This is a genomic window from Rhodococcus sp. 105337 (genome assembly GCF_012844225.1).
Taxonomy (GTDB): Bacteria; Actinomycetota; Actinomycetes; order Mycobacteriales; family Mycobacteriaceae; genus Rhodococcus.
On sequence record NZ_JABAGQ010000010.1, the window covers coordinates 57190 to 171655 of the forward strand.

113 protein-coding genes, 1 tRNA gene and 1 pseudogene (2 of these 115 running past the window's edge) are annotated in these 114466 nt (G+C 66.8%); 57 read left to right on the forward strand and 58 right to left on the reverse strand.

The genetic code is table 11. The annotated features are described in order from the left end of the window. From HF886_RS15825 to HF886_RS15855, 7 genes are all read right to left on the reverse strand, one after another. On the reverse strand, positions 1–359 hold the 5' end (the start) of the coding sequence (locus HF886_RS15825; RefSeq protein ID WP_169621023.1) for a VWA domain-containing protein. 757 nt of this gene lie to the left of the window's left edge; 359 of the gene's 1116 nt are visible here — the first part of the coding sequence; the start codon lies at positions 357–359; its stop codon lies beyond the left edge, outside the window. Continuing rightward, positions 356–1249 (reverse strand): MoxR family ATPase, encoded by an 894-nt coding sequence (locus tag HF886_RS15830; protein ID WP_169621024.1) that lies wholly within the window; start codon positions 1247–1249, stop codon positions 356–358. Before HF886_RS15830 ends, HF886_RS15825 begins: the two co-directional genes overlap by 4 nt. Positions 1250–1295: 46 nt before the next feature. Then, complete coding sequence (gene alc / locus HF886_RS15835) at positions 1296–2282, reverse strand: allantoicase (protein ID WP_169621025.1); 987 nt, start codon at positions 2280–2282, stop codon at positions 1296–1298. After that, the gene (gene allB, locus HF886_RS15840; RefSeq protein ID WP_169621026.1) at positions 2279–3631 is read right to left on the reverse strand and encodes an allantoinase AllB; all 1353 of its coding nucleotides are present in this window, start codon (positions 3629–3631) and stop codon (positions 2279–2281) included. Before allB ends, alc begins: the two co-directional genes overlap by 4 nt. Continuing rightward, the gene (locus tag HF886_RS15845) at positions 3628–4905 is read right to left on the reverse strand and encodes an aldolase/citrate lyase family protein (protein WP_169652823.1); all 1278 of its coding nucleotides are present in this window, start codon (positions 4903–4905) and stop codon (positions 3628–3630) included. Before HF886_RS15845 ends, allB begins: the two co-directional genes overlap by 4 nt. Positions 4906–5013: 108 nt before the next feature. Next, entirely contained in the window at positions 5014–5799 is a 786-nt protein-coding gene (locus tag HF886_RS15850) for a thioesterase family protein (protein WP_169652824.1), read from the reverse strand. Further along, positions 5796–6443 carry a TetR/AcrR family transcriptional regulator gene (locus HF886_RS15855; RefSeq protein WP_169621029.1) on the reverse strand — a complete coding sequence of 216 codons (648 nt, stop codon included), beginning with the start codon at positions 6441–6443 and terminating at the stop codon, positions 5796–5798. Before HF886_RS15855 ends, HF886_RS15850 begins: the two co-directional genes overlap by 4 nt. A gap of 94 nt (positions 6444–6537) precedes the next feature. Between HF886_RS15855 and HF886_RS15860 the strand changes: the two genes are divergently transcribed. Genes HF886_RS15860 through HF886_RS15880 form a run of 5 tightly spaced genes read left to right on the forward strand, consistent with a single transcriptional unit; the run spans position 6538 to position 12668 of the window. Continuing rightward, positions 6538–8184 (forward strand): carboxyl transferase domain-containing protein, encoded by a 1647-nt coding sequence (locus tag HF886_RS15860; protein ID WP_169652825.1) that lies wholly within the window; start codon positions 6538–6540, stop codon positions 8182–8184. A gap of 5 nt (positions 8185–8189) precedes the next feature. Next, the gene (locus tag HF886_RS15865; RefSeq protein ID WP_169621031.1) at positions 8190–10196 is read left to right on the forward strand and encodes an acetyl/propionyl/methylcrotonyl-CoA carboxylase subunit alpha; all 2007 of its coding nucleotides are present in this window, start codon (positions 8190–8192) and stop codon (positions 10194–10196) included. Next, positions 10193–11356, forward strand: coding sequence for an acyl-CoA dehydrogenase family protein (locus HF886_RS15870; RefSeq protein ID WP_169652826.1), 1164 nt, complete (start codon positions 10193–10195; stop codon positions 11354–11356). Before HF886_RS15865 ends, HF886_RS15870 begins: the two co-directional genes overlap by 4 nt. Beyond that, positions 11353–11850, forward strand: a complete 498-nt coding sequence (locus HF886_RS15875; RefSeq protein WP_169621033.1) for a MaoC family dehydratase — start codon at positions 11353–11355, stop codon at positions 11848–11850. The genes HF886_RS15870 and HF886_RS15875 overlap by 4 nt, the downstream gene beginning before the upstream one ends. Continuing rightward, complete coding sequence (locus HF886_RS15880; protein WP_169652827.1) at positions 11847–12668, forward strand: CoA ester lyase; 822 nt, start codon at positions 11847–11849, stop codon at positions 12666–12668. Before HF886_RS15875 ends, HF886_RS15880 begins: the two co-directional genes overlap by 4 nt. A gap of 10 nt (positions 12669–12678) precedes the next feature. Here HF886_RS15880 and HF886_RS15885 read toward each other — a convergent pair whose 3' ends face one another. Continuing rightward, on the reverse strand, positions 12679–13428 hold the full coding sequence (locus HF886_RS15885) for an IclR family transcriptional regulator (protein ID WP_169652879.1): 750 nt from the start codon (positions 13426–13428) through the stop codon (positions 12679–12681). A gap of 215 nt (positions 13429–13643) precedes the next feature. Between HF886_RS15885 and HF886_RS15890 the strand changes: the two genes are divergently transcribed. Then, positions 13644–14405 carry a CoA transferase subunit A gene (locus HF886_RS15890; RefSeq protein WP_169621035.1) on the forward strand — a complete coding sequence of 254 codons (762 nt, stop codon included), beginning with the start codon at positions 13644–13646 and terminating at the stop codon, positions 14403–14405. After that, entirely contained in the window at positions 14402–15064 is a 663-nt protein-coding gene (locus HF886_RS15895; protein WP_169621036.1) for a CoA transferase subunit B, read from the forward strand. The genes HF886_RS15890 and HF886_RS15895 overlap by 4 nt, the downstream gene beginning before the upstream one ends. 24 nt (positions 15065–15088) lie before the next feature. Here HF886_RS15895 and HF886_RS15900 read toward each other — a convergent pair whose 3' ends face one another. Continuing rightward, a complete protein-coding gene (locus HF886_RS15900; protein WP_169652828.1) occupies positions 15089–15607 on the reverse strand; it encodes a DUF1992 domain-containing protein in 519 nt (172 codons plus the stop codon). Positions 15608–15689: 82 nt separating this feature from the next. On the opposite strand from HF886_RS15900, the gene HF886_RS15905 reads away from it, so the two are divergent. The 4 genes from HF886_RS15905 (at position 15690) to dmpG (ending at position 19438) form a co-directional block, all read left to right on the forward strand. Next, entirely contained in the window at positions 15690–16487 is a 798-nt protein-coding gene (locus tag HF886_RS15905; protein ID WP_206036885.1) for an IclR family transcriptional regulator, read from the forward strand. A gap of 110 nt (positions 16488–16597) precedes the next feature. After that, positions 16598–17440, forward strand: a complete 843-nt coding sequence (locus HF886_RS15910) for a fumarylacetoacetate hydrolase family protein (protein WP_169652829.1) — start codon at positions 16598–16600, stop codon at positions 17438–17440. Position 17441: 1 nt separating this feature from the next. After that, positions 17442–18377 (forward strand): acetaldehyde dehydrogenase (acetylating), encoded by a 936-nt coding sequence (locus HF886_RS15915; RefSeq protein WP_169621039.1) that lies wholly within the window; start codon positions 17442–17444, stop codon positions 18375–18377. Next, positions 18374–19438, forward strand: coding sequence for a 4-hydroxy-2-oxovalerate aldolase (dmpG, locus tag HF886_RS15920; protein ID WP_169621040.1), 1065 nt, complete (start codon positions 18374–18376; stop codon positions 19436–19438). The genes HF886_RS15915 and dmpG overlap by 4 nt, the downstream gene beginning before the upstream one ends. Before the next feature lie 34 nt (positions 19439–19472). On the opposite strand, the gene HF886_RS15925 is transcribed toward dmpG, so the two are convergent. The 9 genes from HF886_RS15925 to HF886_RS15965 form a co-directional block, all read right to left on the reverse strand. After that, a complete protein-coding gene (locus HF886_RS15925) occupies positions 19473–19763 on the reverse strand; it encodes a GNAT family N-acetyltransferase (protein ID WP_169621041.1) in 291 nt (96 codons plus the stop codon). 122 nt (positions 19764–19885) lie between these two features. Next, positions 19886–20362, reverse strand: coding sequence for a bacterioferritin (gene bfr / locus HF886_RS15930; protein ID WP_169621042.1), 477 nt, complete (start codon positions 20360–20362; stop codon positions 19886–19888). A 48-nt stretch (positions 20363–20410) separates the two neighbouring features. After that, complete coding sequence (locus HF886_RS15935) at positions 20411–20608, reverse strand: (2Fe-2S)-binding protein (RefSeq protein ID WP_169621043.1); 198 nt, start codon at positions 20606–20608, stop codon at positions 20411–20413. A 137-nt stretch (positions 20609–20745) separates the two neighbouring features. Beyond that, positions 20746–21495: an AIM24 family protein gene (locus HF886_RS15940; protein WP_169652830.1), complete on the reverse strand. Its 750-nt coding sequence runs from the start codon at positions 21493–21495 to the stop codon at positions 20746–20748. Beyond that, a complete protein-coding gene (locus tag HF886_RS15945) occupies positions 21492–22247 on the reverse strand; it encodes an AIM24 family protein (protein ID WP_169621045.1) in 756 nt (251 codons plus the stop codon). The genes HF886_RS15940 and HF886_RS15945 overlap by 4 nt, the downstream gene beginning before the upstream one ends. Then, complete coding sequence (locus HF886_RS15950) at positions 22202–22822, reverse strand: AIM24 family protein (RefSeq protein ID WP_169621046.1); 621 nt, start codon at positions 22820–22822, stop codon at positions 22202–22204. Before HF886_RS15950 ends, HF886_RS15945 begins: the two co-directional genes overlap by 46 nt. Before the next feature lie 101 nt (positions 22823–22923). Then, the gene (locus HF886_RS15955; protein WP_169652831.1) at positions 22924–24081 is read right to left on the reverse strand and encodes an acyl-CoA dehydrogenase family protein; all 1158 of its coding nucleotides are present in this window, start codon (positions 24079–24081) and stop codon (positions 22924–22926) included. Between the two features lie 35 nt (positions 24082–24116). Next, positions 24117–25310, reverse strand: coding sequence for an acyl-CoA dehydrogenase family protein (locus tag HF886_RS15960; protein ID WP_169621048.1), 1194 nt, complete (start codon positions 25308–25310; stop codon positions 24117–24119). Beyond that, the gene (locus HF886_RS15965; protein WP_169621049.1) at positions 25307–26551 is read right to left on the reverse strand and encodes a CoA transferase; all 1245 of its coding nucleotides are present in this window, start codon (positions 26549–26551) and stop codon (positions 25307–25309) included. Before HF886_RS15965 ends, HF886_RS15960 begins: the two co-directional genes overlap by 4 nt. A gap of 287 nt (positions 26552–26838) precedes the next feature. Between HF886_RS15965 and HF886_RS15970 the strand changes: the two genes are divergently transcribed. The 3 genes and pseudogenes from HF886_RS15970 to HF886_RS15980 all read left to right on the forward strand — a co-directional run. Further along, the gene (locus tag HF886_RS15970) at positions 26839–27969 is read left to right on the forward strand and encodes a thiolase family protein (protein WP_169623029.1); all 1131 of its coding nucleotides are present in this window, start codon (positions 26839–26841) and stop codon (positions 27967–27969) included. 89 nt (positions 27970–28058) lie between these two features. Then, positions 28059–28823 carry an SDR family NAD(P)-dependent oxidoreductase gene (locus HF886_RS15975; RefSeq protein WP_169623028.1) on the forward strand — a complete coding sequence of 255 codons (765 nt, stop codon included), beginning with the start codon at positions 28059–28061 and terminating at the stop codon, positions 28821–28823. 13 nt (positions 28824–28836) lie between these two features. Further along, positions 28837–30186 (forward strand): annotated as a pseudogene (locus HF886_RS15980) (AMP-binding protein); the annotation flags it as partial. A 54-nt stretch (positions 30187–30240) separates the two neighbouring features. On the opposite strand, the gene HF886_RS15985 reads toward HF886_RS15980, so the two are convergent. After that, entirely contained in the window at positions 30241–31419 is a 1179-nt protein-coding gene (locus tag HF886_RS15985; RefSeq protein ID WP_169652832.1) for an acyl-CoA dehydrogenase family protein, read from the reverse strand. A gap of 166 nt (positions 31420–31585) precedes the next feature. Here HF886_RS15985 and fabG point away from each other — a divergent pair, with 166 nt between their 5' ends. Further along, positions 31586–32326 carry a 3-oxoacyl-ACP reductase FabG gene (fabG, locus tag HF886_RS15990; protein ID WP_169652833.1) on the forward strand — a complete coding sequence of 247 codons (741 nt, stop codon included), beginning with the start codon at positions 31586–31588 and terminating at the stop codon, positions 32324–32326. A gap of 40 nt (positions 32327–32366) precedes the next feature. Beyond that, complete coding sequence (locus HF886_RS15995; protein WP_169652834.1) at positions 32367–33578, forward strand: acetyl-CoA C-acetyltransferase; 1212 nt, start codon at positions 32367–32369, stop codon at positions 33576–33578. A 7-nt stretch (positions 33579–33585) separates the two neighbouring features. Here the strand turns inward: HF886_RS15995 and HF886_RS16000 are convergent, their stop codons facing one another. The 3 genes from HF886_RS16000 to HF886_RS16010 are packed head-to-tail and all read right to left on the reverse strand — an operon-like array spanning position 33586 to position 36975. Next, positions 33586–34470 carry a LysR family transcriptional regulator gene (locus HF886_RS16000; protein ID WP_169652835.1) on the reverse strand — a complete coding sequence of 295 codons (885 nt, stop codon included), beginning with the start codon at positions 34468–34470 and terminating at the stop codon, positions 33586–33588. Between the two features lie 2 nt (positions 34471–34472). Next, entirely contained in the window at positions 34473–35342 is an 870-nt protein-coding gene (locus HF886_RS16005) for a LysR family transcriptional regulator (RefSeq protein ID WP_169652836.1), read from the reverse strand. Positions 35343–35394: 52 nt separating this feature from the next. After that, entirely contained in the window at positions 35395–36975 is a 1581-nt protein-coding gene (locus tag HF886_RS16010; protein ID WP_169623022.1) for a long-chain-fatty-acid--CoA ligase, read from the reverse strand. Between the two features lie 281 nt (positions 36976–37256). Between HF886_RS16010 and HF886_RS16015 the strand changes: the two genes are divergently transcribed. Beyond that, positions 37257–37880, forward strand: a complete 624-nt coding sequence (locus HF886_RS16015) for a YdcF family protein (protein WP_169623021.1) — start codon at positions 37257–37259, stop codon at positions 37878–37880. A 5-nt stretch (positions 37881–37885) separates the two neighbouring features. On the opposite strand, the gene HF886_RS16020 is transcribed toward HF886_RS16015, so the two are convergent. From HF886_RS16020 to HF886_RS16050, 7 genes are read right to left on the reverse strand one after another with little or no spacing between them, the layout of a single operon-like run. Further along, positions 37886–39406, reverse strand: a complete 1521-nt coding sequence (locus HF886_RS16020; protein ID WP_169623020.1) for a TerD family protein — start codon at positions 39404–39406, stop codon at positions 37886–37888. A 5-nt stretch (positions 39407–39411) separates the two neighbouring features. Further along, the gene (locus HF886_RS16025) at positions 39412–40656 is read right to left on the reverse strand and encodes a TerD family protein (RefSeq protein ID WP_169623019.1); all 1245 of its coding nucleotides are present in this window, start codon (positions 40654–40656) and stop codon (positions 39412–39414) included. A gap of 56 nt (positions 40657–40712) precedes the next feature. Continuing rightward, positions 40713–41489, reverse strand: coding sequence for an HAD family hydrolase (locus HF886_RS16030; RefSeq protein ID WP_206038854.1), 777 nt, complete (start codon positions 41487–41489; stop codon positions 40713–40715). A gap of 56 nt (positions 41490–41545) precedes the next feature. Continuing rightward, entirely contained in the window at positions 41546–42652 is a 1107-nt protein-coding gene (locus tag HF886_RS16035) for a cysteine protease StiP family protein (RefSeq protein ID WP_169623017.1), read from the reverse strand. Further along, positions 42649–43944, reverse strand: a complete 1296-nt coding sequence (locus tag HF886_RS16040; RefSeq protein WP_169652838.1) for a phosphoribosyltransferase family protein — start codon at positions 43942–43944, stop codon at positions 42649–42651. Before HF886_RS16040 ends, HF886_RS16035 begins: the two co-directional genes overlap by 4 nt. Beyond that, positions 43941–45098, reverse strand: coding sequence for an HpcH/HpaI aldolase/citrate lyase family protein (locus HF886_RS16045; RefSeq protein ID WP_169623031.1), 1158 nt, complete (start codon positions 45096–45098; stop codon positions 43941–43943). Before HF886_RS16045 ends, HF886_RS16040 begins: the two co-directional genes overlap by 4 nt. Before the next feature lie 29 nt (positions 45099–45127). Then, complete coding sequence (locus tag HF886_RS16050; protein ID WP_169652881.1) at positions 45128–46249, reverse strand: hypothetical protein; 1122 nt, start codon at positions 46247–46249, stop codon at positions 45128–45130. A gap of 298 nt (positions 46250–46547) precedes the next feature. Between HF886_RS16050 and HF886_RS16055 the strand changes: the two genes are divergently transcribed. The 4 genes from HF886_RS16055 to HF886_RS16070 all read left to right on the forward strand — a co-directional run bounded on the left by HF886_RS16055 (position 46548) and on the right by HF886_RS16070 (position 51617). Then, positions 46548–47123 carry a TerD family protein gene (locus HF886_RS16055; protein ID WP_169623015.1) on the forward strand — a complete coding sequence of 192 codons (576 nt, stop codon included), beginning with the start codon at positions 46548–46550 and terminating at the stop codon, positions 47121–47123. Between the two features lie 113 nt (positions 47124–47236). Continuing rightward, positions 47237–48337, forward strand: coding sequence for a DUF475 domain-containing protein (locus HF886_RS16060; RefSeq protein ID WP_169652839.1), 1101 nt, complete (start codon positions 47237–47239; stop codon positions 48335–48337). Positions 48338–48460: 123 nt separating this feature from the next. Further along, positions 48461–49117 (forward strand): tellurium resistance protein, encoded by a 657-nt coding sequence (locus HF886_RS16065; RefSeq protein WP_169623013.1) that lies wholly within the window; start codon positions 48461–48463, stop codon positions 49115–49117. 124 nt (positions 49118–49241) lie between these two features. Then, the gene (locus HF886_RS16070) at positions 49242–51617 is read left to right on the forward strand and encodes an FdhF/YdeP family oxidoreductase (RefSeq protein ID WP_277351052.1); all 2376 of its coding nucleotides are present in this window, start codon (positions 49242–49244) and stop codon (positions 51615–51617) included. A gap of 19 nt (positions 51618–51636) precedes the next feature. Here the strand turns inward: HF886_RS16070 and HF886_RS16075 are convergent, their stop codons facing one another. Continuing rightward, entirely contained in the window at positions 51637–52626 is a 990-nt protein-coding gene (locus HF886_RS16075) for an MBL fold metallo-hydrolase (RefSeq protein WP_169623011.1), read from the reverse strand. A gap of 192 nt (positions 52627–52818) precedes the next feature. Here HF886_RS16075 and HF886_RS16080 point away from each other — a divergent pair, with 192 nt between their 5' ends. The 5 genes from HF886_RS16080 (at position 52819) to HF886_RS16100 (ending at position 56081) form a co-directional block, all read left to right on the forward strand. Then, the gene (locus tag HF886_RS16080) at positions 52819–53298 is read left to right on the forward strand and encodes a TspO/MBR family protein (protein ID WP_169652841.1); all 480 of its coding nucleotides are present in this window, start codon (positions 52819–52821) and stop codon (positions 53296–53298) included. Positions 53299–53364: 66 nt separating this feature from the next. Further along, on the forward strand, positions 53365–53547 hold the full coding sequence (locus HF886_RS16085; protein ID WP_072700725.1) for a hypothetical protein: 183 nt from the start codon (positions 53365–53367) through the stop codon (positions 53545–53547). Between the two features lie 107 nt (positions 53548–53654). Continuing rightward, positions 53655–54191 (forward strand): DinB family protein, encoded by a 537-nt coding sequence (locus HF886_RS16090; RefSeq protein ID WP_169652842.1) that lies wholly within the window; start codon positions 53655–53657, stop codon positions 54189–54191. Positions 54192–54225: 34 nt separating this feature from the next. Further along, positions 54226–55572, forward strand: a complete 1347-nt coding sequence (locus HF886_RS16095; protein ID WP_169652843.1) for a phosphotransferase family protein — start codon at positions 54226–54228, stop codon at positions 55570–55572. Between the two features lie 101 nt (positions 55573–55673). Further along, on the forward strand, positions 55674–56081 hold the full coding sequence (locus tag HF886_RS16100) for a PPOX class F420-dependent oxidoreductase (RefSeq protein WP_169623007.1): 408 nt from the start codon (positions 55674–55676) through the stop codon (positions 56079–56081). 45 nt (positions 56082–56126) lie between these two features. Here HF886_RS16100 and HF886_RS16105 read toward each other — a convergent pair whose 3' ends face one another. The 4 genes from HF886_RS16105 to HF886_RS16120 form a co-directional block, all read right to left on the reverse strand. Then, complete coding sequence (locus HF886_RS16105) at positions 56127–56801, reverse strand: excalibur calcium-binding domain-containing protein (protein WP_169652844.1); 675 nt, start codon at positions 56799–56801, stop codon at positions 56127–56129. Between the two features lie 86 nt (positions 56802–56887). After that, positions 56888–57475, reverse strand: coding sequence for an HdeD family acid-resistance protein (locus HF886_RS16110; RefSeq protein ID WP_169623004.1), 588 nt, complete (start codon positions 57473–57475; stop codon positions 56888–56890). 141 nt (positions 57476–57616) lie between these two features. Then, positions 57617–58402, reverse strand: coding sequence for an alpha/beta hydrolase (locus tag HF886_RS16115; protein ID WP_229580827.1), 786 nt, complete (start codon positions 58400–58402; stop codon positions 57617–57619). Positions 58403–58530: 128 nt separating this feature from the next. After that, positions 58531–59727: an IS110 family transposase gene (locus HF886_RS16120; protein WP_169623146.1), complete on the reverse strand. Its 1197-nt coding sequence runs from the start codon at positions 59725–59727 to the stop codon at positions 58531–58533. Between the two features lie 342 nt (positions 59728–60069). On the opposite strand from HF886_RS16120, the gene HF886_RS16125 reads away from it, so the two are divergent. Beyond that, entirely contained in the window at positions 60070–60549 is a 480-nt protein-coding gene (locus HF886_RS16125) for a hypothetical protein (protein WP_169652845.1), read from the forward strand. A gap of 49 nt (positions 60550–60598) precedes the next feature. On the opposite strand, the gene HF886_RS16130 is transcribed toward HF886_RS16125, so the two are convergent. Continuing rightward, positions 60599–61111, reverse strand: coding sequence for a MarR family transcriptional regulator (locus HF886_RS16130; RefSeq protein WP_169652846.1), 513 nt, complete (start codon positions 61109–61111; stop codon positions 60599–60601). 70 nt (positions 61112–61181) lie between these two features. On the opposite strand from HF886_RS16130, the gene HF886_RS16135 reads away from it, so the two are divergent. Next, complete coding sequence (locus HF886_RS16135) at positions 61182–62591, forward strand: FUSC family protein (protein ID WP_169652847.1); 1410 nt, start codon at positions 61182–61184, stop codon at positions 62589–62591. Here the strand turns inward: HF886_RS16135 and HF886_RS16140 are convergent, their stop codons facing one another. Together HF886_RS16140 and HF886_RS16145 are read right to left on the reverse strand one after the other, a co-directional pair. After that, the gene (locus tag HF886_RS16140) at positions 62592–62987 is read right to left on the reverse strand and encodes an Lsr2 family protein (protein WP_169652848.1); all 396 of its coding nucleotides are present in this window, start codon (positions 62985–62987) and stop codon (positions 62592–62594) included. Positions 62988–63025: 38 nt separating this feature from the next. Next, positions 63026–64102 (reverse strand): nucleoside hydrolase, encoded by a 1077-nt coding sequence (locus tag HF886_RS16145; RefSeq protein ID WP_346765386.1) that lies wholly within the window; start codon positions 64100–64102, stop codon positions 63026–63028. A gap of 88 nt (positions 64103–64190) precedes the next feature. Between HF886_RS16145 and HF886_RS16150 the strand changes: the two genes are divergently transcribed. After that, the gene (locus HF886_RS16150) at positions 64191–64991 is read left to right on the forward strand and encodes an acyl-CoA thioesterase domain-containing protein (RefSeq protein WP_169622918.1); all 801 of its coding nucleotides are present in this window, start codon (positions 64191–64193) and stop codon (positions 64989–64991) included. A 150-nt stretch (positions 64992–65141) separates the two neighbouring features. After that, the gene (locus tag HF886_RS16155) at positions 65142–65993 is read left to right on the forward strand and encodes a DUF5995 family protein (protein ID WP_169622919.1); all 852 of its coding nucleotides are present in this window, start codon (positions 65142–65144) and stop codon (positions 65991–65993) included. A gap of 34 nt (positions 65994–66027) precedes the next feature. Here the strand turns inward: HF886_RS16155 and HF886_RS16160 are convergent, their stop codons facing one another. Next, positions 66028–66768, reverse strand: coding sequence for a M50 family metallopeptidase (locus tag HF886_RS16160; protein WP_169652850.1), 741 nt, complete (start codon positions 66766–66768; stop codon positions 66028–66030). A 117-nt stretch (positions 66769–66885) separates the two neighbouring features. Between HF886_RS16160 and HF886_RS16165 the strand changes: the two genes are divergently transcribed. Both HF886_RS16165 and HF886_RS16170 read left to right on the forward strand, forming a co-directional pair. Further along, positions 66886–67578: an AzlC family ABC transporter permease gene (locus HF886_RS16165; protein WP_169622921.1), complete on the forward strand. Its 693-nt coding sequence runs from the start codon at positions 66886–66888 to the stop codon at positions 67576–67578. Next, positions 67571–67900: an AzlD domain-containing protein gene (locus tag HF886_RS16170; protein ID WP_169622922.1), complete on the forward strand. Its 330-nt coding sequence runs from the start codon at positions 67571–67573 to the stop codon at positions 67898–67900. The genes HF886_RS16165 and HF886_RS16170 overlap by 8 nt, the downstream gene beginning before the upstream one ends. Here the strand turns inward: HF886_RS16170 and HF886_RS16175 are convergent. Further along, on the reverse strand, positions 67870–69117 hold the full coding sequence (locus tag HF886_RS16175; protein ID WP_169652851.1) for a glycosyltransferase 87 family protein: 1248 nt from the start codon (positions 69115–69117) through the stop codon (positions 67870–67872). The genes HF886_RS16170 and HF886_RS16175 overlap by 31 nt on opposite strands. A 210-nt stretch (positions 69118–69327) precedes the next feature. After that, entirely contained in the window at positions 69328–70557 is a 1230-nt protein-coding gene (gene aztD, locus HF886_RS16180) for a zinc metallochaperone AztD (RefSeq protein ID WP_169652852.1), read from the reverse strand. A gap of 126 nt (positions 70558–70683) precedes the next feature. On the opposite strand from aztD, the gene HF886_RS16185 reads away from it, so the two are divergent. After that, entirely contained in the window at positions 70684–71871 is a 1188-nt protein-coding gene (locus HF886_RS16185) for an AAA family ATPase (protein WP_169622925.1), read from the forward strand. 30 nt (positions 71872–71901) lie between these two features. Here HF886_RS16185 and HF886_RS16190 read toward each other — a convergent pair whose 3' ends face one another. The 3 genes from HF886_RS16190 to HF886_RS16200 form a co-directional block, all read right to left on the reverse strand. Next, positions 71902–72579, reverse strand: a complete 678-nt coding sequence (locus tag HF886_RS16190; protein WP_169622926.1) for a nitroreductase — start codon at positions 72577–72579, stop codon at positions 71902–71904. A 77-nt stretch (positions 72580–72656) separates the two neighbouring features. Next, complete coding sequence (locus tag HF886_RS16195) at positions 72657–73238, reverse strand: heme-binding protein (protein ID WP_169652853.1); 582 nt, start codon at positions 73236–73238, stop codon at positions 72657–72659. Between the two features lie 159 nt (positions 73239–73397). Beyond that, the gene (locus tag HF886_RS16200; RefSeq protein WP_169622928.1) at positions 73398–74405 is read right to left on the reverse strand and encodes an NAD(P)H-dependent glycerol-3-phosphate dehydrogenase; all 1008 of its coding nucleotides are present in this window, start codon (positions 74403–74405) and stop codon (positions 73398–73400) included. Between the two features lie 156 nt (positions 74406–74561). Between HF886_RS16200 and HF886_RS16205 the strand changes: the two genes are divergently transcribed. After that, on the forward strand, positions 74562–75011 hold the full coding sequence (locus tag HF886_RS16205; RefSeq protein ID WP_169622929.1) for a helix-turn-helix transcriptional regulator: 450 nt from the start codon (positions 74562–74564) through the stop codon (positions 75009–75011). 5 nt (positions 75012–75016) lie between these two features. Beyond that, positions 75017–75427, forward strand: a complete 411-nt coding sequence (locus tag HF886_RS16210) for a VOC family protein (RefSeq protein ID WP_206038849.1) — start codon at positions 75017–75019, stop codon at positions 75425–75427. Between the two features lie 101 nt (positions 75428–75528). Here the strand turns inward: HF886_RS16210 and HF886_RS16215 are convergent, their stop codons facing one another. Further along, on the reverse strand, positions 75529–76128 hold the full coding sequence (locus tag HF886_RS16215; protein ID WP_169652855.1) for a TetR-like C-terminal domain-containing protein: 600 nt from the start codon (positions 76126–76128) through the stop codon (positions 75529–75531). Between the two features lie 44 nt (positions 76129–76172). On the opposite strand from HF886_RS16215, the gene HF886_RS16220 reads away from it, so the two are divergent. From HF886_RS16220 to HF886_RS16245, 6 genes are all read left to right on the forward strand, one after another. Then, positions 76173–77309 carry a hypothetical protein gene (locus tag HF886_RS16220; protein ID WP_346765387.1) on the forward strand — a complete coding sequence of 379 codons (1137 nt, stop codon included), beginning with the start codon at positions 76173–76175 and terminating at the stop codon, positions 77307–77309. Beyond that, positions 77306–78310, forward strand: coding sequence for a TIGR03617 family F420-dependent LLM class oxidoreductase (locus HF886_RS16225; protein ID WP_169622933.1), 1005 nt, complete (start codon positions 77306–77308; stop codon positions 78308–78310). Before HF886_RS16220 ends, HF886_RS16225 begins: the two co-directional genes overlap by 4 nt. Continuing rightward, positions 78301–80679 (forward strand): PEP/pyruvate-binding domain-containing protein, encoded by a 2379-nt coding sequence (locus HF886_RS16230; RefSeq protein ID WP_169652857.1) that lies wholly within the window; start codon positions 78301–78303, stop codon positions 80677–80679. The genes HF886_RS16225 and HF886_RS16230 overlap by 10 nt, the downstream gene beginning before the upstream one ends. A gap of 226 nt (positions 80680–80905) precedes the next feature. Beyond that, positions 80906–83302: an excinuclease ABC subunit UvrA gene (locus HF886_RS16235; protein ID WP_169652858.1), complete on the forward strand. Its 2397-nt coding sequence runs from the start codon at positions 80906–80908 to the stop codon at positions 83300–83302. A 153-nt stretch (positions 83303–83455) separates the two neighbouring features. Continuing rightward, positions 83456–84592: a nucleotide pyrophosphatase/phosphodiesterase family protein gene (locus HF886_RS16240; protein WP_169652859.1), complete on the forward strand. Its 1137-nt coding sequence runs from the start codon at positions 83456–83458 to the stop codon at positions 84590–84592. 40 nt (positions 84593–84632) lie between these two features. After that, a complete protein-coding gene (locus HF886_RS16245) occupies positions 84633–85607 on the forward strand; it encodes an alpha/beta hydrolase fold domain-containing protein (protein WP_169652860.1) in 975 nt (324 codons plus the stop codon). Positions 85608–85614: 7 nt separating this feature from the next. On the opposite strand, the gene HF886_RS16250 is transcribed toward HF886_RS16245, so the two are convergent. After that, entirely contained in the window at positions 85615–86466 is an 852-nt protein-coding gene (locus tag HF886_RS16250; RefSeq protein ID WP_169622938.1) for an alpha/beta hydrolase, read from the reverse strand. 333 nt (positions 86467–86799) lie between these two features. Between HF886_RS16250 and HF886_RS16255 the strand changes: the two genes are divergently transcribed. Then, positions 86800–88467, forward strand: a complete 1668-nt coding sequence (locus HF886_RS16255; RefSeq protein ID WP_169622939.1) for an ABC-F family ATP-binding cassette domain-containing protein — start codon at positions 86800–86802, stop codon at positions 88465–88467. A 6-nt stretch (positions 88468–88473) separates the two neighbouring features. Here the strand turns inward: HF886_RS16255 and HF886_RS16260 are convergent, their stop codons facing one another. After that, on the reverse strand, positions 88474–89394 hold the full coding sequence (locus HF886_RS16260) for a LysR family transcriptional regulator (RefSeq protein WP_169652861.1): 921 nt from the start codon (positions 89392–89394) through the stop codon (positions 88474–88476). A gap of 155 nt (positions 89395–89549) precedes the next feature. On the opposite strand from HF886_RS16260, the gene HF886_RS16265 reads away from it, so the two are divergent. The 8 genes from HF886_RS16265 (at position 89550) to HF886_RS16300 (ending at position 98793) form a co-directional block, all read left to right on the forward strand. Beyond that, positions 89550–90890, forward strand: a complete 1341-nt coding sequence (locus HF886_RS16265; protein WP_169622964.1) for an NAD(P)/FAD-dependent oxidoreductase — start codon at positions 89550–89552, stop codon at positions 90888–90890. 285 nt (positions 90891–91175) lie between these two features. Continuing rightward, positions 91176–91574 carry a holo-ACP synthase gene (locus tag HF886_RS16270; RefSeq protein ID WP_169622965.1) on the forward strand — a complete coding sequence of 133 codons (399 nt, stop codon included), beginning with the start codon at positions 91176–91178 and terminating at the stop codon, positions 91572–91574. Further along, positions 91571–91813: an acyl carrier protein gene (locus HF886_RS16275; RefSeq protein WP_169622941.1), complete on the forward strand. Its 243-nt coding sequence runs from the start codon at positions 91571–91573 to the stop codon at positions 91811–91813. Before HF886_RS16270 ends, HF886_RS16275 begins: the two co-directional genes overlap by 4 nt. Then, positions 91810–93009: an acyl-CoA dehydrogenase family protein gene (locus HF886_RS16280; RefSeq protein ID WP_169652862.1), complete on the forward strand. Its 1200-nt coding sequence runs from the start codon at positions 91810–91812 to the stop codon at positions 93007–93009. Before HF886_RS16275 ends, HF886_RS16280 begins: the two co-directional genes overlap by 4 nt. Next, positions 93006–93947: an amino acid--[acyl-carrier-protein] ligase gene (locus HF886_RS16285; protein WP_169652863.1), complete on the forward strand. Its 942-nt coding sequence runs from the start codon at positions 93006–93008 to the stop codon at positions 93945–93947. The genes HF886_RS16280 and HF886_RS16285 overlap by 4 nt, the downstream gene beginning before the upstream one ends. After that, positions 93944–94903 carry a DUF1839 family protein gene (locus HF886_RS16290; RefSeq protein WP_169652864.1) on the forward strand — a complete coding sequence of 320 codons (960 nt, stop codon included), beginning with the start codon at positions 93944–93946 and terminating at the stop codon, positions 94901–94903. Before HF886_RS16285 ends, HF886_RS16290 begins: the two co-directional genes overlap by 4 nt. A 15-nt stretch (positions 94904–94918) precedes the next feature. After that, the gene (locus tag HF886_RS16295; RefSeq protein WP_169652865.1) at positions 94919–97387 is read left to right on the forward strand and encodes a glycoside hydrolase family 2 protein; all 2469 of its coding nucleotides are present in this window, start codon (positions 94919–94921) and stop codon (positions 97385–97387) included. A gap of 368 nt (positions 97388–97755) precedes the next feature. Beyond that, positions 97756–98793: an NADP-dependent oxidoreductase gene (locus HF886_RS16300; RefSeq protein ID WP_169652866.1), complete on the forward strand. Its 1038-nt coding sequence runs from the start codon at positions 97756–97758 to the stop codon at positions 98791–98793. 6 nt (positions 98794–98799) lie between these two features. Here HF886_RS16300 and HF886_RS16305 read toward each other — a convergent pair whose 3' ends face one another. From HF886_RS16305 to HF886_RS16320, 4 genes are read right to left on the reverse strand one after another with little or no spacing between them, the layout of a single operon-like run. Next, positions 98800–99216, reverse strand: coding sequence for a hypothetical protein (locus HF886_RS16305; protein WP_169622947.1), 417 nt, complete (start codon positions 99214–99216; stop codon positions 98800–98802). Positions 99217–99255: 39 nt separating this feature from the next. Next, positions 99256–100467, reverse strand: coding sequence for an acetyl-CoA C-acetyltransferase (locus HF886_RS16310; protein ID WP_169652867.1), 1212 nt, complete (start codon positions 100465–100467; stop codon positions 99256–99258). A 20-nt stretch (positions 100468–100487) separates the two neighbouring features. Further along, complete coding sequence (locus tag HF886_RS16315) at positions 100488–101297, reverse strand: IclR family transcriptional regulator (protein ID WP_346765388.1); 810 nt, start codon at positions 101295–101297, stop codon at positions 100488–100490. Next, positions 101294–101434: a hypothetical protein gene (locus HF886_RS16320; RefSeq protein WP_169652868.1), complete on the reverse strand. Its 141-nt coding sequence runs from the start codon at positions 101432–101434 to the stop codon at positions 101294–101296. Before HF886_RS16320 ends, HF886_RS16315 begins: the two co-directional genes overlap by 4 nt. 180 nt (positions 101435–101614) lie before the next feature. Here HF886_RS16320 and HF886_RS16325 point away from each other — a divergent pair, with 180 nt between their 5' ends. From HF886_RS16325 to HF886_RS16335, 3 genes are all read left to right on the forward strand, one after another. After that, positions 101615–102361 (forward strand): CoA transferase subunit A, encoded by a 747-nt coding sequence (locus HF886_RS16325; protein WP_169622950.1) that lies wholly within the window; start codon positions 101615–101617, stop codon positions 102359–102361. Beyond that, a complete protein-coding gene (locus HF886_RS16330; RefSeq protein WP_169622951.1) occupies positions 102358–103005 on the forward strand; it encodes a CoA transferase subunit B in 648 nt (215 codons plus the stop codon). Before HF886_RS16325 ends, HF886_RS16330 begins: the two co-directional genes overlap by 4 nt. 87 nt (positions 103006–103092) lie before the next feature. Next, positions 103093–104631 carry an FAD-binding protein gene (locus HF886_RS16335; RefSeq protein WP_169652869.1) on the forward strand — a complete coding sequence of 513 codons (1539 nt, stop codon included), beginning with the start codon at positions 103093–103095 and terminating at the stop codon, positions 104629–104631. Here HF886_RS16335 and HF886_RS16340 read toward each other — a convergent pair. Both HF886_RS16340 and HF886_RS16345 read right to left on the reverse strand, forming a co-directional pair. Further along, positions 104620–105834, reverse strand: a complete 1215-nt coding sequence (locus HF886_RS16340) for an AI-2E family transporter (protein WP_169652870.1) — start codon at positions 105832–105834, stop codon at positions 104620–104622. The two genes, HF886_RS16335 and HF886_RS16340, sit on opposite strands and share 12 nt — an antisense overlap. A 92-nt stretch (positions 105835–105926) precedes the next feature. Next, positions 105927–106003, reverse strand: a tRNA-Met gene (locus tag HF886_RS16345). Between the two features lie 100 nt (positions 106004–106103). Here HF886_RS16345 and HF886_RS16350 point away from each other — a divergent pair. From HF886_RS16350 to HF886_RS16360, 3 genes are read left to right on the forward strand one after another with little or no spacing between them, the layout of a single operon-like run. After that, a complete protein-coding gene (locus tag HF886_RS16350; protein WP_169652871.1) occupies positions 106104–106862 on the forward strand; it encodes a (Fe-S)-binding protein in 759 nt (252 codons plus the stop codon). A 17-nt stretch (positions 106863–106879) separates the two neighbouring features. Beyond that, on the forward strand, positions 106880–108367 hold the full coding sequence (locus HF886_RS16355; protein ID WP_169652883.1) for a lactate utilization protein B: 1488 nt from the start codon (positions 106880–106882) through the stop codon (positions 108365–108367). Next, positions 108364–108987, forward strand: a complete 624-nt coding sequence (locus tag HF886_RS16360) for an LUD domain-containing protein (RefSeq protein ID WP_169652872.1) — start codon at positions 108364–108366, stop codon at positions 108985–108987. The genes HF886_RS16355 and HF886_RS16360 overlap by 4 nt, the downstream gene beginning before the upstream one ends. 10 nt (positions 108988–108997) lie before the next feature. Here HF886_RS16360 and HF886_RS16365 read toward each other — a convergent pair whose 3' ends face one another. From HF886_RS16365 to HF886_RS16390, 6 genes are all read right to left on the reverse strand, one after another. Further along, positions 108998–109366: a hypothetical protein gene (locus tag HF886_RS16365; RefSeq protein WP_169652873.1), complete on the reverse strand. Its 369-nt coding sequence runs from the start codon at positions 109364–109366 to the stop codon at positions 108998–109000. Between the two features lie 107 nt (positions 109367–109473). Continuing rightward, the gene (locus tag HF886_RS16370; RefSeq protein ID WP_169622957.1) at positions 109474–110094 is read right to left on the reverse strand and encodes an LON peptidase substrate-binding domain-containing protein; all 621 of its coding nucleotides are present in this window, start codon (positions 110092–110094) and stop codon (positions 109474–109476) included. Further along, entirely contained in the window at positions 110094–110567 is a 474-nt protein-coding gene (locus HF886_RS16375; protein WP_169622958.1) for a DUF309 domain-containing protein, read from the reverse strand. The genes HF886_RS16370 and HF886_RS16375 overlap by 1 nt, the downstream gene beginning before the upstream one ends. Before the next feature lie 51 nt (positions 110568–110618). Beyond that, on the reverse strand, positions 110619–111371 hold the full coding sequence (locus HF886_RS16380) for an ESX secretion-associated protein EspG (protein ID WP_169652874.1): 753 nt from the start codon (positions 111369–111371) through the stop codon (positions 110619–110621). Continuing rightward, positions 111368–112651, reverse strand: coding sequence for a hypothetical protein (locus HF886_RS16385; RefSeq protein ID WP_169652875.1), 1284 nt, complete (start codon positions 112649–112651; stop codon positions 111368–111370). The genes HF886_RS16380 and HF886_RS16385 overlap by 4 nt, the downstream gene beginning before the upstream one ends. Positions 112652–112785: 134 nt before the next feature. Beyond that, complete coding sequence (locus tag HF886_RS16390) at positions 112786–113388, reverse strand: TetR/AcrR family transcriptional regulator (protein WP_169622961.1); 603 nt, start codon at positions 113386–113388, stop codon at positions 112786–112788. Positions 113389–113500: 112 nt separating this feature from the next. Here HF886_RS16390 and HF886_RS16395 point away from each other — a divergent pair, with 112 nt between their 5' ends. Then, on the forward strand, positions 113501–114466 hold the 5' portion of the coding sequence (locus tag HF886_RS16395; RefSeq protein WP_169622962.1) for an acyl-CoA dehydrogenase family protein. The gene runs 180 nt beyond the window's last position; only the first 966 of its 1146 coding nucleotides appear in the window; it begins with the start codon at positions 113501–113503; its stop codon lies beyond the right edge, outside the window.

Below are 114466 nucleotides of genomic sequence, written 5' to 3' on the forward strand. Positions count from 1 at the left end.
GTGGCCGCGACCTGCAACTGGGGAGCATCTTCGCCCGTGCCGTCCACTGTTCCCTGCGTCCGGGTCAGCGCGGCGATCCGCGCGGTACGGGTGCGCTGCCCCCGGGTCCGCGACACGCTCGGCACTGCGCCTCCGAACCAGCTGCGGAAGGCCGCGTCGTAGCGGGGTAGATCGTCGGGGTCGCGGCACAACGTCGCCCGTCCCGCCCAGTAGACCTGCGCCGGATCGCCGATGTCGAGTTCACCGAGCGCCCGGACATACGTGTCGGTGGCGTCCGGAGTCACGGGCATGCCGGACTCGGCGAGCGCGCGGGTGAACCCGGCGAAGCCCACCAGCGTGCCGTGCGCCGTGGTCGTCATCCGGCGAGAACCCGGTCGAGACCGGCCCGCGTGACGCGCTCGACGTCTTCCCGGTATTTCAGGACGGCGCCGAGTGTCGCGGCTGCCGTCGCGGCGTCGAGCACCTCGCGGTCGAGTTCACGCAGCGCGCGGGCCCAGTCGAGGGATTCCGCCACCCCGGGCGGTTTGAGCAGGTCGTAGTCGCGCAGCGCGTGGACCGCTTGCGCGACCTGCGCGGCGAGGGAAGCGTCGATATCAGGCAGGCGACGACGCAGGATGGCGATCTCGCGGTCGAGGTCCGGGTGTTCGACCCAGTGGTACAGGCACCGGCGTTTGAGTGCGTCGTGCACTTCCCGGGTGCGGTTGGAGGTGAGTACCGTCAGCGGCGGCACCGCCGCGCGGATCTCTCCGAGTTCGGGAATCGTCACGGCGTTCTCGTCGAGCACCTGTAGCAGCAGCGCCTCGAATTCGTCGTCTGCACGGTCGATTTCGTCGACGAGCAGCACACAGGGTGCGCCGGTGAGGGCTGCCAGCAGTGGCCGGGTCAGCAGGTAACGCTCGGTGTAGAGGGACCGTTCGGCGGTGTCGGCGTCCAGAGCGCCCCCGCTCGCGGCCTCGAGGGTGCGCAGGTGCAGCAACTGCCGGGGAAAGTCCCAGTCGTAGAGTGCCTGCGACGCGTCGATGCCTTCGTGGCACTGCAACCGGACGAGCGGCAGGTCGAGCGCCTCGGCCAGCGCCGTCGCGAGGGAGGTCTTCCCGGTGCCGGGTTCGCCCTCGCAGAAGAGTGGCCGGCCCATCCGCATCGCCAGAAATGCCGTGGTCGCGAGGCCGTCGTCGGCGAGGTAACCGGTCGATTCGAGCGCCGTCACCAGGTCCTCGGGGGACCGTACCTCTGTCACCGCACCTGCCATGGGCTGAGCCTAGGACACCTGGGCGTGCCGCGACGGTGACTCGGAGTCACGGGGTGAGGCCCTGGTCCACGAGGCGACCGTGCACGCGTAGCCGTGAGATCCCTCCGTCCGGATATACGTCCAAGCGTACGAACGAGAGCGGCATGCTCGAATCCACACGGAACCGGTGCCGGCAATCGGGCAGCAGCGCAGTCTTCGGGAGCAATTCGACGAACGCCGATGCGTCGGCAGGGTCCGAGCCGTCCGGGAGGCCCGACAGTCGTGCCCACCCCGGCGCGTTCCCGACGTAGTACGACGTGTCGATCTCCACGTGGTCGATCAGTGCGGTGCCGGCCAGGCGCACCACGACGTAGTCGTTCCCGTCGTCGCGCCGTCGTGCGTTCTCCCAGCCACCGCCCATGTTCACAGCCCTGCCGGGAGCGATGATGTTGCGCGGCGACGAGTAGAAGCGGTTCGAGCAGTCCGCGATGTCGCCGCCGTTCTCGAGTGCTGCGAGATCGACCGTGCCGGTGAGGAACATCGGGTCCGGGCGAACTTCCCCGTGGACCCGGAAGCGGGCGACGCCACCGTCGGGAAAGATGTTGAGACGCACGTGGGTCCAGCGTCGCTCGCTGTCCACGGCAAAGGCATTCGCGGTGTCACCGAGCAGGGCCACCTTGTCGACGACGGGTTCCCAGGGCGCATCGAGGAGGTCGGCGACACCGGGATATCCCTCGAGGCATACGGCGTCGACCGACGCGAACGGTGGGAAGTTGCCGGTGAACCACGCCGTGTCGATCACCACGCCTCGGATCACGCCCGGGACACCGAGACGCACGATGGCGACATCGTGTCCGGGTTCGCGCCGCCTGCGGGTTTCCCAGCCGTCGTACACCTTTCCCTTGTGCCCGAACGCGGACAGATCGTGCAGCGCCGGGCCGGGCGCGATGAGATTCTCACGCTGGGCGAACAACTCGTCGTTGGCGTACATCACCGAGCCGGTCAGTTCGCGGGAGGCGAGGTCGGGAAGTTGCCGGAAATCGGGCGATGTCATCGAATGTCCTTCCGGGACAGCAGTCGAGCGCGAGGAGCAGGGTCGTGGCGGCGATCACCGGTGACCGTGAGGGGTTCGCCGGCCAGCCATGTCTGCCGCACGACACCCGCCAGCGCCATTTCGGCGTAGGGGGTGACGGCGTTGCGGTGGTGGAGTTTGTCGGGGAAGACCACGAACGCGTCGTCGGGGGCCAGGACGCACAGGTCGGCCGTGTTGCCGACGGCGATGTCGCCGCGGTCGGGTAGTCCGGCCAGGGCGGCGGTGTTGCGGGCCATCCACCGCGTCACGTCCACGAGGGAGTGTCCGCGCCGCCGTCCTTCCGACCAGACGATCGGCAGTCCCAGTTGCAACGAGGAGATTCCGCCCCACGCTTCCCCGAAGTCGCCGATCCCCAGTTTCTTCAGTTCGGGGGTGCACGGCGAATGATCGGACACGACGCAGTCGATCGTGCCGTCCGCCAAGCCTCGCCACAGGCCTTCGCGGTTGGTGGCCTCCCGGATCGGCGGGCAGCATTTGAAATGTGTCGAGCCGTCGAGGATTTCCTCACTGAACAACGTCAGGTAGTGCGGGCACGTCTCCACGGTGATGCGAACTCCCGCGTCCTTCGCTGCGGCGACGAGCGGCAGGCTCCCGGCGTCCGAGAGGTGCAGAATGTGGACGCGGCAACCCGTTTCGGCGGCACCGTCGATCACCTGCGCGATCGCCCGTGCCTCGGCGACGGGTGGACGCGAGTGCAAAAAATCGGCGTAGCGGCGACCCGACGGTGCGGGCTGGGCGTCGAGCGTGGGGCCGTCCTCCGCGTGGACGATGAGCAGGCCGTCGAATCCGGCGATGACGCGCATCGCTGCGATCATCTGGTCCCGGTCCAGCGGGGGATATTCGTCGAGTCCGGAATACGCGAGGAAGCATTTGAATCCGTATACACCGGCGTCCCAGAGGGGTTCGAGATCCGCGAGATTGCCGGGGATCGCGCCGCCCCAGAACCCGACATCCACGGTCACCTGGCCGGCGGCGACTTTCTGCTTGACGGCGAGCGCAGCCACGTCCACGGTCGACGGAATGGAATTGAGCGGCATGTCGATCAACGTGGTGACCCCACCGGCGGCGGCGGCGCGGGTTGCGCTCGCGAATCCTTCCCACTCGGCGCGGCCCGGGTCGTTGACGTGCACGTGGGTGTCGACGAGGCCGGGAAGCAGCGCTTCGTCGTCGGCGAGGATCACCTCGCGTGCCCCGGGCACCGGTGCCGCATAGTCCTCGACGGCGGCGATCCGCCCGTCCCGGATGACCACGGCGCACGCACGCTCACGATCGCCGACCACGGCGCGGCGGGCCCGGATGACGGTGCTCATTCGAATCGTCCATCCTGAGCGCCGAAGCCGGCCAGTGCTCGTAGCCGATCCGGCGTGATTCCGGCGTGCTCGTGCACTTCGGCGTCGGTGAGGGCGCCGCAGCCGAGGCCACGATGCAGGAACGACGTGAGTGCCCTCGCGGTGGCGGGTTCGTCGAGGAAACCGCTGTCGGTGCGGGCCGAGTAGGCCGCGATCCGTTCCGCTGCGGACGGGAACGAGCGGCGGTAGAACGCGAAGGTCGCGGCATAGCGGGTGGGCAATTGTGCGGGATGGAGGTCCCAGCCCTGGTAGAAGCCGCGGCGCAGCGACCGATCGACGAGCCGGGCGTGCAGCGCCCACGCGGCGCGCACCTCGTCGGCGGTGCCGACGGGGAGGCGGTTGGTCGAGCCGTCCGACAGGTGCACGCCGGTGCCGGCCGCGGCGACCTGCATGGTCGCCTTGGCGTGGTCCGCAACCGGGTGATCCATCGCCTGGTATTCGGCGGCGATGCCGCAGGCCGCCGAATAGTCGTAGGTGCCGTAGTGCAGCCCGGAGCATCGCCCCTGCGCGGCGTGGATCATCGCCGCCACCTGCGCGGTGCCGTCGGGTCCGCAGACAGCCTGTGGCGTCTCGATCTGGATCTCGAAGCGCAGCGGCGAGGTGAGCCCGTGCGTGGTCTCGAGAAATTCGCACACAGTGACCATCGCCGCGACCTGTTCCGGTGCCGACACCTTCGGCAACGTGACGACGAATCCGTCAGGGAGACAACCGTCGTCGGCAAGTTCTCCGATGAACATGTCCAGGGTGCGTACCGCGCGTGCCCGGACGGCAGGTTCGAGGCATTTCACGCGGATGCCGGAGAAGGGTGTCGGGTCCGGCGTGCTCCGGAACGCTTCGGCGGCGCGCACGAGATGGGCGTCTTCGTCGGCGTCGCGTGCGCCGGGTGCGATGCCGGATTGGGGGAAACCGTCCTCGAAATCGATTCGCAGGTCTTCGATCGGTTCCGTGGCGAGTTTCGCTTCGACCAGGGGCAGGACGGCGCGGGCGAGAGCGGGTTCGACGCCGATCAGTTCCGCGAGATCGTCTGCTCCGGAGATGTACCGGGAGAACGTGTCCCGCGCCTGCGCGCCCCAGGAGAGCACCGTGCCGGCGTCGTACCGGTCGACGGGCACGTACACGGTGTGGACGGGTTGCCGAGTGGGTCCGAGTCCCGGGTAGGCCGCCGCGTACCGGGCATCGACGGCGCCCAGCGCAACATCGAGCGAGTCGAGCAACCGCTCGCGTCCGTCTGCCATCCGGTCTCCCCGTGTCTGCTCGGGTGTATCCACCCTTGTATACGTGCTCCGGGCGCAGACGGTAGTGCTCTCGGATCAACCGTTCGATTACCCCGGGTAACGACTGCGTTACGGGCCTTCCGGTGTGCCGGGGCGCACGGTGAGGACCTGCGACATCGTGCCGATCGGGCCGGACGTGTCGTGCAGCACGGTGCTCGTCAGACCGATCCCGTCGGCTCCGAACGAGACCGAGGTATCGAAACCGACCCAGTCGCCGCGGGGTTCGGCGAACAGGTGGACGGTGAGGTCGAGGTTGGGGAACGCGACCTTCTGCGGATCCGCCCGCACCGCCATGCCGTTCGCGATGTCGAACAGTCCTGCGGCAGCGGCGAGGGTGCTCACCTTGTCGTCGTCGACGAGCGTGATCGGTGTGCGAACCCAGAAGGACGCACGCCCGGGCCCGGCGCTCGTCCGGCGAACCTCGACCGACTCGATGAAACCGCCCGGCCACACGGTGGTGGGATCCCACGGTTCGGTGTCCTCGGGCGGTGCGATGCGCGACAGCGTCGAACCTGCGAGTTCGGCGGTGGGCCGCGGCTGCATGAGCCATGCGCGTGCCCGCACGACGGTGCGGCCTCCGTGGCTCAGTGCGGCCTCGACCAGTTCGATCGTGCGTCCCGGCCGCAGGACCTCCACGGCGGTGTCGACGGGGCCGACGGGCACGGTTCCCAGGATGTCGTACGACAGGCGGGCCATCACCGGCCCGTCGTCGCGGCGGGCGTCGCGGTCGGATTCGATGACGTGGGCGAGCAGGCCCAGCGCGGGGGCGATGTGCTGTTCGGCCTCGTTCCACGCGCCGCTCACATGGCGGGTCGCGCGGAAGGACGCGGGGCCGAGTCGTTCGAAGTAGCTCATGAGTCCTTCGTGGGTGTCGTCGGTCGGAGGAGTGGGGCGGCGTCGAGCGCCGAGAGGGCCATCAGGCGGAGGACGGCACGGGTGCCCTCGGGTGAGCGCGGGTCGGCGCTGTGCGGTGTGGAGTTGATCAGGCCGAAGGTCGCGTGAGCCATCGTGCGTGCATCCGACTCGGCCAGACCCGGGGTGATGCGGCAGAGAGTCCCCACCCAGATCTCGACGTAGCGGCGCTGGGTGACGCGCACCTCGCGTCGCGCGTCGTCGGGAAGCGAATGCAGTTCCCGGTCCTGGACGCGGATGAGGTCGGGGTCCCCGAGGGCGAAGTCGAGATGGAAGTCGACGAGTCTCCCGAGCGCGTCACGCGGGTCGGTGGTGTCGGCGACGACCGCGGTGCCGCCGGCGAGCAGCCGTCGGCTGATGTCGACGAGGAGTTCGACGAGCAGGGCGTCCTTGTTGGGGAAGTGCCGGTAGACGGCCGGGCCGCTGATGCCCACGGCCGCGCCGAGGTCCTCGAGCCGGACCCCGGCGAAGCCGCGCTCGGCGATCAGGCGGGCGGCGGCCCGGAGCAGCTGCGCGCGGCGCTCGGCTTTGGCGAGGCTCCGCCGGGTCGGCGCGGGAGGCGCCGCTTCTTCGGCAGGCTCATGCATGGCGGGAAACTCCACTCGTCTGTGATCTGGACAACTCGGTTAATCATAACTAACCTAGATTTCAGTTAATGGCGATTAGTTCAATCTACCGAGGATGGTGTCCGTGACGACCGCTCAGGCGATCTCGACAACCAGCCGCGACCAGCACGAACAGCTGGTCGGAGAGCTCCGCGACAGGCTTGCCGCGGCAGCGCTCGGCGGCAACGAAAAATCCCGTGAGCGGCATGTCTCCCGCGGCAAACTGCTTCCCCGCGACCGCGTCGACGGCCTCCTCGACACCGGCAGCCCGTTCCTGGAACTCTCACCGCTCGCCGCCACCGGCATGTACGGCGACGAGTGCCCCGGCGCCGGCATCATCACCGGAATCGGCCGGGTGGCCGGTCGCGAATGCGTGATCGTCGCCAACGACGCGACCGTCAAGGGCGGCACGTACTACCCCGTCACGGTGAAGAAGCACCTGCGGGCGCAAGAGGTGGCGTTGCAGAACAACCTGCCCTGCCTCTACCTCGTCGACTCCGGCGGCGCGTTCCTTCCCCGGCAGGACGAGGTCTTCCCGGACCGCGAGCACTTCGGCCGCATCTTCTACAACCAGGCGACGATGAGCGCCAAGGGCATTCCGCAGATCGCCGCGGTGCTCGGGTCGTGCACCGCCGGCGGCGCCTACGTGCCCGCGATGAGCGACGAAGCCGTCATCGTCCGGAACCAGGGCACCATCTTCCTCGGCGGCCCCCCGCTCGTGAAGGCTGCGACCGGTGAGGTGGTCACCGCAGAGGAACTCGGCGGCGGCGACCTGCACTCGAAGGTCTCGGGCGTGACCGACCATCTCGCCGAGGACGACCGCGACGCCCTCCGCATCGTGCGCGACATCGCCTCCACCTTCGGTCCCCGGGCGGAGCGGCCCTGGGACGTCGAGCCCACCGTCGAACCCGAGAAGTCCCCGGAGACGCTGTACGACGTGGTCCCCACCGACTCGCGGATCCCCTACGACGTGCACGAGGTCATCTCCCGCATCGTCGACGGCGCCGGCGGTGCCGACGGTACAGGCGGTGCCGGCGGTGCCGGCCGGGGGTCCAGCAGCTTCCACGAGTTCAAGGCGGAGTACGGCAAGACGCTCGTGACCGGATTCGCGCGCATCCACGGGCACCCGGTGGGCATCGTCGCAAACAACGGCGTGCTCTTCGGCGAATCCGCCGTCAAGGGAGCGCATTTCATCGAACTGTGCGACAAGCGCTCGATCCCGCTGCTGTTCCTCCAGAACATTTCCGGCTTCATGGTCGGCCGCGACTACGAGGCCGGTGGCATCGCCAAGCACGGCGCCAAGATGGTCACCGCCGTCGCGTGCGCCCGGGTTCCGAAACTGACCGTCGTCATCGGCGGCTCGTACGGCGCCGGCAACTACTCGATGTGTGGCCGTGCGTACTCGCCGCGATTCCTGTGGATGTGGCCCAACGCGCGCATCTCCGTGATGGGCGGCGAGCAGGCCGCGTCGGTGCTCGCGACCGTACGGTCCGACCAGCTCGACGCCTCGGGCAACCCGTGGACCGCCGAGCAGGAAGAGGAATTCAAAGCGCCGATCCGCGCGCAGTACGAGGAGCAGGGCAACCCCTACTACTCGACGGCCCGACTCTGGGACGACGGCATCATCGACCCTGTCGATACCAGAAAAGTTCTCGGACTGGCACTTTCGGTGTGCGCCAACGCGCCCCTCGAGCCGGTCTCCTACGGCGTCTTCCGGATGTGAGCGACATGAGCGATACGAATCGGATCGATACGGTCCTGGTAGCCAACCGCGGTGAGATCGCCGTGCGCGTCATCCGGACCCTGAAGGATATGGGACTGCGCTCGGTCGCGGTCTTCAGCGAAGCCGACCGCGACGCGCGGCACGTGCGCGAGGCCGACACCGCCGTTCTGCTCGGTCCTGCGGCGGCACGCGAGAGCTACCTCGCGATCGACAAGGTCATCGACGCGGCCGTCGCGACGGGTGCGCAGGCGATCCATCCGGGATACGGGTTCCTCTCGGAGAACGCTGCATTCGCCGCCGCCTGCGCCACAGCGGGTATCGCATTCCTCGGCCCGTCGGCGCATGCCATCGAGACGATGGGCGACAAGATCACCGCGAAGAGCGCGGTCTCGGAATTCGGGGTTCCCGTCGTGCCCGGCATCTCGCGGCCGGGACTGACCGACGCCGACTTGATCGCCGGAGCCGACGAGGTCGGCTATCCGGTGCTGGTCAAGCCGTCCGCCGGTGGCGGCGGAAAGGGCATGCGTCTGGTCACCGATCCGGCGGACCTTCCCGCCGCGCTCGCGTCGGCCCGTCGTGAGGCCGCGTCGTCGTTCGGTGACGACACGCTGTTCCTGGAGCGGTTCGTCCAGCGCCCCCGCCACATCGAGGTGCAGATCCTCGCCGACACGCACGGCAACGTCGTCCACCTGGGCGAGCGCGAATGCAGTCTGCAGCGCCGCCACCAGAAGGTCGTCGAAGAGGCTCCGTCGCCGCTGCTCGACGCGGTCACACGCGCCCGCATCGGTGAAGCGGCCTGCAACACCGCCCGCAGTGTCGACTACACCGGTGCGGGCACCGTCGAGTTCATCGTGTCCGCGGACCGGCCCGACGAATTCTTCTTCATGGAGATGAACACCCGCCTGCAGGTCGAGCACCCCGTCACGGAAATGGTGACGGGTCTCGACCTCGTCGAATGGCAGGTCCGGATTGCCGCCGGTGAACCGCTGGGGTTCGGCCAGGAGGACATCACCCTCAACGGTCACGCCATCGAAGCGCGCATCTACGCAGAGGACCCGGCCCGCGGCTTCCTGCCCACCGGCGGCCATGTCGCCGACGTCGTCGAGCCTTCCGGACCGGGAGTGCGGGTCGATTCCGGCGTGCAGGCCGGCACGATCGTGGGCAGCGATTACGACCCGATGCTGGCCAAGGTCATCGCCCACGCCGCCGACCGCGCGGGCGCACTGCGCCGCCTCGACCGGGCACTCGCCGACACGGCCGTCCTGGGTGTGGTCACCAATGTCGACTTCGTGCGTTTCCTGCTCGCCGACGACGAAGTCGTCGCCGGTGCCCTCGACACGGGCCTGCTCGACCGGCGTCTCGAGGACTACGCCGCCCCGGGTACGTCGGACACCACGTTCGTCGCGGCTGCCGCACACCTCTGGTTGCAGCACTGGTCGGCCGCGAACTCCGACCCGTGGTCGGTGCCGGACGGCTGGCGCGTCGGTACCCATCTGCCCGCGACCTTCCGTCTCACCTCGGGCGATCGCACCGTGCACGTGGGGTTCAGCGGAACGCCCGCCGCCGGAGTCGCGAGTGTCGAAGACGGCGAACGTAGTTCGGTGTCCGTGACGCTCGACGGATCTGTGCTCGCCGTCGTGCTCGACGGACGCCGCCACGTCTTCCGCGTGGCCGAGTCCGACGGCGCGATCTGGCTCGCCGACGGCCACGGCAGTGTCTCGGTCCGTGAAGTCGCGGAGGCAGGGGTACGCGGGGACGACGCGCACGCCGGCAACGCCGACATCACCAGCCCGATGCCCGGCGCGGTCATCGCGGTCGCGGTGGAATCAGGCGCCGAAGTCGCTGCCGGAGAGACGATCGTGGTCGTCGAAGCCATGAAGATGGAGCATTCGCTCACCGCGCCGGTCGCCGGCACCGTAGAGCTCTTCGCCGCTGCGGGTGAGCAGGTCAAGGTCGATCAACTTCTCGCGCGGGTCACCCCGCACGCCGATACGAAAGAGGCAACGGAATGACGGAATATCTGGCAACCGGGCAGCTTCCCGACGAGTACGAGCAGCTGCGCAAGACGGTCGCCGACTTCGCGCGCACCGTCGTCGCGCCGGTCGCGGCCAAGCACGACGCCGAGCATTCGTTCCCCTACGAAGTGGTCGCGGGCATGGCGGACATGGGTCTGTTCGGTCTGCCTTTCCCCGAGGAGTACGGCGGAATGGGCGGGGACTACTTCGCTCTGTGCCTCGCGCTCGAGGAACTCGGCAAAGTCGACCAGTCGGTCGCGATCACGCTCGAGGCCGGCGTGTCGCTCGGCGCCATGCCGATCTACCGGTTCGGTACCGAGGCGCAGAAGCAGGAATGGCTTCCGCAGCTCGCGAGCGGCCGGAACCTCGCGGCCTTCGGCCTGACCGAGCCCGGCGCGGGTAGCGACGCGGGCGGGACGAAGACCACCGCGAAGCTCGACGGCGGCGAGTGGGTCATCAACGGCAACAAGCAGTTCATCACGAACTCCGGCACCGACATCACCTCGCTCGTCACCGTCACCGCGGTCACCGGCGTGCGGGACAACGGCAAGAAGGAGATCTCCACGATCCTCGTTCCGGCCTCCACTCCCGGATTCACCGCCGAACCCGCCTACAACAAGGTGGGATGGAACGCGTCCGACACCCATCCGCTGACGTTCAGCGATGTGCGGGTGCCCGAGGAAAACCTGCTGGGCGAACGCGGCCGCGGGTACGCCAACTTCCTGCGGATCCTCGACGAGGGCCGCATCGCGATCGCTGCGCTGTCCACCGGTGCCGCGCAGGGCTGCGTCGACGAGTCGGTCAAGTACGCCAAGGAACGCGAGGCATTCGGCAGCCCGATCGGCAGCAACCAGGCAATCGCGTTCAAGATCGCCCGGATGGACGCGCGTGCCCACACGGCGCGCACCGCGTACTACGACGCCGCCTCGGCGATGCTCGCGGGCCGTCCGTTCAAGAAGCAGGCCGCGATCGCGAAGCTCGTGGCGTCGGAGGCGGCGATGGACAACGCCCGCGACGCCACCCAGATCCACGGCGGCTACGGATTCATGAACGAATACGCCGTCGCGCGGCACTACCGCGACAGCAAGATCCTCGAGATCGGAGAGGGCACCACCGAGGTGCAGCTCATGCTCGTCGGACGGGAACTGGGACTGTGAGCGACACGGCGCCCGCGGAGAACGCGAAACGCATCACGCAGCGTGGACTGTGGTTCGAAGAATTCGAACTCGGCGCGGTCTACGAGCACCGGCCCGGCCGCACCATCACCGAAGCCGACAACGTTCTGTTCACCACGCAGACCATGAATACTCAAGCGCTGCATCTCGATGCCGCGTATGCGGCGGGCACCGCGTTCGGGGAGCGGCTGGTGAACTCGATGTTCACCCTGTCGACCATGATCGGTCTCTCCGTCGCGCAGCTGACGCAGGGAACGATCGTCGCGAACCTCGGTTTCTCCGAGGTCTCCTTCCCGAAGCCGTTGTTCCACGGCGACACGCTGTACGTGGAGACCAAGATCCTCGACAAGCGTGAATCCAAGAGCCGCCCGGGCGAAGGCATCGTCACCCTCGAGCACACCGGGCGCAACCAGCACGGTGACGTTGTCGGGATCGCAGTCCGCCAGACCCTCGTGCAGAAGAGGCCCACGACATGACATGGACACTTCCCGGCCCGGCGTGGCTGTTCTGCCCGGCCGACCGACCCGACCGCTACGCCAAGGCTGCCGCCCGTGCGGACGTGGTCATCATCGACCTCGAGGATGCCGTGGCGCCGGCCGACAAGCAGGCCGCCCGCGACGCACTCGTCGCCACACCGCTCGATCCCGAGCGCACCGTGGTGCGGATCAACCCGGTCGGCACCGAAGACCACGGACCCGACCTCGAGGCACTGAGCCGCACCCCGTACACGCGGGTGATGCTGCCGAAGTGTGAGAGCGGCGAACAGGTGCGATCCCTCGCGCCGCTCGAGGTGGTCGCGCTCGTGGAGTCTCCGCTCGGTGTGCTCGCGGTCGAGAGCATCGCGAAGGCCGACAACACCATCGGAATGATGTGGGGTGCCGAGGATCTCGTGGCGGGACTGGGTGGCAACTCCAGCCGTGGGCCGGACGGGCTCTACCGCGGGGTCGCCCAGCACGCCCGGGCGGTCACGTTGCTCGCGGCGAAGGGCTACGCGCGCTGGGCACTCGATTCGGTGTACCTGAACATCAAGGACACCGACGGTCTGCACGACGAGGCACTCGACGCCGTAGCGGTCGGATTCGACATCAAGGTTGCGATCCACCCGGGCCAGATCGACGTGATCCGCCGCGCCTACGCACCCACGCCGGACGAAGAAGATTGGGCGAGAAGGGTACTCGACGCGGCCGGGTCGGAGCGGGGGGTGTTCGACTTCGAGGGCAAGATGGTCGACGCTCCGGTATTGCGCCACGCCGAACGGCTGCTTCAGCGTGCCGCCGCGAGCACGCCGTCGTGATCCGGAGGCGTCAGCGCGTGCGGTGACGTAACAGCTGGGTGAGGCGGTGTGCCCCACCGAGCAACAGAGCCCCGACGTCGGGTGTGCGATCGGCACGGAAGCGACTTTCCACGCCGGTCAGGCTCAGCGCCCACGTCGGGGCTCCTCTGTGGTCGAAGACGGCCGCGCCCATCCCCCAGCTGCCCTCGACGATCAGTGCGGGATTGACGGAGTAGCCGGCCAGGCGTGTCGCGGCGATCCGCTCTTCGACGGCGTCGCGCGAGTGCTGTGCCCCCCACGTGGCCGTGAGGTCGACGCGGGAGAGGTAATCGTCGATGTCCTTGTCGGACATGTGGGACAGGATGGCGAGCCCGGCGGACGCGACCCCGAGCGGAAACCGGATTCCGATGTGCAGCACGTGTGAACGCAACGGGAAACTACCTTCTTCGCTTGCCACGCACACCGTTTCGTCTCCACGGCGCGCGGACAGGAACGCGCTTTCCCCGGATTCGCGGGCAAGGTCGCGAAGCACGTCTCCGGCCAGGTCGGTGATGTCGTATCGGGTGGCTGCCACCGAACCCAGCAGGTACAGCTCGGGCCCGAGCGACCATCGGCCCGACTTCGGGTCCCGGTCGACCAGACCTTCGTCGGCGAGCGAGCCGAGGAGCCGGTGGACGGTCGGCCGGGCCAGGTCGGTCGCCCGGGCAAGGTCCGACGTCGAGGCCCCGTCCGGTTCGTACGACGACACGGCCCGCAGCAGCGCGCTCACTCTGCCGATCAGCTGTCCTTGGGCGGTCACGGGCTTATCCTACGTCCACTGAATGAACGAATCTTGTCCGTGTGTCCGGATAGCGAGCAATTTTCGCATTCTCGGCGCGCTCACTTGTGAATCTCACCTGCAGCAACTTTATTGGTGGGACGAGAAGGACGACGTTCATTGAATGGACGTCGGCGGCCCGACGAGGTCGCGGATTCCCCTGACCCGAGAGGTGTGCGTTGGCAACGAAAGTGTTCCGGTCCGCGGTGGAGGCCGTCGCGGACGTGACAGACGGTTCGTCCCTTGCGGTGGGCGGGTTCGGCCTGTGCGGCATCCCCGACATTCTGATCCAGGCGCTCGCCGAGGCGGGCGTGACCGACCTCGAAGTGTTCTCCAACAACTGTGGGGTCGACGGCCACGGACTGGGAATACTTCTCGGCGACAAGAGAATCCGCCGGGTGACCGCGTCGTACGTGGGCGAGAACAAGGAGTTCGCCCGTCAGTACCTCTCCGGGGAACTCGAGGTGGAATTGACGCCACAAGGCACGCTGGCGGAGAAGTTGCGTGCCGGTGGCGCGGGCATTCCCGCGTTCTTCACCCCGGCCGGCGTGGGAACTCCGATCGCGCTCGGTGGGCTGCCGTGGCGGTACGACGCCGAGGGAGGCGTCGCGGTGGCGTCACCGGCGAAAGAGGTCCGTGAGTTCCGGGGCAAGAAGTACGTGCTCGAGGAGTCGATCACCGCGGACTTCGCCCTGGTGCACGCCCTGAAGGGGGACACCGAAGGGAACCTGGTGTTCAACAAGGCGGCGATGAACTTCAACCCGTTGGCCGCCATGGCCGGACGGGTGTGCATCGCGCAGGTCGAGGAACTTGTCGAGCCGGGCGAGATCGAGCCCGGAGAGGTGCACCTGCCGGGGATCTTCGTCGACCGGATCGTGCACACCGGGGCGCAGGACAAGCAGATCGAGAAGCGGACCGTCAAGGCAGGAGCGGCATCATGAGCGTCGAGGTCGAACGGGCAGTGGGCTGGACGCGCACGCAGATGGCGGCGCGCGCCGCGCAGGAGCTGGAACCCGGCGAGTACGTGAACCTGGGGATCGGGCTGCCCACGCTGATTCCGAATTACCTGCCCGACGGCGTGCGGGTCACCCTGCACAGCGAGAACGGCATCCTCGGTACCGGCCCGTACCCCGAGGAAGAGGCGATCGACGCGGATCTGATCAATGCCGGCAAGGAGACCGTCACGGTCAACGCGGGCGCGGCGTTCTTCGACTCCGCGCTGAGCTTCGGGATGATTCGCGGCGGGCACATCGACACCGCGGTACTCGGCGGCATGGAGGTCTCGGCCACGGGCGATCTGGCGAACTGGATGGTGCCGGGCAAGATGGTCAAGGGCATGGGTGGCGCGATGGATCTCGTGCACGGTGCCCGCAAGGTCATCGTGCTCATGGAGCACACCGACAAGACGGGCAAGCCGAAGATCGTCGAGCGGTGCTCGTTGCCGCTGACCGGCGAGGGCGTGGTCCAGCGGATCATCACCGACCTCGCGGTCATCGACGTGACGGACGCCGGGTTGGTCCTGCGCGAATGCGCACCGGGTGTGACGGAAGAACAGGTGGCCGCCGCGACCGGCGCGCCGCTCACCGTCGACCTCGCATGACATCGCCGGTGGTTCCGGTGCCGGTCATCCGGCGCGGAACCACCGGAAGAGCGACCGCCTCCGTGCCGGTCGTGCGCGGCTGGACGGGGGATCCGAACGGCCTTCCTGGGCAGCGAGGAGGGCGCGCCGGGCTTCTTCCCGGCGTGCCTGTCTCCCGGCCCGCCAGGTTTCGACCACTGCGTCGACGTCCACCTTGTGGACCGGGATCGGTAGCTGACCAGGCTGGAGCATGTATTCCACCACCCGCCGGTTGAGCCCCGCGACGATCTCCCGGACCGACTGCTCGGACGGCACGTTCGCCACGGTCTCGGGTAGCCGCTCGATTTCCCGGCGCAATTGGAGGGGCAGCGGCAGCAATGCCTCCGTCGAGAGTCCCTGCCGGGCGAGGTAGGCCTTGACCCACCACAATTCGTCGTCGCCGTGATCGGGGATGGGTTTTCCCGCACCAGGGAGGTCGTCGAAGTCGCCGCGCTCCTGTGCGGCGCGGATCTGCCGTTCGATCCACGTCTCGAAGGAGATGTCCGGTCGTTTCCGCTCGGTCACCGGTCCAGGATGCCACCGCGATCCGGCACCGCGCGGACGATGCGTTGCGGTTCGGTCTCGGCGGTGGCATACCCTGTGGCACATGGAAGGACAGCGGCCGACGCGCCGGGCGGCCGACCCGCCCGTGGACACTTCGACCGTGCTCGGCAAGGTCGTCACCGTCCTGCACGCCTTCACCGCCGACGACCACGGAGTGACCCTCGCCGAACTCGGCCGTCGCACGGGTCTGGCCAAGGGCACTCTCCACCGCGTGGTCAACGATCTGATCGACGTCCGATTGCTCGACAAGGATGCGTCCGGGTATCGGCTCGGCGGCCGGATGTTCGAACTCGGCATGCGCGCGTCGGTGGAACGACGACTGCTCGAGGTCGCCATTCCGTTCATGGAAGACCTGTACGAGCGGACCCATGAAACCGTGCACCTCGGAGTGCCCGAAGGCACCGAAGTCGTCTACGTCTCGAAGATCGGTGGCCATCGCCCGGCCCCGGCGCCGTCGCGAGTCGGTGGACGAATGCCCATGTACTGCACTGCCATCGGCAAGGCGCTGCTCGCGTTCTCGTCGCCGGCGCTGTTCGTGGACGTCGTGGATGCCGGGCTCGCCCGCAAGACACCGCGCACGATCACCGCGCCGGGCCGGTTCCGCGACCACATCGATCGCATCGCGAGCACGGGCGTCGCGTTCGAGCACGAGGAATCGGCGGTCGGGCTGGTGTGTGTCGCCGCACCCGTGCTTCTGGGAGACGAGGATCCGGTCGCCGCGATCAGCGTCACCGGGCCCGCCACGCGGTTCCGGCCCGAGAAACACGCGGCGGCGGTGAAGGCGGCGGCGGCGGGCGTCGCATCGACCCTGGCCCGTCGTGCGGCCCTGCGGACTCTGTGAGCGGCTCCCGGATGATCCGGCGCCACGCGTTCCACTGAGCGGAACCTACGGCTAGGTAAGCGGTACTCGTACCCCCACGATGGAGTTACCCATCGATCGACGAGGACCTGATGACCACTACTCCCCATTCCGCGGGCGATGCCGCATCTCTCGACACCGTCGGCGCAGCGGCCGGCCGGCTCATCGATGCCGCTCGCACCGCCGTGCCGTGTGCGCCGGTGCGGGATCTGCTCGGTGAAACCGACATCGACCTGGCCTACGCGGTGCAGCAGCACCTGACCGAGCACAAACTCGCCTCCGGCGCCCGCATTGTGGGGCGCAAGATCGGCCTCACCTCCCCGGCAGTCCAGCAGCAACTCGGCGTGAACCGCCCTGATTTCGGGGTGCTGTTCGACGATATGGATGTCACCGATCTCGACGAGGTCCCCAGCGACCGGCTGCTCCAGCCGAAGGCCGAGGCGGAGATCGCGTTCGTGCTCTCCGCAGACCTCGATGACGACGATCTCGACCTCGACAAGGTGCGGGGCGCCGTGGACTATGCGGTCGCGGCGCTGGAAATCGTCGACAGCAGGGTCGCCGGATGGGACATCAAGATCACCGATACGGTCGCGGACAATGCGTCGAGCGGTCTCTACGTGCTCGGCTCCCACCGCGTGTCCCTCGCCGATTTCGAGCCGATCGACACGACCATGCGGATGTACATCGACGACGAACTCGTCTCGGAGGGCACCGGGGCAGCCTGCCTCGGCGATCCGTTGAACGCCTTGCTGTGGCTCGCCCGCACTGCGCGCGAATTCGGACAGCCGCTGACCGCCGGCCAGGTGGTGCTGTCCGGTGCACTCGGACCGATGGTGTCCGCCCCTCCCGGGGTCACGGTGCGCGCCGAGATCTCCACTCTCGGCTCCGTCACCGCCCCCTTCTCGACCTCACCGTCTTCGGCACAGGAGAACTGACATGACCACGACCAAGGTCGCCATCATCGGGCCGGGCAACATCGGCACCGACCTGCTCATCAAGATCAAGAGGCTGGCGGACAGCGAACTCGAGACGATCGCCCTGGTGGGCATCGACCCCGAGTCCGACGGCCTGGCCCGCGCGAAGCGGCTGGGCATCGACGCCATCGCCACCGGCGTCGAAGGCCTCATCGAGCATCCCCGGTTCGGCGAGATCGAGATCGTGTTCGACGCGACCTCGGCGAAGGCGCACGAATACAACGAGAAGATGCTGCGCCCGCACGGCAAGATCCTGATCGATCTCACGCCCGCTGCGATCGGCCCCTACGTGGTGCCGCCGGTGAACCTCGACGAGCACCTCGACGCTCCCAACGTCAACATGGTCACCTGCGGTGGCCAGGCGACCATCCCGATCGTCGCTGCCATCTCGCAGGTGACGCCGGTGTACTGGGCCGAGATCGTCGCATCGATCTCCTCCAAGTCGGCCGGCCCCGGCACGCGCGCCAACATCGACGAGTTCACCGAGACCACGTCGCAAGCGATCGAGAAGATCGGCGGCGCCGCCCGCGGCAAGGCGATCATCATCCTGAACCCGGCCGAACCCCCGATGATCATGCGCGACACCGTTCTTGCGCTGGTCGGCGAAGACCGCAAGGACGAGATCGTCGCGTCGGTCGAGGCGATGGTCGCGAAGGTATCCACCTACGTGCCCGGATACAAGCTCAAGCAGGAAATCCAGTTCACCCCGATGACCGAGACCGTCGGAACGCTGACCGAACACACCGGACCGATGTGGAAGGTCGCGGTGTTCCTCGAAGTCAAGGGCGCAGCGCACTACCTGCCCGAGTACGCGGGCAATCTCGACATCATGACGTCCGCGGCCCTGCAGGTCGGCCGGGCAGTCGCGGCACGCAAGAAGGAGCAGGTTTCGGCATGAGCGAGACGACCACCAACGACGCCGGACAGCGCGAGTACGCGAGTCACGGCACGGCCCTGTACATCCAGGACGTCACCCTGCGCGACGGCATGCACGCCATCCGTCACCGCATCACCCCCGACGACGTCGCAGCGATCGCGGGCGCACTGGACCGTGCCGGCGTGGACGCGATCGAGGTCTCGCACGGCGACGGGCTCACCGGCCATTCCCTCACGTACGGCCCGGGTAGCAACACCGACTGGGAATGGCTCGAAGCCGCAGCGGGAGCGATCAATTCGGCCATCCTGACCACGTTGCTGCTGCCGGGTATCGGCACCGTGCACGAGCTGAAGCGCGCCTACGAACTCGGTGTGCGGTCGGTGCGTGTGGCCACCCACTGCACCGAGGCCGACGTGTCGGCGCAGCACATCGCCGCCGCCAAGGAACTGGGCATGGACGTGTCCGGCTTCCTGATGATGTCGCACATGGCTCCCGCGGAAGAACTCGCTCGCCAGGCCAAGCTCATGGAGTCCTACGGCGCCGACTGCGTCTACGTCACCGACTCCGGTGGACGGCTGACGATGGACGGCGTCCGTGAGCGTGTCCGCGCCTACCGTGACGTTCTCGAGGAGGGCACGCAGATCGGTATCCACGCCCACCAGAACCTGTCGCTCTCGGTCGCCAACTCCGTCGTCGCCGTCGAGGAAGGCGTCATCCGCGTCGATGCGTCACTGGCCGGGCAGGGCGCGGGTGCGGGCAACTGCCCGATCGAACCCTTCGTCGCGGTCGCCGATCTGCACGGATGGAAGCACTCGTGCGATCTGTTCGGCCTGCAGGATGCTGCCGACGATCTCGTCCGTCCGTTGCAGGACCGGCCGGTCCAGGTGGACCGCGAGACCCTCACGCTCGGCTACGCCGGTGTGTACTCGAGCTTCCTGCGTCACGCGGAGACCGCTGCGGACATCTACGGCCTCGACACCCGCGACATCCTCGTCGAGATCGGGCGTCGCGGGCTGGTCGGCGGCCAGGAGGACATGATCACCGACGTCGCACTCGACCTGCGTAACCGCGCGGGGCACTGACCGTCGCGTGTAAGGCGGGTCGTGGCAGGACCTCTCAGGCGACGAGGTCCTGGTACTCCGGATGCTTGTCGATGAAGCTGTCGACGAACGGGCATACCGGCACGACCCGCTTTCCACGTTCGCGCACGTCGTCCAGCGCGAACCGAACGAGTTTGCCGGCGAGGCCCTGACCGGAATAGGCGTCGTCGACCACGGTGTGGTCGAACACGAGCTGAGTGTCGTCGGCGGGGTGATAGTCGGCGTAACCGATGACGGAACCGTTGTCGTCCAGTTCGTATCGCTGCCGGTCGGGATTGTGAACCACTTTCACGGACGAATCACTCACGGTGTTTCCTCACTCTCGAGACCAGATGACCGAGCACGTCGAAGATACCTGCACGTGAAGACGGGCCGCGACATCTGTCGCGGCCCGTTTTCACGGCGAGGGCGCTGCGTGCCCGTAGCTGGTTACTCCGGGGGCGAGATGTGCTGAGCGATGTAGAGCGGTTCGCCCAGCTGCTCGAGCAGGTCGAGCTGGGTTTCGAGGTAGTCGATATGTTCTTCCTCGTCGGCGAGGATCGCCTCGAAGATGTTCGCGGAGGTGATGTCGCTGACCGACCGCATGTACTCCGATCCCTTGCGGAGCCGGTCGCGAGCCTCGATCTCGACCTGGAGATCCGCCTGGAGCATCTCCTTCACGGTCTGTCCCAGACGCAGCGAACCGAGCCGCTGGTAGTTGGGCAGTCCGTCGAGGTAGAGAATGCGATCGGTGAGGGTCTCGGCGTGGCGCATTTCGTCGAACGACTCGGCGCGGGTGTGTGCCGCGAGCTTCGACCAACCGCGGTCTTCTTGCATCTTGGAATGCAGGAAGTACTGATTGATGGCGGTGAGTTCCGCCGTCAACTGCTCGTTCAGGTATTCGATGACCTTCTTGTCGCCCTTCATGGCACCTCCCGGGGTGAACCATCAGGTTTACCGCCGGGCAGGGGCTGGCTACACGGCGGTCTCGAGCTCGATCGTCTCATTTCGGACGCGCGCCTGCCGGATGATCGCCGAGATGTTGCGTACGCAGTTGCCGCAGTCGGTTCCTGCGCGGCACGCGGCGCTCACTTCGCGGGTGCATCGTGCGCCCGCTGCCACCTCTGCTTCGATGTGGTGGTGCGTGAGGGCGTGGCAACTACAGACGATCATGTGAGCCACCATCCTGAGGTTGTTAGGTTGCCCAAACCTTACCTCTGGTTAGGTCTGCCTATCCTGTGAGCGTAGTCACAATTCGATCTACTTGCTCCGCGCGGTGTCCGGTCTCACGTCACCGTCCGGTACCCCTGTTAGCCCTGTTGCATCTGTTGCGAAACGACGTGATTGATGCGGTGCAGACCGCTTTGTGAGAGGCCCGGAATTTGATGCTCGAGGGTACGGACCAGCGATGAGTCGTCGATCACCTTCTCGCTCGACTGGACGAGCACCGTCCCGGCGCCGGTGAAGTCGAACTGGCGTTCCTCCCCCGACTGGACCCCGAACCGGCGTGCGCCGGCGGAGACGAATCCCGTGATCCACGATTCGTCGTAGTGGTGGCTCGGGGACGGACAGTCGGCCCAGCCGACGAGTGCCTCGGGATCGACGCGCAGCGGCGGTTCGGCGAACATCACCGGTCCGTTCGACGACGCGAGGAACCGTCCCGTCCCGATCAGCGTGAGGAATCCCGGCACGATCGACTGATTCAGCGACAGACCCGGCTCGAAGGCCAGCAGGTTCGACTGCCGGATCGTGAGGTTGCCGTCGTCGAGATCGTAGGAGTTGATGTCGTAACCGCGGTCCCCGAGGATCAGCTTCCCGAAGCCGTCCGCCACCACGTAGTCGCCGAGATACATCGGTGCCGAGAACCGGCGGGCCACCATGTCGAGCAGGCCGCCCTGAAGTCCGTGGGTGAGGGCGGAGAACCGCACCTGCCCGTAGTACGCGATCATCGCGCCCTTCGACAGGAACCACGGCGTCTGCAGGTCGATGCAGTAGGCGTAGCTGTTTCCGGGAACGTTGTCGCTCTCGGTGAAGCTCGCGGGATTGAGGACGACGCTCACAGTTTCTCCTCCGATGCCTGCACGTAGACGATGCCTTGACCGGTGCACTCGAGTTGCATGGCCTCTCCGCCGCTGCGGCCCACATTGCGCCAGCTCATCGACGATTTCAGTTCGGTACGGACCGCACCGCTCGCCGCGACGAAGGCCTGGGGATCGACGATCACGGGCGCAGGTCCACCCACACGAAGTTCGAAGACGCCGCCGTGCGCGAGCAGCACCGCGGCGCCGTAGCCGGACAGCTGTGTCGTGAACATTCCCGTGCCGGTCACCGCGCCCGTCGCGGCGCCCCGGAGTGCGCCCAGCAGGCCGCCGCCTCCCCCACCCGCCTGCGCGGCACCCGACGACACCACCGTGCTCTGCAGCCCCGCCGTGTGTGCAAGCAGCCGCGACGCATCCACGCGAAGCTCCCCGCCGGCGGACATGTCCACCACATGGGTCTCCAGTCCGCGGAATCCGTAGTGCACGGTGCCGTTGCCCTGAGCGAGCATGGTCGACTCGTGCTCGCCCTGCATCATCCGCCCGGCCATGCCGGCGAGCCCGCCGAGACCGGGAGCGCTTCCTGCCCCGCCGGGCACGCCGTGGGGAGCGAAGCGGACGTCACCGGTGTAGAAGAGCATCGCGCCGCGACGAGCGACGACGGGTCCCGACCGGTTCAGGTCCACGCTGACGACCTTGCTGTTGACCTTGGTGAAAGTCACTCTCGCCCCTACCGTTCCGCCGGCTGGATGGACACCACGCCCGTGCCGTCCCATTTGAGGGAGAAGGCTTCGCCACTGCCCTGTCCGACCACCGACCGCCACGACACGTCGGTGACGAAGGACTGCGTCAGTTGTCCCTTGGCACAGACGAATGCGTCGGGATCGACGACGAGGGGATACTGCGGCGACACCTCGAGATGGATCAGCGGACCACCCGCGGACAGCAACGCGACCTGACCCGTGCCCGACACCGTCGTGGTGAACAGGCCCTGCCCGCTCATGCCGCCTCGCAATCCCGCGAACGTCACGTTGGTGTTCAGGTTGCCGTTCAGCGCGAGCAGTTGCTCGGACTCGACCTGCAGGGTCTCGTTGTTCAGTTCGAGAATCGTGACGTCCTGCCCCTGATGTGCGAGGTAGACGACGCCCGTCCCGGTGCATTCCATCAGCGACAAGCCCTCGCCCGTGGCGCGCTGGCGCAGACCCGCGAGGACGCCTTCACCGCCGCCGAAGCCTGCCGATTTGAACGCGACCTGTCCCTCGTAGGCCACCATCGAGCCCGACAGGGCCCGGATCCCGGAGTTGCTCAACTGGGCCTCGATGACCCGTTTCGATTTCACGAGCAGTCGCATGTCGCGAACGATATCGGGTGGGCGATCGCACCGCGCAGCCGCATTCGCGAACAACGGCGCCGCCCACTCCCGGAGCGGGCGGCGCCGTCGCGGCAGTCGTCCTACAACCCGAGATCCTTCGCGATGATCGTCTTCATGACCTCGCTGGTACCGCCGAAGATCCGGGTCACGCGCGTGTCCGCGTACAGGCGCGCGATCGGGTATTCGGTGATGTAGCCGTAGCCACCGTGCAACTGCAGGCACTTGTCGATGATGCGACCGGCCGCTTCGGTGGAGAAGAGCTTCGCCCGCGCCGCGTCGGCCACCGACAGTTCGCCGCGGTCGTTGAGTTCGATCGCGTTGTCGACCATGATCTGCATCGCCTGCAACTCCGTCGAGCATTCGGCGAGCACGAACTTCGAGTTCTGGAACGAGGCCACCGGCTTGCCGAACACCGTGCGCTCCTTGGTGTATGCGATCGCATGATCGATCGCCGCGGCTGCCGTCGCGGCCGCGCCGAAGGCGATGGTCAGCCGCTCCTGCGCGAGATTCTGGGTCAGGTACGAGAACGCTTCGCCTTCGTTGCCGAGCAGGTCCGTCACGGGGACCTTCACGTCGTCGAACGACAACTCGGCTGTGTCGGACGTCTTCAACCCGATCTTGTCGAGTTTGCGTCCGACGGCGAATCCTTCGCTCGTGGTGTCGACGACGAGCATCGACAGGCCACCACGGCGGTTCTCCGGGTCGAACGGCGAGGTCCGGCACACCAGCAGGATCCGATCGGCGAGTGCGCCACCGGTGATGAACGTCTTGGAGCCGTTGACGACGTAATGGCTGCCGTCGTCCGAAAGCTTCGCGGTGGTCGAGATGTTCGCGAGGTCGGAGCCGGTGCCGGGCTCGGTCATCGCGATCGCGAACATCAGGTCACCCGAGGCGAATCCGGGAATCCACCGCTGCTTCTGCTCTTCCGTCGCGTGCTGCATGATGTACGGCAGGATCAGGTTCGAATGCACCGAGTACGAGCCGAACGTCACGCCCGCAGCGGCGGTCTCCTCCGTCACCACGACGTTGAACTTCAGCGACGACTCGCCACCGCCGCCGTACTCTTCGGGCGCCTGGATCCCGAGAATTCCGAGGTCACCGAGGCGGTTGTAGAACTTGCGGGGAGGATGACCCTCGATCTCCCACTCGTGGTAGACGGGCGTGACCTCTTTGGCGATGAAATCGCGGACCGTCTGACGGAACGCTTCGTGGTCTTCGTCGAACACCGTACGCTGCACGCGGATTCCTTCCGGAGTTGAAGTGGGGCAGACGGTTACAGGGCGTAGTCGCGGAGGACACCTTTGCTGATGATCGTCTTCTGGATTTCGCTGGTGCCTTCCCCGATGAGCAGGAAGGGTGCCTCGCGCATGAGGCGCTCGATTTCGTACTCCTTGGAATAGCCGTACCCGCCGTGGATGCGGAAGCTGGCCTGGGTGACTTCCGAGCAGTACTCGCTCGCGAGATACTTCGCCATCCCTGCCGCGACGTCGTTGCGCTCGCCCGAATCCTTGAGGCGCGCCGCGTTGACCATCATCAGGTGCGCTGCTTCGACCTTGGTGGCCATCTCGGCGAGCGAGAACGAGATCGCCTGGTGTTGTGCGATGGGCTTACCGAAGGTGCTGCGCTGCTGCGCGTACCGGGCGGCGAGTTCGAACGCGCGGATCGCCACACCGCAGGCGCGGGCGGACACGTTCACGCGACCGACTTCCACTCCGTCCATCATGTGGGAGAACCCGCGACCCGGGATGCCGCCGAGGATCGACTCGGCCGGGGCCGCGTAGTTGTCGAAGACGAGTTCGGTGGTGTCGATGCCCTTGTACCCCATCTTGTCGATCTTGCCGGGGATGGTGAGACCGGGAGCGACTTCGCCGAATCCCGCCGGCTTCTCGACGAGGAAGGTCGTGAGGTTCTTGTGGGGTTTGTCGGCGCCTTCCTCGGTCTTCACGAGTGCTGCGACGAGTGTCGAGCTGCCGCCGTTGGTCAGCCACATCTTCTGTCCGTTGATGATGTAGTTGCCACCGGCGTCGCGCTTGGCTTTCGTGCGGATCGCCGCGACATCCGAACCGAGTTCGGGCTCGGACATCGAGAACGCACCGCGCACCTCGCCGGTCGCCATGCGCGGCAGGAAGTGTTCCTTCTGGGCGTCGGTTCCGTGCTGACGGATCATGTACGCCACGATGAAATGCGTGTTGATGACCCCGGAGACACTCATCCATCCCCGAGCGAGTTCCTCGACGCACAAGGCGTAAGTCAGCAGGGACTCGCCGAGTCCGCCGTACTCTTCGGGAATCATCAGACCGAACAGGCCCATCTCGCGCATCCGGTCGACGATCGCCTGCGGATAGGTGTCCGAATGCTCGAGTTCCTGTGCATTCGGGATGATGTCGCGCTCGACGAACGTGCGGACGGTATCGAGTATCTCGGACTGGAACTCCGTGAGTCCGAGGGTCTGGGCGAGGCGGGTCATGCGGGGTCCTTCTGCTGGGTGCGGACGGCGCCGGCGGCGACGAGCGCATCGATTTCGTCGTCGGTCAGACCGAGATGCTCGGACAGGACGGCGGCAGTGTCGTCACCGTTGGCGGGTGCGGGCCGGACTGTCGGGTGAACTCCGTCGAACGACATCGGTGTGCTCGGCGCGAGGTGTTCGCCGATGCGAGGCTGGTCGAGTTTCTGGAACATCGGGTTGTCGGTCACGCGCGGGTCGCGCGCCAGTTCGGCGAAGGTGCGGTACCGCTCGTGCAGGATCGAGGTGGCACCGAGAGCCGCCTCGACCTCGGTGGCGGTCCGCTTGCCGAACCACGCGCCGAACAGGCTGTCGAGCACGTGGCGATGTTCGAAGCGGGCGCCTTCGTCGCGGAAGTCGACGTCGAGCGCGGCTTCGAGTGCGGTGACGGCGGCGGCGGTCCCGGTGAGTTCGGTGAGGTCGCGGAAATGCCGGGGCGTCAGGGCGACGATCATGAAACGGGCACCGTCGGCGGTGGCGAAGTCGCACCCGTAGGTGCCGTAGACGGCATTCCCTGTTCGGGTGCGACCGGATCCTCCGAGCTGAGCTTCGGCGAGGTAGCCGAGGTTTCCTACGGTCGCGAATGCGACGTCCTCCAGTGGAAGCACGATCCTCGTTCCGGCGCCGGTGATTTCGCGGCGGTACACAGCGGACGCGATCGACAGGGCGGCATAGAGACCGCAGGCGACGTCCCACGCCGGCAGGACGTGGTTCACCGGATCGGAGAGGTTCTCGGGTCCGGTGACCCGAGGGAAACCCGCCGCGGCGTTGACGGTGTAATCGACGGCACCGGTGCCGTCGGCGCGACCGAGGACCTGGACATGGATGAGGTCGGGCCGGATCGCGGCGAGTTCGTCGTAGTCGAGCCACTGCCGCCCCGCGGCGTTGGTGACGAGGATCCCGGCATCGATCACGAGATCGCGGATCAGTTGCTGAGCATCGGGGTTGCGGAAGTCTGCGGCGAACGAGCGCTTGCCTTTGTTGAGACCCGCCCAGTAGATGGACTCGTTGTCCTCGGTGAGGGGCCAGCGCTTGTAGTCGGCAGCGCCACCGATCGGGTCGACGCGGATCACGTCGGCCCCGAGATGCGCGAGCGTCATGCCGCACAGAGGCGCGGCTACGAAGCTCGATACTTCGACCACGCGCACGCCCGCGAGGGGTGCGGTGGACGAGGGCAGCCCGTCGGTGGAAGCGGTGGAGTTCATGCCTGCTCGCCTGTCCTGGTCGCGGTCGTTCGGGTCGTGCTGCCCGAACCTGATGTCCAGTCAGCATGCAACAGGGATTCACCGGGGACCAGAGCCGGCTATCGATCGGTTAGCGCAGACCAATACCGTTCGAGCGCCGTTCGGTGGCGGCTGCTGTTCCGTCATTCCGGCCGGCATAGCTTCCACCTAACGGAAGCTTCCGCCGAAAGCCTTTCCTTCACCGTCGTGCGCGTGGTCCCCTCGACGGTGAGAACAACGCACCCGTCTGCACCAGAGAAGGACATCTCATGCGTGATGCCGTGATCGTCGACGCCGTCCGTACACCCATAGGCCGTCGCGGGGGTGCGCTGTCCGAGATCCACCCCGTCGATCTGTCGGCCCACGTGCTCACCGCCCTGACCGACCGCACCGGCCTCGACCCTGCGACCGTCGACGACGTGGTGTGGGGCTGCGTGAGCCAGGTCGGTGAACAGGCCGGGATCGTCGCCCGTACCGCGGTCTTTGCGGCGGGCTGGCCCGTGTCCGTTCCCGCGACCACCGTCAACCGTGCGTGTGGGTCGAGCCAGCAGGCGGTCGCATTCGCCGCGGCAACCGTGATCTCGGGCCAGAACGACGTGGTGATCGCCGGTGGGGTCGAGACCATGAGCCGCGTCCCCATGGGTAGCGCCGCCAAGAACGGTGAGCATTTCCCGCCGAACGTGCTCGAGCGGTTCGGAGTCGAGGGCTTCAGCCAGGGAATCGGCGCCGAGATGGTCGCCGAGAAATGGGGACTCTCCCGCACCCGGCTCGACGAGTACTCGCTGCGCTCGCACGAACTGTCCGCAGCTGCCACCGACTCGGGGGCCTTCGAAAAGCAGCTCGCACCCGTCGCGGGCCTGACCTCGGACGAAGGTATCCGGCGCGGCGGCACCGTCGAATCGCTGGCGAAGCTGAAGACAGTGTTCAAGGAGAACGGCGTGATCCACGCCGGAAACTCCTCGCAGATCTCCGACGGTGCAGGCGCACTGCTGGTCACCACCAGCGAGTACGCCGCGGCACACGGCTGGACACCGATCGCGCGGATCCACACCACCGTCGTCGCTGCCGACGACCCGGTCGTCATGCTCACCGGCCCCATCCCCGCCACGGCGAAAGTGCTGAAACGTTCCGGCCTGTCGATCGACGAGATCGGTGCATTCGAGATCAACGAGGCGTTCGCCCCCGTACCCCTCGCATGGCTCGCCGAGACCGGCGCGGACAGTACCCGCGTCAATGCGCTCGGCGGCGCGATCGGTGTCGGCCACCCGCTGGGCGGGTCCGGTGCGATTCTCATGACCCGCCTCGTGCACCACATGCGCGACAACAACATCCGCTACGGTCTGCAGTCGATGTGTGAGGCCGGCGGAATGGCGAACGCCACCGTCCTCGAACTGCTGTAGATCTCGAACTGCGCTGACCTCGAACTGCTCTCCGACCGCGAAACTGCACAGTCAAAGCACTCGCACTCCACGCAAGGATTGATACGACCATGGAACTCAAGGATCTTTCCGTCGCCGTGACCGGCGGTGCTTCGGGTCTCGGTCTTGCCACCGCCCGTCGTGTGCTCGCGGCCGGCGGTACCGTCACCCTCATCGACCTGCCGTCGTCGAACGGCGCGGACATCGCCACCGAACTCGGTGACGGCGCGATCTTCGCGCCCGCCGACATCACCGACGAGGAGCAGTTCGCAGCCGCACTGGACGTCGCACACGAACGCGGTGGCCTCCGGGGCCTCGTGCACTGCGCCGGTGCCGGTCGCAAGATGCGCATCCTCGACAAGAACGGCAAGGCCGGGTCGCTCGAGGATTTCGAGTTCGTGATCCGGCTCAACCTGACCGGTTCCTTCAACGCACTGCGACTCGGCGCCGAGCGCATGGCCGAACTCGAACCGATCGACGGAGAGCGTGGCGCGATCGTGATGACGGCGTCGGCTGCCGCGTTCGAAGGACAGATCGGGCAGATCAACTACTCCGCGTCCAAAGCCGGCATCGTCGGAATGACGATCGTCGCGGCCCGCGACCTCGCGAGCAAGGGTATCCGCGTCAACACCATCGCACCCGGCATCATGGATACCCCGTTGCTGGCGCGACTGCGCGAGGACGTGCGCAAGTCGCTGGAAGCGACCGTGCCGAATCCCTCGCGGCTGGGCGACCCCGACGAATTCGGCCGTCTCGCAGTCAATATCCTCGAGAACGGTTACCTCAACGGCGAGACGATCCGTCTCGACGGAGCCATCCGCATGGCACCGCGCTGATCGGGGCGCGGCAATGAATCCCAGCAGTTCGACGTGGACGTCGACGAGCCTGTCGTATCCGCAGACGTCGATGGCGGTGTGGGCGTCGAGCATGGCGGCCGCGTACGGCGACCGGCCCGCGATCGTCGATGGTGAGCGCGTGTACAGCTACCGCGAACTCGACGAGCAGTCGGCGCAATTCGCTCGTGCGCTTGGCTCCACGGGTGTGGAACCTGGTGACGTCGTGCTCCTCCACCTCGGGAACTGCGCTGAATTCCACGTCGCGTACTACGGGGCGCTCCGTGTGGGTGCGGCTGTGGCGCCGGTGAATCCGTTGCTGCCCGAGCCTGAATTGCGCCGACGGATCGAGGAGACCGGTGCTGTCGCGGCCGTCACCGGGCAACAACAATTCGACACGCTCCTGCGCGCTCAGGCCGATACGACGGTCGGTCTGATCGCGGTCGTCTCCGACGAGCCGGTGCGCGGCGGCAACCCCGCGACGATGCGCTTCAGCGATGTGATCGCCGGGCAGCGCACGTCGTTCATCCCCGCGACCGTAGCCCCCGACGACGTTGCACACATCGCGTATACCGGTGGCACATCGGGCATTTCGAAAGGCGTGCGCGTTCTACATCGCAACGTCCTGGCCAACGTCACGCAGATGTGCGGGTGGTGTGCCGGCACTCAGCTGGTAGCCGGGCCGGACGGTCTCGTGACCCTCGAGCCCATCGAAGGCCTCGATATCGCGGGTGTGGTCCCGGGCACCGGATCCACAATTGTGGTGTCACCGCTGTTCCACGCGCACGCACTGATCAACACGTCGTTCCTGCTCATGTGCGGTGTGACCCAGGTGTTGTCGGGCAGGTTCGACCCTGCCCGCGTGCTGAAGGAGATCGAGCAGCACCGCGTCTCGTACATCACCGGTACGCCGGCGATGTGGCACGCGCTGGCGATCCACCCGGACGTGGCGTCGCGAGACCTCTCGTCGGTACGTGCGGTGTCGTGCGGAGCTGCCCCGGTCGACCCCGGGACGCTCGATAATCTCCGGCGCGCATTCCCCGGCGCCCGTGTGGCCGAGGAATACGGGCTCACCGAAGCCACCTGCGTCGTCACGGCAGTGCCGCTCGTCGCCGATGTCGAGTACCGGCTCGGTAGTGTCGGCCTCCCTGTGTTCGACACCGAGATCGAGATCCGCGCGCAGGGCGATCCGTCGCTCGTTCTCGGAGACGGCGAGCACGGCGAACTGTGGGTGCGCGGCCCCCAGGTCACCGACGGCTACCTGGGCCATCCTGAGCTCACCGCGCAGCAGTACGTCGACGGGTGGCTCGCCACCGGCGACATCGCGTACCTGGACGCCGACGGCTTCGTCTATATCGCCGATCGCGGGCGGGCAAGTTCCTGAAAACGGATCTACGCGAGCGGGTCCGGGAGCGGACGATCAACCCCGCTGAGCAGCCTTCACAAGCCCGCCACCGATGATCAGCCGCTGGATCTCACTGGTGCCCTCGTACAGACGCAGCAGACGCACGTCGCGGTAGATCCGCTCGACCGGCACCTCGCGCATGTAGCCGGTGCCGCCGTGGATCTGGACCGCCAGATCCGCAACCTTGCCTGCCATTTCGGTGCAGTAGAGCTTCGCTACCGACGGCGCGATGCGACGGTCGGTCTCTTCAACCCATGCTCGTGCCGCATCGCGCACCAGCGCGCGACCGGCCATCACGCCCGTCTGCTGGTCGGCGATCATCGCCTGCACGAGTTGGAAGTTCCCGATGGGCGCACCGCCCTGGGTGGCGGTCGCAGCGTAGGCCACCGACTCGTCGAGTGCCCGCTGCGCCTGCCCGACCGACAGGGCGGCGATGTGCACGCGGCCCCGGGCCAGCGATACCATCGCTGCCTTGTACCCCACGTCCTCGCTGCCCCCGACCAGCGCGGAGGCGGGAACCCGTACGCCGTCGAAGTGCACGTCGGCGGTCCAGGCGCCCTCCTGGCCCATCTTCGAGTCCTTGCCCGCCACCTGTACACCGTCGGTGCCGGAAGGGACGAGGAACACCGCGATGCCGGGGCCGTGGTCGTCGGCGGGCCGGGTACGGGCGAAGACGACGAACAAGTCTGCCAGCGGCGCGTTGGTGATGAACCGTTTCTCGCCGGTGATCACCCAGTCGTCCCCGTCGCGCACGGCCTGGGTGCGCAGTCCGGACGGATTCGATCCGGCGCCGGGTTCGGTGAGTGCGAAGGACGCGACGACCTCCCCTGAGGCGATGCCTTCGAGCCACTGCCGCTTCTGCTCGTCGGTGCCGAAGTTGACCAGCACCTGACCGGCGATTCCGTTGTTGGTGCCGAACATCGACCGCAACGCCAGGGTGGTGTAGCCGAACTCCATCGCGAGTTCGACGTCCTGGACGAGGTTCAGGCCGAGCCCACCCCACTGCTGCGGAATCGCATACCCGAACAGGCCCATGTCCTTCGCGGCCCGGCGGATGTCGTCGGGGATTGCGTCGGTTTCGGCAATCTCCTGTTCTCGCGGCACGACCACGGTGCGCACGAACGCCCGCGTCTGGGCGAGGATCTCGCGGAAGTCGTCGTCGTCGACCTCGGCGGCCGGTGTCGAGAGTGTCATGTCCTCAACTCTCCGGGTTGGCCACACAGGATGTCCAATACGAATAGCGCCATTCCCGTATAGGCAGTGTCGATGGATGAGAAGGGGTGTGACCCCATATCCCACCGTTATATTCGACGCATCCACACGTCTGCGGGCACTTCTCGACCCGCCGAAAGGAAATCTGATGTCTTTGCTGGAGAACCGCACTGCTGTCATTACCGGCGGTGCCCAGGGAATCGGTTTTGCCATCGCGCGCGAATTCGTCGACGCGGGTGCTCGCGTGGTGATCGGTGACCTGGACCTCGACGCTGCCACCGCGGCGGCAGAGAAACTCGGCGGACGCGAGGTCGCCCGCGCGGTGCGCAGCAACGTCGTCGAGGCAGATGACTGGGACACGCTGCTGGCAGAGGCTGTCGACGGATTCGGCTCGCTCGACGTGGTGGTCAACAACGCCGGCATCACCCGCGACGCCACTATGCGCACGATGACGGAAGAAGACTTCGACCTCGTGATCGACGTGCACCTCAAAGGCACGTGGCACGGCACCCGCAAGGCCTCGGCGATCATGCGGGAGGCCAAGCGCGGCGCGATCGTCAACATCTCGTCGTTGTCGGGCAAGGTGGGCATGGTCGGTCAGACGAACTACTCCGCGGCGAAGGCGGGGATCGTCGGTCTGACGAAAGCGGCTGCCAAGGAGATGGCGCATCACGGTGTGCGCATCAATGCAATCCAGCCCGGTCTGATCCGCTCCGCGATGACCGAGGCCATGCCGCAGAAGGCATGGGATCGGAAGATGAGTGAAATCCCGATGGGACGTCCGGGCGAGGTTGCCGAAGTTGCTTCCGTCGCACTGTTTCTCGCATCGGATATGTCGTCGTACATGACCGGCACTGTCCTCGAGGTCACCGGCGGCCGCTTCATGTGACGCTCGGCCGTCACCTCGTCACTCCTTCCGAAAGGCCGTCATGCGCGAAGTTGTCATCTGTGAACCTGTCCGGACCCCTATCGGCCGGTACGGGGGAATGTTCAAGTCCCTCACCGCCGTCGATCTCGGCGTCGCGGCACTGAAGGGTCTGCTCGACCGCACGGGTATCGCTCCCGACGAGATCGGGGACGTCATCCTCGGTCACTGCAACGGCAACAGCGAGGCTCCCGCGATCGGCCGGGTCGTCGCGCTCGACGCCGGCCTGCCCGTCACCGTCCCCGGTATGCACATCGATCGCCGTTGCGGGTCGGGCCTTCAGGCCGTGATCCAGGCCGCGTTGCAGGTGGGCAACGGAGACAACGACGTGGTCGTCGCCGGGGGCACCGAGTCGATGAGCAATGCCGCGTTCTACTCCACCGATATCCGCTGGGGCGGCGCCCGCACGGGGGTGCAGATGCACGACGGCCTGGTGCGTGCCCGCTCCACCGCCGGCGGCCGCTTCTACCCGGTACCCGGCGGCATGATCGAAACGGCCGAGAACCTGCGGGCCGAATATTCGATCTCCCGCGCGGAGCAGGACGAACTCGCTCTCAACTCGCACCTGCGGGCGGTGGCAGCGCAGAACAACGGCATCCTCGCGGAGGAAATCGTGCCGGTCACGGTGAGTACCCGTAGAGGTGAGCAGGTCATCGACACCGACGAGCATCCTCGCGCGGACATCAGCCTCGAGTCGCTCGCCGCGCTCCGTCCCGTCATGGGCACGCAGGACCCCGATGCCACCGTGACCGCCGGCAACGCCAGCGGTCAGAACGACGCCGCGTCGATGGCGCTGGTGACCACCCCGCAGAAGGCTGCCGAGTTGGGTCTGACACCGCTGGTGCGCATCGTGTCGTGGGGCGTGGCAGGGGTCGCGCCCAAGGTCATGGGCATCGGTCCGGTGCCGGCGACCGAGATCGCTCTCGCCAAGGCCGGAATCACCCTGGCCGATGTCGATGTCGTCGAATTGAACGAGGCGTTCGCGGCGCAGGCCCTGGCGGTGACCCGCGAGTGGAAGTTCGGTGCCGCCGACTTCGAGCGCACCAACGTCCACGGTTCCGGCATCTCGCTCGGTCACCCGGTGGGCGCGACCGGCGGCCGGATGCTCGCGACACTCGCCCGTGAGTTGCAGCGCCGCGAGGGCCGCTACGGCCTCGAGACCATGTGCATCGGTGGCGGACAGGGTCTCGCGGCGATCTTCGAACGCGTGTCCTGACCGCTGCTCAGGGCTGGGTCGTCGTGGACCGGACCAGGTCCACGAACGCCCGCCCGGCTTTCGACAGGGATTCGGGTGCGAAGGCGAGACCGAACGGCCGGGTGAACGCGGGTTCGCACGCCCGCACGACGGCGACGTCCTGGGCTGCCTCGGCCAGAGAACGTTCGACGAACGAACCGCCGAGCCCGGCGAGCACCATCGGCAGCCGCGCTTCGCGGTGGGCGGTCAGCACCGCGATCGGGCGTCGCACCCCTGCCCGGCGCATCGCGTAGTCGATCTCGTCGCTCATCGACCCACCGCCGCGCGGAACGAACACCATGGGGATGTCGGGCAACGCGGTCAGGGCCACGGGGCCCGGCGGCAGATCCGTGCCCGGTGGGTATGCGAGCCAGTACTCCTGCTCGCCGAGTTCGATCACCTCGAGTCCCACCCCGTCTTCGAGTGGGAGATGGGCGAGCACGAATTCGCAATGTCCGTCGCGGATCACGCCGGAGGCGAGTTCTTCGGACTTGAGGTCGGAGAACCGCACCGTGGACTTGGGGTGGGCGCGCCGGAACCGGGCGACCAGGTCGACGATCGGCCCGCCGGCAAGTGCCGGGAACACCATCAGGTCGAGGCTGCCCGTGACCTCGTCGGTCGGCGCGGAGAGCAACTCTTCCACCGCATCGACATCGCGCAGAATCTGACGGCTGGGACCGATGAGGCTCTTCCCCGCTGCGGTGAGGACCATCCCGCGACCGATGCGGTGGAACAGGTTGACGCCGAGTTCGCGTTCGAGGCTCCGGAGCGCTTGGGACACGGTGGGCTGCGCGACACCCAGCGCGGCGGCGGCACCGTTGATGCCGTCGTTTTCGACGACGGCGAGGAAGTACTCGACCTGACGAAACTCCATGCTCAGGCTCCCGGGGTCTCGGCGGTGGCAGTCGCAAGGAACGCTGCGGCCGCCGGGGACGGTTCCCCGGGGCGCAGCACCAGGCCGACGGGCCGCATGAACGGCGGGTCCAGCGACCGGATCACCGCACTGGGCATTCGCTGCTGGGCCACCTGCCGGGAGACCACCGTCGCTCCGGTGCCGCGTATGACGAACTCCCAGATGGCCGCCGGATGGGCACAGTCGACGACGACGTTCTGCTCACCGAGCAACTCACCCGCGCGCGCAGCACTCGCGCGCGACCCCAGGTCGAGGACGAGCGGAATCTCCCGGACTCGTGCACGAGTCACCGGGTCGGGGACACCGGTGGCGAGGTCGGGGTGCATCGCGAGCACCATTTCCTGTTCGAGGAGCGGGATCGTGATCATGCCCGCGTGCTCGACGGACATGTCGGTGACGCCGATCTCCGCCTCCCCGCGTCGCAGTGCCGCATGGATGCCCGGCGGTCCGTCCGCGTCGGAGATGTTGACGGTGATGCCGGGATAGCGGGCGCGGAACCGCTGGACGAGCGCCACGACGGGGTGGACGGAGAACGCGGAGAACGTCACGATCTCCACCCGTCCCGCCTCGAGGTCACGGACCGCCGCGACCTTCCGCTTGGCACGGTCGACATCGGCGAGGATGCGGCGTGCCGCAACCTCGAGCGCCCTGCCGTCGTCCGTGAGCGTGAGCCGGCGACCGGTGCGGTCGAAGAGTGTTGTCCCCAGGCGACGTTCCAGGGTGCGGATGGCCTGGGAGAGCGAGGGTTGCGAAATGTAGAGCGACTGAGCAGCTTTCGTGATCCCACCGTGGTCGACGACGGCCACGAAATAGGTCACGAGATGCAGGTCCACGCCGTCATCGTAGGCGACTGCGGAAACCCGGCCGCTGCGCGTGCCTCGGCGTTCAGTTCGGCGGGGTCATCACCGGGGAGGCGGTGTCGGGTGTGCTCAGCGTGGCGCGGAGCGTGCGTTTGAGGATCTTGCCGCTCGCGTTGCGCGGCAGTTCGTCCACGAGGTGGATGCGCTGCGGTTTCTTGTACGACGCGAGACGCCCGGCGGTGAAGGCGACGAGTTCCTGCTCGGAGGGGCGTTCGACGCCGTCGGCGATGCGGACGACAGCGGTGACTGCTTCTCCCCAGCGCGGGTCCGGGAGGCCCACCACCGCTACCTCGGCGACTGCGGGATGTTCCGCGAGCACGGCTTCCACCTCGACGGGATATACATTTTCTCCGCCGGTGATGATCATGTCCTTGACCCGGTCGGTGACGAACAGGTAGCCGTTCTCGTCGAGGTACCCGGCGTCGCCGGTCCGCAGGAAGCCGTCCTCGGTGTACAGCGCCGCTGATTCGGCGTCGCGACGCCAGTAGCCCGAGACGTTGTTGCGGGAACGCGACACGATCTCCCCGGTCTCACCCTGCGGAAGCGGTTCACCCGTTGCGATATCGCGGATCTGGACCTCGGTGCCCGGCAGGGGTGTACCGGCCGAACGGAGAAGGTGGGTGCGCGTCCCGCGGGGATCGTGGTCGCCGGAGCGCAGTGCGGTGAGCGCGCCCATCGTCTCCGTCATGCCGTAGCGCTGCACCATCCGGCAGCCCAGGGTGTCCATCGTCCGCTCGAGCAGCGTGGGGGTGATCGGCGACGCACCGTACGCGATCACCTTCAGACTCGACAGATCGTAGTTCGCCAGGTCGGGTAGTTCGAGCAGCATGCCGATCGCTGACGGCACCATGAATGTATGGGTGACGCGGTGTTCGGCGATCGTTGCCGCCACCTGCGCTGGACGCATCTCACCGAGCAGAATCGTGTGCACACCCGCAGACAACGACGTGGTGAGCCAACCCGCGCCCGCGATGTGGAACAGCGGGAGGGCGTCCAGCGAAACGGATGCGTCCTCGAATTCGTACAGGGCAAAGGTTTCCGGGACGTTGTACAGATTGCGGTGAACCGCGACAACACCTTTCGGCCTGCCCGTGGTGCCGGAGGTATAGAGCTGCAGGAACGCCGTTTCGGGGTCGTCGCCCGCTCCGGGGTCGATGTTGTCCCCCGACGCGACGAACTCCTCCCACGACCGCGCCCCGGCGACGGCGGCGCCGTCACCGACCACGACGATGTGCACGTGCGGCAGTGCCGCCGCGATCGCTGCTGCCGACGCCGCGAAGTCCGGCTCGACGATCAAGACCTCCAGCCCGGCGTCCACTGCGATCGCCGCGACCTCGCCGGGAGTGAGACGCCAGTTGAGCGGGGTGAAGACGAGACCGGCCTTCGCGCACCCGACGAGGGTCGCCGCACCGGGCAGGCCCATGCGCAGCAACGCACCGATGCGACCGGGTGCCGACGCCAACGTGGTGAGCGCAGACGCCACCCGGTTGGTGCAGGAGTCGAATTCCCCGTAGGTCAAGGTTGTGTCGCCTGCGGTGACTGCCGGCCGGTCGCGGCGCTCGACTGCGAATCGCCGGATTCTGTTCGGGAGGTGCAGTTCGCTCACTCGTGCTCCTGGTCGGCAGCGCGCGGGCCGGCGTGCCCGCGCGGCTTCAGTCGAACACGGTCGTGCGGCCGCGACAAAGACCTGCGGCCGCACGACGCCATAGGGGAAACCTATGGAGAGCCGGGGCACGCGCTTCCCCGGCAATCCGTTTGTCGGATGTCACGATTCCCTATCGGGTAGTCGATGCAGGGTCCACAGGGCTTCGAGGACTCCCACCGTCGGCCGTGGTCGATGGCACACTGCGGCACAGCCCGATCCGATCATGTTCCGAAGGGATTCGAATGAGCGCTGCACGACGGACAGTGGCCTCGGCCCTGGTCGCGGCCACGGTCACATTGGGAGTTTCGACAGGGCAGGCGAGCGCCGACCCTGCCGTCGACACCGTCGTGAACGGGATTCTGTCCGTGACGCCGCTGTGTCAGGGGATGATCGACGAGTTGATCATCGTCTGCACGGAACTGGAGCAACTGACTCCGCGATTTCCGGTGATGCTGGATCTGAATCCGATCGGCACTCACCTCGTTGTTCTCGGCGCGGGACTGACCGAGGACGGGAGGATCCGGCCGGTACTGGAACAGCGTCTCGAGGCTGCTCTCGCGGCGGCACACCGCTACCCGGCGTCGCCGATCGTCGTGACCGGCGGCGTACCGCGCAACGGCGTCACCGAAGCCCAGGCGATGAAGGACTGGCTTGTCGCACGCGGCATTCATCCCGATCGGGTCACCGAGGAAACTGCTTCGACGTCCACCGTGGAGAACGCACGCTTCACCAATGACGTCCTTCTCAGGCGTGGCGCAACGGGTGCCGTCCTGGTCACCAACCGGGACCATCTCGAGCGGGCGATGGTCAACTTCCGGCAGGCCGTCGACGCTCGTATCCCGGTGGCGGGCATCGTCGCTGCGTGATGCGATCAGGTTCTGACGGCTCCGAGAACTGCCACCACCGTGCGCAGCAATTCCTCGTCGGTGGGGAGCGTGTCGGCCGCGAACCGCCAGTCGGTGTTCGTCCACGGGTCGGCGAGGTGACCGTCCTCGGCCGCGGGTAGATGCTGCGACACGTCGCGTAAGAGGGCGTACGCGGGATTGTCCACGACTTTGTCGTCCGCGCCGGTGATCACAATCGAAATGTCCTGGGACGAACCCATTCTTGCCAGATGCACGACATTCACCAGATCGATGCTGCCGAACCCGTGCGGCAGGCCCGCCAGCACGATGACGCGGGGTTCGGGCCGGAGCGTCTCGGCGCCGGACGACAGTGCGAGGCCCGTAAGGTCCGCGGCTTCGGCGAGGCCTTTCAGTTTCGGCGCCACCCCGGCGATGTCGTGAATGGGAGGGCCGGCGAGCATCGGCCGTGCCAGTTCGCTCAACGCGAGCAACGATCCGGACGGATCGATGATGTCGAGGCGGGATCCGGGGCGCGCGGACAACAGACGCAACGCCAACGACGACGCGACCGCGCCGGCAATCGCGGCCTCACCGTCGATCCACAACGGCCTACCGAGGGGAAGCGGTACGCACATCGGTAACCGGAGCGCCCCGCGATCCGGCGCCGACAACTCGCCCACGCGCACACCGTCTCCCTGGACCAGCGTGCCGCGCCATGCGCCCGAGTCCCACGAGGCAAGCGACGCGGGCAGCACCGCATCGACCGTGTCGAGTTCGGCGGCGAGCGTCACGCTGTCGTCACGATGCCGGGACTCCGCTGCCGCCACGAGTTCTTCGCAGCGCCGGTGTGCTTGTGCGCGGGCCGTTTCTGCTGCCCGACCGGTACGGGCGGAGGGGTCCGCCACCGCCGCCGACAACTCGTCGTCGAGCCGATGCTGCGCGTATTCGTGCGCAGCGACGTAGGCGGCGGCCGACCGGGAAGCGTCTTCGAAGATCCGCCACACCAGTTCGCAGGACGGGGGAAGTTCGGTTCCTGTCGTCGTCGGCAACGCATCCGCCTGTGCGGGAGCAACATCGGCGGGCTCGTCGACCGCGACGCCGTGCGCGGTGAACATCTCCGCGAGTCCACCGGCATAACCCGCACCGAGCGCGCGAATCTTCCAGGTTCCGTTGCGGCGGTATATCTCCCAGCACAGCAGTGCGGATTCTGTGCCCGTCGCGGGCGTGATGTGGAAGGACGCGAGAGGCGTTCCGTCGGCGTCACACAGCGTGGTCGATACCGGCGTCGTCGACGCTGCTCCCACGGCGCACAGCACTCGCGCGCCCGGGCGCAGGGCGTCCGGCTCGAGGACGATGGTCTCGCCCTCGACCCGGACGCCCGCCGTGGCCGGCTGATTGTAGAAGACCACGTCGTCCGAGGTCGCGACCTGCAGCAGGTCGTCCACCACGAATGCGCACAGGTCCAGCGGAACCTGCGCGGACGCGGCGAAACGCAGCGTGCGGACCGTCAGCGGACCGTTCTGCCCCGCCGAGAACTCATACGTCATCCGCGCTACGTAGCCAGGAACCGGCCCAGCTGGGGTGCGGCCTCACCGGGATGCTTGGCCTGGATGCCCTCGCCGATCGCCTGCAGCTTCCAGGAGTTGCCCTCGCGGTACACCTTCGCCATCACCATGCCCGTGAACGGCATACCGCCCTGCATGGTGTACCGGGCGAGTTCGCCGTTGGTTGTGCCGTCGACGAGGCGGCAGAACGCATTCTGAACCTGCTCGAAGGAATGACCCTTGTACGACGTGACGACGAACATCACGGTGGTGATGTGCGCCGGGATGCGCGTGAGGTCGACGAGCACGACCTCGTCGTCGCCTGCTCCCTCACCCGTCAGGTTGTCGCCCTGGTGCTGGATCGATCCGTCCTTCGACTGCAACTGGCCGTAGTAGGCCACGTCCACGATGTTGTGGTCGGCGAACAGGACTGCGGACGCGTCGAGGTCGATGTCGGCGGAACGATTGCCGAACAGCCCGCGCTTCTCGATGGGATCCCAGCCGAGGCCCATGCGCAGGTACGTCAGTGCCACGCCGCCGTCCTTGCGGAGCGTGACCTTCTGGCCCTTGACGAGGCTCACGGGACGGTTCTTCGTCAGGCTGACCTCGGCGGGCTCCGCGGGTGCGGCCGCCGGCGGCGGAGCCTGGTTGTACTGCTGCTGCGGTGCGGGCGGCGGGGTGGCCGCCTGCGGCGGCGGGGGCGGCGTCTGGGCGACGCTCGGTGCAGGCGCAGACGCCGCTGCCGGTGCGTCGTCGACGGACACTCCGTGATCGGTGACGAGCGCAGCGAATCCTCCCGCGTAGCCCTGGCCGACCGCGCGCACCTTCCACGATCCCTGCCGTCGGTACAGCTCGAGGGCGATCACGATGGACTCGCTGGACAACCCTTCGATCCGGTACTCGAACAGCACGTTGCCCGCTGCGTCGGAGACGCGGGCGGTGGGCGGTGCGAACCGGCCGAAACTGCTCGTCGCATCGTCGAGTGTGATCACCGCGCGCACCTGGTCGATATCGGCGGGTACCTGCGGCAGCGACACTGCCAGCGACGAGTTCTGTCCCGCCTGTCCGGGCACCAGACGCACACCCGGCCCGACCGGCTGATTGAAGAACACGAAGTCGGCGTCGGACCGTACCTTGCCGTCGGCCTTGACGAGCAGCGCCGACAGGTCGGCGGGTGTCGTGAGTTCGAGCGAAACGACGACGTCGGAGACGGTGAGCGGTCCGTTCTGACCCTTGGAGAGCGAAGTCGGCAAGAGATGTGTCCTCACTGTGTCGGCAACCGTGTTGGCGGTCGCGTGCAAGTCCTACTCTACGAACCGCCCTCGGCGCGGGCGGACCGGGCGAACCAGGAGAGGATTTCTTCGCCGGCTGCGATGCCCGAGTGTTCGGTCACCGAGAGGTTCGCATGCTGCCATTCGAGCAGTTCGAGTTCGCCGTGACGTGGGCGGATGGCCGCGTCCGCAGCCCTCAGCATCTCGGCATCGAGCGCTCCGTCGCCGGCTGCGAACACGGGGGCGTCGGCGTCGATCACTCCCTCGTCGGCGAGCCGGCGGTGCACTTCGGCCACCGCGTGGGACTTACAGACGCTGTCGGGCATCGTGTAGATCTTGCGGCCCTGCTGCGAGACGTTCCACCCGCGGATACCGCACCATTCCTGCCAGTCTTCGACGAATCCGGCCGGCTGTGCCGCGACGTCGACGACGAGGTAGCAGAACAACCCGTCGGCGATCCGGAACTTCGACACCCAGCTCTCGGAGATGCGCCGCCGCAACTCGGCGATGACCTCCTCGAGGGAGGCACCACCCTCGCGTACCGCCGTCTCCACGTGCCGGCGCCACTGCTCGTCCGGTTCCCCGTCCGCCAGCAACGCGCCGCCGTTGCTGGTGATGGCATATCGCCACGGGCCGCCGGGCAGGTCGATGCGGCGGAATTGCTCCGGTGTCCGGGTGGTCGTGGGCACCACGGTATGCGCGGACGTGAGGTCTTCGAGTTGTCGTGCGGCGGTCTCGGTGACGTACGACAGCGGTGCGCCCTCGTAGTACTCGATGCACCGCAGATTTCCGGCCGAATACTGCGTGCCTGTCATCGCCGCACGCGAGTAGATCAGGGTGCGGTCGAGGTCGGTGGCGATCAATGCTGCTGTCACGGTAGGTCCTTGATGAGTCCCATACACGAATACGCGAGGTCGGGAACCTCTTCGACGGGAACGTTGCGGGCAGCGGCGAGCATCCGGATGTGCGCGTGCTCGTCGGCGGTCAAATCGCGTACGAGGATCTTCCACGGCACCCGGCGCAGCAGTACCCGGGTCGTCTCTCCGACACCGGGTTTGACGAAATTGATGCTGGAGATGCCGTACCGCACACGGATGCGCTCCACCGACTCCCACCCTGCCCAGGTGGGTTCGCGGTCGGACCCGAGCAGTTCGCGTGCGCTCGCCAGTGCCGCTGCCCGATCGCCGAATTCGGCCGACACCGTATCGAGCAGGAGCGTCGAGACGTCGTCGCCGGCGAGTTCGGCGTAGTACTTCGCACCGTGGAATTCGCCGGGCCCTATCCACGTGTCGTTCAGGACCGTGCGCGACACCAGACCCGACACCGTCGAGTTCAGGCACGCCGACGCGATGAGAAAGTCGTCGCGGGTGCCGTAGGTACGCACGCAGTAACCGGGATCGGCGAGCACGGCGAGGTCGTCCGACAGCGCCGGGCCACCGGCGGCGGAGTACTCGGCCAGCGCGGCCGCCAGCTCCCGCGCGATCGCGCCCTTGCCGGTCCAGCCGTCGACGAACACGACCGAGGCCGGGTCGTGGTGTTCGGTGATGTAATCGAGTGCTGCGGAGTCGATTCCGCGTCCCCGCACGATCGAGACCGCGTAGTGCGGCAGCGACAGGCCGTGGTGCTGTTGCGCCCAGCGGCGGATCAGGATTCCGACCGGCGTTCCCGCGCGCGCCAGCGACACGAGAGTGAGGTTCGTCCCGCGTTCGGCGATCAGGAGTTCGGTCAGGGTTCCCACCGCGTGGGCAAGTCGTCCCGCGGTGGACGCGAGTGCCTTGTCGAACAACTCCCGGTACGGGGCGTCGGGCTGGTACTCGACCGGCAACGACTCCGCGTAGTGCGCGAGTCCCGCCTGGATGCGGGCCTCACGCTCGGCGATGTCGCCTTCGAGGTCGACGTGCGAGAGATCCTTGAGCAGCCAGGTCACCTCGTCCGGGGCGTACGAACCGAAATCGGGTCCGGTCAACGGTGTGGTCATCGTGTCTCCCTCGAAGCAGCCAGTGCTGCCGGATCTGTGGCCGGCACAACCGCCACCAGTACGTCCTCGCCGGCCGCGCTCACTACGTCGAGCACGCCCCCGTCGGCGCGCAGGCGTTCGGTATCGGCCGGAGAGTCGACCACGAGGATCAACTCGGGGCGTACTTCGGCGGGTTCCGGCCACCGGGCGTTGTACAGGTACCGGGCGGCCTCGGTTTCGTGTTCGGACGGGATGTGTTCGGGTGCGACGAAAGAGAATCCGCGCCGCAGTGGGTAGCCCGGGACATCCCGGACGTACGCGGGCGACCGTGTCGTGGTCTGGAATCTGGTCGCGGTGCCACGCTCGGAGAGCGCCTGTGCCAGTCGCAGCGGCAGGTACATGAGTTCTTCGTGGCCGATGACGATCGCCGGACGATCGCTCTCCCGGACGGACTCGACCGTCGCTGCCGCCGCGGCGACCGCGGAGTCGTAGGCCGCGAAGTCGCTGCCCAGAACGCCGTGCCGTCCTCCGTCGGGGACGTCCGAGGGCCAGGGCACAGAGACGAACCGAACGGTACCGCGGTGAGCAGCGACAGGATTGAGGTCGGGAGCCGGTAGCGCGGTGACCCGGTCGGTGAGATCGGTGGGCAGCACGGTGTGACCGTCCGCGAGGCTCACGTGCTCGATCGTCGCGCCGAGGTCGAGTTCCGCCGCCGCCGTCTGGCGACGGTGCTCCTCGCCGCGCATGTCCACGAGCGACGCGACGATGTAACGGTCACGGGGATGAATCCGGTGCAGCGCACGGATGGCATCGACAGCTGTTGCACCGGTCGAGATTTCGTCGTCGACGAGAACGAGCGGCGCGGCGTTGGCGAAGAGATCCGGCGAAGTGGGCTGCAGCAGGTGCGATGTCGCGTGGGAGTGTCCCTCCTCGAAACCGGCGAACACCACCGCGCCCGGCACGCGGCGACGTGTCGAATGCAGGTAGCACCCGGCACCCACCGCCTCGGCGACACAGTGTCCCAAACCCGTTGCGGTCTCTGCGAATCCCAGAACGAGCGCATTCGAAGCGTCGTCGCCGAGCAGGTCGGAGACGAGGAGCCCGAGGTCGCGGCCCGCCGCCAGCACCGCGGCGGGGTCGGTGGGGATGTGCTTGCCGAGCACCGTCGATACCAGCAGATGTGCCCGGCGCGGGTTCCGGCGAAGTCCGGGCTGGACGAGTTCCGGGACGGTGTAGCCGCTCGAAGTTCCTCGATGCTCGAGGGCGAGCCCGAACTCCTCGGTGGCCCAATACTTCTGGAGAATGTCGGTCATCGGTCCACCAGCGCCGTCAACAGTTCGACGAACGTGACGCCCTTGTTGGTGACTCCGAATACGGACGCACGGACCAGCGTCTGCTCCGCCCAGGTGCGGTGGGGACGGCGTTCGTTCATCTTGTTGCCGTACCCGGACGCGCTGACTCCACCGGTGTCGCGATCGAGAATGTCGGTCGCGTCGTGGAACTCCTCGTGCGTGACCGCCGACAACGCGTGTACCGCGGCGACGTGCGAGGGATGGATCACCGTCTTGCCCTGGATGCCGTTCGCGCGGTCGAGTGCGATCTCCCGCAGGAGACCGTCGAGATCCCGGCTGACGAGTTGCTGGCGGAACACCACCGCGTCCTGCTCCTCGAACGGGGTAGCGCGCAGCATCGGCCGGAACATGCGTTCGTGATCGGCGAAGTACTCCCACACCGGCCCGGTGATGACGAACCCGGTGCCGTCGGTGCGGCCGAGGTGGTTGACGATGTCGGCGATCACGTCGACGACGACCCGCACGTCGTAGATCGTCAGGTCGCGGTCGCGGCGGATGCCGAAGGTCGCACACATGTCGGTCGCGCCGATCCGGACGGCGAGGATCCGGTGGCGATGTTCGGCGAGCAGCCGAGCGATCGCGCGCAGTTCGTCGTCGCGGGTTTCGCGGTGCACCACAGCAGCCGATTCGATGACGGGCATCGCGTAGAGGTTCCGCCCGACCCGCTCGGAGGCGACGGCGACCGCGTCGAGGAAGTTGCCCCCGGTAGTGGCACCGAACTTGGGAAGCACGAATCCGGTGAGCACGCTGCTTCCGGGACCCAGCATCTCGGTGAGCCGGTCGATCCCGTCGGGGGTGCGGACGCGAACGAACAACATCATCGGCGCTTCGCCACGGAGAGCGAGTTCGTCGAGGGTCGCGACGGCGTTGCGGAGTCCGTCCTCGACCTCGTCGTCGGCCACGGCGTCCTCGAGATCGAGCACCATCGAGGTCACGCCTTCGGCGGAGCGCCGGACGATGGTGGCCGTGAGGTCGTGCCGGGTCGCGGGGACGTACAACGTGGCCCCGAGCGCCATCGCGAGCCGCTCACGGGCGTCGGCGTGACCGAAAGGTTGGGGGTGGTGCAGGAACAGGCGGTCCAAGGTGGGCCGGTCCAGATGTCGGAAGTGCCGCATCGCGCGCACCCCGGTGTGAGTAGCCCCGGTCATCGGTCCGTGTTCCGTCCTCTCATTCGATTCACCACTCCGGTGATGAACGTCGATACCGCGTCCAGGTCTTTGACGTACGCCCAGTAGTCGGGATGTACACCGGTCAGCGCATCGACTGCCCGGTCGATTCGATTCAGCTGGGCGTCGAGGACGGATCCCCATTCTGCTGTGAGTCCACGCTGTACCGCGAGGTGTTGTGCATCACGCAGCCGGAACCGCACGTCACGGACCTTCGACTCCGGGTTTTCCTTGACGGCTCGCAGCGTGGCGAGCCGGTCGGTCACCGCATCGACGAGTTCTTCGGCCCGCGCGAGCTCCGCGCGCACCACACCGGCCTGGGCGAGCGCTTCTTCGGGGCGTCCTGCGGCGAGGGACGCGCGGGCGACGTCGAGTTCCTCGGCGGCGCGCTCGAGCAGAAGAAGGGCTTGTTGTTCGTTGTCGGACAGATCCGCCGAACTGGCGGCGTTGAATTCGCGCAGCAGGGCGGAGTAGGCCGGTGCGAGACCTTCCGACCGAGTGCGTACTGCGCCGAGCCGGGTGGTGACGGAGGCGAGGGTGTTGCGTGCCTCGGCCTGCCGTCCCGGTGCCTCCGCGAGCGCTTCACGAAACGCCGCGGTTGCTTCCTCCACCTGGTGGGCGGCGGTACGCACCGCACCCGCACCGGTCGCGGCACCGAGGGTGTGGAGTGCGCGTTGCACCGCGTCGGTGGTCGCGCGGACGGACGGGTACTCGGCGAACGCGCTGTTCGCGGGTGTGTCCAGCGCTCCGAGGGCGTCGCGGGCATCGGCGCTCACCCGGGCGGCCAGCTGGGGTGCGGTCTGCGCGACCGTGACCGCGTGCTCGAGATGACCGCGGTAGCGCTCGTAGAACTCGTCCAGAGTTCTTGCGGCGTCCGCAATCTGGTGGATCACCTGCTCGTAGGCTGCGGCAGGGGCCAGCTCTTCCTCGGGTTCGGTGCGAGCGAGTTGCAGATACGCCTCGGCTGCCTGGTAGCACTTCTGCCGGATCGGTTCCCACCTGCGGAGCAGGTCCCGTTCCGGCGCGACCTCGTGGGAGGCGATGACGCCGGCCTCTGCGATGGACTGTCGCTTGTCCATGTCGAGGAACGCGGCCACCATCGCGTCATGGGCGCGGAGGGCCGCGGGATCATCGGTGCGCCCGCCGCCGAAGAGGCGGCGCGTCCATCGGCTCGCCACAAGACCGAATGGTACTGCTCGCCCGGCCCGCGCCTGTCGACTCGACCTCCCGGGACCCCGTACGGGGGCCTCGGCTGGGCATTCGGGGCGTGACCCGGCACGGAGTCGGCATAGTGGGTAGGGGCGCACCTCACAGAGACCTATTACTGTGGGGGCATACGCGCACACTGGGCGTGCCCTTCCGGTACGTCGACCGTAGGAACGATCGAAAGGACCCCGCATGGGCGTCAGCTTGACCAAGGGTGGCAACGTTTCGCTCACCAAGGAAGCGCCGAACCTCACGGCTGTGGCCGTCGGCCTCGGCTGGGACGTGCGTACCACCACCGGTACCGACTTCGACCTCGACGCCAGTGCGATCGCTACGGGTGCCGACAAGAAGGTCGTCTCCGACCAGCACTTCGTGTTCTTCAACAACATGAAGTCGCCCGACGGCTCCATCGAGCACGCCGGCGACAACCGCACCGGTGAGGGCGAGGGCGACGACGAGGTCATCAACGTCGACCTGTCCGCCGTGCCGGCGAACATCGAGTCCATCTTCTTCCCCGTCTCGATCTACGACGGTGAGACCCGCAGCCAGTCGTTCGGCCAGGTTCGCAACGCGTACATCCGCGTCGTCGACCGCGCCAACGGCTCCGAGCTGGCCCGTTACGACCTCTCCGAGGATGCGTCCACCGAGACCGCGATGGTCTTCGGTGAGCTGTACCGCAACGGTGCCGAGTGGAAGTTCCGGGCCATCGGCCAGGGCTACGCCTCGGGCCTGTCGGGCATTGCGCGCGATTACGGTGTCAACGTCTAGTTCGATCAGTCGTGATCCGGTCCCGGCCGTGCCGGGGCCGGATCGACGCTCTCCGGAGCCTGCAGTAACCACCCTGCACCGCCCCTGACTTCTACTCAGAAAGGCCACGCTTCGTGGTTCTGCGAATATTCGGCCCGTCGCTGGCCGTCACCGTCATCTCTCTTGTGGTGGCGTTTCTCTACGGTGGCCCCCAGGCTCTGTTCCTCTGTGTGATCCTCGGCATCCTCGAAGTCTCGCTCTCGTTCGACAACGCGGTCATCAACGCGACCGTCCTGCGCCGGATGAGCGAGTTCTGGCAGAAGATCTTCCTCACCGTCGGCATCCTCATCGCCGTCTTCGGCATGCGTCTGGTGTTCCCGCTGCTCATCGTGTGGGTGGCATCCGGGCTCGGTCCGATCGCGGCACTCGATCTTGCGCTCAATCCGCCGGAGGACGGGGCCGCATACTTCCCCGACGGCAGCGCGAGCTACGAGACGCTGATCACCGACGCGCACCCCCAGATCGCTGCGTTCGGCGGCATGTTCCTGCTGATGCTGTTCCTGCACTTCATGCTCGAAGAGCGTGAGATCAAGTGGCTGAAGTGGCTCGAAGTTCCGCTCGCGAAGGCAGGCAAGCTCGACCAGCTCGAGGTTGTCGTCGCCACCGCACTGCTGCTGATCACCGCCACCGTCATCGCACCCGACGACAAGGTGTCGACGGTGATGATCGCCGGTGCGCTCGGCATGATCACCTACATCGCGGTCAACGGTCTCGGCGAGATGTTCCATGTCCCGGAAGAAGACGAAGTACCCACCGGTGGGCCGAGCGGACTGGCCAAGGCCACCGGTAAGGCCGGGTTCTTCCTGTTCCTCTACCTCGAGGTCCTCGACGCTTCGTTCTCGTTCGACGGCGTCATCGGGGCGTTCGCGATCACGTCCGACCCGATCATCATCGCCCTGGGTCTGGGCTTCATCGGCGCGATGTTCGTCCGATCCATCACCATCTACCTCGTCCGCAAGGGCACGCTGAACGATTACGTGTATCTCGAGCACGGCGCCCACTGGGCGATCGGCGCACTCGCGTTGATCCTGCTGTACTCGATCGGCACGCACGTTCCCGAGGTGATCACCGGCCTGGTCGGTATCGCCCTGATCGGCGCAGCCTTCGCTTCGAGCGTCTACCGCAATCGCAACAACGCCAAGAAGGCGGACGCGGACGAAATAGTGTCCGCCTGAGCAGTCCGACAGTGAGTTCGACAGCGAAGGGAGCCTCCGACCCGGATTTCGGGAAGAGGGCTCCCTTCGCTGTTTCGTACCCCCAGTGCAGTCCGCACACCGCAGTTCCGACGAAAGGTAATCGTGGCCATCGACTACAGCAAGAAGCCTGAACAGAATTCGGGCGTCAACCTCAGCAAGATCAACCTCACGAAAGAGTCCCCGACGGTCAGCCTGTCCAAGGGCGGGTCCGCTCGGGGCGTCACGCGCGTCAACCTCGACTGGTCGCGCGGGGAGCAGAAGAAGGGCTTCCTCGCCAAGCTGACCGGCGCGAGCAACGGTGTCGACCTCGACCTCGGCTGCCTCTTCGAGCTTGCCGACGGGTCCAAGGGTGTCATCCAGGCTCTCGGCAACAGCTTCGGAGCGCTGAACACGCCGCCGTACATCCACCTCGACGGTGACGACCGCACCGGTTCGGTGGCGGGTGGCGAGAACATGCACATCAACCTCGAACGCCCCGAACTCTTCAAGCGCGTGCTGATCTTCGCGATGATCTACCAGGGCGCGCCCAACTGGGCCGCGGTCGACGGCGTGGTCACGCTGTCCCCGCCGTCCGGACCGCAGATCGAGGTCCGCCTCGATTCCCCCAACAACGGGGCACGCATCTGCGCCATCGCGATGATCGAGAACACCGGTCAGGGAGTCACCGTCAACCGCCTGGTGGAGTACATCGACGGCAGTCAGTCCGACCTCGACCGCAAGTACGGGTGGGGCATGAAGTGGCAGGCCGGCCGCAAGTAGCGGACGGACGGGGCAGGGGTGCGGCCACGGTCGCGTGGCCGCACCCCGCGGCTCTTCGACCTCCCGGTTCTATGGGTTCTGTCACACTGGACAGAGCACAAAACGCTGCGCTGTGAGGAGTGATCTGATGCGGGACGATCAACGACGCGAGTACGACGAGCAGGACTTGCGCGTCGGAGACCACAAGAACAGTGCCGCCGGCGTCACCGGCGTTGCGGTCGCGTTGAAACGCTCGTTGCGGGAAATGGGCATAGTGCGCTCGGCCGAGACCCTTCTCCAGCTCAATCAGGAGGAGGGATTCGACTGCATGAGCTGCGCGTGGCCCGACCCGGAGCCGGGGCACCGGAAGACCGCGGAGTTCTGCGAGAACGGTGCCAAGGCGGTTGCCGAGGAGGCCACCCGCGACCGGGTCACTCCCGAGTTCTTCGCGCGGCACAGCATCGCCGATCTCTCCCAGCACAGTGAGCTCTGGCTGGGCAAGCAGGGACGCATCACGCACCCGATGGTCAAACGCCCCGGTGCCACCCATTACACACCGATCGACTGGGACGACGCCTACGCGCTCATCGGCGAGCAGCTGCGTTCACTCGACAGCCCCGACGAAGCCCTCTTCTACACCTCCGGCCGGGCCTCGAACGAGGCGGCGTTCGTGTACCAGTTGTTCGCCCGTGCATTCGGCACCAACAACCTGCCCGATTGCTCCAACATGTGCCACGAGTCCACCAGCATCGCGTTGCAGGAGTCGATCGGTATCGGCAAGGCCAGCGTCACGCTCGACGACGTCTACAACGCCGAGCTGATTGTTCTCCAGGGCCAGAATCCCGGCACCAATCATCCGCGCATGCTCACCGCACTCGAAGATGCCAAGCGCAACGGAGCAAAGATCCTCGCGATCAATCCGCTCCGCGAGGCGGGCCTGGTCAACTTCCGTAATCCGCAGACCCCGCGCGGTGTCGTCGGGCACGGCACGGACCTCGCCGACCTGCACCTGCCCATCGCGGTGAACGGCGACCTCGCGTTGATGCAGGGGATCGCGTCGTTGCTCGTCGAGTGGGATGCGATCGATCACGATTTCGTGCGGGAGTACACCGACGGTTTCGAGGACTGGAAGCGGCATGTCCAGAACGTCGACTGGGACGAGGTGATCTCGGCGACCGGGCTGTCGCGGCAACTGATCACCGAGGCGGCCCAGATGCTGCGGCGGTCGAAGGCCACGGTGTTCTGCTGGGCGATGGGTGTGACGCAGCATCGCAACGCCGTGGCGACCATCAAAGAAATCTGCAATGTCGCGTTCGCACAGGGGAACATCGGCCGACGGGGTGCCGGCCTCATGCCGGTGCGCGGCCATTCCAACGTGCAGGGCGACCGCACCATGGGCATCTGGGAGCGCCCGCCGCAGCACTTCCTCGACGCGCTCGAGAAGGAGTTCGGTTTCGACCCGCCGCGCGAATACGGCTTCGACACAGTCGATTCCATCCGCGCGATGCGGGACGGCAAGGCGAAGTTCTTCCTCGGCCTCGGAGGCAACTTCGTGCAATCCGCCCCCGACACGGTGGTCACGTCCGAAGCCATGTCCGGAATCGACATGACCGTCCACATCTCCACCAAGCTCAACCGGTCTCATCTGGTGTGCGGAGATACAGCGCTCATCCTGCCGACGCTCGGACGAACCGAGAAGGACGTGCAGGCATCCGGTCACCAGTTCGTCTCCGTCGAAGACACGGAATGCTCGGTGCACGCCTCCCGTGGTCCGCTCGAACCGGCCAGTGAGCATCTCCGGTCGGAGGTCTCGATCATCACGAGCATCGCCGAGGCGACGATCGGGGACCGTTACGGCATCGACTGGAAGGCGATGCGCGACGACTACGCGAACATCCGCTCGCGGATCGCGAGGGTGGTACCCGGATGCGAGGGGTACGAGGTCAATGTCCGGCGGCCCGGCGGATTCATCCTCCCGCACCCGCCGCGAGATACACGGACTTTCCAAACCGAGACGGGGAAAGCAGAATTCGCGGTGTCCCCGATCGAGGTCGTCCAGGTGCCCCCGGGGCATCTCCTCTTGCAGACGCTGCGCAGTCACGACCAGTTCAACACCACCATCTACGGGCTGAGCGACCGCTATCGCGGTATCGAGGGCGGTCGTCGTGTGGTGTTCATGCATCGTGAGGACATCGCCGCGGCGGGGCTCGACCCGGGCGACATCGTCGACCTTTTCACCCGGTGGGACGGTGACGAGCGGGTGCGCTGCGCCCATCGGTTCCGCGTCGTCGAGTACGACGTGCCGCGCGGGTCTGCGGCGGCCTACTACCCGGAGACCAACCCGTTGGTCCCTCTCGATTCCACTGCTCTCGAAAGCAATTGCCCGACCTACAAATCGGTCGTGATCTCGATTGCGCCCACGGGCACCCGCAGCAGCGAGTGCCCCGACGTGTGCAGCACTCAGGAAGTGGGATCCGACTGGTCGCACAAGACGCGCCCCCAGCCGGAGCATCTGTCGTAACGCTGCTGCACGTGGTGGTTCAGAGAATCCCCTCGCGGAGGAGCGTCTCCGCGTCCGCGAATGCGCGGGCGCGGCGGCGGATCGCCGGGGGGCCGGGGGGATTCCCGTTCCACTGATCGAAGAGCGTGCTCAGGCTCAGTACGAGGCGTTCCGGCGACTCCCACTCGCGCCACTGCCGGAATTCCGGGCTGCGCACGAGTTCTCGTGCCGCCTGCAGAGGTGAGAGGCCGGCCCTGTGCCGGTCACGACCCGCGTCGTTCACCCACGCCCAGTAATCGCGCAGCGCCCGGATCTCGGCGTGGCCGCACAGTGGCCCGTGGCCCGGAACGTAGGTTGCGGCGTCCCACGAGATCAGTCGCTCGAGTGCGGAGAACCAGTTCTCCATCGGCCCGTGCCACAGGATCGGCGTCGAACCGATGAAGAGCAGGTCGCCTGCGAACACGACACCGGCGTCGGGAACATGGGCGACGAGATCGCCGGCGGTGTGACACGGCCCGAGCCGTTCGAGTTCTATTCGGCGGTCGCCGATGTCGATGATGTCCCGCGTGTCGAAGGTGCGGTCGGGCAGGCGTGGGGTGCGACGGGGAAAGCGAGCGCCGCCGCGCACGCGGGCAACATACGCACCTGCGGCGCCGACCGGCCCCGGCAGTGCGCCGAGCACCCCGCCGATCCCCGCCAGCGCACCGAGCGCCGCTGGTGGAAGATCCTCGTGCATGCCGGCCAGGGCGGCACGGCTCGTCGTGATCCGCGTGGACGACGGCAGGGTGTCGTTGCCCCACCAGTGGTCACCGTCGCTGTGGGTATTGACGGCCTCGGTGATCGGAGCGTGCGCCACGAGAGGTTGCTGCACCTCCGCAACGCGCTTCGCCCACGCCGTGTCCCAGACGGTGTCCACAACCATCGACGCCGTACCCGGAGCGACGATCAGCCCGGTGTTGGCCTCGCCCCAACCTCCCGACGGACGCACGAAAGCCCATACCCCGTCGCCGATCTGTGTGAGTCCGCTCATCATCCGCCCCCGTCGCCGTCCCCTGCGTGCTCGCGGGGTCAGGTTACTCGCCGGGGTGCCGGGAGCGTTTCGAGGCGCGAGAGCCCGGGTAGCCGGTCGGAGCCGCGAGCCGGCCCCCGACCGACACAGAAGTCCGACCGACACAGAAGTCCGACCGACACAGAGGAATGCACTCGACAGGAGTCACCCCGCATGAAGCTCACTACCGTCCTCGCCACCGCCGCAGCGACCACTGTGACCACGGTCGTCGGTTCCATCGCTTCCCGCGAAACGGATTCCAAGTGGTACCGCAGGCTGCGCAAGCCCGGCATCCAGCCTCCGGCTGCGGCATTCCCCGTGGTGTGGACGGCGCTCTACGCGGATATCGCGGCCACCTCGGCGGTCGCGATCGACTCGCTGACCGAACGCGGGGATCACGACGGCCGGCGCAAGTACGTCACTGCGCTCGGCGTCAACCTGGTGCTCAATGCGTCCTGGTCGTGGGTGTTCTTCGCGTGGCACCGGCTCGTTCCCGCGACGCTCGTGGCCGCTGCTCTGGCCGCGAGTACGGTCGACCTCACGCGCCGGACGGCGGCGGCGAACCCGGTGGCCGGGGCGGCGCTCGCTCCCTACGCCGGCTGGACGAGTTTCGCGACCGTGCTCTCCGGCCGGATCACGCAGCTCAATCGCTGATCGCGCTCACGCGCTCGGCGGACGGGCCCGCGTGAGGCCACCGCCCGCGTGGGCGATGATGGAACCATGCTCGAAACATCGGTGATCATCGGGATCGGCTCCATCTGCATCGGCTTCGTCTTCTTTCTTCTTGCGGCGACGGGAGCACGGTCGCGCTGGGACAGGAAGGTCACGATCACTTTGTTCGTGATCGCGATCGTGTTCATGACGATCATTCCGGTGATCGGTGCGGTCGGCTTCGCCGCCTGACCACCTTGTGTACCGAATCCGGCACGAGGCGCAGATCTAGGACCGAAGCCGACCGCAATCGTTTCTACCGTGACAGCATCGACGGAATCCGGAAACGAGGAGTGGTCATGAACCAGAGCACAGTCACCGGTGAACACGCGGACATCCTCGAGATGCTGGCCGAGCAGCGCGAGATGTTTCTCATCACCGTCCGCGGAATCGACGACGAGCAGGCCCGCACGCGCTCGACCGCGAGCGAGCTGACGCTGGGTGGCCTCGTCAAGCACGTCGCGAACACCGAGCGGTCCTGGATCGAGACGATTCGTGAGATGGACGAAAACGCCGAGGTCACGGACATGGATGCGCAGATGGAGCAGTACTTCATGCGCGACGACGAGTCCCTCGCCGACCTGCTCGAGAACTACCGCGCGATCGCGGATGCGACGGAGGAGTACGTCGCGACACTCGACCTGAACCGACAGGTGCCGCTTCCCATTGCTCCGTGGACGCCTACACGGGAATGGATGAGTGCCCGCAAGATCCTCATCCACATCATTCGCGAGACCGCCCACCACAGCGGACACGCCGACATCATTCGTGAATCACTCGACGGCGCCAACACGACGCGACAGCGCGGCGAGGCGGCGGGCATGGAATTCGACTGATCGCCCCGCCCGCAGGACGACGGTTCGGTACGGGATGAGCGAGACGTTCGAGGACGCACTGGCGGAGCGACTGTCGACGGTCCTGGGCGCGTCGTGCGTGTTCACCGGCGTCGAACGGCTCACCGGCGGGGCCAGCCGCGAGACCTGGTCGCTGACGACGAAGTCCGATCCCGCGGTGCCACCCGAACTGATCCTGCGCCGCGACCCGCCGGGCCGAGAAGATCCCACCCGAATGTCCATGGAAGCAGCGGCTTTCGTGGAAGCGGGCAGAGCGGGAGTCCCAGTACCGGAGATCCTGGACAGCAGTGGCACCGAGCCGTCGCCGGGTATCGGCTCGTACCTGGTGATGTCACGACTGCCCGGCGAGGCGCTGCCCCAGCGTCTGCTGCGCGACGAGCGGTTCGGTTCCGTGCGACCGCGCCTACCGTACGACCTCGGGCGCGCGCTCGCCCGACTGCACCGGATGGACCCGGTGGCGGTGCCGGGCCTTCCGGACTACGACCCGATGGAGTTTCTGTTCGGCCAGTACACGCGGACCGGAGCTCCGTTGCCCGCTCTGGAGGCGGCGTTCTCCTGGCTGAGAGACAACCGGCCAACGGCCACACGGAAGTCGGTCGTGCACGGCGATTTCCGTAACGGAAACATCCTCGTCGACGAGGACGGCATCCGGGGGGTGCTGGACTGGGAGCTGGCGCACGTGGGCGACCCGATGGAAGATCTCGGCTGGCTGTGCACGAAGACATGGCGATTCGGGTCGCCGCACCCCGTCGGAGGATTCGGGTCGCGCGACGACCTGTTTCGCGGTTACGCCGAGGAATGCGGTGTCACACCGGATCCGGATGCGGTGCGCTGGTGGGAGGTCTTCGGGTCGCTGCGGTGGGCGGTCATCTGCCGGGTGCAGGCGATGCGTGCGGGCGAGGTCGGCGACAACACCCTCGAACTGCTGGCCATCGGCCGCCGCGTCGCGGAATGCGAACACGACCTGCTGGACCTGCTCGGTGTGCCGGCGAGTGCGACCGGTGACGTCGCACAGGCCGGTGACGATCGGGCAGACGAGTTGTTCGGCACTCCCCGCATCGGCGAGTTGCTGCGGGCGGTCCAGGATTTCGTCGTCGACGCGTCAGCAGGGGCCGACCCGCGGACCGTCTATCGCTCTCGTGTCGCCGCGCATGTTCTCGGTATCGCCGCGCGCGAGTCGGAGGTCGGATACGCGGTGCGAGAACAACTTCGCGCGCGGCTAGCGGCTCTCGGCTATCGCACGGAATCGGAACTCGCACTCGGCCTGCGTGCAGGTGACGTCACTCTGGGGGACACACCGGTCGGCTGCGTCATCCGAGATCTGGCAGAAACGCGGCTGAGGGTTGCCAACCCGCGGTATTGAGCGTCGGCGCGCTGTCTTCTCGGTGCACTTCCGGCGGACGACCCGCGTGCTCGGGCATAGGCTTGTCCGGTACCGATCCTCACCTCGAGAAAGGCTCGATTGTGCCGAAGCCTCCGGTTCCTGCCGCCGTTGCCGAGTTCCTTGCCCAGCCCAATTACGCCACCATCAGCACGCTGCGGGCCGACGGGCAACCGGTGTCGGTGCCCACCTGGTACATGTACGAGAACGGTCGCATTCTCGTGAACATGGACGAGGGACGAAAGCGGCTCGAATACCTGCGCCACGACCCGCGTGTGAGCCTGTCCGCGATGGATCCCCAGGACTGGATCACCCACGTCAGCATCCAGGGCCGGGTGGTGGAATTCGTCGACGATCCGGATCTGGCCGATATCGACCGCATCTCGACGCACTACACCGGCCGCCCCTACCACCAGCGCGACAGGCGGCGGGTGAGCGCGTGGATCGAGATCGATCATTGGCACGCGTGGGGACGACTCGCGAACGCCTGACCGGTCGCTATCGGGTCGGCGGATGCCGCCTGCACCGCCAGGAGGCTACTTTTCGCAGGCGATGCCGTCCCCGTCCCTGTCCAGGTGGGCTGCATACCCGGGTTCGCCTCTACGGATGGGAGCGGCACCTGCTGCCTTTACCTCGCCGCAGTTCTTGTACGACGCACTCGGTTGCGGCGGAGGCGTGTACTCCGTCGTGGGCGGAGGTGTGTACTCCGCGGTGGGCGGAGGCGTGTATTGCGTTGCCGGGGGCGGGGTGTACGCCGGGGCAGCCGGTGGCGTGTAGTCCGTTGTCGCGCTGGTTGTCGTTTCCACCTGAGGGACCAACGGCACCGGAGCGGGAGCCTCCGAGGTCGTGGTGGGCGCCGGGGTAGTCGTCCGGAGCGTTGTCGTCGTGGTGGGTCGCGCCGTCGTTGTGGTCTGAGCTGCCGAACTGGTCGTCGTAGACACGACCGAGGTGGAATCAGGCGCCGGTTGTTCCTCGCCTACGGCTGCTCCGAGGGCCAACAGCCCCACGAACCCTGCGCCGACCACCCACGGCCACTTCCGGCGCTTCTTTTCCTCGGCCGGCGGGTTGCCCCCTGGATCGACAGAACCGAAGACCTGGGTGGGAGTATCGCTACCTTTCGGCCTGGTTTGCTCCGTCCACCGTTCACCGTCCCAATAGCGGTCGACGGACGGGTCGAAGGGGTCGGGATGCCAGCCGGCAGGAGGATTCATAGTCGATCCGTTCTGAGGAAGTGTGTTCCGTCAGAACGTCGGGGATACCGGTCGGTTTGTTACACCGCAAGCAGGAGCGCCGCCCGTCAGATGACGCCGATCCGCTTCGCGGAGTTGCGCACCTGGAACGCCATCACGATCAGCAGCGCGCCGAACAGGATCGCGTAGATGCCGACGAGGAAGATCAGGCTGAGGATGCCTTCTCCGGGGAAGATGAGAAGGATCAGGCCGAACACCACCGCGAGGACCCCGGCGATCACCGACCAGACCCACCCGGATTCCGGGACCTTCCGGAATCGAAGGCCGCCGACGATGCCGGTGATGCCGTACAGGATGGCGTAGAAGGCGACCACGTACAGCAGGGCGAGCGCGGTGATCCCGGGCCAGACGAGAGCCACGATGCCGGCGACAACCGACACGACAGCCATCGCGAGCCACCACCCCCACCCGGCGAGCGACGCGCGGTCGCGTACCGCGTGGGCACCGAGCACCACCCCGTCGACGATCGCGTAGATCGCGAAGACGATGACCAGTGCCCACACCGTGATGTTCGGCCACGCGAGCGCGACGATGCCGAAGAGCACGGCGAGAATGCCGCGGATGAGGACTACCCACCAGATTTGCTTGAACAGCGACCTGAACGGGTCGGAGGGAGAAACAGGGTTCGCGGACATGGGAACTCCTCGTGATGACACCTCGAAGTCGTGATCTTGGTGTGCTCAGAATAGGCCCGCGGCAGTGGCCGTGACCCGAAAACGGCACCGCTGCATCGCGGGGGGGGTCCCTATGTTCTCGTCAACCCTTGAGGCTGCGAGTCAGGATGCCTGCTCGGGTTGCTGACGGGTCACCCTGACGAGGTGTGCGCGCAGGGCATCGGCAACGATTCCGGGATTCTCGAGCATCGGAATGTGCCCGACCCCGGGCAGGGTCACTTCCTCCACATGGTCGGGCAGTTCGTCGATCAGCCGCTGCATGCACTCGTTCCTGGTGAGGAAGGTGTCGAACTCGGACATGATCAACGTGGTCGGCGCGGTGACCCGGTCGAGGTGTGCGAGTGGTCCATCCCGGAGAAACGCCAGTTGGATCGGCAGGTAGATGGGGCAGTGTGAGACCGCGCGGAGTACGTTGGCCGCGTCTTCGGGAGTGACGGCAGCCGTGTCCTTGCTGCAGTTTCGGATGATCGGGCGCTGGAAGCGCTCACGAGTAGCGACGCGATCACCGAACACGCGTGCAACCGCCGCCAGCGGAAATTGTGCGGCGAAACCCATCCCGAGACGGAACTCGGTTACCGAGAATCGCTTCCACCCTCCGCTGGGATTGATCGCGACGAGGGATCTCGCACGTCCTCGCCGCTCGAGTTCGAAGCCCACCTGACCTCCCAGGGAGTTTCCCGCGACGTGGCAGGTGTCCCAGCCGAGGTCATCGAGTTCACGTTCGATTCCGTCGGCGATCCCACGAACACCCAGATCGCGCACACGCAGGCGTGGCCCGCGCCAGTGCCCAGGCATAGTCATCGCCAGGACGTCGTAGTTGCTCGAGAGGTCGTCGACGACGCCGTGCCACACATGATGCGAGAGGGTGAATCCGTGTAGCAATAGCACAGGCTCACCAGCTCCAGATCGGTTCGCAGTGGTCACCGAGTCCCCCCATCTCCCTGTTCATCCCCTTTTAGCAGACCGGCCTGGAGGAGTCCAAGACTCGGAGTTTGCGCTGCTCAGAGTTTCCATTGTCATGCAGCTTCCGCTGATACAGGAGCTCGGTAGAGCGCCTTGTTCTTGAGCATGGCGTGCAGGACGTCGCAGCGGCGGCGAGCGAGGCAGATCAGGGCGGCGTTGTGCTTCTTGCCCTCGGCGCGTTTGCGGTCGTAGTAGGCGCGGCTGGTCGGGTCGTGCAGGGCGGCGAACGCGGACAGGAACAGCGCGCGTTTGAGTTTCCGGTTGCCCGAGCGGGCGGGGTGTTCGCCGCGGATCGACGATCCGGATCGGTGGGTGACCGGCGCGATGCCGGCGTAGGCGGCGAGGTGGCCGGCCGTCGCGAAGCCCGAGCCGTCACCGATCTCGATGAGGATGCGTGCAGCGGTCCTGACGCCGATGCCGGGCATCGAGGTCAGGACCTGGGAAAGAGGGTGATCGTCGAGCATCCTCTCGACATCGACGGCGATGCTCCGACGTTGCTGCATAACCTCTTTCAGGGAGTCGGCGAGTTTGGGCAACACGATCTCGGCGGCTTTGCTTCCGGGCACCGTCACGGTCTGCGCGTCCAGGGCAGCGAAGACCTCCTCGGCCAGCCGGGCACCCATGCGCGGTGCGTGTTTGACCGCGAGAGTGGTGATCCGACGCTTGCCGGCCTGCCGGATCCCGGCCGGGCCACCGAAACGGGACAGGATTTCCAGGACGGCCGGATGCGCCACTCGGGGACCGAGTGCCCGTTCGAGGGCGGGGTGGATCCCGGTGAGCAGGCCGCGGATGCGGTTGCTGATCCTGGTGGCCTCGCCGGCGAGGTCGTCGTCGAACCCGACGAGCACTCCGAGTTCGGTCAGGGTCTCGTCGCCGACGTCGACCCGGCGCAGCGTGTGGGGCATGGTGCGGGCGGTATCCGCGATGATGAACGCATCGCGGGCATCGGTTTTCGCCTGCCCAGGGTAGAGGTCGGCGACACGGCGCATGGACAGCCCCGGTAGATAGGCGACGTCGTGGCCGCAGGCGCGGGCGACGGTGACCGGCAGCGCGCCGATGGTGTTCGGTTGGTCGACGACCACCAGGATCGGCCCGTGCGCGGCCAGGTCCGCGAACACAGCTCGCAGTCGGGCCTCGTCGTTCGGTAGCGCCTTGTCGAACAGTCGGGCGCCGGCGGCGTCCAGTCCGACCGCGTGGTGTTCGCCTTTGCCCACGTCGATGCCGCAAAACACGGCGTAACTCGTGTCCATGAAGCAGTCTTTCGTCCGGCTCAACCGGTCGCCGATCCAGCATCGATACCCGGCACCCACGTTACAAAGAGACCTACCTCGAACCCGGCGGCCCTGTCCCTATCAGCGGTCCATCGATGCCACCAGGCCCGGCGACACCACCCCCCGGATCATTGGAGAGACAGGGGAAGAAAGTCATACCGAACCCGGCGACCGTGGCCCCGCGGCGCGGGACTACGAAGAAGGTAACGGGGGGGGTGCGGCCCGTTCGCAGAAGGGTCGGTGGCATCGTGAAAACTGATGCGGCAGGATTCGCCGCCCCGACCCCCGGCGGACCTGCGACCGAAAGCGAGGCGAAGTACTGTGTGGCCCGATCATTGGCCGAAGACGACCCAGCGGATCGCGTCCGCGACCGATGCGGCTCTCGTTGCTGCGCGCGCCGGAGCGAGCGAGGTCTTCGGCGATGCACTCGACGATCTGGTCGGGCTGCCGTACGAGACGGTCACCGCGGTCCATGCCGGGATGATGCGGGAGTTGTTCGAAGAACTTCATCCCGACGGCCTGACGGGTGAGGACGTGCAGACCGTTCTCACGCGAGCCGTACGCGACGGTGTGCGATGGCTTCCGTCGATGCAGCCCGACGCGGTGGTCGCGGTGATCACCGGCGCTCTGGGGGTGCAGGACGTCGAGGCGACGGATCCTCGTATCGCGCCGGAGCAGTACCTCACCGCCGGGCTGTTGGTACTGACCGATCTGCTCGCCGCGCGGAAGGCGGCCCCCGGTCCCTGCCTGCGCCGGGCGATCGCGGAGATCGAACGGTCGGAAACGATGGAGATGCCCTGATCTCGCAGCGCCGGATGGGATCACGGCGTGCCGGCGATGCGGCTGCCGATCAGGAGAACGTCTGATCTTCGACGTTGCGTGCGATGCGCCGCAGCAGGCCCGTCAGTACCTCGAGTTCGTCCTCACTCAGCCCGTCCAGCATGAGCCGCTCGCTCTGCACCCGCCGCGGTAGTTCCGACTCGACCAGGGCACGGCCGGTATCGGTGAGGGACAACAGCACGACGCGTCCGTCCCGCTCGAGGCGAAGCCGTTCCACGAGTCCGAGTTTCGCGAGTCGCTCGGTGTGCTTGGTGGTGGACGCACCGGAAATGCCGGTGACCGAGGTGACTTCGCTGGCACGCAGCGGATGGGGGCTTCGCGCAAGTGCGCTGAGCACCTCGAATTCGGTGCGTCCGATGCCGCGCGGTTCGAGTTCCCGTTCGAGTCGGGTGAGGGCGAGTGCACCGATGCGCGTGATGCGGCCGATCACGTCGAGGGGTCGGAGATCGAGGTCGGGGTAGAGGTCTTCCCATGCGCGACGGACGCGGTCGACGTAGTCGGGGCGGTCGGAAGACGAGGGCATATGCGCATTCTAACGGCCGGAGCGAATCGCTTCGTAGATAATTTATCCCCAAAGTATTATCGTGGGGGGAATGCAGCGTTCCTCCTTCGACACGCGTGACAGTCGCGTGCAGCACTCGGTACGCGCGCTGGCCCATTCCGTCTCGCCGTCCGCTTGGCACGACGTGGTCGAAATGCGCCGCGCAGACCCGACTGTCGCGATCGCGATACGCGTCGGTCTCGCGACGCTCATCGCGCTCGTCGGTGGTGGATTGCTCGGATACAGCGAGGTCGCAGGTTTTGCGGCGCTCGGATCGCTGTGCTGTGCCTTCCTCCGCCACGAGCCGTACCCGCGGATGGCGGGAAAGCTCGCGTGTATCGGAGCGTGTGTCGTCGCATACACGTTCGCCGGTGCGGTGCTCGGCGTGCTCGGACTCTCGATATGGCTCCAGATCGCGGTGCTGTCGGTGGCGGCAGGACTGGCCTATCTATTCCTGTCCGCATTCAGGATGACGGGCCCGGGACCCGTCATCCTGATCTTCGCCGCCGCTGGCGCGGCAGGTTTCGCCCACACCGGTTCCGACGTGCGGATCGCCACCGCCGCGGCCGCGATGGGCGCACTGGTCGGCTGGATCGTCGCGCTGCTCCCGGCGCTCTGGAATCCACACGGGCCGGCGCGCGTCGCCGTGGCGCGTGCCCTCGCGGCGACCGCTGCTCTCGAGACCGAGGGTGAAGCAGCCGTGTCCGCCGCCCGCGTGGCGGCCGCGCGGGCGCGGGAAGTGATCGCGCTCGGCAGCCGCAGGGATTCACACACCGCCGAACTACTGGCACTCGTGGTCGCCGCGGAAGCAGTGATCGACAGCGGGCCACACGACACCTTCGCGGGACGCCGCGCCGACTTCGTCCGATTCGAGGCGGAACTGCGGAAGACGCGCCCCACCATCGATATTCCTCGCGAGGACATCTCGGCCGTGCCGGACCTCGAGCGCCCCCGGGGTTTCGTCCGTGAGGGAGCGCTGCTCCTGCGAGACCGGGCGCTGTTCATCGGCGCGTGCCGCGTCCTGGCAGCTTCGGCACTCGCGGGAGGCTTCGCGGCGGTCGTCGGGTTGGAGCATCCGCTGTGGGCGACGATGGGCGCGATGGCCGCCCTGCAGGGCGTCAATTACCGGCACACCGTCGCCCGTGCGATTCAACGTCTGCTCGGCAACGTCGTCGGGGCTCTCATCGCGGCGGCGGTGCTGGTACTCGATCTCGGTTATTGGCCGGTCGTCGCGGTCATCGTGCTGCTCCAGACGATCACCGAGTTGTTCGTCACCCGCAATTACGCCGTCGCAAGTATCTTCGTCACCGCAATGGCGCTGTTACTCACCGGAATCGGCGAACCACTCGGTGCCGATATCGCGCTCAGTCGAGTCGGGGACACCCTCATCGGCGTGGTGGTGGGTGTAGTCGTCGCCGCGGTGACCATCCACCGCGACGATCGACATCACCTGACTTCCTGATCAGGAGTGCGCTGCCTCGAACCGCTCGAGGATGTGCGACGGAATGCGGCCCCGCGAACTGACGTCGAACCCTTCGTTGCGGGCCCAGTGCCGGATCGCCGCCAGTTGTTCCGGGGAGCGGGTGGACGGAATGGTCTTGCGCTTGCGGGCCGCCCGTGGCCGGGACGGCTTGATCACCCGTTCCGTGACATCGGCGCGCGCGGCCGGTGTGCGTGCGCCGGGGGGCTTCTTCAGCCACGGACGTAGAACGGCCCAGAACTTGTCCGCGTTGGCCGGACGGAGGTCGATTTCGTACTCCACGTCGTCCACGGAGATCCGAAACGATTGCGCCAGACCATCGGCGATGGGTTGACCGTCGATGTCGTCGAAATACTCGACGCGCACTTTCTGCGCCACGCTATTCTCCTTGTCCCCGAAATGTTGCAAACGCGACGCTAGTTGTTACTCCCGGGTACGTACAACTCGCGCACATAAAGTGCGACTCGCTCGACGAGATGAGTGAAGAAATATTCGGGTTCCGTACCGACCACGATGTCGGCATCGGGTTCTCGTCCCCAGATTCCCGACCAGTCGGCGACCGTCGTGCCCCGAGTGATCCGCCCGTCGAGTTCGACATCGACGGTGGCGGGTCGTGTCACGAAGGGGACGGTGCCGAGTGCCACCGCCGCGGCGAACGGATCGTGCACGTGGGCGAGGTATCCCAGGTTCTGGTCTCGATGGAACTCCATGTAGAACCGCAACGCATCGGACAGGTGGCGTACGACAGGAACGGACGCCCGTGATCGCCGGCCGCGGGGATCGTCCGGCGACAAGTCTTCTCCGGGAACACTTCCCGCGAGCTCTGCGATCCGGGCGATGTGCGCGGGATGCATCTCGATCGACTCGGTCGTATCCAACGGGCAGAGCAGCGGACGCCGCTCGGGGGCGAGTCCCGCGAAGGCATCGAACACGACTTTCGCGGCCTCGGGATCGACCGCGACGTTCCACTCCGAAGTCGGCGTGGTGTTGCCCGGGTGATTGAAGCAACCTCCCATCACGACCAGTCGGCGGAGCCGGGTGAGAACACCGGGGTCGAGTCGCACAGCGAGAGCGAGGTTCGTCAGCGGTCCGGTGACGAGTCCGGTCAGTTCCCCGGGCCGCTCGCGCGTGAGTTCGACCCAGGCTTCGGCAGCGGAGCGTGCCGAGGGGTCGCGCGTCGGCGCAGGCAGTTCCGCGTAACCGACACCGCGGGGGCCGTGCGTATCCTCGGTCGTCATCAACGGCGCGACGAGGGGCACCGCCGATCCCACCGCGACTTCGATATCCGGGCGGCCGCACACCTCCAGCCACGCAAGGGTATTCGTCGCCACCTGGTGCACCGGGACATTTCCCGCGGTGCACAGGACTGTGGCGATCTCCGCCTCCGGGCTCGCCAGCAGGTACAGCAGGGCGAGGGCGTCGTCGATGCCGGTGTCGACATCGACGAGCAGTGGGATCGGTGCCCGGGCCGTATCTACCTCGTGTGCGCGCACGCGCTCATCTTGGCCCATCGCTTTCGGTGCCACCTCCGGGGGCGTCCCCGGTGAACGGGCTCACACCTGTACTTGCGAGAATCCGGGAATGCCGCAACGCCCGGAACGTGGATTCTTCACCGAAGCCGACGGTATCTACACGCCGACGAAATATGCGGCCAGTCCGTGGTCGGACACCATGCTCAACGGGCCGTGTGTGAGCGGGCTGATCGCCCGGGAACTCGAGAATGCGCACGCGCCGGACGGATTCGTGCCGGCGCGCTTCACTCTCGATCTGTTCGCACCGGTCCGCAACGAGCCGATCACCTTCACCACGACCCGGGTGCGGGACGGGAACCGGATTCGGGTCGCCGACGCAAGCCTGATCCAGGGCGGGAAGGTGTCCGCACGGGCAACGGTCGTGTACCTGCGGCGGTCGGAGCAGCCTCCGGGATCGGTCTGGACCCGCGACGAGCATCCGGAGCCACCACGGGAAGTACTCGATTCCCCTCCGGCCACGGACACCTACTCCTGGTACAGCAGTGACGGGCGGTGGTCGAGGGGGCGGTCGGAACACCAGAATGCGGATCGCAAACGCCTGTGGTCGAGGCAACTCCCGGTGATCGTCGGGGAAGAACAGTCGCCCTTCGTCAACACCGCGATGGTGGGTGAGGGAACGAGTTTCGTGACCAACTGGGGCGACAAGGGTGTGGGATTCATCAACGCCGACGTGACGCTGGCGTTGTCGCGCCTCCCCGAAGGCCTCGAAGTGGGTGTGGAGGCGGACAATCACATCGGCACCGACGGGGTCGCGGTGGGCACGGCCGTACTGTTCGACAGGCTCGGTCCGTTCGGGACCGGGGTGGTCACCGCGCTGGCCAATGCGCACCGGCAGGTCGACTTCGGCTGACCCGCTCAGCTTCGTCCGGTTCGGCGTCCGTCCCCATGATCGGGATTCCTGCCGGGCCCGTTGCGGCCGGGCGCGTTCCTCGGATCGGTGATCCGAGGACGAATGGCCGCGTTTGTCCGAAACAGGTGGACCGGGCTAGCCTTGATCCTCATGAAAAAACCGGCTGGCTTCATGGTCTCTGCGTTCACCGCTGTCACGATGGCCGTAGGTCTCCTCGTCGGTACGGCCACGTCCACTGCCCAGGCGCGCCCCGCTTCCGCCTGCGCGCCCCGCGTGGACGCCGCGGTCATGGCGGAAATAGCGGACATATCGGCAGCCGAGAACAACCGGACCCTGCAGGACGCTCGCGACAACGTCACCGAGATCGCCGAGCTGTGGGGTGACGCGGGAGACCCGCGCGGCGGATTCGCGGTCGTCTACAAGGAGATCCTCGACACCACCGTCCCCTCGATCGAGCGCGGCGACTACGACGATTCGCAATGGGCCGAGGACCTCGCCGTGGACTTCGTGCAGCGCTATCTGGCAGGCGTGCACGCGCATGCGACGGGCGCGCCGGTGCCCGCGCCGTGGGAGCTCTACTACCGGACCGCGACGGACTGCGAGCACTCCGGCGGTCGTGTGGCCACCAGCGGGATGAGCGCGCATCTGCTGCTCGACCTGCCCGCCGCGCTCGCCGCGGTCGATACCCCGGCTGAGCGGTGGGACGACTTCAACCGGTACGGCGAGGTCCTCGGCACGGCGACGCCGAACATCATCCGCGAGATCGAGGCCGACTACGGAACCGATCTCAGCGAACTCTTCTCGGTGTCGATCGTGGGCGACGTCATCGGGAGTGAGCGTGCCGCCGGGATCTTCTTCCAGACGGTGCGCGCGGTGGCATGGGCCAGCAGCCGGGCACTGATGTCCCCGGCCACGGAGGGCGCGGGCGAGGCCGCGATGTGGGCCGAGTGGCACGCCTCGGAGGTCGTTCTCGACACCGCGGAAGCCATCGGGATCTTCTGACCGGCCGAGCGCCGGCAGTGCGACCGCGGGGCGGTCACCCGAGGTGGGTCACCACGACCCGCACCGTCCCGTACACGGCGGTCCCCGCCGTGACGAGCGCGAAGATCGCGATCCAGATCCCGGCCGGTATCCGGGTGAGCCCCCGCAACTGATCGGCGTCCGAGCCGCGCCCGCGACCCTGCCGGTGGGTGCGTGCCAGTTCCAGAACCGGACGCGTCGCGCCGAGGAGCAGAATCCAGGTGATCAGATACGCGGCTGCGTAGCGGACCACGGGATCACCGAAGTAGGCGGCCGCACCGACCAGGGCGCCGGCGAGAACCACCGAGATGAACCCGTAGAGGTTGCGGATCAGCAGCAGCAGGACCGCGAGCGCTGCGAGGATCGACCACAGCACCGCGGCGGGACGATCGAGGGTCAGCAGCGTCGCGGCCGCGAAGCCCAGGACGGCGGGGCCGGTGTACCCGGCGAAGGTCGTCGCGATCATTCCGGGTCCGCGGGGGTTTCCGGAGGACACCATCACACCGGAGGTGTCGCTGTGCAGCCGGATCCCGGAGAGTTTCCGCCCGACGAGAGCGGCGACGAGCGCGTGGGAGCCCTCGTGCGCCTGCGTGATGACATGCCGGGTCTTGAGCCACAGCGGCCGCACCCACACCAGCGCAAGGGCGATGACCGCGGTACCGACCACCAGCCATGTCGGAGCCGGCTCATCGACCGTGGAGACGGCCTGCCACGCGGACTGCACCGCATTCGTGAAGGAATCGAGGGTGGACGCCACCGGTCACCTTTCCGTGTCGGGCCGCCGAGTGCGGCCCCGTCGAACTGTCGGGGAGGACGGACGCGTCATCGTACGGTGCGCGCGGAGGGCAATGCGCCCGTCGATAACCTGGGAGCCATGCTCAACCCTCGCACCACGCAGATCCGTGCGGGTATCGCCGATTCGTGGGCCGTCGGCCTCGGCCTCGTCCCCCTCGGACTCGCGTTCGGCGTGGTGCTCACGCAGGGCGGGTTCGAGTGGTGGTGGGCGCCGGTCTTCTCCACCGTGATCTACGCGGGGTCGATGGAGTTCCTCGCGATCGGTCTGATCGGCGCCGTGACGCCCCTTGCGTCGATCGCCGCCGCGACGCTGCTGGTCAATTTCCGTCATGTCTTCTACGGACTGTCGTTTCCGCTGCACCGGATCCGCAGTCGTATCGGACGGCTCTACGGCGTCTACGCGCTCACCGACGAGTCGTACGCGATCGTCGCGCCCAAGGCACGCGACGACCTGTCCGGCACCCGGATCCTCACCGTGCAAGTGGTGTGCCAGATCGTGTGGGTCGCGTCGGGCACGGTCGGTGCGCTGATAGGAGCGGTGCTGCCCGCCGGACTGGAGGGTCTCGAGTTCGCCCTCACCGCGTTGTTCGCGGTGCTCGCGATCGATGCGTTCCGTGCGAACCGGGACGTGCCCGCGCCCGTGATCGCACTGGTGTGCGGTCTCGTGGCGATGCTGGTCGCGAAAGAGCAGATGCTGGTGATCGGCCTGACGCTGTTCGTCGCGGCGCTGTTCGTCCGGTTCGTCTACCGGAATGCGACGACCCGTGCCTGACTCGGTGCCGGGTGCCGGATACGTATTCACCGCGTTGTTGGTGATGTTCGCGGTGACCGTGGCGCTGCGCGCGGCGCCTTTCGTGGCGTTGTCCGCTTTGCGGGACTCGGCCTTCGTCGGCTTTCTCGGCCGCACGATGCCCGCGGGGGTCATGGTGATCCTGGTGATGTACACACTGCGTGACGTCGGGCAGACGACGTGGCTGCCCGCGACCGTCGGCCTGGCGGGAACCGTCGCGGTGCACGTGTGGCGCCGCAACGCCGCTCTCAGCACGGTGGTGGGGACAGGTCTCTATCTGGTCGCGTCCACCGTGTGGGGCTGAGCCTCCTGCTGCGCCGCCGGTACGTCTTCGGACACTCCGGATTCTTCGGCCAGTGCCGGGCGGCGGCTGCGCGCCGCGATCACCGCGGCGACGAACACCGCGATGGCTGCGAGGCACTGCGACGTGCCGAGTACTTCGAGAAGGAGTTGTTCCACCCATCCTCGCGACGCCGCGTCGCGCAGCAGGTGGTTGGGCCCGGCGAGGAAGACCAGGGTGGCGGGGAGCAGGACGGGCCACCAGGAGCGATACCGGGGTGCGACGAGAAGCGGCACGAGGAACAGCGCGTACACCCAGTGATGGGTGACCGCGATGGGTGCGGCGAGCAGCGACGCGAGGCCGACGAGCGCGAGCGCCACCACGGGTTCGTCCGCGCGGAGGAAGCGGTAGGCGGCCCACGCGGTGGCGGCCACGATCAGCGCGGCGCCGGCCAGCCACAGGGCTTTGCTGAGGCCCTCGGACAAGTCGAATCGCGCGATGAGCCCGGTCAGTGCCTGATTCCGGAAGAATCCGGGGTCGCCCGCACGATCGGTCGCGAAGAATTCCTCGGTCCAGAAGAAGACGGTCGACTCGGGCCGCAGCCAGTAGCCGAACGCGACGGTCGCGATGAACGCGCCGAACGCGCGCGCTACCGACGGCAGATCCCGGCGCAGCAACAGGAGCAGGCCGAATGCTGCCGGAGTGACCTTGATCGCGGCGGCCAGGGCGATACCCACACCGCGGAAGCGCTTGGGGATGACCCCGAGGACGTCGGCGACGACGAGCGCCATCAGCACGATGTTGATCTGGCCGAACGCGAAGTTCGAGCGGAACGGTTCGAGGAAGAGGACGACACCGAGCGTGGCCGACGCGATCAGGCCGGCGTGACCGATGTCCAGGCGACGGTAGATCACCTGCAGCATCCACCACACGAGTGCGATGAGTCCGGCCGTCCACACCACCTGCAGCACGGCGTTGCTCACCAGAGCCATCGGAGCGAAGAGGAAGGCCGCGAACGGTGGGTAGATGAACCGGAACCCGGAATGACTGAAGAAGCCCTCGGTGTAGAGCGGTGTGTGGTGGAGGAAAGCCCAGCCGGCGTCGCGGAATACGTCGAGGTCCATGAGGTATTCGGTGGTCGCGTCACGCATATAGCCCCACACCGCCAGGACCGAGACCACGAGACCCACCGCGATCAACGCGGATTGCACAGGTCGGGAGCGGACTTCGGTCAACAGCACGGGCGGGTACCTCCGGGTCGGAAACAGATGTGGCTACGTTACACAATCGTTGTAATTTCCGTGGAGGGACGAGAAGCATGGTCCCGCAGCCGCTTTGGCATACCCTGTTCGCCGGCTTCTAAATGTGATCTCTCTCACGACTGAGACGTCCGGAGAATATTCAGCACTCTAGAAATAACGCTAGATAGGCGAATATTCTCCGGACGTGGGTCACGTCCCGCTGATCTCGTTCGGCGTGTGTGGAAGGGAACCGGTGCGAATGTCGCCGGAGGAGAGGTCCACCGCGTGGAGCGAGTCGGTCGCGGGATCGGTGACGAACGCGGTGCGTCCGCTCACCGAGAGCGCCGGTCGCGGCGTCTGCCAGTCCTCGGGTTCGGTCCACTGTGCGAGGACGTCCATGCGGCGGATCGTCTCCCCCGATTCCGGATCGAGCACGTGGAGGGCTCCGTCGGTGCCCAGTACGACCGCTTCACCGTCGGGGCCGCGGCCGAGCGAGCGGAAGGTGTAACTCGTGCCCAGGTCCACCAGCCGGATCTCGGCGGTACGGGTGTCTACGAGCGCAACGGTTTCGGGCCGTTCGAGGTCTGCATCCGGATCGGTCTTGTAGTCGCCCAGTACGACGGGGGAGGCCGGAGATCCGGCCTGGTTGCCGATACGGCCGTAGTCGTCAGGGCTCGTGGCTTTGGTAAAAGTGCCGTTACGGTAGATCATCATGCCGTCCTGGCACCCGAAGGCGATGGTCTCGCCCTCCGCTACGGCTTCGCCGTGTACGCCGGGGCATTCTTCGGTGCGGGCAATCTCGCGCCTGCTCGAATCGAGAAGTGCTATGCCCGTGCGAGAATCACTGTCTCCGAGCGTGACGAGAAGCGATCCGTCCGCGAGTGCGACCGCGACCCCGTGGTGTGCGTGTGGGGCGGTGTAGGACTCGGAGTCGGTAACGCCTTCTGTAGCAGCGAGACCGGAAGGATCGATCAACTCGGCCCGTCCGGTGGCGTCGTCGAACAGTGCTGTCGTACCCCCGTGGGCGACAACGTGTCCCGGTTTCCCGGCGGGGTAGACCGTCTCGGTGAGCGCGGCAGGGCCGGAGTAGTGGTGGCGGTGGTCGCCGTGGCGCTCCGACCAACTGCCGGTATCGAGCGCCCGGAACCCGCCCTCCGTGGAGATCATGACGTGGCGGCCGTCGCCTGCGGGGGCGAGCCGGGTGAATCCGCCGAGCGGGACGTCGTCCACCACGGTCAAGTTCGTTTCGTCGACGATCAGGACCCCGCCGTCGTAGGTGAGCGCGAGACGCGGTTCGGCGGCGGAGACCTCGGCCGGGGCCTGCTCGGGTCCGCTGCCGGGCTCCTGCGCAGGAGCGGGGGCAGGCGCCGAGCATCCGGCGGCCAGTGCGGCGGAGAGCGCGACCGTGAGCGCGATTCCGCGCGGAGAGGGAGTTTTCATGGGTACAGAAATATCCCGTAATGAAAATGGATGTCAAAGTCGGTTATGCGTACATCTGCATTCGGCTCTCTACGACACGCGCTAGAGCAACCCAGAAACAGCTGCGCAGCTCGTTACCATCGACCGATGGATCCGGTCCGCAACCCGTACGCCCCCGGCGCGGGGCAGCGCCCGCCCGAACTCGCCGGCCGAGAGAAGCAACTCGCGGCGTTCGACGTCGTTCTCGAGCGCATCTCCCGCGGCCGGCCCGAACGCAGCGTCGTGCTCACCGGTCTGCGCGGTGTCGGGAAAACCGTTCTGCTCAATCACCTGCGCTCCGCTGCCATAGCCAAGAGCTGGGGTACGGGCAAGATCGAGGCGCGCCCGGACCAGGGTTTGCGACGCCCGCTGTCGTCTGCCCTGCACATGGCGGTGCGTGAGATCGCGGCCGCACATCCGGATCCCGAATCCGTCGACCACTTCCTCGGTGTACTCAAATCTTTCGCTTTGCGCGCCACAGCGGACAAAGGGATGCGCGAACGCTGGCAGCCCGGAATCGACGCACCGGCGGTGAAAGGTCGCGCCGATTCCGGTGACATCGAGATCGACCTGGTCGAACTGCTCGTGGACGCCGCCGGCCTCGCTCGGGACGTCGGGGTGGGAATCGCCTTGTTCATCGACGAGATGCAAGACCTCGGTCCGGACGACGTGTCGGCGATCTGCGGTGCGTGCCACGAATTGAGTCAGGACACCGCTCCGCTGATCGTCGTGGGAGCCGGACTGCCGCACCTGCCGGCCGTGTTGTCCGCGTCCAAGTCGTACTCCGAACGATTGTTCACCTACCACCGGATCGGCCGCCTCGACCGGGATGCCGCCGATCACGCACTCATTGCGCCCGCCCAGCGAGAAGACGTCGAATTCACCAGGGACGCACTGGATCTGTTGTACGAAACGGCAGACGGTTATCCGTATTTCGTCCAGGCATACGGGAAAGCCACCTGGGATCTGGCCGCGGACAGCCCGATCACCGCAGCGGACGTACGGGTCGCGGCCCCCACCGCGGAAGAAGAACTGGCCGTAGGGTTTTTCGGTTCGCGGTACGAGCGGGCCACTCCGGCCGAGCGTGAATACATGCGAGCCATGGCGGACCTGTCGGGCGACGACGGACCCATCGCAACGTCCAAGATCGCCGCCGAACTCGGCCGCAAGCCGGCCTCACTGTCTCCCGCGCGCGACGGATTGATCAAGAAAGGCCTGATCTATTCCGCCGAAAGAGGTTTCATCGGTTTCACGGTGCCGCACTTCGGACGGTATCTCCGCAGTCAAACCGACTGAGCCGGACCCGGACCGCGACACCTCCTCGGGCTATTCGTCCACCCACTCGACAGTCGCCTCGAGGGTGGCGCGATCGGTGCGGCAGGTATTGGCCGGGTGTGCTTCGTCGGCGTACCCGAACGACACCGCGCACACGATGTCGCGGTCGTCGCCGATGCCCAATTCGCGATGCAATGCTGTCGATGCCATCGGCACCGCGGCTTGCGGTACCGCAGCAATCCCGAGCGACTCCGCCGCGAGAAGCAGGTTCGACACGTAACCACCGCAATCGACGGCGCCGTACACACCGAGCGCCTTGTCGGTGCTGACGACGGCGACGTGTGGCGCCCCGAAGAACAGGAAGTTCTCGAGCATCTGCTCGCCGCGTCGCGCGTAATCGTCGCGCGCGATCCCCAGCGCGTTGTAGAGCGCATACCCGGCGTTGCGCCGGCGCTCGGCGTACTCCCCGCGATACTCGGCGGGACCCGGGATGTCCGGATCCATGGCTCCCGACGCGGCCTGCGTGTACACCGCGTCCCGCAACCGATCGGTCGCGGTGCCGCTGGTGAGGTGGACGCGCCAGGGTTGCGAGTTGCACCACGATGCCGTCCGCTGAGCCATCCCGAGCATCCGCTCGATGTCGTCGCGCGGGACCTGCTTGGACAGAAAGGCGCGGCAGCTGTAGCGGGAGTCGAGAAGGTTCGACAACACGTCGGCAGAACTCGTCATTCGATCACCTTCGCATACCGGCCGGGCCGCGGTACCCGACGGTATCTTCCGCCTCGCGCGGATCGGCCTCTCGTGGATCAGCGAGCAGCGACCGGGACCGCCACCTCGTTGCGACGCCGAAACGGAACCGTCCAGGGCGGGTCGTAGAACCATGCCACCGGTGGGCCGGTAGCGAGCCACTCCGTCGCCTCCAGCGTTCTCAGCAACTCGGCGGTGCGCTCCGCCACCGCGGCGCGGCTGCGGTCGCCGCTGAACTGCAGCACCGCCATCGTCTCGTCGTGGATCTCGACGAGTTCCACGGACCGGTCCTCGGGGTCGGGCAGGTCCTCCATGGCCCACTTCGCCGGCATGAAGAACCGGATGACCGACGAGTCGTCCGAGGCTCCGGCCTGGGATACGGGCGCGGTCATCGCGATCGTCGACTTGCCTCTGTTCGAGCCGAAGATGTAGCCGGCCAGACGCCGGAATCCCACGTCGCGGGCACGTTCCTCGTCGCCGTGCACCGTGGTCTCGGCAGCGATACGACGGCCGTACCTGCGGACTTCGAGCCCGTGAGTCGTCGCCTGGACTTCGTACCGCGGTTCCTCGGTGCCGGTGCGGATCCCGACCGCCGAGCCGACGCCCTTCGCCGCGCCGGTCACCATGTTCACCACTCGCATATCGGTCTCCCGTCGGAGTGTTCCGCCTCAGACCTCCACGGTAGGCGCGGTGGTCATCCCGGTGGGCCGTTCATCTCGACGAGAAACTTGCGGCGCCCGGTCGTCTCGGCGGGTGTACCGCTTTCTAGTGCAATTCCGAGACTGCCGGATAATCGCCGATCAGACGACATCCTCCTCGTCGCCGGGTGTGACCCGGCGCAGACCGCGATACGCGTCCGCGGGGCTGCGGTGTCCTCCGACCACGGCCGCCACCTCTGCCGCGATGGGCATCTGGATTCCGGCCTCGCGAGCCAACTCCATGACGGTGGGCGCCGTCTTCACTCCCTCGGCGACCTGCCCGAGTTCGGCCACAGCCTCGTCGACACTGAGTCCGCGCGCCAGCGCTTCGCCGAGCCTCCGGTTGCGGGAGGCCGGACTGGTACACGTGGCGATCAGATCCCCCATGCCGGTGAGGCCGGCGAACGTCCGGGCGTTGGCGCCCATCGCTTCCCCGAGGCGCGTCATCTCGGCGAGGCCGCGCGACAGGACCATCGCGCGCGTGTTGTCACCGACGCGCAGTCCCTCCGCCATGCCCGCCGCGATCGCCACGATGTTCTTGAGGATTCCGCCGAGTTCGCAGCCGAGGACATCGGTATTGCGATAGACCCGGAACAGCGTGGATGCGAACAGGGGCTGGAGAGCCGTGCCGACGGAGTCGTCCTGCATCGCCACGACCGAGGCGGCAGCCTTGCCGTCCGCAATTTCGCTCGCGATGTTCGGACCGGAAAGCAACCCGACGGGATGGCCGGGGAGGCACGCGCTGATCACCTGCGTGGGCCGCAACCGCGTCCCGGGTTCCAGCCCTTTCGCAAGAGAAACGATCGGTACCCACGCTCGGAGTTCGTGGACGAGCGGCTCGAGTGTGGAGCGCACAGCGTACGACGGCACCCCGACGACGAGCACGTCCGCTTCGTGGGCGGCCTCGTCGATGTCCGCGGTGGCACGCAGGGTGTCCGGAAGTTTCCGGTCGCCCAGGTAGCGGCGGTTGCGGTGATCGACGTTGATCTCGTCGGCGGTTTCCTTGTTTCGAGACCACAAGAGCGTCGGCGTGTTCTTCGCGGCGAGACCGGCGACGGTCGTGCCCCACGAACCCGAGCCGAGAACGACTACGCGAACCGGACGTGCCATCGGTGAATTCCTCTCGTCCAGATACGGGCGTACCGGTCAGACTGTCATGCCGTGGCGCCTCTCGGTTGTTGTTCCCGGACGCAGACGAGACGAACCACCTCGACGCGATTTTTCCGGCCGTGGTCCCGACGGTGCGAGGCGTGGCAGGATATCCCCGTGACCGGGAAACCCGACACAGCACAGCGTCTGCGTGACCTCGCGCTGTTGCGGCGGGTTCGTGATCGGATCGACCGCGAATACGCACAGCCTCTGGACGTCGAGGCCTTGGCCCGCGGGGTGAATATCTCGGCCGGGCACCTCAGCAGGCAATTCCGGATCGCCTACGGTGAATCGCCGTACTCGTATCTCATGACGCGTCGTATCGAGCGCGCGATGGCTCTGCTCCGTCGTGGCGATCGCACCGTCACCGAGGTCTGTTTCGAGGTGGGCTTTTCTTCTCTGGGGACCTTCAGTACGCGCTTCACCGAATTGGTCGGTGTCCCTCCGAGCACATACCGGCGGGAGGCGGCACTCGCGACGGACGGCATGCCGTCGTGCGTGGCCAAACAGGTCACACGACCGATCAGAAATCGAGAAGCATCGGTGGCCGCATCCGACTTACGGTGATCGTCATGGACATCAACATTCATCACACCTTCCTTCCCCACTCGGACCCGGACGCTTCGCTGGCGTTCTATCGCGACACTCTCGGCTTCGAGGTTCGTAACGACGTCGGCTACGGCGGGATGCGGTGGATCACGGTCGGCTCCGCCGACGGCACCGGTCCCTCCGTCGTCCTGTACCCGCCCACCGCCGACCCCGGAATCACCGAAGACGAGGGCCGCACCATCGCCGAGATGATGGCGAAAGGAACCTTCGCCTCGATCATCTTGTCCACCGCAGATCTCGACGGGACCTTCGCGCGTCTGCAGGACGGCGACACGGAGATCGTGCAAGAGCCGATGGACCAGCCGTACGGGGTTCGTGACTGTGCCCTCCGCGACCCCGCCGGCAACATGGTTCGCATCCAGGAATCGAGCTGACACGCCGGCAATCCCGGTGGCAAGGTCGTCGAACCCGAACTCCGCGCAGCGTACGGCAGTAAGGATGCGGACTTGATTCGCTGATACGGCGAGTGGTTCCGTCACGCGGGGGGCCAGCGGCCGGTGATCATCTCGGTCATCTCGTTCACCCAGGTGTCGTCGAGGGCGGCGTCCCGGCGGATCAAGATACGGAAAATCGCGGTCCCCGCGACCACCTCCACGAGCATGGGTAATTGGTCGTCGTCGCGACGCTCCGAACCGAAGCGAGACTCGAATGCGGTCAGATTCCCGGCCAATCGCGCGATCATCATGTTGTGCAATTCCGTGTCGGCAACGGTGTCGGCGATCAGACCCGGCAATGCCGATCGCACCTCGGGGCGGTCGAAGATGACCCGGATCGTCTCGACCAGAACCCTGATTTCGTTGCGGATATCTCCCGAATCGTCCGGCATGGTAATCGTTTCGGCAGAAAGCACTGCCTCGTGGACAAGTTGCGCCTTGCCCGACCATCGCCGGTAGATGGCAGCGGTGGTGGTCCCGGCGCGCGCGGCGATCGCCGACAACGACAACGCGGAATAGCCCGTCTCGAGAATCAATTCGCGGGTGGCGGCAATGATCGAGGCATCAATCCTGCTGTCGCGCGGCCGTCCCGGCGACGGCTGCGCAGACCTCTTGCCATCCTTTGGGCTTTCTGCTGTCATGACTGCATCATATTTCCAATACGATCTGCATCGTATTTGAGGGAGTGCCTGTGAACTTGAGCCCGCTCGACGAGTTTCCGATCCATCAGGCACCTGCGCCGTTGACGTGGCCGACCATGTCCGATCGAAACTTCTACGACCGGTCGTATTTCAACGTGCTCGATCGGGAGGGCCGCTTCATGGCGCTCACCGGAGTCGGCTACTACCCGCGCCTCGGCGTGAAAGACGCCTACTTCGTCGTCCGCCGCGGCGATATGCAGACCGCGCTTCACCTCAGTGACGCCATCGACGACGACCGCCTTCACCAGAACGTCAACGGGTACTGTCTCGAAGTCGTCGAGCCACTGCAGCAGCTGCACCTGACACTGGCACAGACCGAGGGTATTTCCGCAGACCTCACCTGGCGCGGGCTGTTTCCTGCTGCGCTGGAGAAGCCGCACGAGATGCTCACCGAGCGGCGAGTGACCTTGCAGGCGTGTCGCTTCGCCCAGGTCGGGTCCTGGGAGGGGTGGATCGACGTCGACGGCGAACGGCTCGAAGTCGGTCATGACACCAGCGTGGCGAGCCGTGACCGATCGTGGGGGATCAGACCTGTCGGTGAGGCCGAGCCAGCCGGTCGGCCAGACGCTTCGTTCGCCGGAATGTGGTGGCTCTACCTACCTCTGGCCTTCGACGACTATCAACTCTTCTTGATCCTGCAAGAGGATTCCGACGGCCACCGCAGCCTCTACGACTGCACGCGCCGCTGGCGGGACGGGCGCGTCGAACAACTCGACGGAGTGCGCGCCACCATCGACTACCGGACCGGAACCAGGATTCCCCGGGGCGCCCACGTCGAGTTCATGAACCGTGCAGGGGACCGAATTCAGCTGGATGTCGAATCGAAGTTGTTCGCGCCTATTGCTTTCGGGTCGGGGTACGGGGGCGACTCCTCGTGGGCACACGGCAGCTGGAAGGGCGGCCCCTTCGCCGAACGCGTCAGCTTCGACCTCACGGACCCGGAGGTGATGGCCCGAGCGCCCTTCAGTCTCATCGACCACGTCGGCAAAGCTGTGTGCACCGAAGCCGACGGGACGGTCCGCGAAGGTGCGGGCTTGTTCGAGCACGGTGTGATCGGTCCGCACCACCCGTCGGGCTTCTCCGACTGGACAGACGTCGCGGATCGGGCGCCGCTTCAGTGAAGATCATGACAGCCCTGTTCGGGCCCACCGATGCGGTCGAGCGCGCGCAAGTGCTCCAGGAAGCCGGTGCATCCGGTGTATTCACCTTCGAGGGACCGTTCGACGTGTTCACACCTCTCGTGTTGGCGTCGTCGGTCAAGGGTCTCGACCTGATGTCGAACGTCGCGATCGCATTCCCCCGCAATCCGATTCAACTTGCCCACCAGGCAAACGATTTGCAACTGCTCAGCGAGGGGCGCTTCATCCTGGGTCTGGGCACACAGGTGCGGGCGCAGATCGAGAAGCGCTACGGCACACAGTTCGATCATCCGGTCGCGCGAATGAAGGAATTGGTGGGGGCGTTGCGCGCGATCTTCGCGACGTGGAACGAGGGGGAGCCACTGGACTTCCGCGGTGAGTTCTACCGCCATACCTTGATGACACCGACCTTCGTGCCCGGACCGAACCCGTTCGGTCCGCCGCCGATCTATCTCGGCGCGCTCGGGCCTCGGCTGACCAAAGCCACCGCAGAAGTGGCCGACGGTCTGTTGGTGATGCCTTTCGGATCGAAGCGGTTCCTGCACGAGACGACGCTGCCGGCCGTTCGCGACGGGCTGGCGGCTGCCGGCCGCAGCGAGGACGACTTCGAGGTGGTGCCCGAGGTCATCGTGTCGGTGGGTACCGGACGGGACGACGACCATGCCTCGACCCGGATGCTGCTGGCGTTCTACGGCTCCACCCCGGCCTACCGGCCGGTGCTCGACGCCCACGGCTGGGGTGATCTGCAACCCGAACTCAACGCAATGTCCAAGCAGGGCCGCTGGCGGGAGATGGCCTCGTTGATCGACGACGACATACTGCACACCATCGCCGCGTGCGGAACCCCGAAAGAGGTCGCCGCGCACATCCGTGATCGCGTCGACGGTGTGTCGGACCGGATTTGCCTGTATCAACCGGGTCCTATCGAGGTCGAGGCGCTCGCCGAAATCGTCGACGCATTGGGGGGATCACCATGCCCCTGAACGCAATCGAATTCGACGAGGTCACCGATGACCGCTACGGCGGCAAAGCGGCCGGACTCGCGCAGTTGCGCCGCCTCGGACTTCCGGTACCGGTGGGATTCGTCATTGCTGATGCTACCGAGTGGGTCAGCACCGATGATGCGGAGGAATGTTTCTCGCGCATGGCCGCAGTCGGTGCTGTACCAGTGGCTGTCAGGTCCTCGGCAGTCGGGGAAGACGGCGACGACCAGTCGTTCGCCGGACAATACGACACCGTGCTCGGCGTGAACTCCGTCGATGACTTCGCCGCGGCCGTGCAGAGGTGCGCCGCCTCCGTGCGTTCGCGACGCGCCGCGGCCTACAGCGGGCAACCCACGGCCACCATGCATCTGGTGGTGCAGCAGATGGTGGACGCGCGCGCCGCCGGGGTTGTGTTCACCGCCGATCCGGCGACCGGCCGGCGCGACCTCACGGTGATCGACGCCGTCGCCGGTCTCGGTGAAGCGCTCGTCGACGGTACGGCGTCCTCAGACCACATCGTCCTGGATTCGGACGGTAACCCGGCCGTCCGCGATGTCGGTGAGGTGCCGGTCCTGTCGCCGGACGAGGTCGCCGATATCAGGTCCGGCGCCCTGCGTGCTGCGCAACATTGGGGCAGGCCGATGGATCTCGAGTGGGCGATCGACCGATCCGGCACATTGTGGTGGCTGCAGGCTCGACCGATCACCACCCTGCCCGGCGATTTGGCAGAGATGGATTCGCCTCTCGCGGGCGCAGACCACGTATACACGCGTTGCAACATCGGCGAGATGATGCCGGGTGCATTCTGCCCGTTGACCGCATCGGTCTCCGGCTTTGCCATCGACTACGCGATGCAGATGACGCAGGTGGTGGCGCGGGCACAGCAGAGTTACGAGAAGCCGTGGCTCCAGGTGGGCTACTTCCATGGCCACATGTTTCTGAACCTGACCGAGGGGACAGCTCTGAGCTCCGGACTCCTGGGTAATTCGTTGGAGCAGTTCTCCACCTCGATCTGCGGGCGGGTGGTTGACGAGCTGAAGCCGAAACCCCCGAAACCTTTTGTGCACAGGTTGATCAACACGGTCCGGCTCACCACGTATGCGTTGTCCGCCGGCCCCGCGATTCGGCGCCTCGAAGACCAGATCGCCGCGTTTCAGATCCCGACCAGCGACGACCCACGACGCGTGATGGGCCAGTTGGAATCCGGCGTGCAGCAGTATTGCGACATCACGCTGACACATGTGCGGTCGTCATCCCGCGCGGCGGTTGCGGCCAACATTCTCGAAAGTGTTCTGATGAGAAAAGCGGTGAAGAACGGACGAAGCGAGGACGAGGGTCGTGCCGAGGCAACCCGGCTCATGGCCGGAGCCTCCGATGTCGAGAGTGCGATGATGCTCGTGGAGCTCGACTCGGTGGTACGCGCCATAGCCGCCACCGAGGGGGTCGCCGAGCAGTTCTCGGCAGCAGAGCCGGACGCCGCGGTCAACGAGCTGCAGTCCACACGAAGCGCCGCAGGCACAGCGTTGCGACAGTTCTTGACCCGTCACGGTCACCGCGGATACCGCGAGTTGTGCATGCGTGACCCCTCCTGGGCCGAGGATCCTGAAGGCCTGGGCGCGATGATGCAGGTGATGGTCCGTTCGGCGCTCGATCCGACTCGTCGTGAATCGGGAAGCACCCACGTCGAAGCACCAAGATCCTTCCCCATCAGGTTTCTTGCCCGGTTGGCACAGGGCGGCGCACGCGGGCGCGAGGAGACGAAATCGAAGATGGCGCTCATGGCGCATGCGCTCAAATTGGGCTACCGCCACCTCGGTGAGGTGCTGGCCGAGACCGGGCGACTGCCCGACTCGGATCTGGTGTTCTTTTTCGACCGTGCCGAATTGACACGCGTCGTCGGTTCGGAAGACATCACCGGTCTCGTGCAGAACGCGCTGAAGCGTCGGGAAGCGCTGGCGTTCCAGAACTCTCTCGAGTTCGACGATGTGTCTGTCGGACGACCGACCCCGCTGATCGCCCGGCTTGCGCCAGGGGTCACCGGCGATGAGATCGTCGGCCGACCCGCAAGTCGTGGCACTGTGGAAGGGGTTGTGCGGGTGGCGAAATCGATGGTCGATGCGCGCGAGCTGCAGCGGGGAGAGATCCTCGTGACGCCGGTGACCGACGTCGGGTGGACGCCGTACTTCACCGTCATCGCGGCGCTGGTCACCGACATCGGCAGCTCGGTGTCCCACGGCGCTGTGGTGGCCCGCGAATACGGCTTGCCCTGCGTCGTGAACACCTTGGTGGCCACCCGAGCGCTCGAGACCGGCGACCGTGTACGCGTGGATGGAGACCGAGGTGTGGTCACCCGTCTCGACCAGTCGTGATTCGGACGCTGAGCGATCACTCACGACCGAGCCAGAGTCATCGGCATCACGAAAGTTGGTGCACCGGACGGTCATAGGTGAGCATGGCGGCAGCGACCTGGTCTGCCGCTGTGTGCGGCAGGGCGGACCCATGTCGTCGAGGACGAGCAGTCGCGCGGGTTCCCCCGGGTGCACCACACTTTTGCTATACATACGTTAGGCCCTGGTCGAGGACGGATGGAGACCCATGAGCTCTGCCACGCGAAAAAAGCCCGGTTCGTCCCGGACCCACCCCGCCGACAGCCACGACTGGATCCGCGTACACGGCGCACGCGAGAACAATCTTCGGGACATCAGTCTCGAGATACCGAAACGGCGGTTGACCGTGTTCACGGGTGTCTCGGGCTCCGGAAAGAGTTCGCTGGTGTTCGCCACGATCGCCGCGGAATCGCAGCGGATGATCAACGAGACCTACAGCGCCTTTGTACAGGGCTTCATGCCGACCCTGGCGCGACCCGACGTCGACGTGCTCGAGGGCCTGACGACGGCGATCATCGTCGATCAGGAGCGGATGGGTTCCAACCCTCGTTCCACCGTCGGCACCGCGACCGATGCGAACGCCATGCTGCGCATCCTGTTCAGCCGGCTCGGGAAGCCCCATATCGGCTCGCAGCAGGCGTTCTCCTTCAACGTCGCCTCCATCAGCGGAGCCGGCGCGGTCACCGTGGAGAAGTCCGGAAAAACGGTGAAGGAACGCCGGAGTTTCACCGTCACCGGCGGCATGTGCCCGCGCTGCGAAGGCATGGGCACGGTGTCCGACTTCGACCTGACCGCCCTGTACGACGACAGCAAGTCGCTCGAAGAGGGTGCGCTCACCATCCCGGGTTACACCATGGACGGCTGGTACGGGCGCATATACCGCGGGTGCGGATTCTTCGATCCGAGCAAACCGATCGCGAAGTTCACGAAGAAGCAACTGAACGATCTGCTCTACAAGGAACCCACTCGGATCAAGATCGACGGCATCAACGTGACGTTCGAGGGGCTGATCCCGAAGATCCAGAAGTCGTTCCTGTCCAAGGACCGAGAAGCGATGCAGCCGCACATCCGGGCGTTCGTCGACCGCGCGATCACGTTCCAGACGTGCCCCGAATGCCACGGCACGCGGCTCAACGAAGGAGCCCGATCGTCGAAGATCGACGGCATCAGCATTGCCGACGCCTGTGCGATGCAGATCAGCGATCTCGCCGAGTGGGTTCGCGGGCTCGACGAACCGTCGGTGGCCCCGCTCCTGAAGTCGCTGGGCGACACCCTCGATTCCTTCGTCGGGATCGGCCTGGGATACCTCGCCCTCGACCGCCCCGCGGGCACGCTGTCCGGTGGTGAGGCTCAGCGCACCAAGCTGATTCGTCACCTCGGGTCGTCGCTCACCGATGTCACCTACGTCTTCGACGAACCGACGATCGGCTTGCACCCGCACGACATCGCACGGATGAACGACCTGCTGCTGCAACTGCGCGACAAGGGCAACACCGTACTGGTCGTCGAGCACAAACCGGAGGCGATCGCGATCGCCGACCACGTCGTCGATCTCGGCCCCCGCGCCGGCACAGAAGGCGGCAAGATCGTGTTCGAGGGCACCGTGGAGGAGTTGCGCACGAGCGGCACCCTCACAGGCAAGCACTTCGACGACCGCGCGTCGCTGAAACCGTCCGTCCGTACCTCGACGGGCGCCCTCGAGGTGCGCGGCGCCGACACCCACAACCTCCGCGACGTCGACGTCGACATACCCCTCGGAGTGCTCGTCGTGGTGACCGGCGTTGCCGGATCGGGGAAGAGTTCACTGATCAGCGGGTCGGTCGCTCACCGCGACGGGGTGGTCTCGATCGATCAGGGCGCGATCAAGGGTTCGCGCCGGAGCAACCCGGCGACCTACACCGGACTGCTCGAACCGATCCGTAAGGCGTTCGCCAAGGCGAACGGCGTCAAACCGGGCTTGTTCAGTGCCAATTCCGAAGGGGCATGCCCCAACTGCAACGGTGCCGGAGTCGTGTACTCGGACCTGGCGATGATGGCCGGAGTAGCGGCCCCCTGCGAGGTGTGCGACGGCAAGCGGTTCATGGCGGAGGTGCTCGAGTACAAGTTCGGCGGCAAGGACATCGACGAGGTGCTCACGATGTCGGTCGCGCAGGCCGAGGAGTTCTTCGGTGGTGGCGCGAACGGCTCGTCGCTCCCGGCAGCGCACAAGATTCTCAGGCGTCTCGCGGACGTCGGTCTCGGCTACATCAAGATCGGTCAGCCGCTCACCACACTGTCCGGCGGCGAACGCCAGCGACTCAAGCTCGCGACCCACATGGGCGAAAAGGGCGACGTCTACATCCTGGACGAGCCCACGTCGGGCCTGCACCTCGCCGATGTCGAGAACTTGCTGGGCCTGCTCGACAGGCTCGTGGACTCCGGAAAATCGGTCGTGGTCATCGAGCACCACCAGGCGGTGATGGCCCATGCCGACTGGATCATCGATCTCGGTCCCGGTGCAGGCCACGACGGCGGCCGCATCGTCTTCGAGGGCACACCACGCGAACTCGTCGACGACCGCTCGACGCTCACCGGCAAGCACCTTGCGGAGTACGTCGGTGCGTGAGACCGGCTGCGGCCGTGCGGTTCACTCCTCCTGCCGGAACCGGACTGCGAGTTCGCTGCGTGGGCGGATGCCGAAGTTCGGGTAGACGCGAGTGAGGTGGTCTGCGGGGTCATTGCATCTGCCGCCACGACGACGACAGGACATACTCGGACCATGACTCTCCCGCTGCGCGATGTCTACGCCGAACCCACGCTCGCCGACGTGATCCCGTCGGTACTCGCGTCCGCGGGGGTTCCCGGTGAACGCAACCGCCTCGGCCTCACGGACAGCGCGCACACGGTCGTCCTGCTGGTCGACGGTATGGGATGGGAACTGCTGCGGCGCAACAGGAACACGGCGCCGTATCTCACCGACCTTCCCGGTCGGCCGATCCGTGCCGGATTCCCCACCACGACCGCGGCGAGCATCGCGTCGCTCGGCACCGGATTGCCGTCCGGGCGCCACGGCATCACCGGATACCAGTCGTACGTCGAGGAAGCCGAGACCGCGGTCAACTGGCTGAGCTGGACGGCGGCGGGGACCTCCCTCGATCAACGCGACACGCTCGTGCCCGAACAGGTCCAGCCCCATCCCACGGCCTTCGAACGCGGAGACGCTGCGGGGCTGGCCGTGACGACCGTCGTTCCCAGGGCGTTCGACGGCAGCGGGCTGACCCGGGCAGTCCTGCGTGGTGGCAGATTCGTCGGGGTGTCCGCCTACGGTGACCTGCTGGCGGAGGTCGTCGCGGCCGCACGCGCCGGTGAGCGGAACCTCGTGTACTGCTATCTCTCGGAAGTGGACACGCTCGGACACGTCTACGGGCCCGACTCCCAGGCGTGGCTGGCGCAACTGACCGTCGTGGACCGCTTCGTGGAACAACTCGCCGGCGCTTTGCCGGACGGAACCCGATTGCTCGTCACGGCGGACCACGGCATGGTCGATTCCTCTCGCGGCCGCCGCGTCGATTTCGACCGTCATCGCGGTCTCGAGGAGGACGTCGACGTCGTCGCCGGTGAGCCGCGGTGCCGGCACATTCACACGGGGCGCGTAGACCGGGTCCTCGAACGGTGGGCGAACGAACTCGGCGACGACTTCTGGGTCGGCACCCGCGACGAAGTACTGTCGGCGGGACTGTTCGGGCCCGACCCGGACCCTTCCGTCACCGGCCGCATCGGGGACATCGTCGTGATCGGCCGTGACGAGGCGACCGTGATCCGTTCCCACGGCGAGCGGATGCTCTCAGCGCTGCCCGGCCAGCACGGCGCACTCACCGCTGACGAACTTCTCGTACCTCTTCTCCAGGTCCGGTAACGCCGCCGCACTCGGGCGGTGTGCCATTTACTGTGTTCTCATGCGCACTTCCGCTCCGGTCACGTGGCACGAACGCACGAGCAGGATCGCATTGATCGTCCTGTGGGTTGCCCGACTTCTGTTCAAGCCCGTGCTCACCCTCTGGCCCAGCAACGATTTCGGGATCGCTGTGCTCGGGCGGCTGTCCTGGCTCGTCGACAAGGTCACTCCGACACCGAGAAATGTCCATGTCACGGAGACCGAGCTGGGCGGTGTCCCGGCGGAGCAGATTATGTCGCCGAAACCCGTGGACGATCCGCTCGAGGACGCCACTATCCTGTACTTCCACGGCGGCGGATTCATCTTCTGCGGACCGTCCACCCACCGGCAACTGTGCGTGCAACTAGCGCTCGAATCGGGTGCACCGGTGTATTCGATGGACTACCGACAGGTTCCGGTCGTGCCTGTTGCGGGATCGGTGCAGGACGCGATGAGCGCGTACGAGGCACTGCTCGGCATCGCGGACGACCCGACGCGCATCATCGTGGGAGGAGACTCCGCCGGTGGGTACCTGGCTGCGAAGGTGGCCGAGATCGCGGCACGTCGCGGACTTCAGCGGCCGGCGGCGGTCATCGGGTATTCGCCACTGCTGAATCTCGATCTCGGCGATCACGACCGGGCCTACATGGCCAGGGATGCGTATCTGCCGATCAAGGCGCTCGACAAACTACGCCCTCGGTGGATCGGGGAGGACGCGATCGAGGGAGAAATGAACCCGGTCGACGCCGACCCCGCACTGTTTCCGCCGATGTTTCTCTGTGCGGCCGAATACGAACTCACCCGCCCCGACGTCGAGATCATGACGCACCGCCTCGCCGAGGCGGGTCGCGTGGTCGAAACCCACCTGTGGCGCGGGCAGGTCCATGCGTGGCCGGTTCTTGCGCGCGCCTTGCCCGAAGCCCTGGAACTCATCACGCTCAGCATTGCGTTCGCACGCCGCGCCGTCGTGGCGCTGGACGACGGTCGCGCCGCCTGAACGCAGGCTAGTGCTTCGTCGTCTTCAGGAGACGTGGCTGCAACCATTCGACGAGATCGCCGAGCACACGGTCGTTCTCGGGTTCGTTGAACACCTCGTGGAACAACCCGTCGTACAACTTCGACGTCAGGTCCTCCGATCCGGCATGGTCCACAACCACGCGTGCCCCCGCGGGGTCGGCCAATGTGTCGGCGGAGCCGTGAAGCACGAGCAGCGGCAACGTCAGGCCGGGCAGACGCTCCGCGACACTCTCCTCGTTGAGCACGAGGACCCGCGCGAGGCCGGCGGGCACCAAACCGTGATGCACGAGAGGATCCGCGTCGTATGCGGCGACCACCGCGGGATCGCGCGACACCGCTGCGCTGTCGAGTTTCTGCACCGGTACAGCAGGGAGAATCCGACCGATCAGCTTTCCGAGTTCCACAACGAGCTTCGGCGTGCCGGACGTGACCACGAGCGCCGGTCCGGACAGCACCAGTCCGGTGAGCCGGTCCTGGTGATCGAGTGCGTACGCGAGTGCGATCGCGCCGCCCATGGAATGGCCGAGGAGGAACGTCGGCAGGCCGGGATGGGCCGCGGTCGCGATGTCGAACAGTGCGTCGAGGTCGTCGGTGAAGTCGTTCATGGTGCGCGCGTGCAGTCGCTTGCCGCCGGATCGGCCGTGTCCCCGATGGTCCGGTGCGTACACCACGATGCCGAGTTCGGTGAGCCGTTCGGCGACGTGGTCGTAGCGACGGGCATGCTCACCGAGGCCGTGCGCCAGGACGAGCAGCGCGGTGGGTTCACCGTCCGGCGACCACACGTCGTACACGATTCGAGTGCCGTTTCCGCCGGTGAACGAGGACTCGCGGTGCTGCATGGGGTCTCCTGCCGGATGGTCGACGTGGGGGCCATCGCATCCTTGCACGTGTGTGGCTCGCGTCTCGGGACTCGCCACGGATGAAACGGAGTTACCGGTCGGGAATCAATCCGATTGACGCCCTGTTGTGCATCGGTACCCTGGATGTCGTGATCCAGGCACTCCTCTTCCACTGACGCCCGCCGGCCCGCCCCTTCCCTCGCCCGCGCGACGGGAATCGGAGAAGCGGGCCGTTGCCTGTGTCCCTCGGCCGCTGACCCGGCCGTTCGTCGGAAACCGAGCGACTCCACCCCACCACAGTGGGGACGAGGTGCCCGGTATGCGGAGGAAAACATGACCACCACAATCACACTGCCTCGCCGTTCGCGCGCGCAACTCGGAGCACTCGACGTCCACATCGCCCGCGGCGGCCACCCCGTCCTGCAAGGCGTCGACCTCGCTGTCTCACCCGGCTCCCGGATCGGCGTGGTCGGTGAGAACGGACAGGGAAAGTCCACGCTGCTGCATATTCTCGCGGGCAGCCTCGAACCCGATTCCGGATCCGTTCGACGATTCGGGTCGCTCGGCGTCGCAGAGCAGGAGATGACCGTCAGCGGCGGTCGTACGGTCGGCGACCTGATCGACACCGAACTCGCCGCGGCCCGTGCAGCCCTGCGCGCGCTGGACGACAGTGCCGTCGGGCTGTCCGAGGGCAGGTCGGCTGCCGCGGAGACCTACGCGAACGCGCTCGAGGCAGCCGAGCAACTCGAGGCCTGGGACGCCGATCGCCGCGTCGATGCGGCCCTCGAGGCACTCGGTGCTGTGACCGATCGGTCCCGGCTCCTGTCCGAGATGTCCGTGGGGCAGCGCTACCGCGTGCGGCTCGCAGCCCTGCTCGGCGCGGAACACGACTTCCTTCTGCTGGACGAGCCCACCAACCACCTCGACGCCGACGGTCTCGACTACCTCACCGAGCGACTGCAACAGACCCGCAGCGGTCTCGTCCTCGTCAGCCACGACCGGGCCTTGCTGTCCGATGTCGCGACTTCGATCCTCGACCTGAACCCGAGCCGGGACGGGCGCCCCCGCCTCTACGGCGGTGGCTACGCCGGTTATCGCGAGGGACGAAAGGCCGAATACGCGCGATGGGTCGAGGAATACAACCGGCAGGAGGCCGAGCGTGCCCGGCTCACCGGCGAGCTCGAGCACGCCCGGGACAGGCTGATCGACGGCTGGCGACCGGACAAGGGAACGGGAAAACACCAGCGCGCGACCCGCGCTCCCGGCCTGGTTCGATCCGTCCACCGCCGGCAGGACGCGCTCGACGAGCAGGAGATCACGACGCCTGTCCCTCCGCTGCGGTTCACGATGCCCTCACTCGGCGCCGAACTCGACTTGCTCGAGCCCGACGCGCCGCTGATCAGGGCGGAGAAGATCGCGGTCGCGGGCCGGCTCGACCGGCCGGTCTCGCTCGCGGTGCTCGCCGGGTCGCGGCTGATGGTGACGGGACCGAACGGTGCCGGGAAGTCGACACTTCTCGCCGTGCTCGCACAGACGATCGAGCCGACGTCGGGAACGCTGGTCGTGGACCCGGTGGTGAGGGTCGGGCGACTCGCGCAGGAGTCGGCACCGCCGTCCGGGAAGCGGGTACGCGAGGTGTACGACACCCACATCGGACTCCTCACCGCCCACGGTGTGGTGCCCGAGGACCGCACCGTGCCCCTGGAGGATCTCGGTCTGCTCGACGAGCGGGATCTCGACAAGCGGGTGCGGGATTTGTCGATGGGCCAGCAGCGTCGGCTCGACCTGGCGATGATGCTCGCGACCCGGCCCCACGTTCTGCTGCTCGACGAGCCGACGAACCATCTGTCGATCACCCTCGTGGACGAGATGACCGAGGCCCTGGAGGTCACCGACGCCGCTGTGGTGCTCGCGACCCATGACCGCCAGCTTCGCCGGGACGTTGCGGGGTGGAAGCATCTGAACCTCACGGTGAACCGGGCGGACCGCGAGGTCGCGTGACCGGCGTCAGATCCCGGCACCGCGTGCGGCGGCCGGAGGGGTGGTCGTCGTGGGCACGATCGAGTGGGCCAGCGCCTGAACGAGAAATTCGAGTTCCGGTGTCGGTGTCGCCCCGCTTCGCAGGACACCGCACACCGGCACGCGCAGCCGGTGGTCGGTCTCGCGCATGAACTTCAGGCCCTTGTGCGGTGTCTCGGCGGCGGTGCCGGCGTAGAGGACCGTCCAGGCCCGTGGGTTGGTGATGACCTCGAGGGTGGCGGTGTGGTCGCTGGCGATCGGGGGACCGAGCCGGACGCGGCGACCGACCTCGACGAACGCGTCCTCGATCACGCGGTGCAGCAGAACCTGGTTGTTCCGGGGTGGCAGCAGCAACGGATAGTGCGCGAGTTCTCCGATGTCCACGGTGGAGAAGGCGGACAACGGGTGTCTCGTCGAGGTGACGATGACGAGATCTTCGATCCCGAGGCGAATCGCCTCGAGGCCGGGCCGGTCCACGTCGCCGCGGATCAGGGCGAGGTCGGCTTCGCCGGACGCGACAGCGTTGACCCGATCGGTGAAGTCCTTGATGACGAACTCGACGTCGAGGTTGGGGTGGCGCTCGCGTACGCGGGAGATGGCGTCGAGACTCTGCGACGCGAAACTCATGTTCGCCGTGATCCGGATACTTCCCCGCGGCTCGTGCCCGACTTCGAGCGCGCGGGCCTCGAGGCTCAGCACCTCGGCGGCGATGGGCATCAGCCGTACCCCCGCCGGGGTGAGCTTGACCGAGCGCGTCGAGCGCTCGAACAGCTTCGCGCCCACCTCCTGCTCGAGTTTCGCGATCTGGTGACTGATCGCCGACTGGGAGATGAAGCATCGTTCGGCTGCCCTCGAGAAGCTCGTCTCTTCTCCCACGGCGAGGAAGTACCGCAGTTGCCGGAAGTCCATCACGCCCCTACTTATGAGCAGAACAGATAACAGTTCCCCGAATATCCCAGGTTACTGGATACAGGAGGGGTCGGAAACCTAGGTTGGACTAATACATGAACTCGAGTGGAGGTATCGCTGGCGTGGGTGGGACAGGAAAGGAAGAGGCGAACATCATCGACCGGACAGAGGTTGTCATCGTCGGTTCCGGCTTCGGAGCACTGGCGACGGCGAAGAAACTCGCGAAGGCCGGCAAGCCGTTCGTCCTCATCTCGGAGACCACCGAGCACCTGTTCCAGCCTCTGCTCTACCAGGTGGCGACGGGTGTCATCTCGCCCGGCGAGATCGCACCGTCCGTCCGCGCGATCCTCGCGAAGTACCCGCAGGCCGATGTGCGGCTGGGCAGGGTCGTCGACGTGGATCCGGATGCCGGCACCGTCACCTATGAAGCCGGCGGCACTCGGCACACCCTCGGGTACGACCACCTCGTCGCCGCGACCGGTGCCCGCCAGGCGTACTTCGGCCGCGACGAGTTCGCCGACCTGACGTACGCGCTCAAGACCGTCGACGATGCCGAGCGGCTGCGCCGCCAGATCGTCCGCTGCTTCGAGGAAGCACACACGACCTCCGATCCGGAACACCGGAAGAATCTGCTCAGCTTCATCGTCGTCGGGGCAGGGCCCACCGGCGTCGAGCTCGCCGGCCAGATCAAGGAACTCGCACAGCGCTACTTCGCGGATGCGATCCACAACATCACCGCGGACGACGTCACCGTCACGCTCGTCGAAGGTGCAGACAAGGTGCTCCCGCCGTTCGGCGGCAAGCTGAGCGAGTACTCGAAGGAATCGCTCGAAAAAGCCGGCGTCGAGGTTGTGCTCAACACCCTCGTGACCGACATCGACGAGCACGGCGCGACCCTGTCCACGCCGACCACCGAGGCATCGCGTCGTCTCACCGCCGAGACGATCATCTGGTCCGCCGGCATCCAGGCCAACGACTTCGCCGCAGTGCTCGCCGAGCGCACGCGCTGCGAGACGGTCCGCGGAGGACGGCTCGTGGTCGACGCGGACTTCACGGTGGGCAGCGCCGACAACATCTACGCCATCGGCGACATGGTCACGCTCGACAACCTGCCGGCGCAGTCGCCGTTCGCCATGCAGGGCGGCCGGCACGTCGCCAAGATGATCCTGGGCAAGATCCCGGCCGGCACGCCCTTCAAGTACAAGGACAAGGGCAGCATGGCGATCATCAACCGCTTCCGCGCCATCACGCGGGTCGGGAAGGTCGAACTCACCGGCTTCATCGCGTGGGTGCTGTGGCTGGCCGTGCACCTCGTGTACCTCGTGGGCTTCCGTAATCGCTACATCGCGGTCATGTCGTGGTGCGGGTCCTTCCTGGGCCACCGCCGCCCGCACTTCTACTACGCGCAGGAACCCACGCCTGTCGCTGCTCCTCCGGAGCCGGTGTCCGCGTCGGCGGACGAGGCGGGCACAGAACCCGTGCGCGTGTCCGCGTAGGAACTCGCTCTTCAGGACCCCGGCCGTCGTCACGGCCGGGGTCCTGACTAGTTGTGAACCGGGACACATGTGGGCGCGGCGGGATTGAGTTCGCGCACGCACAGCTCTAGAGTCACGTCGAATTGCGCAAAACGGGCGTCGGGGCTCGTTGGGGGACATGTCGGAGCGCACAGATGCCGGGCGGAACCTGATGAATTCTTCCGAAGTGGCCGTGGCCGAACCTCTTCGCCCACTGTCTGTCTCCGCACGCCGGAGGAACCCGTGAATGCCGGCCCGGCCCCGACGATGACGCCTCGCATCGGTTGCGACGTGGTGACTGTCGCCGACGTAGCCCGGAGCATCGACCTCTTCGGGGATCGGTACCTGCGACGGGTCTTCACACCGCACGAACTCTCGGTGTGCACCGGGGCCGGCCGCGTTCAGCGACTTGCCGCACGGTTCGCGGCGAAAGAAGCCGTGATGAAAGTGCTCCGCCCGCGCGACGACGCGATTCCGTGGCGCTCCATCGAAATACGCCGTGCGCCGTGGGGCGGATGTGCCGTGCACCTGGACGGTAACGCTGCCGCGCGCGCGTCGGATGAACAGTTGACCGATTTCCAGGTCTCGCTCTCCCACGAGCCCGACTACGCCTTCGCAACCGTGGCCGCGACCCGCACAGCAGTGACAGAAAGAGAACAGGCATGACTGAACAGGCAATCCGCAAGGTGCTCGGAGAGCACGCCAAGCTGTCGGTCGACGCCACAGAACTCGATCTCACTGCGGATCTCTACGAACTGGGACTGACCTCGCACGCGAGCGTCAACGTGATGCTCGCTCTCGAAGACGCATTCGACATCGAGTTTCCCGACGAACTCCTGCGTAAGAGCACCTTTGCGAGCGTCGGTTCCATCCGCTCCGCCCTGACCGAACTGGGTGTCGGGTGAGCGTCGTCGACGCTGCGTTCGGCAGTGCGCCCACACAGTTGTCGTTGCGAGAGCGAGCCGAGATCGTCGGCCGCGACATCGCTGCGGTGTGGGCGGACGAAGTCGATCGCGAAGCCCGGTTCCCTCGTGAGGCCGTCGACGCGCTGCGCGCCCACAAACTGCTCACGTGTGCCGTTCCGGCGGCGCAGGGCGGCGAGGACGCATCGCTGAGCGACCTGTGCGAGATCGCGCGCATCCTGGGCCGTTACTGCGCTTCCACCGCGATGATCTTCGCGATGCACCAGACGCAGATCCTCTCGCTCGTGCGGCATTCGACGCCGGGTGTGGCCGCGTTCGTCGCCGACGCCGCACAGCACGACTACCTCATCGCGTCGGCGACGACCGAACTCGGCACGGGCGGCGACGTGCGCAGTAGCCTCTGCGCAGTCGAGCGCGTCGACGATTCCGTGTCCGTCGTCAAGAACGCCCCGGTCATCTCGTACGGCGAGTACGCCGACGCGGTCCTGGTGACGGCACGCCGTACCACCGACAGCCCGCCGAGCGACCAGGTTCTCGTCGTGTGCCCCCGTGACGGCGTGACTCTCGAGCCGACCGGACCGTGGAACACCCTGGGGTTGCGTGGCACCTGCAGTCCCGGATTCGTCTTGTCCGCAAAGACTTCCGCGGATCTGATCGTGGGTGCGGCGTACTCCGAGATCTCGTCACGGACCATGCTGCCCGTGTCTCACAGTGTGTGGTCGGCCGTGTGGCTGGGAATCGCCGATGCCGCCATGGAGAAATCCCGCGCGTACGTGCGGTCGGCGGCCCGCAAGCAGCCCGGCGTCACTCCGCCCGGTGCGCTGCGTCTCGCGGAGGCGGCCGCCGCTCACCAGCAGTTCGCCGATCTCGTCTTCTCGGCCGCGGGACGTTTCGACCGGACCACGGCTGCGGAAGCAGGTTCGGCGGAGGCCGAATCGCTGACGGGGATGGGGTTCTCGCTGGCGATGAACAATCTCAAGGTCAGTGCCTCCACCGCCGTCGTCGACCTCGTGAACCGGTCGATGCTGATCTGCGGAATCGCGGGCTACCGGGAAGAGGGCCCCTATTCGCTCGGCAGGCACCTGCGTGACGCGCACGGTGCCGCGGTGATGGTCAACAACGACCGCATCATGAACAACTCTGCCCAGATGTCGATCGCATACCGAGGGACGATATGACCAGCACGGCCGTCGGGGACCGCACGGAACTCGAACGGGCACGGCAGGACTTCCAGCAGCAGTTGCTCGCCGCGGGACTGCTCGTCGACACCGCGGTTCCCGGGCTCTACGGCCGCTCCGGCGAATTCGAAGACATCGTCGACGGAATCGACCGGGTCGTGGTCGCGGCCGGCCCGGGCGCGGCGGCGACCCGCCTGCGCTTCCCTCCGGTCTTCCCGCGCACCAGTTTCGAGCGAACCGACTACATCGCCTCGTTCCCGCACCTGACCGGTGCCGTGACGACGTTCGCCGGGACCAACGCCGAACACGCCGAGTTGCTCGCCGCTCGCGCGCGGGGCGAAGCGTGGGATGCCTGGCTCGAACCCGCTGATACCGTCCTGGTCTCGGCGGCATGCCACCCCGCATACGCGAAGTACAGCGGAACCCTGCGTGAGGGTGGCGAACTGCTCGATGTGTACGGCTACTGTTTCCGGCACGAGCCGGCAATCGATCCGGCACGCATGCAGGCGTTCCGCATGCACGAGTTCGTGCGTCTGGGCACCGCCGACGACGCCGCGCAGCACCGCGACACCTGGATCGGGCGCGGACTCGAGGTACTGGACTCGCTCGGCCTCGACGCCACCGCGGTGCCGGCCAACGACCCGTTCTTCGGCCGGGCCGGACGCATGCTCGCGGCGAATCAGCGCCACGAGAACCTCAAAACCGAGTTGACGGTGCGGCTCTACGGAGACCTCGACGACGGCACCGCCGTGGTGTCGTGCAACTGCCACCGCGATCACTTCGGAGACACCTTCGGCATCGTCACGCCGGACGGCGAGGTCGCACACAGTGCGTGCGTAGGTTTCGGAATGGAGCGCATCGCGCTGGCGATGCTGCGCACGCACGGCCTTGCCGTCGGCAACTGGCCGGACTCGGTGCGCAACAGGATGTTTCCGTGACCCGACGCCTCATCGACGTCCAGGTCGAGGACTACGTTCCGCATGCGATCCACGGCGCAGACCGGGTGTGGACCGAAACCAACTGCTACGTCGACCTCTGGGTCGAAGTGCTGCACTCGCTCGGACTCGACCCCGTACCGGCCGCGGCGTGTGCCTTCTCCGCGCGCTTCGACGGCAGCCAGTGGACGTTTCTGAAGTTCAAGCCCGAGGACCTGTTCTCCCTGTACGGCATCGAGGTCGCGGAGATGAACGTGTGGCGCCGGCCCATCGAACATCTCGAAGCGAACGCCGATGCAGGTCTGCTGTCGACTGTCGAGGTGGACGCCTTCTGGCTGCCCGACACGGACGGAACCGGTTACCGCCGAGAGCATTCGAAGACGACCATCGTGCCGAACCTCATCGACCGTGAAGCGGAAGTTCTCGAGTACTTCCACAACAGCGGCTACCATCGCCTCGCCGCAGACGACTTCCGCGGTGTGTTCGGACTCGACGAACCAATTTCCGCCTGGCCGCCCTACCTCGAGCAGGTGCGGCTCGGTGTCTCGCTGCCGGAATGCGACGCCTTCGACGCTGTCGTGCGCCGGCACCTCCGCCATCGGTCCGTTGCCAACCCGGTGCGCGCGCTCGCCGAGCGCGTCCTCGACGACGTCGACCAGTTGAGCTCGGGCGGGATGGAACTGTTCCACCGGTGGACCTTCGGTGTGCTGCGTCAGTGTGGGGCGAGCGCCGAACTCGCAGCCGACATATGTGAATACATGGAGGACCACGGCTATCCGGGCACAGCAACCGCCGCGCCGGGATTCCGGTCGGTCTCCGAGGGAGCGAAGAGCGTGCAGTTCCGCATGGCCCGTGCCGCCCGCGGACGGACTGTAGATCCCGCCGAACAACTCGGCCTGATGGCGGATGCCTGGGATGCCTCGATCACGACGGCCGCGCGCGCTGCCGGATCTCGCTAGGAACAGCACTCGAGCATGGATCTCCTTGCCCAAGCTCAGTGGGTATGCACCGCTGTGGAGCCAGGTTCCGTCGGCCACCCCGACGAACTCGACGCGCTCGACCAGTGGCTACCGGTATCCGTCCCGGGCACCGCGGCGGGAGCCATCCGCGACGCGAACGGGGTGGACGCGGCACGACAGGCGCAGACCGACGCGAGCGACTGGTGGTTCGTCACCGACGTGCCCGCGCGCGGACGCGGGCCGTGGCGCCTGTCCTTCGACGGCCTCGCCACCGAGGCGGAGATCTGGGTGGGATCGCAGCGTGTCGCGGTATCGGAGTCGATGTTCGTCCCGCTCGTCGTGGTCCTCGACGAACTGCCTGGATCGGCTCGAATCGCCCTCCGCTTCCCGTCTCTCGACGCGGCACTGAAGACACGGCGGCCCCGTGGCCGGTGGCGCTCGTCGTTGATCTCCGCCCAGGGTCTTCGCTGGTTCCGCACGACACTCATCGGCCGCGCACCCGTATTCGGTGGGGTGCCCGCTCCGGTCGGGCCCTGGCGGCCGGTCCGACTCCTCGACGGCACCGACCCCGTGACAATCTCCCGTCGCGTCCACACGCATCTGGACGGGAGCGACGGCGTGGTGGAGATCGAAGTCGTGCTCGCCGGACCCGCGGTGACATCGGCCCTCGTCACGGTGGATGAGCAGGAAGCCCGCGCGGAAATCGTCTCCCGACAGGACCGTTCGCAACTCGTTCGTGCTCGCGCCGTGGTACCGAAGGCACGCTTGTGGTGGCCGCATACCCACGGGCAACCGGCCGGGTACAGCGTCGACCTGCACCTCGACGGAAAGGCCCTTCACCTCGGTTCGGCTGGCTTCCGCTCCGTCACGGCAGACTACGACGACAACCGATTCGCGCTGCAGGTCAACGGGATCGACGTGTTCTGTCGCGGCATCGTGTGGACACCCTCCGATCCGATCGGGCTGAACACACCGCGGGAGGCACGGCGAGTGCTCGAGCGGTGCGTCGATGCCGGCATCAACATGATCCGGATCCCCGGGACCACTGTGTACGAACGCGACGACTTCTATTCGGACTGTGCAGAACTGGGAATCATGGTGTGGCAGGACGTCATGCTGGCCACGACCGACCCGCCCGACGACGTAGGGTTCCGCACGTTGCTCGAGGAAGAGTTGCGGTCGTTCGCGCTGAGGCACTCGGGCAACCCCGCACTCGTCGTGCTGTGCGGTGGGAGCGAAACGGAGCAGCAGCCGGCCATGCTCGGAGTGCAGCGAGCGGTCATCCCCGCCATCGACGACGTGCTTCCGGCGATCGCGGACGCGGTCGCTCCGGGAGTCGTCTGGGTGTCGTCGTCACCCTCCGCGCCTCCGGGCTCGGACGCACTGCCGATCGATGTGAGTTCCGGTGTGGCGCATTACTTCGGGGTCGGAGGTTATCGTCGGCCACTCTCCGATGTGCGTGCGGCAGGCGTGCGGTTCGCCGCCGAATGTCTCGCCTTCTCGATTCCTCCCGGAAACGACGCTGTCGAGGCGGCATTCGGCAGTGTGGCCGTCGCGGGTCACCACCCGGCGTGGAAGGCCGCAGTTCCGCGCGACAACGGGGCGTCGTGGGATTTTGAGGATGTTCGGGATCACTACGTGCGCAGTCTATTCGGCGCCGATCCCGCAGCCGAGCGTTGGTCCGACCCCGAACGCTACCTCGATCTCGGACGTGCCGCCGTATGCGAAGCCTTCACCGAAGTCCTCCAGCACTGGCGTCGGCCGGACTCCGGTTGCCGGGGCGCTCTGGTGCTGGCGGCCCGGGATCTGGAACCGGGTGCCGGATGGGGTGTCCTCGACCATGCAGGTGTCCCGAAAGCTCCGTGGTTCGTCCTGCGCCGCGTGTTCGCGCCTGTCACAGCCCTTCTCGTCGACGACGGGCTGGACGGGTTACGGGTCCTGGTGTTCAACGACACCGACCGTCCGCTCGCCGCCACTCTGCACCTCCGTTCCCACACCGCCGCGGGTGTCGTCTCGACCGACATCACAGTGCCGCTGACACTCGCTGCCCACGACGCGCACATTCTGTCGTGGAACGTAGTCACCGGAGGTTTCGCGGACGTGAACCACGCATATCGTTTCGGGACAAAAGCATTCGATGCTGCCTCCGTCCGGTTGGTCGACGCGTCCGGCGTCGTGCTCGCCGAGAATGTCCATCTCATCGGGGGCGCCGCCCGTCCCGTCGAGCGCAACATCGGCCTGAGGGCGACCGCGCACCGATCCGCGAACGGGTGGTCGGTCACGGTGGACACCGACGGCGCTGCTCAATACGTGCGGCTGAACGTGGCCGGGTTCGACGCAACCGATTCGTGGTTTCATCTGCCCCCCGGTGGTTCTCGCACGGTTCCCCTGCGACCGGCCGGTCTCGCGGATCGGCCGACAGGCCGAGTGGCAGCACTCAATTCGGCGGTGACCGCTCCCATATGCGCAGGTGACGGCAGGTAGGTGCTCGTCCGGGGCGCTGGCACCGGAGGCGACACGAGAACGCCGCGGAAACCCGCGCGTGCGTTGCGCACGTCGAAGGGGTATATGTATTCGCAAGGGGGGTCGCACACCCGTCGAGTCGATGCGCGACGGTGTTCGGTAGCGCCTTCCTCCCCGTTTCCGAGAGGAGTCGAAGTGTCTATTCGATCCACATCCAACATGTCGCCGGTGCGTAGGGAGCAGCCCAGGCCTGCCCGGCGGGTCGAACAGGATGGGCCCTCGTTCACCGAGGTCGTCCACTCCCGGTTGTTCTCCAACTATGTGCCGCCCCGAGGAGAAGCGCACCGGATCGTCTGAGGCCGCCGGGCGATGTGCGGCACACTGGAGTGATGAGTGCATCCACGTCAGCCCAGAGCACCCGCATCGTTCTCGCCTCGCGCCCGGACGCCACACCCACCACCGACAACTTTCGCACCGAGGTCGTGGACCTGCCGGAGGTCGGCGAGGGACAGCTCCTCGTGCGGGTCGTCTATCTGTCGCTCGATCCGTATATGCGGGGACGGATGAGTACTGCCAAGTCGTACGCCCCGCCCGTCGAACTCGGTGACGTCATGGTGGCGGGCACCGTCTGTCAGGTCGTCGAGTCCCGCGCCGCCGACATTGCCGCCGGCGACTATGTGCTGGCGGGCGCCGGATGGCAGTCGCACGCGGTGGTCGACGCCGGGGCAGTGCGGAAGCTCGATCCGGCGGCGGCCCCGATCTCGACCGCGGTCGGTGTGCTCGGGATGCCCGGATTCACAGCGTATTCCGGACTGCTGAAGATCGGGCAGCCGAAGCCCGGGGAGACGGTGGCGGTGGCGGCCGCCACGGGCCCGGTGGGATCGGCGGTGGGTCAGATCGCGAAGCTGAAGGGCGCGAGGGCAGTAGGTATCGCGGGTGGCCCCGAGAAGTGCCGCGCACTGACCGAAGAATTCGGGTTCGACGTCGCCTTGGATCATCGCGATCCCGACTTCGCGCAGAAGCTGAAGGACGCCGTCCCCGAGGGTATCGACGTGTATTTCGAGAACGTCGGCGGCGCGGTGCAGGACGCGGTGTGGCCGTTGCTCAACACCTACGCCCGAATCCCGGTGTGTGGACTGGTCGCGCAGTACAACGGCGCTGTCGAGGAGCGGGCAGACCGCCTGCCGAGGTTCTTCTCGTCGGTGCTGACCAAGAGCCTCACGATCCGGGGCTTCATCCAGACCGAGTTCGTCAAGGAGATGTACGGCGACTTCCTGCGCGATGCCTCGGCCTGGGTTCGCGACGGATCGTTGAAGTACCGGGAGGACATCGTCGACGGCCTGGAGAACGCACCGGCGGCGTTCATCGGGATGCTCGAGGGAAAGAACTTCGGAAAGATGCTGGTGCGCGTGGCACCCGAAGAGTAAGCGGGGTCAGCGGCGCGGCGTGCCGGTGCTCCAGAGCGCCCAGAGGATGAGCACCGGCTGGAAGAACAGCCTCACCAGGCGCTTCCGGTCGGTGTCGAGCCCGAACGCGCTGCGCCGCCCGCGGTACTGCGCAAGATTTCCCGGAAAGACCGCCGCGAAGAACAAGGCGGCGATCCGGCCCACCCGGACCCGGTCGCGACCGAGGACGGCCAGCCCCGCGCCGAGCATGATCTCCACTCCTCCGGATGCCATGACCACCCCGTCCTTGTCCATGGGCACCCAGTCGGGCACCTGGGCCTGGAAGTCCTTACGGCCCCAGAACAGGTGACTCAGACCCGCGAAGACCAGTGCGGCGGCGAGCAGGAGTCGCGCGGCCGTACGGGGGCGTGTGGTGGGCGGTGTGTCCGTCCGAAGATCACTCATGCCCCGATGCTACGGAGCGCGACCGCGCTCGTGGCCGGATCAACCGATGCGTTCGAAGACCGCTGCGAGTCCCTGCCCGCCCCCGATACACATCGTTTCCAGGCCGTAGCGGCCCTCCCGCCGGTCGAGTTCGCGCAGCAGAGTGGTGAGGATGCGAGCGCCCGTCGCCCCGACCGGATGGCCGAGCGAAATACCCGATCCGTGCGGGTTCAGCCGCGGATCGTCCGGCTCGAGCCCCCACACGCGCATGACCGCCAGCGCCTGTGCGGCGAAGGCTTCGTTGAGCTCGATGACGTCCATGTCGGCGAGTGTCAGGCCGAGGCGGCCGAGCGCCTTCTCCGTGGCAGGGACCGGGCCGATTCCCATCGTCCGTGGCGGGACACCGGCGACGGCCCAGCTGGCGAGCCGCGCGAGCGGACGCAGTCCGAGCTTCGATGCCTTCTCCGCGGTGGTGACCACCGCGAGCGCGGCACCGTCGTTCTGGCCGCTGGCATTACCGGCGGTCACCGTGGCATCCGGATCTATCCTGCCGCGGATCGGGCGCAGCTTCGCGAGTCCCTCGAGGGTCGTGTCCGCGCGCGGATGCTCGTCGGTGTCGACGGTGATCGGATCGCCCTTGCGCTGGGGAACGCGCACCGGGACGATCTCCTCCGCGAAGATTCCGTTCTTCTGTGCGGCAACCGCGCGGTGGTGCGACTGCACGGCAAGCGCGTCCTGGTCCTCGCGACTGAGAGAGAATTCGGCGCGCAGGTTCTCGGCGGTCTCGATCATGCCGCCGGGCACGGGGAAATCGCGACCGCCGGCGGTCACGCGGGCACGCGCGAGCCGGTCGTTGAGGGCGACTGCCTCTCCCTTCACGCCCCAGCGCATTCCGGTCGCGTAGAACTCGGCCTGGCTCATCGACTCCGCGCCGCCCGCCAGGACGAGGTCGCTGCCGCCGGACTGCACCTGCATCACGGCCTGGAGCACCGCCTGGAGCCCGGAGCCGCAACGACGGTCGACCTGAAGGCCGGGAACATCGACACCCAGGCCGGAATTCAGCGCGGCGATACGGCCGATGGCAGGGTTCTCACCGCTGGGGGAGGCTTGGCCGACAATCACGTCGTCCACGTCCGATCCCGTGATCCCGGTGCGAGCCACGAGTTCCCGGATCACGGTCGCGGCAAGGTCTTCGGGTGCGATGTCCTTCAGGACGCCACCGAATCGGCCGACCGGGGTGCGGAGGGGTTCACAGATCACTACGTCGTTCATGGGTTCCTCGGGGTGGTGTCTCAGTTGGTGCGGGTGCGGACGAGATCGTGGGAGATTGCTTCTGCGGTCGAGATCAGGGAGGGGACGAGAACGTCGTGGACGGTGTCGTCCGGGTATCGCCCGGCGTGGGTGGAGATGTTCATCGACGCCACCACCGCACAGGATTCGTCGCGGATGGGTGCGGCAAGGGAGCGCAGGCCCTCTTCCAGTTCTTGGTCGACGATCGCGTACCCGTCTCTGCGCACCTTCTCGATTTCGGTTCGCAGGTCGTCGACGGTGGTGAGCGTACGAGACGTCATCGGGGTGAGTTCGGCTCGCGTGAGGTACTTTTCGAGTTCGGAAGGCGACAAGCCCGCGAGGAGTACCCGTCCCATGGATGTCGCGTGTGCGGGAAACCTGGTTCCCAAGGTGATGGACACCGTCATGATGCGGCGGACGGGCACGCGCGCGATGTAGACGACGTCGTCGCCGTCGAGCACCGACACCGAGGTCGACTCGTGGACTTTCTCTGCAAGCATTTCGAGATGGGGCCGTGCGACATCCGGCAGGGACAGTGCCGACAGGTAGCTGTAGCCGAGTTCGAGCACGCGGGGTGTGAGCCAGAACTGTGAACCGTCGGTACGCACGTAGCCGAGTTCGACCAGTGTCAGCAGAAACCGGCGCGCGGTGGCGCGCGTGAGGCCGGTCGCCCGTGCAACGTCCGAGAGGGTCTGCCTGGGGTGGTCGGCCCCGAACGCTGTGATCACCGAGAGTCCACGCGCGAGCGATTGGACGTAATCGGTCGACGCGACGGAACCCTCGCGCGGGTCGTTCAGGTCCGAGGTGCTCACGAGGCGGCGCCTTTCGAGGAGGAGTCGAGGAACGAGTGTCGCGCGGGAGATCCACCGCTGCGGATTTCTGTGCTGACGTGGACCGTCCTGCCGTGCTCTGTGCGCGCGATGTGCTCGACATGCAGCGGGACGGTCATCGGTGGTCTCCTGCGGGTCGCTGCGGGCAAGCGGGCCGGTTCAGCGTTCGCTATGTGGACGATCGAACGCGATGCGAACAGCGTAGATCCGCCGGAGCGCGACGTGCAAGGCGCCGCGGAGAGTGTTCACAATGCGAACGCCGGTTCACATTACGCACAATCGGGTCTATTCTGGGATACATGGACAAAGTTGTTGCCTCAGCCGACGAGGCCGTAGCCGACATCCCCGACGGCGTGACCATCGCTGTGGGCGGGTTCGGCCTGGTCGGAATCCCCGAGATACTCATCACCGCGCTCCTGGAACAGGGCGCCACCGATCTCGAGACCGTGAGCAACAACTGCGGCACCGACGGGTTCGGTCTCGGGCTGCTCCTCGAGAAGGGCCGCATCCGGCGCACGATCTCGTCCTATGTCGGCTCCAACAAGGAGTTCGCCCGTCAGTACCTGTCCGGCGAACTCGAAGTGGAGTTGACGCCCCAGGGCACGCTCGCGGAACGGCTACGTGCCGGAGGCGCCGGAATCCCCGCATTCTTCACCCCGGCCGGTGTCGGTACCGCCGTCGAAGAGGGCGGCCTGCCGCTGCGCTACGACGGACACGGTCACATCGCCGCCGCGTCGGAGCCGAAGGAAACCCGCGAATTCGATGGGAAGACCTACGTACTCGAGCGCGGCATCACCGCTGATTACGCTCTCGTCCACGCGTGGAAGGGCGACCGCCACGGCAATCTGGTCTACCGCGCCAGCGCCCGAAACTTCAATCCGCCCGCCGCGGCCTCCGGCCGCATCACCATCGCGCAGGTCGAGCACCTCGTGGAGCCGGGCGAACTCGACCCCAACGAAATCCACACACCAGGCATCCACGTTCAGCGTGTGGTGCACGTCGGCCCGGTCGAGGTCGGCATCGAGAATCGGACGGTGCGAGCATGACCCAGGCAGATATCCGCAGGCTCACCCGTCAGGAGATGGCGGCCCGTGTGGCACGGGAACTGTCCGACGGTCAGTACGTCAATCTCGGTATCGGCATGCCCACGCTGGTGCCGAACTACCTCGATCCCGATATCGAGGTCATCCTGCACTCGGAGAACGGCGTGCTCGGCGTCGGCCCGTACCCGACCGAAGAAGAACTCGACCCGGAACTCATCAACGCCGGCAAGGAAACCATCACGGCTGTTCCCGGTGCGTCGTACTTCGACTCCGCGGCCTCCTTCGGAATGATCCGCGGTGGCCGGATCGACGTCGCGGTTCTCGGGGCCATGCAGGTCTCGGCGAAGGGTGACATCGCGAACTGGATGGTGCCCGGCGCGATGGTCAAGGGGATGGGCGGCGCGATGGACCTGGTCCACGGCGCCAAGCGCGTCATCGTCATGATGGAGCACGTCACCAAGAAGGGCGACCCGAAGATTCTCGAGGAGTGCACACTGCCCCTCACCGGGCGGCATTGCGTCCAGCGCATCATCACCGACATGGCCGTCATCGATGTCACCGACGCGGGTCTGGTGCTCGTCGACACCGCTCCCGGAGTGACCGTGGACGACGTGCTCGCCGCCACCGCCGCGCCTCTCGCCGTCTAGGGTCTCCCGCCCGGTGGGACACGACGCTCCCGCCCCCGCGTGCCGGACGGTTAGCATCTGCCGACGCCGGACCGACGGAGGAACGCAATGGTGGACTGGGCCGAGGAATGCGACGTACTCGTGGTCGGATCGGGAGCGGGCGGGTGCTGCGGCGCGTATACCGCTGCCCGGGAAGGTCTTTCGGTGATACTCATCGAGGCCTCCGAGCACTTCGGTGGGACCACTGCGTATTCCGGTGGCGGGGGAATGTGGTTCCCCACCAATGCCGTATTGCGGCGGGCGGGTGACACGGACACCCTCGACGACGCCCGTACCTATTTCCGTTCCGTGGTCGGAGACCGCACCCCCCGCGACCTGCAGGACACGTTCGTCACCAGTGGCGCGCCCCTCATCGACTACCTCGAAGCGGACGACAACTTCGAGTTCCAGGTGCTGCCGTGGCCCGATTACTTCGGCAAGGCACCCAACGCCAGCGCCACCGGCCGGCACATCTGCGCGGCGCCGCTGCGGGTGCGTGACGACCTCGAACTCAACGAATCCATCCGCGGCCCCCTCGGTCGCGAACGCGCCGGCGAGCGCCTCCGCAGCACCCTCATCGGAGGACGGGCGCTGGTCGGCCGTTTCCTCGTCGCCCTTCGGCAATACCCGAACGCCGACACCCGTCTCGACACCGCCCTCGAAGATCTCGTGGTCGAGAACGGTGGCGTGGTCGGAGCGATCGTCTCGCACGGAGGTGAGCGACGTGCCATCCGCGCACGGCGGGGTGTGGTCCTCGCTGCCGGTGGATTCGAGCGCAACGACGACATGCGGGCCGAATTCGGAGTCCCGGGCCACTCACGCGATTCGATGGGGCCGTGGTCCAACCTCGGCAAGGGGCACCGCGCGGGAATCGCGGCGGGCGCGGATGTCGATCTCATGGACGAAGCATGGTGGTCGCCCGGACTGACGCACCCCGACGGCCGCTCGGCGTTCGCGCTCTGGTTTACCGGTGGAGTGTTCGTCGACGACCGGGGTGAGCGTTTCGTCAACGAATCCGCACCGTACGACCGGATCGGGCATGCCGCCCTCGCACATGCGGAGAGCGGAAAGCTGACCATGCCGTTCTGGATTATCTACGACGACAAAGACGGTCTCGCACCACCCGTCCAGGCCACCAACGTGCCGGTCGCGGAGGCGGAGCAGTACGTCGAGGCCGGTCTGTGGAAGACCGCGGACACGCTCGAGGAACTCGCCGACATGATCGGTGTTCCCGCCGACGTGCTGGCCGCGACGGTCGAACGATTCAACGCCTTCGCGGCGGCCGGCGTCGACGAGGATTTCGGCAGGGGGGACGAACCCTACGATCGCGCGTTCTCGGGTGGCGAGTCGCCTCTCGTGCCGGTGGACACGCCGCCGTTCCACGCAGCGGCGTTCGGACTGTCCGATCTCGGTACCAAGGGAGGGTTGCGCACCGATACCTGTGCCCGTGTGCTCGACACCTCCGGAGCACCGATACCCGGGCTGTATGCGGCCGGTAACACCATGGCGGCGGTCAGCGGAACCGTGTATCCCGGCGGCGGAAACCCCATCGGGGCGAGCATGGTGTTCGCGCACCTCGCGGCACGTGACCTGGCTTCACGCACCTGATCCTTCGTCCGGTGCCCTCGTGTCTCCGGCGTCTCCGGCGTCTCCGGCGTCTCCGGTGTCGCGGTTCGCGTCCGGCGCATCGGGCCCGGGTGAACCGGCGATTTCGGGCACGAGTTCGTAACGCCGGCCGAACGTTTCGATCAGCGATTGGATCACCGCGATGACCGGCACCGAGACGAGCGCGCCGATGGCACCGAACAGTGACGCACCGATGATCACCGCACCGAAGGCCACGGCGGGATGGATGGCCACGGTGCGCGCGGTGACGCGCGGATGCAGCACGTAGTTCTCGATCTGCTGGTAGAGCGTGCCGAAAACCACGACCCACACGGCGTTGATCGGATGCGTCGTTGCCGCGATGATCGCGGGCAAGGCGATCGCCAGGTAGGTGCCCAGTGTCGGGACGAACTGGGAGACGACGCCCGTCCACAGGGCCAGGGGCAGCCAGTAGGGCACATCCAGCGCGACCAGGAACACCCCGGTCGCCACGGTGCTGAAGGCCGCGAGAATGAGGCGGGAGACGACGTAACCGCCGGCCTTGTCCACCGAGATCTCCCAGACGGTCGAAATCACTCGTTGCTGCTGAGCCGGAAACCAACTCGCCACCGTGCGCCGCAGAGCAGGGCCCTCCGCCGACATGTAGAACGCGAAGAGCAGCATCGTCAGCAACTGGAACACGACTTCGAAGAGCGAAGTCACCACACCGAGCACACCCGGAGTGAACCGGGCGGCGAGTTCGCGCACCGTGTCGGGCGTGATGCGGAGATCATCCGAATCGACCGAAAAGTTGGTGTCGAACGTGCGGTTCGCCCACTGGGTGACCGAGGACAACGCGTCCGGCAACGCGGTGACGAGCTGGGAGAGCTGCTCGGCGAGCAACGCGCCGAACAGCGACAGGAACCCGACCACCAGGAGGACCAGCCCGAACAGCACCAGTCCCGCTGCGGCCCCCCGTCGCATCCCGAAGCGTTCCATCCGGTCCACGACGGGCTCGACGGTGATGCTGAAGAGCCACGCGAGGAACAGCAGCCCGAGGAAGCCTTTGAGATTGTGGAACAGCCACCCGGACATCTGGTACGCGGCGATCGCGAACAGGACGTAGAGGATCACGGGGCGGAACCAGCGGGGAAGCCCGGAGCGCTCGACGCGCCGGGCACCACCCCGCGGCGCCCTCGTCGGTTCCGGGCTGTCTACGTCGTCCATGTCGCCCCCGCGGCCGCTACTGATGCAGGCACAGCGAATCTACCGTGGGGAAAGCAAAACCGGCCCGGACTCGTGAGAGTCCGGGCCGGTGGTGGTAGCGGGGACAGGATTTGAACCTGCGACCTCTGGGTTATGAGCCCAGCGAGCTACCGAGCTGCTCCACCCCGCGTTGCCTGACCAACGATACACGACTTTCGGAGACGATTTCACCAGGGTTCCCGCCGCCGGCGATAGTGTGGGACGGACCACAGATTGATGCGGAGAACTCGATGCGGATCGCGCTGTTCGGCACATGTCTCGGCGACACCCTCTTCCCGTCCGCGCTCGAGGCCACCGCTGTCCTGCTCACGAGACTCGGACACGAGGTGGTGTTCCCGCCCGGACAGACCTGCTGCGGCCAGATGCACATCAACACCGGATACCAGCCGGACGCGCTGCCGCTCGTGGAGAACTTCGCGGAGGAGTTCGGCGACACCGCGATCGACGCGGTCGTGGTGCCGTCCGGATCGTGCACAGGGTCGATCCGTCACCAGCACCACATCGTGGCCGACCGCTATGGAACCCCCGCGCTCCGCGGACGGGTGGAGGTGGTGAAGGCCAAGACGTACGAGTTGTCGGAACTGCTCGTCGACGTGCTGGGGGTGACCGACGTCGGTGCGTCGTTCCCCCACCGTGTCACCTACCACCCGACCTGCCACTCGTTGCGGATGATCAGGGTGGGAGACAAGCCGCTCCGGTTGCTGCGCCGGGTACACGACATCGACCTCGTCGAACTTCCCGAAGCCGACGTGTGTTGCGGGTTCGGTGGAACGTTCGCGATCAAGAATGCGGAGACGTCCACCGCGATGCTCGGCGACAAGATCAGAAATGTGGCCTCGACGGGTGCCGAGGTCTGCACGGCCGGAGATTCGTCGTGCCTCATGCACATCGGCGGGGGAATGTCGCGTCTGCGGATGGGGACACGCACCCTGCATCTCGCCGAGATTCTCGCGTCCGTCCGCGAACCCGCTCCGGTGGTGGGCTCGTGACCGCGGCCTCGCTGGGGATGCCGCCGATCCCGCCGCGCGGCACCGGAAACGTGCGCGGAACCGAAACCTTCCCTGCCGCAGCACGACACGAACTCGCCGACGCGCAACTGCGGCGCAATATCGGTAAAGCGACGCACACGATCCGCGGCAAGCGACTTGCGGTCACCGAAGAATTACCGGACTGGGAAGACCTCCGGGTCGCCGGAGAGGGAATCAAGAACGACGTGCTCGCGCGACTACCCGAGTTGCTCGAGCAGTTCGAAGCAGCCGTCGTCGCACGGGGCGGTGTGGTGCATTGGGCCGCAGATGCCGACGAGGCCAATGCACTGGTGACACAACTGGTTCGGGAAGCGGGGGCGGACGAAGTCATCAAGGTGAAGTCCATGGCCACCCAGGAGATCGGTCTCAACGAACATCTCGAGTCCGAGGGCATCACCGCGCACGAGACCGACCTCGCCGAACTCATCGTCCAACTCGGCCACGACACACCGTCGCACATTCTCGTGCCCGCCATCCATCGCAACCGGTCCGAGATTCGCAGCATCTTCCTCAGCGAGATGGACGGCGTGGATCCCGATCTCGACGCGAACCCGGCACATCTCGCCGAAGCATCCCGGAAATACTTGCGGCACAAGTTCATGACGGTGCCGGTCGCGGTCTCGGGAGCGAACTTCGGCATCGCCGAAACCGGGACACTCGCGGTGGTCGAATCCGAAGGCAACGGACGAATGTGCCTGACATTGCCGCAGACCCTCATCACCGTCATGGGTATCGAGAAGCTTCTGCCCACCTACCGTGATCTCGAGGTGTTCCTCCAATTGCTCCCGCGATCGTCGACGGGGGAACGGATGAACCCGTACACCTCGATGTGGACCGGTGTCACCCCCGGGGACGGACCACAGACGTTCCACCTGATCCTGCTCGACAACGGACGCACCGCAACCCTTGCGGACACCGTCGGACGAGCGGCGCTGCGCTGCATCCGCTGCTCAGCATGCTTGAACGTGTGCCCGGTGTACGAACGCACCGGCGGTCACGCCTACGGGTCGACGTATCCCGGCCCGATCGGTGCGGTGCTCACCCCGCAACTGGCCGGCATGGACGAACCCCACGACCCCAATGCCACCCTGCCGTTCGCGTCGAGCCTGTGCGGCGCCTGTTTCGACGCCTGCCCGGTCCGAATCGACATTCCGTCCCTGCTGGTCGAATTGCGGCACCAGAAAGCCGAGCACGCGCGGCCGGGTGCCGAAGCCGCGGCCATGAAGGCGGCCTCGTTCGCGATGTCTTCGGCCGCGCGATGGACCGCAGCCCAGAAGGCCGCGGGCATCGCGCGACTGCTCGCGGGACGGAAGGGTCGCATCACGACGCTGCCGTGGCCGCTGAGCGGGTGGACCGACGCCCGCGATATCGCCGCACCTCCGAAACAGACGTTCCGTCAGTGGTGGGACACCGAAGAACGTCGGATCACCCTCGAACGGGCGAGACAATCGGGGGAACAGTCATGAGTTCGAAAGACGTTGTCATGGGGCGTATCCGAGATGCACTGATGCTGTCGGACTCTCCTCCCGTGGAGGTTGTCCGCCGCTACCGGACAGGAAGGACACTGCCCGACGACCAGCGTTACGAGATGTTCGCCGACAGGGTGCGTGACTACAAGGCGACCGTGCATCGTCACACCTCCGCGGAACTTGCGAGTGCGCTCTCCGGGATTCTCACCGAACTCGGAGTGCAGAGCCTCGGGGTGCCGCCCGGACTGGACCGGTCGTGGCTCGCGGAATTCGATGGCCGGATCGTCGTCGACTCTCCGGAAGTGCCCGCTCCCGACCTGGGGCAACTCGACGGTGTGCTCACCGGATCGGCTGTGTCGTGTGCGGAAACGGGCACCATCTTCCTCGACGGAAGCCCGGATCAGGGTAGGCGAGCACTCACGCTGGTGCCCGACCTCCACGTGTGCCTGGTGGGACTGGATACCCTCGAAGTCGGTGTGCCCGAGGCGCTGGCGAGGCTGGTGCCCGAGCGGCCCACCACACTCGTCAGCGGGCCCTCCGCGACCAGCGACATCGAACTCGAACGTGTCGAAGGGGTGCACGGTCCGCGGACACTCGTGGTGGTCGTCGTCGGCTGAGCGGCGGAGGTCAGATCCGGGCGACGAAGTTGTGCGCTTCCCGGGCGGCGTGCCGCCAGGTGTCCAAGGTGCCGGCAAGGTCGTTTCCGTCGAGTGGGAAAGCAACCCACTCCTTCATGGTCCGGCTTCCCATCGTGACGTGGTGGGCGGTTCCGGTGTCGACCGCTTCCAGAGCGCGGGAACGGGGAAGTTTGACGATCAAGCGCTGGTCCCCACCGAGAAACGCGAAGATTCTGCCTCCCACGCGCAGGCCCGGGCTGCGGAACATCGTGCCCATCTCGACCGCGGGATCACTGCGATACTCGACTGCGATCTCGTCGAGGAATGCTTGTGCCGGATCAGGATCGGTTTCATAGGACAGATCGGTTTCGTCGGACACGGGCTTCTCCTGGCGATGGAGTCGACGGGACAACCGTCCGACGACCGTACCCCGGGATCCGTGGTGCACGGCGTCGATCGCCGGACATAGTCGGCAGGTGTGGCGTGTCAGTTCTGCAGTTTCCACGATGCCAGGTCGATGGCGGTCGCGACCGATTCGGTCAGCACCTCCACGCGCTCGGCCGGGCCGGGTGTCGCGAGCACCGCATACCGATCCGCCTCACCCATGGGAATGTGACGCGCGATCGCGAACAACCGCGCGCCCGGATCGTCGGGAAGCTCCGTGGGGGACGGCAGCGGTGGAGCATTGCCGTCGGTCAGGCGGTCGAGGAGATCGTGAAGACGCTCGAGTGCCTCCATCAGCGGCGCCATGTCGACCGGCCCCGAGTCGGTATCGGGCCACGGTTCCACCTCCGCGCGCGGATACGGATCGTCCGGGAGCCAGTGATCGATGCGGATCCGTTCTTCCGCAACGCATTCCAGAACGTGCCGTCCGCCGCCGATTTCGGTGTCGAGGAGGATTCTCGCGACGGTCCCCACGTCGTTGCGCTGATCGCCGCCGCCGACCTCGTGTCCCCGTGCAATGAGCACCACGCCGAAACGCGGGCCGTCCGGCGCGGTCGAGCAGTCGCGTACGAGTTGCTGGTAACGCGGCTCGAAGACGTGGAGCGGTAGGCCGGCTCCGGGGAGTAGTGCGGTACCCAGAGGGAACATGGGGAGAATCGGCATCAGGGCATCCTCAGCATCGGGATCGGTGGTTCGTCGGTGGGGTCGCCGCGTTCGATCTCGGTCAGGAGATGAGTTGCCCACGCGGACAATCCGTCGATGTCGAGGCCGTACGGTGGTGCGTCCTCGTAGTGGCGGATACGCGACCTGCCCTGTTGTAGCAGCGAGGCGGCGCCTCGGGGGTTGCCGCGCAGCAGGTGGGTCAGGCCCACGGCGAGCTGAGCGAGACCCTGCCACAGCGGGCGTTCTTCGGGCGGAGCCTTTTTCCACATGGATTCGAACACTTCGTGGGCGTGGAACGGATGCCCCTGATCGAGCAGTCGCTGCCCTTCGGAAATGGTCTCCTCGGTGTCGAGATCGAGGTCGTCGGGGACGCGCGGGACGCCCTCTTCGCCGGGTGGCAGGGGACGGCCGAGCGCGTCACGGGGACGTGCGTTCTGCGGTCGGCCGTCGGGGGTGCGGTCCCGATCCGTCATGGCCTTCAGGGTAGACGACAGTGGACGTCGGCGGATCGCCGCAAAGGCTGGTCAGTACGGTTGCAGCGGCCGGCGGAACTGTGTTCGCGGTGCGGCGCGTGCGACGTCCAGACGCGACGACAACTCGGTGTGCAGCGCTTCGGTCGTGCCGGGAGCCACGCGCGTGTCGGCACCCTGGACGAACAGATACCGGCCGTCGTCGGCGACATCGAACCAGCCCACGTCACCCGCCCCGGTAGGACCTGTGCCGGGGGAGCGGAGAAGAAACCGGATGCTGCCGGTCGCCGTCCTGGGTCGGAGCAGGACGTCGCGAACGGCCGGTGCCGCCCCACCGCCGAGCGGGAGACGCACGGCGGTGTTGACGGGCAGATCCAGGAGCGAGCGTGTCGGCGCGGTGTGCTCCGGTATCCGGCCGGGTGGAACGGTGGGCAGCAATGCGGCGATCGACCTGGGAAGCCCGCCGATCGGCATGGTCGTGACCTCGATGTCTCCGGCGTTCACGTGCTGCCGGGCCAGAACGGCGTCCTCTCCGGCGACGGCACCCGCGAGGAACAGCGATTCGCCCGGACGGGACGAGTTCGCATAGATCTCGATCGCGATCTCACCCGCGCGCAGAATGTGGAGCGCGCGTTCGAGGACAGGGTCGTCGAGTTGTTGCCGCCATCGTTCGGCTGCGCGGAGGTCGGCGATATGTTCGTCTTCCCACCGGGCCGCGGAGCGGTACCGCAGGGGGAACGGCAGGTCGTCGTCTCCCGAGGCGGTCCACAGAGACCGAAACCGATCCGGTGTCAGGCGTTGGCTCATGTCGGGTCCGCCCCCAGCACGGGCGGCGCGGTGTCCGGTATCGAGCCGATGAGTTCGCTGCCGTGGTCGTTGGTGACGAGGTAACCGGGGACGCGGCGCTGGTCGTCGTTACCCTGCGCCGAACTCGGCGGCATCATGCCGGGATACATGCCCATCGGGCGTGCGCCACCGTTGCGTGACCCGGCCGCTGCCTGTGGTGCCGAGCGGTCGGTTCCCGCAGGTGCCGCTCCGCCGAGGGCACCGGCGCCGAGCCCCTGACCCCAGGGTGACGAGACACCGCCACCTGCGCCGCCGGCGCCGCCGGAGGCTCCGAGGCCGGCGGGAGATCCGGAGGCCCCGGAACCATACGGCTGACCGGGCAGTGGTGACGGCCCCGAGGTGCCGGCCGGTGTGGTCGTTGCCGGATCGGAGCCGGAAGCTTCGAACGGGCTTGGCTGCGCCGCATTCTCGCGCTTCGCGGAACGGTCTTCCGAATTGTCGTGGGGTCCGTCGGCCGTACGGGACGTCGCGGAATCGAGGTCTTCGCGGCGGTTCGAGCCGAACCCTCCCGCCGTCGGATCCACGCCCGCGGAATCTCGGCCGGACTCGCTCGCGGCGCCCCATTGCCGGCCACCGGCAACCTCTCCGCCGGACGCCGTGGCCGCCACAAACGGCGGCGGGAGCACCGGAACCGCCGCACCCGAATCCCGGTAGTACGGCTTGTACAGCGATTCCATCACATGCACCGACTGCACCCGGATCGCTTCCGCTTGTCGTGCGGCCTCGGCCCCGGCCACCGGATCGAGCGCGGTGAACGCCATCGGAATCCGGGCGGTGGGCGGCGGAACGGACGACTTGACCCGTTCCCCGACATCCGCGGCGATGTGCAACTTCTGGGCGACCGCCTGCGCTGCGTCGCACAGTTGCTGAGCCGATTCGCCGAAACGCCGGGTGGCTTCGGCCGCCGCCGTTGCTGCGTCTCCTTCCCAGTGCCGCGCGATCCGGTCGCGGATCATCACGGTGCCGAGCGAGACCGCAAGGCTGAAACCCTTTCCCAGCTCGGCCCATTCACCGGCCAGTGTGGTCATCGCGATAGGGCTGATGGTCTGGGCGATGCGATAGATCTCGGCATGCTCCATGCTGTGGAAGTTCTCGAAGTCGCGGATGTATTCGGGATCGAATCCCGCGTCGAGTCGCGCGGCGAGTTCGTCGTGCCGGGCCTGTCGCCTGGTGACCGACCCGGGCACACCCGAGCCGAGAAGAGGTTGGAGGAGTTCTTCCAGCGGAGTGTCGTCCGACATGCAGCTACCGCCCTTGTCCGACGAATGTCAGCGCGTACGCGCGCTGTGAACCGGTGACGGCTCCTTCGCCGCCGGAACGCGACGCGACTCGATGTTCCCCCACCACGACCCCCCGATCTGTTGGTGGCGAGATGCTAGCGCACCGCACCCACCAGGCGCAGTGCGAGATCGGCGTACAGGGTGCTGATGGCCTCGGGCTCGCTGTAGCGGCCGGACGGATACCACCGGCAGATGTCGACGCACAGCGACATGAGCGCGAGGGTGACGCCTTCGGCGTCGGGGACGGTGAACTCACCGGACTCGAGCCCCGCGTCGACCACGTCCCTGACGACCTGGGTCGTCTGCCGGCGCAGCCCGGTGATGATGCGGTAGTGGTCGCGGTCGAGGGCGTTCAGTTCGTACTGGATGACTCGCGCGCGCCGGTGATGTTCGGCTTGCCATCCGGCGAACCGGCCGATGACGGAGGAGAGGCGCGTGACGGCGTCGGCGCCGGGGATGTCGGCGTCCCGCGCTACCCGCAGGGCGAGGTCGTGCCCCTCGTAGGAGATGGCATAGAGAAGCTCTTCCTTCGACTTGTAGTGCGGATACATCGCGGCGGGACTCATCTCCAGCCGGGTGGCGATCTGCCGGGTGGTCGTGCCTCCGTAACCGTGTTCCGCGAACGCCTCGATTGCGGCCTCGCGGAGGCGCGCGGCTGCCTTCGAGGTGCTGATGACGCCGGTGCTCGGTGTGGTCACGGTTTACTCCAGTTCTTGCCTGCTCGTGTGGTTGACAGGCTCACCACAACGCTTCATCATAAGCGAGTGCTTAGAAAATAAGCACTCGCTTATTTCACTCTAGGAGCTTTGGATGCGACGCACCCTGTACGGTCCCGATCACGAGGCCTTCCGGGACTCGGCCCGGGAGTTCGTCAATCGGTTCGTACTGCCCCGTGCAGAGGAACTCATCGATCGCCACGAGATTCCCCGCGACATCTGGCTCGAAGCCGGTAAGGCGGGCTTCCTGGGGCTCGAGATCCCGGAGCGCTTCGGTGGCATGGAGGCCGGTGACTACCGCTTCAACGCGATCGTCGCCGAGGAATTCGCGCGTGCCAACATGGCGCTGTCGTCCTCGATGGGTATCCACTCGGACATCACGGTTCCGTACATCGTGCACCTCGGCAACGAGGAGCAGCGCGAACGCTGGCTGCCCCGTTGTGCGACAGGCGAGCTCATCTGTGCCATCGGCATGACCGAGCCCTCCGGCGGCTCCGACCTCGCCAACCTCAAGACCACGGCTGTCCGCGACGGCGACGACTGGATCCTCAACGGCGCCAAGACATTCATCACCAACGGTTACAACTGCGACCTGGTGGTCGTGGCCGCCCGCACCGACCCCACGAAGGGCGCCAAGGGCATTTCGCTGCTCGTCGTCGAGCGCGGTATGGAGGGCTTCGAGAACGGCCGCAAGCTCGACAAGGTGGGACAGCCCGAGGCCGACACCGCCGAACTGTTCTTCAAGGACGTCCGGGTTCCGGGCGCGAATCTCCTCGGCGAAGAAGGCATGGGCTTCATCTCGATGATGAAACTGCTGCCGCAGGAACGCCTCGGCTCCGCCGTCAACAACGTGCACCATGCCAAGCACATTCTCCTGGAGACTCTCGAGTACTCGAAGGAACGCAAGGCATTCGGTCAGGCCATCGGCACCATGCAGTACAACAAGTTCCTGCTCGCCGAACTGGTGACCAAGATCGAGGTCGCCGAAGCGTACGTCGACCAGGCTGTCGAGGCCCACGCCGACGGCAAGCTCACCGCGGTCGACGCGGCGAAGGCCAAG

Coding starts and splice junctions, on each gene's coding strand:
- HF886_RS15830 (WP_169621024.1), bottom strand. CDS start 1,249: ATGGCAGGTGCGGTGACAGAGGTACGGTCCCCCGAGGACCTGGTGACG.
- alc (WP_169621025.1), bottom strand. CDS start 2,282: ATGACATCGCCCGATTTCCGGCAACTTCCCGACCTCGCCTCCCGCGAA.
- allB (WP_169621026.1), bottom strand. CDS start 3,631: ATGAGCACCGTCATCCGGGCCCGCCGCGCCGTGGTCGGCGATCGTGAG.
- HF886_RS15845 (WP_169652823.1), bottom strand. CDS start 4,905: ATGGCAGACGGACGCGAGCGGTTGCTCGACTCGCTCGATGTTGCGCTG.
- HF886_RS15850 (WP_169652824.1), bottom strand. CDS start 5,799: ATGAGCTACTTCGAACGACTCGGCCCCGCGTCCTTCCGCGCGACCCGC.
- HF886_RS15855 (WP_169621029.1), bottom strand. CDS start 6,443: ATGCATGAGCCTGCCGAAGAAGCGGCGCCTCCCGCGCCGACCCGGCGG.
- HF886_RS15860 (WP_169652825.1), top strand. CDS start 6,538: ATGGTGTCCGTGACGACCGCTCAGGCGATCTCGACAACCAGCCGCGAC.
- HF886_RS15865 (WP_169621031.1), top strand. CDS start 8,190: ATGAGCGATACGAATCGGATCGATACGGTCCTGGTAGCCAACCGCGGT.
- HF886_RS15870 (WP_169652826.1), top strand. CDS start 10,193: ATGACGGAATATCTGGCAACCGGGCAGCTTCCCGACGAGTACGAGCAG.
- HF886_RS15880 (WP_169652827.1), top strand. CDS start 11,847: ATGACATGGACACTTCCCGGCCCGGCGTGGCTGTTCTGCCCGGCCGAC.
- HF886_RS15895 (WP_169621036.1), top strand. CDS start 14,402: ATGAGCGTCGAGGTCGAACGGGCAGTGGGCTGGACGCGCACGCAGATG.
- HF886_RS15905 (WP_206036885.1), top strand. CDS start 15,690: ATGGAAGGACAGCGGCCGACGCGCCGGGCGGCCGACCCGCCCGTGGAC.
- HF886_RS15910 (WP_169652829.1), top strand. CDS start 16,598: ATGACCACTACTCCCCATTCCGCGGGCGATGCCGCATCTCTCGACACC.
- HF886_RS15915 (WP_169621039.1), top strand. CDS start 17,442: ATGACCACGACCAAGGTCGCCATCATCGGGCCGGGCAACATCGGCACC.
- dmpG (WP_169621040.1), top strand. CDS start 18,374: ATGAGCGAGACGACCACCAACGACGCCGGACAGCGCGAGTACGCGAGT.
- bfr (WP_169621042.1), bottom strand. CDS start 20,362: ATGAAGGGCGACAAGAAGGTCATCGAATACCTGAACGAGCAGTTGACG.
- HF886_RS15935 (WP_169621043.1), bottom strand. CDS start 20,608: ATGATCGTCTGTAGTTGCCACGCCCTCACGCACCACCACATCGAAGCA.
- HF886_RS15945 (WP_169621045.1), bottom strand. CDS start 22,247: ATGGGACGGCACGGGCGTGGTGTCCATCCAGCCGGCGGAACGGTAGGG.
- HF886_RS15950 (WP_169621046.1), bottom strand. CDS start 22,822: ATGCGACTGCTCGTGAAATCGAAACGGGTCATCGAGGCCCAGTTGAGC.
- HF886_RS15960 (WP_169621048.1), bottom strand. CDS start 25,310: ATGACCCGCCTCGCCCAGACCCTCGGACTCACGGAGTTCCAGTCCGAG.
- HF886_RS15965 (WP_169621049.1), bottom strand. CDS start 26,551: ATGAACTCCACCGCTTCCACCGACGGGCTGCCCTCGTCCACCGCACCC.
- HF886_RS15970 (WP_169623029.1), top strand. CDS start 26,839: ATGCGTGATGCCGTGATCGTCGACGCCGTCCGTACACCCATAGGCCGT.
- HF886_RS15975 (WP_169623028.1), top strand. CDS start 28,059: ATGGAACTCAAGGATCTTTCCGTCGCCGTGACCGGCGGTGCTTCGGGT.
- HF886_RS15985 (WP_169652832.1), bottom strand. CDS start 31,419: ATGACACTCTCGACACCGGCCGCCGAGGTCGACGACGACGACTTCCGC.
- fabG (WP_169652833.1), top strand. CDS start 31,586: ATGTCTTTGCTGGAGAACCGCACTGCTGTCATTACCGGCGGTGCCCAG.
- HF886_RS15995 (WP_169652834.1), top strand. CDS start 32,367: ATGCGCGAAGTTGTCATCTGTGAACCTGTCCGGACCCCTATCGGCCGG.
- HF886_RS16000 (WP_169652835.1), bottom strand. CDS start 34,470: ATGGAGTTTCGTCAGGTCGAGTACTTCCTCGCCGTCGTCGAAAACGAC.
- HF886_RS16015 (WP_169623021.1), top strand. CDS start 37,257: ATGAGCGCTGCACGACGGACAGTGGCCTCGGCCCTGGTCGCGGCCACG.
- HF886_RS16020 (WP_169623020.1), bottom strand. CDS start 39,406: ATGACGTATGAGTTCTCGGCGGGGCAGAACGGTCCGCTGACGGTCCGC.
- HF886_RS16030 (WP_206038854.1), bottom strand. CDS start 41,489: ATGACAGGCACGCAGTATTCGGCCGGAAATCTGCGGTGCATCGAGTAC.
- HF886_RS16035 (WP_169623017.1), bottom strand. CDS start 42,652: ATGACCACACCGTTGACCGGACCCGATTTCGGTTCGTACGCCCCGGAC.
- HF886_RS16040 (WP_169652838.1), bottom strand. CDS start 43,944: ATGACCGACATTCTCCAGAAGTATTGGGCCACCGAGGAGTTCGGGCTC.
- HF886_RS16045 (WP_169623031.1), bottom strand. CDS start 45,098: ATGCGGCACTTCCGACATCTGGACCGGCCCACCTTGGACCGCCTGTTC.
- HF886_RS16050 (WP_169652881.1), bottom strand. CDS start 46,249: ATGGTGGCCGCGTTCCTCGACATGGACAAGCGACAGTCCATCGCAGAG.
- HF886_RS16055 (WP_169623015.1), top strand. CDS start 46,548: ATGGGCGTCAGCTTGACCAAGGGTGGCAACGTTTCGCTCACCAAGGAA.
- HF886_RS16075 (WP_169623011.1), bottom strand. CDS start 52,626: ATGAGCGGACTCACACAGATCGGCGACGGGGTATGGGCTTTCGTGCGT.
- HF886_RS16080 (WP_169652841.1), top strand. CDS start 52,819: ATGAAGCTCACTACCGTCCTCGCCACCGCCGCAGCGACCACTGTGACC.
- HF886_RS16085 (WP_072700725.1), top strand. CDS start 53,365: ATGCTCGAAACATCGGTGATCATCGGGATCGGCTCCATCTGCATCGGC.
- HF886_RS16090 (WP_169652842.1), top strand. CDS start 53,655: ATGAACCAGAGCACAGTCACCGGTGAACACGCGGACATCCTCGAGATG.
- HF886_RS16095 (WP_169652843.1), top strand. CDS start 54,226: ATGAGCGAGACGTTCGAGGACGCACTGGCGGAGCGACTGTCGACGGTC.
- HF886_RS16105 (WP_169652844.1), bottom strand. CDS start 56,801: ATGAATCCTCCTGCCGGCTGGCATCCCGACCCCTTCGACCCGTCCGTC.
- HF886_RS16110 (WP_169623004.1), bottom strand. CDS start 57,475: ATGTCCGCGAACCCTGTTTCTCCCTCCGACCCGTTCAGGTCGCTGTTC.
- HF886_RS16120 (WP_169623146.1), bottom strand. CDS start 59,727: ATGGACACGAGTTACGCCGTGTTTTGCGGCATCGACGTGGGCAAAGGC.
- HF886_RS16130 (WP_169652846.1), bottom strand. CDS start 61,111: ATGCCCTCGTCTTCCGACCGCCCCGACTACGTCGACCGCGTCCGTCGC.
- HF886_RS16135 (WP_169652847.1), top strand. CDS start 61,182: ATGCAGCGTTCCTCCTTCGACACGCGTGACAGTCGCGTGCAGCACTCG.
- HF886_RS16150 (WP_169622918.1), top strand. CDS start 64,191: ATGCCGCAACGCCCGGAACGTGGATTCTTCACCGAAGCCGACGGTATC.
- HF886_RS16155 (WP_169622919.1), top strand. CDS start 65,142: ATGAAAAAACCGGCTGGCTTCATGGTCTCTGCGTTCACCGCTGTCACG.
- HF886_RS16165 (WP_169622921.1), top strand. CDS start 66,886: ATGCTCAACCCTCGCACCACGCAGATCCGTGCGGGTATCGCCGATTCG.
- aztD (WP_169652852.1), bottom strand. CDS start 70,557: ATGAAAACTCCCTCTCCGCGCGGAATCGCGCTCACGGTCGCGCTCTCC.
- HF886_RS16185 (WP_169622925.1), top strand. CDS start 70,684: ATGGATCCGGTCCGCAACCCGTACGCCCCCGGCGCGGGGCAGCGCCCG.
- HF886_RS16190 (WP_169622926.1), bottom strand. CDS start 72,579: ATGACGAGTTCTGCCGACGTGTTGTCGAACCTTCTCGACTCCCGCTAC.
- HF886_RS16195 (WP_169652853.1), bottom strand. CDS start 73,238: ATGCGAGTGGTGAACATGGTGACCGGCGCGGCGAAGGGCGTCGGCTCG.
- HF886_RS16200 (WP_169622928.1), bottom strand. CDS start 74,405: ATGGCACGTCCGGTTCGCGTAGTCGTTCTCGGCTCGGGTTCGTGGGGC.
- HF886_RS16210 (WP_206038849.1), top strand. CDS start 75,017: ATGGACATCAACATTCATCACACCTTCCTTCCCCACTCGGACCCGGAC.
- HF886_RS16215 (WP_169652855.1), bottom strand. CDS start 76,128: ATGACAGCAGAAAGCCCAAAGGATGGCAAGAGGTCTGCGCAGCCGTCG.
- HF886_RS16230 (WP_169652857.1), top strand. CDS start 78,301: ATGCCCCTGAACGCAATCGAATTCGACGAGGTCACCGATGACCGCTAC.
- HF886_RS16235 (WP_169652858.1), top strand. CDS start 80,906: ATGAGCTCTGCCACGCGAAAAAAGCCCGGTTCGTCCCGGACCCACCCC.
- HF886_RS16240 (WP_169652859.1), top strand. CDS start 83,456: ATGACTCTCCCGCTGCGCGATGTCTACGCCGAACCCACGCTCGCCGAC.
- HF886_RS16245 (WP_169652860.1), top strand. CDS start 84,633: ATGCGCACTTCCGCTCCGGTCACGTGGCACGAACGCACGAGCAGGATC.
- HF886_RS16250 (WP_169622938.1), bottom strand. CDS start 86,466: ATGCAGCACCGCGAGTCCTCGTTCACCGGCGGAAACGGCACTCGAATC.
- HF886_RS16255 (WP_169622939.1), top strand. CDS start 86,800: ATGACCACCACAATCACACTGCCTCGCCGTTCGCGCGCGCAACTCGGA.
- HF886_RS16260 (WP_169652861.1), bottom strand. CDS start 89,394: ATGGACTTCCGGCAACTGCGGTACTTCCTCGCCGTGGGAGAAGAGACG.
- HF886_RS16270 (WP_169622965.1), top strand. CDS start 91,176: ATGACGCCTCGCATCGGTTGCGACGTGGTGACTGTCGCCGACGTAGCC.
- HF886_RS16275 (WP_169622941.1), top strand. CDS start 91,571: ATGACTGAACAGGCAATCCGCAAGGTGCTCGGAGAGCACGCCAAGCTG.
- HF886_RS16285 (WP_169652863.1), top strand. CDS start 93,006: ATGACCAGCACGGCCGTCGGGGACCGCACGGAACTCGAACGGGCACGG.
- HF886_RS16295 (WP_169652865.1), top strand. CDS start 94,919: ATGGATCTCCTTGCCCAAGCTCAGTGGGTATGCACCGCTGTGGAGCCA.
- HF886_RS16300 (WP_169652866.1), top strand. CDS start 97,756: ATGAGTGCATCCACGTCAGCCCAGAGCACCCGCATCGTTCTCGCCTCG.
- HF886_RS16305 (WP_169622947.1), bottom strand. CDS start 99,216: ATGAGTGATCTTCGGACGGACACACCGCCCACCACACGCCCCCGTACG.
- HF886_RS16310 (WP_169652867.1), bottom strand. CDS start 100,467: ATGAACGACGTAGTGATCTGTGAACCCCTCCGCACCCCGGTCGGCCGA.
- HF886_RS16320 (WP_169652868.1), bottom strand. CDS start 101,434: ATGACCGTCCCGCTGCATGTCGAGCACATCGCGCGCACAGAGCACGGC.
- HF886_RS16325 (WP_169622950.1), top strand. CDS start 101,615: ATGGACAAAGTTGTTGCCTCAGCCGACGAGGCCGTAGCCGACATCCCC.
- HF886_RS16330 (WP_169622951.1), top strand. CDS start 102,358: ATGACCCAGGCAGATATCCGCAGGCTCACCCGTCAGGAGATGGCGGCC.
- HF886_RS16335 (WP_169652869.1), top strand. CDS start 103,093: ATGGTGGACTGGGCCGAGGAATGCGACGTACTCGTGGTCGGATCGGGA.
- HF886_RS16340 (WP_169652870.1), bottom strand. CDS start 105,834: ATGGACGACGTAGACAGCCCGGAACCGACGAGGGCGCCGCGGGGTGGT.
- HF886_RS16350 (WP_169652871.1), top strand. CDS start 106,104: ATGCGGATCGCGCTGTTCGGCACATGTCTCGGCGACACCCTCTTCCCG.
- HF886_RS16355 (WP_169652883.1), top strand. CDS start 106,880: ATGCCGCCGATCCCGCCGCGCGGCACCGGAAACGTGCGCGGAACCGAA.
- HF886_RS16360 (WP_169652872.1), top strand. CDS start 108,364: ATGAGTTCGAAAGACGTTGTCATGGGGCGTATCCGAGATGCACTGATG.
- HF886_RS16370 (WP_169622957.1), bottom strand. CDS start 110,094: ATGCCGATTCTCCCCATGTTCCCTCTGGGTACCGCACTACTCCCCGGA.
- HF886_RS16375 (WP_169622958.1), bottom strand. CDS start 110,567: ATGACGGATCGGGACCGCACCCCCGACGGCCGACCGCAGAACGCACGT.
- HF886_RS16380 (WP_169652874.1), bottom strand. CDS start 111,371: ATGAGCCAACGCCTGACACCGGATCGGTTTCGGTCTCTGTGGACCGCC.
- HF886_RS16385 (WP_169652875.1), bottom strand. CDS start 112,651: ATGTCGGACGACACTCCGCTGGAAGAACTCCTCCAACCTCTTCTCGGC.